Source organism: Snodgrassella sp. ESL0253 (genome assembly GCF_013344965.1).
In the GTDB taxonomy this organism is placed as follows: Bacteria; Pseudomonadota; Gammaproteobacteria; order Burkholderiales; family Neisseriaceae; genus Snodgrassella; species Snodgrassella alvi_B.
In genome coordinates this window covers 115,344-203,407 of the sequence record NZ_JAAEDQ010000005.1, presented here as the reverse complement: position 1 = coordinate 203,407, position 88,064 = coordinate 115,344, and the positions used below count along the sequence as shown (strand labels likewise).

Annotated in this window: 71 protein-coding genes and 1 tRNA gene (1 of these 72 only partly in view); 20 read left to right on the top strand and 52 right to left on the bottom strand. The window is 44.8% G+C overall.

Annotated features, from left to right (window positions below; translation table 11 throughout):
• On the bottom strand, positions 1–172 hold a 172-nt coding region (locus GYX26_RS11670; protein WP_174828536.1), incomplete at its 3' end, for an ESPR domain-containing protein.
• A gap of 897 nt (positions 173–1,069) precedes the next feature.
• Positions 1,070–2,605, bottom strand: coding sequence for a threonine ammonia-lyase, biosynthetic (gene ilvA / locus GYX26_RS06180; RefSeq protein ID WP_174828535.1), 1,536 nt, complete (start codon positions 2,603–2,605; stop codon positions 1,070–1,072).
• 206 nt (positions 2,606–2,811) lie between these two features.
• Here ilvA and GYX26_RS06175 point away from each other — a divergent pair, with 206 nt between their 5' ends.
• Positions 2,812–3,954: a D-alanyl-D-alanine carboxypeptidase family protein gene (locus GYX26_RS06175; RefSeq protein WP_174828534.1), complete on the top strand. Its 1,143-nt coding sequence runs from the start codon at positions 2,812–2,814 to the stop codon at positions 3,952–3,954.
• Positions 3,955–4,156: 202 nt separating this feature from the next.
• Here the strand turns inward: GYX26_RS06175 and GYX26_RS06170 are convergent, their stop codons facing one another.
• From GYX26_RS06170 to purL, 16 genes are all read right to left on the bottom strand, one after another.
• A complete protein-coding gene (locus tag GYX26_RS06170; protein ID WP_174828533.1) occupies positions 4,157–5,449 on the bottom strand; it encodes an adenylosuccinate synthase in 1,293 nt (430 codons plus the stop codon).
• 36 nt (positions 5,450–5,485) lie between these two features.
• A complete protein-coding gene (locus GYX26_RS06165) occupies positions 5,486–6,637 on the bottom strand; it encodes an ATP phosphoribosyltransferase regulatory subunit (protein WP_174828531.1) in 1,152 nt (383 codons plus the stop codon).
• A gap of 151 nt (positions 6,638–6,788) precedes the next feature.
• Positions 6,789–7,607: an undecaprenyl-diphosphate phosphatase gene (locus GYX26_RS06160; RefSeq protein ID WP_174828530.1), complete on the bottom strand. Its 819-nt coding sequence runs from the start codon at positions 7,605–7,607 to the stop codon at positions 6,789–6,791.
• A gap of 108 nt (positions 7,608–7,715) precedes the next feature.
• The gene (locus GYX26_RS06155) at positions 7,716–8,411 is read right to left on the bottom strand and encodes a thiol:disulfide interchange protein DsbA/DsbL (RefSeq protein WP_100091470.1); all 696 of its coding nucleotides are present in this window, start codon (positions 8,409–8,411) and stop codon (positions 7,716–7,718) included.
• A gap of 33 nt (positions 8,412–8,444) precedes the next feature.
• The gene (locus tag GYX26_RS06150) at positions 8,445–9,164 is read right to left on the bottom strand and encodes an SPOR domain-containing protein (protein ID WP_174828529.1); all 720 of its coding nucleotides are present in this window, start codon (positions 9,162–9,164) and stop codon (positions 8,445–8,447) included.
• 98 nt (positions 9,165–9,262) lie between these two features.
• Positions 9,263–10,759, bottom strand: coding sequence for a YifB family Mg chelatase-like AAA ATPase (locus tag GYX26_RS06145; RefSeq protein WP_174828528.1), 1,497 nt, complete (start codon positions 10,757–10,759; stop codon positions 9,263–9,265).
• An 11-nt stretch (positions 10,760–10,770) separates the two neighbouring features.
• The gene (locus GYX26_RS06140; RefSeq protein ID WP_100091467.1) at positions 10,771–11,070 is read right to left on the bottom strand and encodes an accessory factor UbiK family protein; all 300 of its coding nucleotides are present in this window, start codon (positions 11,068–11,070) and stop codon (positions 10,771–10,773) included.
• A gap of 84 nt (positions 11,071–11,154) precedes the next feature.
• Positions 11,155–11,595 (bottom strand): hypothetical protein, encoded by a 441-nt coding sequence (locus GYX26_RS06135; RefSeq protein WP_174828526.1) that lies wholly within the window; start codon positions 11,593–11,595, stop codon positions 11,155–11,157.
• 93 nt (positions 11,596–11,688) lie between these two features.
• Positions 11,689–12,477, bottom strand: coding sequence for an NUDIX domain-containing protein (locus tag GYX26_RS06130; RefSeq protein WP_174828524.1), 789 nt, complete (start codon positions 12,475–12,477; stop codon positions 11,689–11,691).
• Positions 12,474–12,860, bottom strand: a complete 387-nt coding sequence (acpS, locus tag GYX26_RS06125) for a holo-ACP synthase (RefSeq protein WP_100113736.1) — start codon at positions 12,858–12,860, stop codon at positions 12,474–12,476. Before acpS ends, GYX26_RS06130 begins: the two co-directional genes overlap by 4 nt.
• Before the next feature lie 23 nt (positions 12,861–12,883).
• Positions 12,884–13,615, bottom strand: coding sequence for a pyridoxine 5'-phosphate synthase (gene pdxJ, locus GYX26_RS06120; RefSeq protein WP_174828523.1), 732 nt, complete (start codon positions 13,613–13,615; stop codon positions 12,884–12,886).
• A 74-nt stretch (positions 13,616–13,689) separates the two neighbouring features.
• Positions 13,690–14,007 (bottom strand): class I ribonucleotide reductase maintenance protein YfaE, encoded by a 318-nt coding sequence (yfaE, locus tag GYX26_RS06115; protein ID WP_100113738.1) that lies wholly within the window; start codon positions 14,005–14,007, stop codon positions 13,690–13,692.
• Between the two features lie 62 nt (positions 14,008–14,069).
• A complete protein-coding gene (nrdB, locus tag GYX26_RS06110; RefSeq protein WP_100113739.1) occupies positions 14,070–15,203 on the bottom strand; it encodes a class Ia ribonucleoside-diphosphate reductase subunit beta in 1,134 nt (377 codons plus the stop codon).
• 95 nt (positions 15,204–15,298) lie between these two features.
• Positions 15,299–17,578: a class 1a ribonucleoside-diphosphate reductase subunit alpha gene (gene nrdA / locus GYX26_RS06105; protein ID WP_174828522.1), complete on the bottom strand. Its 2,280-nt coding sequence runs from the start codon at positions 17,576–17,578 to the stop codon at positions 15,299–15,301.
• A gap of 386 nt (positions 17,579–17,964) precedes the next feature.
• On the bottom strand, positions 17,965–18,471 hold the full coding sequence (luxS, locus tag GYX26_RS06100; protein ID WP_174828521.1) for an S-ribosylhomocysteine lyase: 507 nt from the start codon (positions 18,469–18,471) through the stop codon (positions 17,965–17,967).
• Between the two features lie 19 nt (positions 18,472–18,490).
• Complete coding sequence (gene purL, locus GYX26_RS06095) at positions 18,491–22,426, bottom strand: phosphoribosylformylglycinamidine synthase (RefSeq protein ID WP_174828520.1); 3,936 nt, start codon at positions 22,424–22,426, stop codon at positions 18,491–18,493.
• 166 nt (positions 22,427–22,592) lie between these two features.
• On the opposite strand from purL, the gene GYX26_RS06090 reads away from it, so the two are divergent.
• Positions 22,593–22,931, top strand: a complete 339-nt coding sequence (locus tag GYX26_RS06090) for a P-II family nitrogen regulator (RefSeq protein ID WP_100091458.1) — start codon at positions 22,593–22,595, stop codon at positions 22,929–22,931.
• Positions 22,932–23,034: 103 nt separating this feature from the next.
• On the opposite strand, the gene GYX26_RS06085 is transcribed toward GYX26_RS06090, so the two are convergent.
• From GYX26_RS06085 to dapA, 12 genes are all read right to left on the bottom strand, one after another.
• A complete protein-coding gene (locus GYX26_RS06085; RefSeq protein WP_174828519.1) occupies positions 23,035–23,625 on the bottom strand; it encodes a biotin transporter BioY in 591 nt (196 codons plus the stop codon).
• Positions 23,626–23,710: 85 nt separating this feature from the next.
• Positions 23,711–25,048 carry an ATP-dependent protease ATPase subunit HslU gene (gene hslU / locus GYX26_RS06080; protein WP_238791242.1) on the bottom strand — a complete coding sequence of 446 codons (1,338 nt, stop codon included), beginning with the start codon at positions 25,046–25,048 and terminating at the stop codon, positions 23,711–23,713.
• 59 nt (positions 25,049–25,107) lie between these two features.
• On the bottom strand, positions 25,108–25,641 hold the full coding sequence (gene hslV / locus GYX26_RS06075; RefSeq protein WP_100091456.1) for an ATP-dependent protease subunit HslV: 534 nt from the start codon (positions 25,639–25,641) through the stop codon (positions 25,108–25,110).
• Between the two features lie 234 nt (positions 25,642–25,875).
• A complete protein-coding gene (locus tag GYX26_RS06070) occupies positions 25,876–26,454 on the bottom strand; it encodes a hypothetical protein (protein ID WP_174828518.1) in 579 nt (192 codons plus the stop codon).
• A 239-nt stretch (positions 26,455–26,693) separates the two neighbouring features.
• Positions 26,694–27,527 (bottom strand): symmetrical bis(5'-nucleosyl)-tetraphosphatase, encoded by an 834-nt coding sequence (locus tag GYX26_RS06065; protein WP_174828517.1) that lies wholly within the window; start codon positions 27,525–27,527, stop codon positions 26,694–26,696.
• Positions 27,528–27,591: 64 nt separating this feature from the next.
• Entirely contained in the window at positions 27,592–27,978 is a 387-nt protein-coding gene (locus GYX26_RS06060) for a RidA family protein (RefSeq protein WP_100091453.1), read from the bottom strand.
• 43 nt (positions 27,979–28,021) lie between these two features.
• Complete coding sequence (hemW, locus tag GYX26_RS06055) at positions 28,022–29,221, bottom strand: radical SAM family heme chaperone HemW (protein WP_174828515.1); 1,200 nt, start codon at positions 29,219–29,221, stop codon at positions 28,022–28,024.
• A complete protein-coding gene (locus tag GYX26_RS06050; RefSeq protein WP_100114554.1) occupies positions 29,214–29,828 on the bottom strand; it encodes a non-canonical purine NTP pyrophosphatase in 615 nt (204 codons plus the stop codon). Before GYX26_RS06050 ends, hemW begins: the two co-directional genes overlap by 8 nt.
• A complete protein-coding gene (locus GYX26_RS06045) occupies positions 29,818–30,057 on the bottom strand; it encodes an NGO_0222 family membrane protein (RefSeq protein ID WP_174828411.1) in 240 nt (79 codons plus the stop codon). The genes GYX26_RS06050 and GYX26_RS06045 overlap by 11 nt, the downstream gene beginning before the upstream one ends.
• 198 nt (positions 30,058–30,255) lie before the next feature.
• A complete protein-coding gene (locus tag GYX26_RS06040) occupies positions 30,256–30,498 on the bottom strand; it encodes a hypothetical protein (protein WP_174828514.1) in 243 nt (80 codons plus the stop codon).
• 905 nt (positions 30,499–31,403) lie between these two features.
• Positions 31,404–32,549: an outer membrane protein assembly factor BamC gene (bamC, locus tag GYX26_RS06035; protein ID WP_174828513.1), complete on the bottom strand. Its 1,146-nt coding sequence runs from the start codon at positions 32,547–32,549 to the stop codon at positions 31,404–31,406.
• A 46-nt stretch (positions 32,550–32,595) separates the two neighbouring features.
• Complete coding sequence (dapA, locus tag GYX26_RS06030) at positions 32,596–33,471, bottom strand: 4-hydroxy-tetrahydrodipicolinate synthase (protein ID WP_174828512.1); 876 nt, start codon at positions 33,469–33,471, stop codon at positions 32,596–32,598.
• A 224-nt stretch (positions 33,472–33,695) separates the two neighbouring features.
• Here dapA and GYX26_RS06025 point away from each other — a divergent pair, with 224 nt between their 5' ends.
• A complete protein-coding gene (locus tag GYX26_RS06025; RefSeq protein WP_174828511.1) occupies positions 33,696–35,090 on the top strand; it encodes a nucleobase:cation symporter-2 family protein in 1,395 nt (464 codons plus the stop codon).
• Positions 35,091–35,355: 265 nt separating this feature from the next.
• Here GYX26_RS06025 and GYX26_RS06020 read toward each other — a convergent pair whose 3' ends face one another.
• The 8 genes from GYX26_RS06020 to GYX26_RS05985 form a co-directional block, all read right to left on the bottom strand.
• Positions 35,356–36,753: a DHA2 family efflux MFS transporter permease subunit gene (locus tag GYX26_RS06020; protein WP_174828510.1), complete on the bottom strand. Its 1,398-nt coding sequence runs from the start codon at positions 36,751–36,753 to the stop codon at positions 35,356–35,358.
• A 614-nt stretch (positions 36,754–37,367) separates the two neighbouring features.
• Entirely contained in the window at positions 37,368–38,114 is a 747-nt protein-coding gene (locus GYX26_RS06015) for a PhnD/SsuA/transferrin family substrate-binding protein (protein ID WP_174828509.1), read from the bottom strand.
• Between the two features lies 1 nt (position 38,115).
• Positions 38,116–38,619 carry a PAS domain-containing protein gene (locus GYX26_RS06010; protein ID WP_238791241.1) on the bottom strand — a complete coding sequence of 168 codons (504 nt, stop codon included), beginning with the start codon at positions 38,617–38,619 and terminating at the stop codon, positions 38,116–38,118.
• A 459-nt stretch (positions 38,620–39,078) separates the two neighbouring features.
• Positions 39,079–39,441: a roadblock/LC7 domain-containing protein gene (locus GYX26_RS06005; protein ID WP_100091445.1), complete on the bottom strand. Its 363-nt coding sequence runs from the start codon at positions 39,439–39,441 to the stop codon at positions 39,079–39,081.
• Between the two features lie 685 nt (positions 39,442–40,126).
• The gene (locus tag GYX26_RS06000) at positions 40,127–42,112 is read right to left on the bottom strand and encodes a DNA topoisomerase IV subunit B (protein WP_174828547.1); all 1,986 of its coding nucleotides are present in this window, start codon (positions 42,110–42,112) and stop codon (positions 40,127–40,129) included.
• 128 nt (positions 42,113–42,240) lie between these two features.
• Positions 42,241–42,780: an RNA pyrophosphohydrolase gene (locus GYX26_RS05995; RefSeq protein ID WP_100091444.1), complete on the bottom strand. Its 540-nt coding sequence runs from the start codon at positions 42,778–42,780 to the stop codon at positions 42,241–42,243.
• A gap of 303 nt (positions 42,781–43,083) precedes the next feature.
• Complete coding sequence (locus GYX26_RS05990) at positions 43,084–43,224, bottom strand: hypothetical protein (RefSeq protein WP_174828508.1); 141 nt, start codon at positions 43,222–43,224, stop codon at positions 43,084–43,086.
• 294 nt (positions 43,225–43,518) lie between these two features.
• A complete protein-coding gene (locus GYX26_RS05985) occupies positions 43,519–44,835 on the bottom strand; it encodes a DEAD/DEAH box helicase (protein WP_100091443.1) in 1,317 nt (438 codons plus the stop codon).
• Positions 44,836–45,251: 416 nt separating this feature from the next.
• Between GYX26_RS05985 and GYX26_RS05980 the strand changes: the two genes are divergently transcribed.
• The 5 genes from GYX26_RS05980 to hisC all read left to right on the top strand — a co-directional run bounded on the left by GYX26_RS05980 (position 45,252) and on the right by hisC (position 51,209).
• Positions 45,252–46,199 (top strand): class I SAM-dependent methyltransferase, encoded by a 948-nt coding sequence (locus GYX26_RS05980; RefSeq protein ID WP_174828507.1) that lies wholly within the window; start codon positions 45,252–45,254, stop codon positions 46,197–46,199.
• A gap of 29 nt (positions 46,200–46,228) precedes the next feature.
• Entirely contained in the window at positions 46,229–46,837 is a 609-nt protein-coding gene (locus GYX26_RS05975) for a ricin-type beta-trefoil lectin domain protein (RefSeq protein WP_174828506.1), read from the top strand.
• A gap of 470 nt (positions 46,838–47,307) precedes the next feature.
• The gene (locus GYX26_RS05970; protein WP_174828505.1) at positions 47,308–48,495 is read left to right on the top strand and encodes a 5-(carboxyamino)imidazole ribonucleotide synthase; all 1,188 of its coding nucleotides are present in this window, start codon (positions 47,308–47,310) and stop codon (positions 48,493–48,495) included.
• Between the two features lie 30 nt (positions 48,496–48,525).
• The gene (locus tag GYX26_RS05965; protein WP_255453847.1) at positions 48,526–50,061 is read left to right on the top strand and encodes a SulP family inorganic anion transporter; all 1,536 of its coding nucleotides are present in this window, start codon (positions 48,526–48,528) and stop codon (positions 50,059–50,061) included.
• Between the two features lie 86 nt (positions 50,062–50,147).
• Positions 50,148–51,209, top strand: a complete 1,062-nt coding sequence (gene hisC / locus GYX26_RS05960; protein WP_174828503.1) for a histidinol-phosphate transaminase — start codon at positions 50,148–50,150, stop codon at positions 51,207–51,209.
• 63 nt (positions 51,210–51,272) lie between these two features.
• Here hisC and GYX26_RS05955 read toward each other — a convergent pair whose 3' ends face one another.
• Both GYX26_RS05955 and GYX26_RS05950 read right to left on the bottom strand, forming a co-directional pair.
• The gene (locus GYX26_RS05955; protein ID WP_174828502.1) at positions 51,273–52,259 is read right to left on the bottom strand and encodes an FAD:protein FMN transferase; all 987 of its coding nucleotides are present in this window, start codon (positions 52,257–52,259) and stop codon (positions 51,273–51,275) included.
• 23 nt (positions 52,260–52,282) lie between these two features.
• Positions 52,283–55,060 (bottom strand): flavocytochrome c, encoded by a 2,778-nt coding sequence (locus GYX26_RS05950; protein ID WP_174828501.1) that lies wholly within the window; start codon positions 55,058–55,060, stop codon positions 52,283–52,285.
• 600 nt (positions 55,061–55,660) lie between these two features.
• Here GYX26_RS05950 and GYX26_RS05945 point away from each other — a divergent pair.
• The 6 genes from GYX26_RS05945 to sbmA all read left to right on the top strand — a co-directional run bounded on the left by GYX26_RS05945 (position 55,661) and on the right by sbmA (position 63,479).
• Positions 55,661–56,911, top strand: a complete 1,251-nt coding sequence (locus tag GYX26_RS05945) for a lipoprotein-releasing ABC transporter permease subunit (RefSeq protein WP_174828500.1) — start codon at positions 55,661–55,663, stop codon at positions 56,909–56,911.
• Complete coding sequence (gene lolD / locus GYX26_RS05940) at positions 56,904–57,599, top strand: lipoprotein-releasing ABC transporter ATP-binding protein LolD (RefSeq protein ID WP_174828499.1); 696 nt, start codon at positions 56,904–56,906, stop codon at positions 57,597–57,599. The genes GYX26_RS05945 and lolD overlap by 8 nt, the downstream gene beginning before the upstream one ends.
• 37 nt (positions 57,600–57,636) lie before the next feature.
• Positions 57,637–59,421, top strand: a complete 1,785-nt coding sequence (recD, locus tag GYX26_RS05935; RefSeq protein ID WP_174828498.1) for an exodeoxyribonuclease V subunit alpha — start codon at positions 57,637–57,639, stop codon at positions 59,419–59,421.
• Between the two features lie 146 nt (positions 59,422–59,567).
• A complete protein-coding gene (locus GYX26_RS05930) occupies positions 59,568–60,275 on the top strand; it encodes a 5'-methylthioadenosine/adenosylhomocysteine nucleosidase (protein ID WP_174828497.1) in 708 nt (235 codons plus the stop codon).
• Positions 60,276–60,796: 521 nt separating this feature from the next.
• The gene (locus GYX26_RS05925; protein WP_174828496.1) at positions 60,797–62,116 is read left to right on the top strand and encodes a phosphoethanolamine transferase; all 1,320 of its coding nucleotides are present in this window, start codon (positions 60,797–60,799) and stop codon (positions 62,114–62,116) included.
• A gap of 160 nt (positions 62,117–62,276) precedes the next feature.
• On the top strand, positions 62,277–63,479 hold the full coding sequence (gene sbmA / locus GYX26_RS05920; RefSeq protein WP_174828495.1) for a peptide antibiotic transporter SbmA: 1,203 nt from the start codon (positions 62,277–62,279) through the stop codon (positions 63,477–63,479).
• Positions 63,480–63,819: 340 nt separating this feature from the next.
• On the opposite strand, the gene GYX26_RS05915 is transcribed toward sbmA, so the two are convergent.
• Positions 63,820–65,586: a sodium:proton antiporter gene (locus GYX26_RS05915; RefSeq protein ID WP_174828494.1), complete on the bottom strand. Its 1,767-nt coding sequence runs from the start codon at positions 65,584–65,586 to the stop codon at positions 63,820–63,822.
• Positions 65,587–65,971: 385 nt separating this feature from the next.
• Between GYX26_RS05915 and fumC the strand changes: the two genes are divergently transcribed.
• A complete protein-coding gene (fumC, locus tag GYX26_RS05910; protein WP_174828493.1) occupies positions 65,972–67,360 on the top strand; it encodes a class II fumarate hydratase in 1,389 nt (462 codons plus the stop codon).
• A gap of 127 nt (positions 67,361–67,487) precedes the next feature.
• On the opposite strand, the gene GYX26_RS05905 is transcribed toward fumC, so the two are convergent.
• From GYX26_RS05905 to GYX26_RS05875, 7 genes are all read right to left on the bottom strand, one after another.
• Positions 67,488–67,931 (bottom strand): META domain-containing protein, encoded by a 444-nt coding sequence (locus GYX26_RS05905; protein WP_100113135.1) that lies wholly within the window; start codon positions 67,929–67,931, stop codon positions 67,488–67,490.
• Positions 67,932–68,019: 88 nt separating this feature from the next.
• Positions 68,020–68,859: an RnfABCDGE type electron transport complex subunit B gene (locus tag GYX26_RS05900; RefSeq protein ID WP_100091427.1), complete on the bottom strand. Its 840-nt coding sequence runs from the start codon at positions 68,857–68,859 to the stop codon at positions 68,020–68,022.
• Between the two features lie 148 nt (positions 68,860–69,007).
• Complete coding sequence (locus GYX26_RS05895; RefSeq protein WP_174828492.1) at positions 69,008–70,408, bottom strand: efflux transporter outer membrane subunit; 1,401 nt, start codon at positions 70,406–70,408, stop codon at positions 69,008–69,010.
• Positions 70,405–71,664: an HlyD family secretion protein gene (locus tag GYX26_RS05890; protein ID WP_174828491.1), complete on the bottom strand. Its 1,260-nt coding sequence runs from the start codon at positions 71,662–71,664 to the stop codon at positions 70,405–70,407. Before GYX26_RS05890 ends, GYX26_RS05895 begins: the two co-directional genes overlap by 4 nt.
• 14 nt (positions 71,665–71,678) lie before the next feature.
• Positions 71,679–73,358 carry an MFS transporter gene (locus GYX26_RS05885; RefSeq protein WP_174828490.1) on the bottom strand — a complete coding sequence of 560 codons (1,680 nt, stop codon included), beginning with the start codon at positions 73,356–73,358 and terminating at the stop codon, positions 71,679–71,681.
• Positions 73,359–73,780: 422 nt separating this feature from the next.
• Positions 73,781–74,092: a hypothetical protein gene (locus GYX26_RS05880; protein ID WP_174828489.1), complete on the bottom strand. Its 312-nt coding sequence runs from the start codon at positions 74,090–74,092 to the stop codon at positions 73,781–73,783.
• Between the two features lie 571 nt (positions 74,093–74,663).
• Positions 74,664–74,739, bottom strand: a tRNA-Thr gene (locus tag GYX26_RS05875).
• 187 nt (positions 74,740–74,926) lie between these two features.
• Here GYX26_RS05875 and GYX26_RS05870 point away from each other — a divergent pair.
• Positions 74,927–76,162 (top strand): uracil-xanthine permease family protein, encoded by a 1,236-nt coding sequence (locus GYX26_RS05870; protein ID WP_174828488.1) that lies wholly within the window; start codon positions 74,927–74,929, stop codon positions 76,160–76,162.
• A gap of 450 nt (positions 76,163–76,612) precedes the next feature.
• On the opposite strand, the gene GYX26_RS05865 is transcribed toward GYX26_RS05870, so the two are convergent.
• Positions 76,613–76,816 (bottom strand): cold-shock protein, encoded by a 204-nt coding sequence (locus GYX26_RS05865; RefSeq protein WP_025330479.1) that lies wholly within the window; start codon positions 76,814–76,816, stop codon positions 76,613–76,615.
• Positions 76,817–77,042: 226 nt separating this feature from the next.
• On the opposite strand from GYX26_RS05865, the gene clpS reads away from it, so the two are divergent.
• Both clpS and clpA read left to right on the top strand, forming a co-directional pair.
• Positions 77,043–77,348, top strand: coding sequence for an ATP-dependent Clp protease adapter ClpS (gene clpS / locus GYX26_RS05860; RefSeq protein ID WP_174828487.1), 306 nt, complete (start codon positions 77,043–77,045; stop codon positions 77,346–77,348).
• A 148-nt stretch (positions 77,349–77,496) separates the two neighbouring features.
• On the top strand, positions 77,497–79,791 hold the full coding sequence (clpA, locus tag GYX26_RS05855) for an ATP-dependent Clp protease ATP-binding subunit ClpA (RefSeq protein WP_174828486.1): 2,295 nt from the start codon (positions 77,497–77,499) through the stop codon (positions 79,789–79,791).
• A gap of 245 nt (positions 79,792–80,036) precedes the next feature.
• On the opposite strand, the gene GYX26_RS05850 is transcribed toward clpA, so the two are convergent.
• From GYX26_RS05850 to GYX26_RS05840, 3 genes are all read right to left on the bottom strand, one after another.
• A complete protein-coding gene (locus tag GYX26_RS05850; RefSeq protein ID WP_174828485.1) occupies positions 80,037–81,620 on the bottom strand; it encodes a phosphoethanolamine transferase in 1,584 nt (527 codons plus the stop codon).
• Positions 81,621–81,627: 7 nt separating this feature from the next.
• Positions 81,628–82,629, bottom strand: a complete 1,002-nt coding sequence (locus tag GYX26_RS05845) for an FAD-binding oxidoreductase (protein ID WP_174828484.1) — start codon at positions 82,627–82,629, stop codon at positions 81,628–81,630.
• Between the two features lie 179 nt (positions 82,630–82,808).
• Positions 82,809–83,600, bottom strand: a complete 792-nt coding sequence (locus tag GYX26_RS05840) for a basic amino acid ABC transporter substrate-binding protein (protein ID WP_100091418.1) — start codon at positions 83,598–83,600, stop codon at positions 82,809–82,811.
• Positions 83,601–83,843: 243 nt separating this feature from the next.
• Between GYX26_RS05840 and panC the strand changes: the two genes are divergently transcribed.
• Both panC and GYX26_RS11405 read left to right on the top strand, forming a co-directional pair.
• Complete coding sequence (gene panC / locus GYX26_RS05835) at positions 83,844–84,683, top strand: pantoate--beta-alanine ligase (protein ID WP_174828483.1); 840 nt, start codon at positions 83,844–83,846, stop codon at positions 84,681–84,683.
• Positions 84,684–84,737: 54 nt separating this feature from the next.
• On the top strand, positions 84,738–88,064 hold the 5' portion of the coding sequence (locus GYX26_RS11405; RefSeq protein ID WP_238791240.1) for a DNA translocase FtsK. It continues 372 nt past the right edge of the window; only the first 3,327 of its 3,699 coding nucleotides appear in the window; its start codon is at positions 84,738–84,740; its stop codon lies beyond the right edge, outside the window.

Below are 88,064 nucleotides of genomic sequence, written 5' to 3'. Positions count from 1 at the left end.
CGAGCAGGATGGAACCGGTTAAAATGGGTAATTTGGCCAACAGGCTGCTGATGATGTTGCTGCCGCTGCTACGGTCGGCACTGGTTTTGCCGGCGCTGGTGGTGTTTTCGGCAACGGCTACCATTTGGCCACGGTGTTTGTTGTAGATGACTTTGTAGCGGTTTTTGTTCATTTTTATACCTGTATTGATAATTTGAAATGCTAGCTGATGAGTGTGGTTTTTTTATTACACTGGCTGTAGTTCAAGTGGGATTATTACGCTTTGGTTTAACCGGCAATATTCTGTGCCGACAGTGCTGTTAGCTAGTACCGGTTGGGCGTAATAAGTGATATTTGCAGCAAATTAACTATGTTTATGTTTATATTTTAGTTTTTTAATTTTAATATAAGTTAATTATTATTGCTATTGTAACAGTAGATATTTGAATTTGTTTGTTATGCAATCTGATATTGTAAAGATTTTACAATTATGATTATCGTTTTATTATATTGTTATTTATTAACAATTTAATAATCTGAATAGATAAAATATATTAGGTATTATTTTAAATAATACAGTGTTTTAAATACGATGCTATGAAAAGGTGATATTGGGTATGGTTAAGTGGTGCTGTGTTAGATGATGACTGTATTATGAAATTGCGTTGATTAACAAAATAGTAAATTGCTGGTTGGTCTGATTAAATTGATGTGCTGTTTCTGTAGCAATCAGGGTATTTTTACCGGTAATACCTTTTATGATGTACAGCCAGGCGGCTGATTTGAGTTTGATACTATGGTGATGTTCAACTGAAGAAGTTGGTGTTTATGGTTGTGGGTATTGATGATTTAACTCAGGAATGATAAATGGTCTTTTTCTATGTAAATTTTATGAGGGGTTAATGTGTTGATGTTGTGGCATTAATTAGGTTTAAATTGGTGGTTAATGCTATGAATAACAATATGATACTTGTTTGTGAAGCCAGCCAGCTACTGATGGTGCTAACCGGTTTTTCAACTATTAGTTAATAAACCGGTTATTGGGGGTAATCAGTTATGGTATTACTCATGAACAATTCAGATAAAAATATCAATTTTTATCTGCTGGCGCGCCCAGAAATAGGTGATAAGCAGCGTTGTGGGTCTGTTCCTGATAGGTGTAGCCAACATTATCCAGAAAAATTTGGAATTTTTCTGTATCTGCCGGGGGAATGTCCAAACCCACGAGTACGCGGCCGAAATCGGCGCCATGGTTGCGATAGTGAAACAAGGTGATGTTCCAGTCTGATTGCATGTGAAGCAAAAAGCGTCTTAATGCGCCCGGCCGTTCGGGGAATTCAAAGCTTATCAGATGCTCGTTGGCTACTTTGCTGGTGCGTCCGCCAACCATATAGCGGATGTGCAGTTTGGCCATTTCATTATGGGTTAAATCCAGCGTGGGTAGGCCATTGCTGTTTAGTTCTTGCACAATGTGCTGTAAGTCGGCGGTGTCATTACTCTGAATGCCAACAAAGATATGGGCTTTGTGGTCGTCGCCATAGCGATAGTTAAATTCGGTAATGCTTCTGTTGCCAATCAAATCGATAAAATGGCGGAAACTGCCCGGCTTTTCTGGAATGGTAACGGCAAAGATGCCTTCGTGGCCTTCTGATAGTTCACAGCGCTCAGATACGTGGCGTAGCTGGTGAAAATTCATGTTTGCGCCACTGGTTACTGCTATCAGGTTTTGATGCTGGCACTGATTACGGCCAATATAGGCTTTCAGGCCGGCCAGTGCCAGTGCACCGGAAGTTTCGGTTATGCTGCGGGTGTTATCGAATATATCTTTTATGGCGGCACAGATGCTATCGGTGTCTACTACGATGATGTCGTCAAGCAGATCACGGCATAGGGCGAACGTTTCTTCACCTACTAGTTTAACAGCGGTGCCATCGGCAAATAGGCCGACTTCTTTCAATTCTATACGTTTGCCCGCAGCAATGGATTGTTTCATGGCGCAGGCGTCTTCGGTTTCTACGCCGATAACTTTAATTTCAGGGCGTACGTTTTTTATGTAGGCTGCTATGCCGGCGGCGAGGCCGCCACCGCCGATAGCCACAAAAACGGCGTCTATTGGTTTGGGGTGCTGCCGCAGTATCTCCATGCCGATGGTACCCTGGCCTGCAATTACGTCTGGGTCATCAAAGGGCGGAATGTAGGTTAGGCCGCTTTGGGCAACGAGTTGCATGGCATGGTTGTAGGCATCGTTGTAGGATTCTCCCGCCAGTACTACTTTGCCACCGCGTTTTTTGACGGCGTCTATTTTGATTTGTGGTGTGGTTTGGGGCATGACGATGGTAGCTTCACAACCTAATTTTTGTGCTGAAAGTGCTACTCCTTGAGCATGATTGCCAGCAGACGCGGTAATCACGCCTTTTTTCAGGGCACTGCTTTGCAGTTTGGCCATTTTGTTATAGGCACCACGGATTTTAAAGGAGAATACGGGTTGCAGGTCTTCTCTTTTCAGCCAGATGTGGTTGTTCAGGCGGTCGGACAGATTGGCAGCATAATCCAGAGGAGTTTCAATAGCCACATCGTAAACAGCGGCGGTAAGAATGCGGGTAAGGTAATTTGCGTGATTGTTCATGGTATGTAGTGAGGGAATGGCTGATTTTATTATACAGATTATCTGTTTAACTTATTTAATCCAAAATTAACGATAACGCGGCTGTTTTTTTTATGCAAGTAAATTTGCCAATATGGCTTATTATGGGCAGGCACCTGTTTATAATGATGGGTATAGATAGAATGTGGTTGATATGGGTTAATCTGGATTTAAATTAGATAGTAGATATGATGAGAATTGTTTTTCGTTGGCTCTATACGACTTTGCTGATGGGTATTCTGCCATTAGCGCAGGCGGTGAGTTTGCCTGAAATCAATGCAGCTGCATATGCGGTGGCTGATGAGCAAAGCGGCACGATTCTGGCCAGCAGAGATAAGGATGCGCGGATAGAGCCGGCAGCTCTGACAAAGCTGATGACCGCTTATCTGGTTTTTGATGCTTTACATAGTGGTAAGTTGAAAGCGCAGCAACCGTTGAAGATTTCAACTGCTGGCTGGCACACTGATGGTAGCCGTATGTTTTTACAGCAGGGTGTGCCGGTAAATGCTGAAACGGTGGTGCAGGGGATGCTGGTTGTTTCTGCCAATGATGCAGCGATTACGTTGGCTGAAGCAGTTAGCGGGGGAGAGAAGGCGTTTGTACGGCGTATGAATGCGGAAGCACAGAAAATGGGGCTGGAAAATACCCACTTTGTTAATTGCACGGGCTTGCCGGCAGAAGGGCAATATAGCAGTGTGGGTGATTTGTTGCTGGTGGCACAGGCATTGGTGCGTGATTTTCCTCAATATCAAAGTTGGTTTGCTAAAAAATCATTTTCCTATAATGGGATTACTCAGTTAAACCGTAATTTGCTGTTGTTCCGGGATGATAAGGTGGATGGGCTGGCTGTGGGTTATACTATCAATGGCGGTTACAATCTGGCGGTGAGCAGTAAGCGCAATGAGCGCAGAGTTATTGCGGTACTGGTAGGTGCGGATAGCAGTGAGGCCAGAGCGGCAGAAGGCAGTAAGTTATTGAGCTGGGCGCTGACTTCTTTTAATACAGCCAGAGTGTATCCTGCCAACCACAAGGTGGCAGATATTGCTGTTTATAAGGGGGCGCATGTTAAGGTAGCTGTGGGTTTTTTGCGTGATGCGTATGTTACTTTGCCATCTGGTGGGGCAAAGCAGTTATCAATGGAACTGGAAGCGGTGCAGCCGGTGGTAGCGCCGGTGCGTAAAGGGCAAAGTATGGGTACGTTGAAATTGCTGCTTGGTAAGCAGGTAGTGGCACAGCAGGAAGTGGTGGCCTTGGATGACGTGGGTGAAGCTGGTTGGTTTAGCCGCTGGCTGGATGGTGTGTCTTTGTGGTGGCGCGGCCTTTTTAGCTGATGTTACTCTGCGATGCAGGCAGTAAGCAGGTTGATATTTCCGGCTGGTCTGAAGTGCTTGCTGATTTTGGTTACTGTGACTGATTCAGCTTGTCAGTGATATGGATTGGGCTAGTAAACGGTTAAATGGTATATGTTACGGTCTTGGATAAGTTTTATTTAAAAAGAAACCCATCTGTAGATGGGTTTCTTTTTTGCATTAATTATTCATACGGGTGTTGCAGCAAAATGGTTTCTTCTCGGTCTGGACCGGTAGAAATCATGGCAATCGGAGCACCGCAGATTTCTTCAATGCGTTTCAGATAGGCTTTGGCATTATCTGGTAAGGCATCATATGATTTTAAACCGTAGGTGCTTTCCTGCCAGCCCGGCATGGTTTCGTAGATGGGGGTGCAGGCAGACACAGCATCTGAACCACAGGGCAGAATATCTGTTTTTTCGCCGTTGTAATCATAGCCTACACAGATGTTGATGCTATCCATGCCATCCATGACGTCCAGTTTGGTGAGACATAAGCCGGAGATGCCATTGACTTGAATGGAGCGTTTCATTAGTGCTGCATCAAACCAGCCGCAGCGACGCGGGCGCCCGGTTACTGCACCAAATTCGTTACCACGTTGCGCCAGGCCTTCGCCTACGCTGTCAAAGAGCTCGGTTGGGAATGGGCCGGAACCGACGCGGGTAGTATAGGCTTTAACAATGCCTAGTACGTAATCGAGTTTGGTGGGGCCTACACCTGAGCCAACGGCTGCGGCGCCGGCAATACAGTTAGAAGAGGTAACATAGGGGTAGGTGCCGTAATCGATATCAAGGAATGTACCCTGTGCACCTTCAAACAGTAGTGACTCGCCACGGGCATTCATGTCGTTTAGCTCGCGGGAAACGTCACCAACCATGGGCCGTATCTGTTCGGCCAGTTCCAGAGTTTGCTGATAGATTTGTTCGGCATCCAGTGCTTGCTGCCCATACAGGCCGGTGAGCTGACAGTTATAGATGGCTACAGCGTCTTTGATTTTCTGCTGTAATACATCCGGCTGGAACAGGTCCATGACGCGTACTGCGCGCCGGGCAATTTTGTCTTCATAGGCCGGGCCAATACCGCGGCCGGTTGTCCCGATTTTTTTATCGCCTTTGGCTGCTTCGCGGGCATGATCCAGCGCAATATGGTAGGGCAGAATCAGTGGACAGGTTGGTGCAATGGTAAGCTGTTTGGTTACATCGATACCGGCCTGCTGTAATTCGGCCATTTCACTGAGTAAGGCTTCTGGTGATACAACCACACCGGAACCGATAAAACAACGTTTGCCTGTATGCAAAATGCCGCTGGGAATCAGTCGTAATACGGTTTTTTTGCCATTTACTACCAGGGTATGGCCTGCATTATGTCCGCCCTGATAACGTACCACGCCGGAGGCACGCTCAGTTAGCCAGTCTACTATTTTACCTTTGCCTTCATCACCCCACTGGGTGCCGACAACGACGACGTTTTTTGCCATATGGTTTTACCTGCTCATACTAAGGGTTAATTATTGCTACAAAGGAATCAGTTGCCATTGCTGGTTTTGCCACACTAGTTGGCGATCGCATCCTTTGACATTGTTGCATTCAGGCGTGTAATCGATGATGACGCATTCACCGGCTGAACGCAGTTGCTCTATTTCGTTTTTTGCAGCGGTGGCATCGTGCACGCTGACTTTTATGCCGCGCAGTTTTTCTACTGGAGGCAGATGCCCGATTAAATCGCGTAAGTCAAAACTGAAACCGGACGCAGGGCGGCTGCGGCCAAAATATTTACCCAAGCCATCATAGCGGCCACCACGTGCCAATGCATCAGGCCAGTCTTCACTATAGGCGGCAAACAATAGTCCGGTATGGTAGTTGTCTACCCGCAGTTCGCTCAGGTCAATAAATATATTATGGCTGGCAAAAGCGGTGCAGATTTGCTGTAGTTGTTGTAATGCCTGGTGTATTTCCGGTAAATCCGGCAATGTGGCTATGGCAGTCTGCAATACTTTTTCGGTGCCGTATAATGTGGGTAATGCCACGAATGCATTAATCCATTGTTCTGGAAGCTGCCATTGCTGTACACATTGCTGTACAGCGGCGGCGTCTTTAGCCTGCATGAGCTGCAACAGGGTGGTAGCCTGTTGTGCTTCCAGACTGGCCGCTTTGGCCAGTGCGTGAAAAATTCCTATGTGGCCTAATGACAAGGTTGGCTCTGGTACGTTGACGATTGCCAGGCTTTTCAGCATTAAATCAATTAGTTCAATGTCTGCTTCAATGCCCGCATGGCCATACAGTTCTGCACCAATCTGTAAAGGTTCACGTGTGCTTAAAAAGCCATCGGGGCGTGCATGCAGTACCGAACCGGCATAGCACAGGCGATTCACTCCGTTATTGGCTGAAAGCAGGTGAGCGTCAATGCGGGCAACCTGTGGGGTGATATCTGCACGCAGGCCAAGCTGACGACCGCTGAGCTGGTCGACAACGCGAATGGTTTTTAGAGACAGGCCTTCATCGATACGGGTAAGTAAGGATTGGCTGTATTCGAGTAGAGGAGGGCTGACAAGTTCGTAGCCATGAACGCGATAAAGTGCTAACAGCTGTTCTTTGGCGCTTTCTAGCTGGCGCGCGGCAGAAGGAAGGATGTCGGCAATGTATGCGGGCAATTGCCAAGACTGCATTGGGATTCCTCACAAAATACAAGCCACACTGAGCCTGTGGGAACAGTGTGACATGGACATGAAAAGGCAGGTGAATGCTGTGCCTGAGGTCTGTTAAAACATCACTTTATCACAATTTAACGTTTTTATACCAGTGACAATTATGGCTGGACTACCATTTTACCCAGCCGGTAGCCCAGGTAAGCAAAATGATGCCGCCAAATATAATCCGGTACCAGGCGAAAGGAATATAGTTTTTGTGAGCAACAAAGCGCAGTAATGCTTTAACGGCTACGAGTGCGGATAGAAATGCTGCTACAAAGCCAATCGCGATTAAAAGTAAATCGTCCCGGGTAAATTCACTCAGATGTTTGAGCATGTCGTAACCGGTGGCGGCAATCATTACCGGTACGGCCAGAAAAAACGAAAATTCTGTGGCTGCTTTGCGCTCAATACCCCACAGCATGCCGCCCATAATGGTACTACCGGAGCGGGAGGTGCCGGGAATCAGTGCCAGAATTTGTGCCATTCCCACTACCAGTGCATCGCGCGGACGCATATCTTCTACGCTTTTGACTTTGGGTTCGATGCGGCTCTGGCGTTTCTCAATCCAGAGAATGAGCAGGCCGCCGATGACAAGGGCAGTGGCCACAGTGATGGGGTTAAACAGGTAGTGTTTGATTTGCTCGCTGAACAGTAATCCCATGATGGCTGCGGGAATAAAGGCGATGGCCAGATTGAGAACAAAACGGTTGGTGGCAGGCTCTTTACCAATATGGGTGATGATATGAGCAAAGCGATGTTTGTATTCAAAAACAATCGCGAGGATTGCACCCAACTGAATGGTGATGTCAAATACTTCACCTGTAGTCTGAAATTTAAGCAGGTTGCCGACAACAATCAGATGGCCAGTACTGGAAACAGGTAAAAATTCGGTTAGGCCTTCGACGATGCCCAGTATCAGGGCTTTTAGAAATAAGATAATATCCATTTTTATTTACTGTGCTTTGTGTATTGATGCCATGATTGTTACGCAAAACAGCAAAACAATAGTGTGTTTAGGGGTAAACACACTATTGTTTTAGTTGTAGATTAAAATCTATCGATTTGCAGAAGCAGCCAGTGAGGCACCTATGCTTTTGGGTAGTTTACGTGTATTTGTAGCCCCTGTGCTATTTTCATTGCGTACTTTTTCAATTAATTCATTTAGTGTTTTCATTCCCGCTCCGAATCCTCGCGGAAATTTAAGTTGGTATTTGCCGCCAACGATAACGATTGGTGTGGACTGGATGTCGTATTTTTCACTCAGTTTGCGCATGCTGGTGGCTGCGGCAGCGTTTTCCAGGCTGTTGTAGGCTTTGACAAGTTTTTGACCATCAAATGTAGTTTGCTGTACTGCCCATTTGTTGAATACCTCAGGCCGCCATAATTCGATTTGTTTGTTAAAGATGGCATCAAAAATTGGCGGGTCTGCCTGTAGTTTCATTCCGGTACTGTTTACTGCTGCGGCGACACGAGCCAGATTGTAGTAAATATTATCATCCCACACTACGTGCACCGGGCGCAGATAGGTATCGGGGGCGAAGGATTTCATTTCCTTGAGCATGTATGGTTCGAGATGTGAACAGTGGATACAGCTGTAGGAGAAAAATTCCAGCACTTCAACTTTGTTTTTGTGCAGTTGTGGAATGGGTTTATCGAGTACGACGTAGTCTACGTTAACTAATGCTGCCTGTGCCATACCACTGGCAAATGCCAGTGTGGTGGCCATGATTCTAATGATTTTTTTAAGCATGTTGATTCCTTGTTTTCATGAAAGCTGGCTGATTCAGGATGCTGCTCTGGTCAGGCTGTCGATATTGTGTTGTTGCAAGGTTTTTTTAATTTGGCTGGCCTGAGTCTGGGTCAGGTGATCGGTCTGAACACGGTATTTGGTTGTACCGTTGACTTTGGCACTGTGCACGCTACTGTTGATGCCAAGCATTACTAGTTTGGCGCGTTGTGCATCGGCATCGGTGCGATTGTTAAACGAACCGATTTGCAGATAGACTTTGCCGTCAGTATGTTGTTTTTCCGCAGCCTGCTGGGCTTTTTCCAGACTGCCGTTATTTAGTATCTGTTCTGGGGTGACATGTGCATGTTTGGGGGCAGACGGTGCTTTTTTGGGTGTTTTGTCTGGTGTTTTATGCGGTTCGGCTGGCTGGGTTACTTGTGAGTGGTTTGTAATGACTTCGTCAATGACCTCGTCTTCGATACCGCCCATGTTAACCGGCTGTGAGGCAGTAGGAGTAGCCTGTGTTTCGCTGGCTGTGACTGTAGGTGCAGAGGTCTCCGGTATAAATGGCTGGGTAGGTGAAGCATTATTTGGTGTGAGTATTTCTGGCTGTGGCGGCGCAGAAGCAGTAGAGTGACCAGGAGTTTTGAAATCTGACTTGCTTTTGTTCAGGTAAAACAGGACGCCAGCAATGACGATGGTTGCAATTAGCAAACCGACGATAAAGCTGACGAGTCCTTTACCTGCCTGACGAAGAGGTATGTTTATATGCATGTTGAAAGCCTTTATGTTGGCATTGTATACGGCAAAATCTGTTCAGGACCGGATTGTCATCCATATGGGTATGACGCCCATTTTTTGCCCTGTTGATATTATAAAGCACGGCGGAAACTTATGGCGCGCAAAATATGACTGGTTTCAACGTCATGAGTATCCGCCATATCTGCCAGTGTACGGGCAATACGCAAAATACGATGAAAGCTGCGTGCTGAAAGTGATAGTTTTTCCATGGCACTGGCCAGAGTCTGCTTGGCTTCAGTGCTGATTCGGGCGATATTGTCCAGTTCACGGTTGCTTAATTGTGCATTGATTTTACCCTGACGCTGATACTGGCGCGTGCGGGCTGTGCTGACACGCTCACGAATACTGCTGCTGTTTTCGCCATTCGCCTGTTGTATTAAGTCACTGGCCGGCAGGCTGGGTACATCGATAATGAGGTCTATGCGGTCGAGCAGGGGGCCGGAAATTTTATCTCGGTAACGGGATATGGCTTCCGGTGTGCAGCGACACGGCTTGACTGGATGCCCAAGATAACCACATGGGCAGGGATTCATTGCGGCTACAAGCTGAAATTTGGCTGGATAGGTAGCCTGACGTGCGGCGCGGGAAATGTGAATTTCGCCACTTTCCAGTGGTTCCCGCAATACTTCGAGTACTTTGCGGTCAAATTCAGGCAGCTCATCCAGAAACAAAATGCCGTGGTGCGCTAAAGAAATTTCACCAGGCCGGGGATCGGAACCACCACCTACCAGCGCAACGGCTGAGGTGCTGTGATGAGGGGAGCGAAAAGGCCGTATTTGCTGGTATTGTTGCTGCCCGTGTGGTAAAAGTGACTGTAAAGACCAGACGCTTACCAGTTCTGTTGCGGTTAATGGAGGTAATATACCGGGCAGGCGCTGCGCCAGCATGGATTTGCCTGTTCCCGGTGGTCCTGACATCAATAAGCTGTGACCACCGGCTGCGGCTATTTCCAGGGCCAGTCTGGCTGTTTGCTGTCCGCGTACATCTGCCATATCGGGATAGGCTGTTTCGACCGGCTGCTGTTGCAAGTGTTGTGTCTCAACGGCAGTAAGTAATTGCTGCTGGTTGAGATGGGCAGCTACTGCAGCCAGTGTGCTGGCTCCATATACCCGTGTTTGCGGCAGTAAGGCAGTTTGAAAAGCGTTGTCTTGTGGCAGAATAAAGGCGCGCTGGTGTTGCCGTGCAGCTTCTGCCATGGCGATGGCACCACGGATTGGCCTGATTTGGCCGGATAGGCCGAGTTCTCCGGCCAGCTCATACTGATGCAGAATGGCGCTGTCTATCTGGCCGGAGGCTGCCAGTATGCCGATGGCTATTGGCAGGTCAAACCGACCCGATTCTTTAGGCAGATCAGCCGGTGCTAGATTGACGGTAATTTTTTTGGCCGGAAAATCGAAACCAGACTGAATGATGGCAGCCCTTACCCGATCCCGGCTTTCCTTGACTTCGGTATCCGGTAAGCCAACGATACTGAATGCAGGCAGGCCATTGGCCAGATGAGCTTCTACTTCTACCAGTGGTGCTGCCATGCCTGTCAGGGCACGACTATAAATAACTGCCCATGACATGGGTTGATTCCTCAGGCAGGCGAATCGGTATTGTTCTCTGGTGCAGAAGCAGGGGTGGTGCTGTTGTTGCTGTTTTGTGCCAGCAATGCTTCCAGTGCAATTACCCGTGTTTCTAGCTCGGCCAGTTTTTCTCTGGTTTTTAGTAATACCTGCTGCTGAATATCAAATTCTTCGCGTGTAATCAGATCCATCCGGTTGAAAGCACTGCCAAGCATGGATTTGACATTTTTCTCCATGTCTTTGATAGGGCTGTTGCTGATGGTATCACCGAGTTTATCGCTGATGTCGTCAAAAAACTTTTTGCTGAACATGACCTGAATCCTTTTAATGGCAAGGTAATCAATGTCTGTGATTGTACGGGTGAAACAGTTGGCAATGCAATGCTTATGTGTTGTTCAGGGAGCAGAAAACACAATATTGTAGTGCTGGCCGTCAAGGGTTAAATCGCCGAGAAAATCATTGCGCTCATCAACACATACTGGTAGTACGGCGTGGTGCGCTGTCCAGATGCCTTGTCCTTGTGGCTTGAAATCTGTACGGTTAAAGCCCAGATCCATATTGCGCATGGTGAAATGGATGCTGATTCGCTGTACTGATGCTGGTACATGATGCATGCTGATGTCAAAGGGTTTGGTGATATCGGCCGGCGGTGTAAATTGGATTACTGCTCCGCCGGGCAATATGCAGCCGGTGCGCACGTTGCAATTACTGAGTGTGCTTTGTGCATTTATACGGCTGTTTTGCCAAAGAACAATGCCAATGATGCTGGGGACAGCTATGATAAAGATAAGTAGTCCGATGATGACGGTGGTTGAATTTCTGGCAGGCTGAGTCATGGTGTTGGCAGGCAGTAGTGTAAGTTAAGAAGTCAATATTTGGTAGTTGTCGGGCAGACTATGATGGATAAAGTAACAGACTGACGTTGACTATTATTGCTCCTGAATGACGCCATGGACGCCTAGTGTAAACCAGTCGGGCTGTGCTACAGGCTGACTGGATTTTTCCAGTAAAGCCATAACTGGTACGCCGGAGGGATGTTGCTGTAACAGGGTAAGGAGTAGCTGGATGTCTTCACTGTTGGCTATAGGCCAGATAATAGCTGCGGCTGTTTGTGCCTCTAGCCACTGTTTACGGTTGTGACAGATAGCCCAGATGTTGGTTGTGGGATGTTGGTTTGCCAGTTGTGGCAGTTGGCTGGCTGGTACATAAACAACTGTTGTTGTAGCTATACCAGGCTGATAGGGCAGTATCTGTAATGCTGGTTGTTGTGGTGTTGCGGTATGAAAGCCTGTATTTAAATGGCCACTCATGTTAGTTGGAATGGCTAATGCAGCCAGAATAGGCGCGTTTGCCGGCAACATTGGGGCAACTGTGAGATTGCCGGGTTTTTGCCAGCACCAGCTTTGCTGTTCACGTGCAGTTAATTGTCCATGCCACTGGTTAGCAGCAATGCGATAAAAATGCAGGTGAACATGGGCATGTTCATAACGGTGAATTTTGGTTAGCCATGGGGCGGCAGTGGTGACTTCTATGCCCAGCTCTTCGGTAAATTCGCGCTGTAATGCAGCCAGACGGCTTTCTTCTGCTTCAACTTTACCACCGGCAAATTCCCAGTAGCCAGCATAGGCTTTGCCTGCCGGACGCGAGCTAAGCAGAAATTCACCCTGCTGGTTGTAAAGAACGCCGGCAACCACTTCAATCAGACTGCTATCACTCATTCGGCATACTCGGCTACAGCAAAGGCCACGATATGATTGTCTTCATCAGTTAGACTCAGATGGATGCGCCCGATGTTTTTTTGCTTGAGCCATTGTGCCAATGGCCTTTCAACAATAAATTCAGGACGACCCAGTTCATTGTGACCAATACCGATATTGCGAAGAGTAACCGGGCTGCGCAAACCGGTATGTACGGCTTTGGCGAAAGCTTCTTTGGCTGCAAAACGTTTGGCCAGAAACTCGACAGGCTGATTGGCTGAAGGCCATTCCAGTGCTTCGATCCGTGACAGCATTTTTTCGGCCACGGCATTGGCTCCGTAGGTTTTACACATTTTGGCGATGCGGTCAATTTTTACTAAGTCTGTACCTATGCCGTAAATCATTTTTTTCCTTTTGCTGGTAAAGATTAATAAGGAATGCTGCGTGCACGAAAAATGGCTGTTTTCATTTGTTCAATGGCTTGGGGCAATCCGATGAAAATGGCCTGAGCAATCAGTGCATGGCCGATATTGAGTTCATGAATGGCCAGAATTTTGGCAATGGGGGCGACATTATGAATATTCAGCCCATGCCCGGCATTGACGATTATGCCCATTTCGCTGGCCTGATGAGCGGCATCTTCGATGCGCGCCAGTTGTTGCTGGCGCTGCTGTGTGTCAGCAGCATCGGCATAGGCACCCGTATGCAGTTCTATGACTGGTGCACCAACTTCACGACTGGCCTGTATTTGCCGGCTGTCAGCGTCGATAAACAGCGATACGCGAATGCCGGCAGCAGTTAGTTTCTGGGTATATTCCGCTACTTTGTCCTGCTGTGACAGCACATCCAGCCCACCTTCGGTGGTGATTTCCTGTCTTTTTTCCGGAACGATGCATACATCGGCTGGCTGAACGGCCAGCGCGTTATCCAACATCTCCGGGGTAAGCGCCATTTCCAGATTGAGGCGGGTGCTGATGGCGTTTTTGACAGCGAAGACATCAGCATCACGAATATGACGCCGATCTTCACGCAGATGCATGGTAATCAGATCAGCACCATGCGTTTCAGCTAACAGTGCGGCCTCCAGTGGGCTGGGATAAATACTGCCGCGGGCATTACGCACAGTTGCAACGTGGTCTATGTTTACGCCAAGTAGCATAAGCTTTTACCTAGTGCTGGTTAAATAATATGTCACGATACTTTACCCTTGTCTGGCTGTAAAGATAAACTGATTTAACTTTGTTTTGCTGCAAATAAATCGTTATCAAAAAGATCAGGATTATGTTCCGGGGCGTCGCTTCTGAGGTGGCAGTCCAGATGCACATCGCTGTCTGCCTGACAGCAGCAGGGCAATATTTCACCTGGCGCGATAAAGGCCAGTGGCTGCTCAGGATAACTCACTTGTCCGGAAAGCAGTTTGAGGCGGCAGGAACCGCAATAACCACTACGACACTGGTATTCAACTTCGTGTCCGGTACGTTCCAGCCCTTCCAGCAAGGTTTCATCCTGTTGCAGGGTAAACGTTTTGTCGCAGGTGGTGATTAGGCTCATTTTCAGTGTTGCTGCATTCCGGTTAGTGTTTGTGACTTTCGCCAGACTGGGGCGGTACGGATTTAAAGCTCAAAATCGCTTAAATCGTCTTCATTCAGTTCGGCATCAATCTGGCCAACTAGATATGAGCTGACTTCAACTTCCTGTGGTGCAACCTGTACATTGTCTGAAGACAGCCAGGCATTAATCCAGGGAATCGGGTTCTGCTTGGCATGCTCAAAAGCAGGTGGTAAACCCACAGCCTGCATGCGCAGGTTGGTGATGTATTCTACATACTGGCCAAGAATGTCTTTATTCAGGCCAATCATGGATCCGTCTTTAAACAGGTATTCAGCCCAGTCTTTTTCCTGCATGGCGGCACGGTGGAAGAGCTGGAAGCATTCTTCTTCGGTTTCCGCCGCAATCTGTGCCATTTCCGGGTCATCTGCACCTGTACGCATCAGGTTGAGTATTTGCTGTGTGCCGGTGAGATGCAAAGCCTCATCGCGAGCAATCAGTTTGATGATTTTGGCATTGCCTTCCATTAGCTCGCGTTCGGCAAAAGCAAAAGAGCAGGCAAATGAAACATAAAAACGGATTGCTTCGAGCACGTTGACACACATCAGGCACAGGTAGAGTTTTTTCTTCAGCTCATGCAGACTGATTTCTATGGTTTTGCCGTTAATCTCGTGTTTGCCTACGCCCAGTAAGTTGTAGTATTGGGTATATTCGATTAAATCATCATAGTAACAGGCAATTTCTTCGGCACGGGCAATGATGTGTTTGTTTTGTACGATGTCATCAAATACGATGGACGGGTCGTTGACGATATTGCGAATGATGTGGGTATAGCTGCGTGAATGAATGGTCTCGGAAAACGACCAGGTTTCAATCCAGGTTTCCAGCTCGGGAATGGATACCAGAGGCAGTAGGGCAACATTAGGACTACGTCCCTGTATGGAATCAAGCAGAGTCTGGTATTTCAGATTGCTGATAAAGATGTGTTTTTCATGCTCGGGTAAGTTGGCATAGTCGATGCGGTCGCGCGACACGTCCACTTCTTCCGGGCGCCAGAAGAAGGACAATTGTTTTTCAATCAGTTTTTCAAAAATATCAAATTTCTGCTGATCATAACGGGCTACATTGACAGGCTGACCGAAGAACATAGGTTCTGTCAGGGCATTATTCGGTTTTTGACAGAATGTGCTGTAGTTCATTGACAGATGCTCACAGGCCATGGCGATACTCTTTATTTAAATTGACGTAGATGGGGAATAGGGGAATAAAAGGGTGCCTGAGCACCCTTGGGGAATCAGATTTTGCAGGCACCGCTGGCACAGCCGTCATCCTGAATGCTGGTCTGCATGTCGTCGGCACCATCACGGGTATTCTGGTAATACAAGGTTTTCAGGCCGAATTTATAGGCTGTCAGTAAATCCTTGATTAATTGCTTCATCGGGACTTTTTGTCCTTCAAAGCGTTGTGGGTCGTAGTTGGTATTGGCTGATATCGACTGGTCGATGAATTTTTGCATAATACCCACCAGATGCAGGTAGCCTTCATTGTTTGGCATATCCCACAGCAGCTCATACTGGTGGTGCAGGCGTTCGAATTCTGGCACAACCTGTTTGAGAATACCGTCTTTGGATGCTTTCACGGATACCAGTCCGCGCGGGGGCTCGATACCATTGGTGGCATTGGCAATCTGGCTGGATGTTTCTGAAGGCATCAGTGCTGTCAGGGTGGAGTTGCGCAGGCCATGTTTGACGATGTCGGCACGCAAGGCTTCCCAGTCCAGATGTAGCGGTTCCTGACAGATTTTATCCAAATCTTTTTTGTAGGTATCAATTGGCAATAAGCCCTGTGCATAGGTGGTGTCGCTGAATTTAGGGCAGGCACCCAGCTCTTTTGCCAGTTTCACCGATGCTTTGAGCAGGTAGTACTGGATGGCCTCAAATGTACGGTGGGTAAGGCCGATGGCTGAGCCATCACTGTATTTCACGCCGTTTTTGGCCAGATAGTAAGCAAAGTTGATAACCCCAATACCTAGTGTACGCCGGTTCATGGTAGCCAGTTCGGCAGCCTTGATAGGATAGTTCTGATAATCCAGCAAGGCATCCAGAGCACGGGTAGCGAGCTCGGCCAGTTCTTCTAGCTCTTCCAGATTTTCCAGTGCGCCCAGATTGAATGCCGACAGGGTACACAGGGCAATTTCACCATCCGGGTCATTGATGTCGTTCAGTGGACGGGTGGGCAGGGCAATTTCCAGACACAGGTTGGACTGGCGTACCGGTGCCAGTTTGGGATCAAACGGACTGTGGGTATTGCAGTGGTCGACATTCTGGATATAAATCCGTCCGGTACCGGCGCGTTCCTGCATTAACAGGGAGAACAGGTCAACAGCAGGAATACTGCGACGGGTAATACTGCTGTCTTTTTCGTATAAGACATAGAGGCGTTCAAATTCGTCCTGATCAGCAAAAAATGCGTCATACAGCCCCGGTACTTCTGATGGTGAAAACAGGCTGATGTTTTCACCCTTAATCAGGCGGGTATACAGCAGGCGGTTAATCTGTACGCCGTAATCCAGATGACGGACACGGTTTTCTTCCACGCCACGGTTGTTTTTCAGTACCAGCAGATTTTCTACTTCCAGATGCCATAGGGGATAGAACAGGGTGGCTGCTCCGCCGCGTACTCCTCCTTGTGAGCATGATTTAACCGCCGCCTGAAACATTTTATAAAACGGGATGCAGCCGGTGTGCTGGGCTTCACCACCACGTATTTCGCTGCCCAGAGCGCGAATACGGCCTGCGTTAATACCAATGCCGGCTCGCTGGGATACATATTTGACAATCGAGCTGGTGGTGGCATTGATGCTGTCAAGGCTGTCATCGCATTCAATCAGCACGCAGGAAGAAAACTGGCGTGTTGGTGTGCGCACACCAGACATAATTGGTGTGGGCAGGGAAATTTTGAAGGTACTGATGGCGTGATAGAATTTTTTTACATACTCCAGTCGGCTTGTCTGCGGATAGCGGGCAAACAGACACATTGCTACCAGCATATATAAGAACTGTGGGCTTTCAAAGATTTGTTTGGTGACCCGGTTTTGTACCAGATATTTGCCTTCGAGCTGTTTGACTCCTGCATAGGAGAACGTCAGGTCGCGATTATGGTCAATACAGGCATTCAGTTCATCAAACTCGGCCCGTGAATAATCCTGTAATATGTGTTTATCGTATTTGCCTGATTCAGTCAGGCAGGTTACGTGGTCATATAGATGTGGCGGTTCAAACCGGCCAAAAGCAATTTTGCGTAAGTGGAAGATAGCCAGACGGGCAGCCAGATACTGATAGTCTGGTGTTTCGGTAGATATCAGGTCGGCAGCGGCTTTGATAATGGTTTCGTGAATGTCATCTGTGCGAATACCATTGTAAAACTGGATGTGTGAGCGCATTTCTACCTGAGATACGGATACATTATCCAGTCCCTCTGCCGCCCAGGTAACAACTTTATGAATTTTATCCAGATTGATGTCTTCCAAACTTCCGTTACGTTTGGTTACTTTGAGATTGGCTACCGCATTCATGAGTGATTCTTTCTAGCACAAGTAAAGCAGAAAAAAACAGTGACGACACAAAATGTAGTGGTCAACTGTTATTCTGAACACAATATACTGGTTTTTTGCTTTAAAAAAAAGACTTGTCAAAACTGACTATATCCGCTTCTTCATAATGGGTGGGTTAAGCGATGTAATGATTTTTGTTGATTCACAAACAGTTTGGTTTGATTTGTCTCATTTTGAATGAAACAGTAAAAAAAATTATTAATTTTTCAGTTTTATTAGTTTTTTTATATCGGGGGATAAATCTGCGCTGTATCTGGCTACATTTACAGGGAAAAAGATATACTGCCTAAAATATAAGCTCGGCATGGCGTCACTTAATTTTAGACAGTAATTTCAGATACTGGGCTTTAGTGTTGCAATAGTGACTCATCCAGTTTTAAGTCATTGTTGTAATTAATGCTAATCTGGCTATCCAGTACCTTTTGAGCAATGGCTTTGGCTTCTTCAAGCGAATGCATGGTGTAGCTGCCACATTGATAACGGTTCAGTTCGGGTATGTGATTTTGGTCGGCTACGGCAAGCACATCCTGCATGGCCGCTGCCCAGGCTTTGGCCACGGTGGCTTCATCAGGTGTTCCAATCAGGCTCATGTAAAAGCCAGTGCGACAGCCCATGGGGGAAATGTCGATAATTTCCACTTTGTCGCTGTTGAGGTGGTCGCGCATAAAACCAGCAAACAAATGTTCGAGTGTATGCATGCCTTTTTCTGGCAGAATGGCCTGATTGGGTTTGCAGAAACGCAAATCAAACACGGTGATGTCATCCCCTTTGGGCGTCGTCATGTTTTTGGCTACACGCACTGCTGGTGCATGCATGCGGGTATGGTCTACAGTAAAACTATCCAGTAATGGCATGATGATTCCTTGGTAGTTGTTAGCCTAAAACTTTCCGGGCACTGGCAAACAGCCGGTACCAGCCAGACATTTCCGGCCAGTCTCGTGGAGCCCAGCTCATTTGTGCTGTCTGAAATACTCGTTCCGGGTGCGGCATCATGATGGTGACGCGACCATCCTGACTGCTGACACCGGCAATACCGGCGGGAGATCCATTCGGGTTGAGCGGATAAATATCCGTTACCTGATTATGGCCGTCCACATATTGTAGCGCAATGGCCAGCTCTGACGGCACGCTGTTTTCGGATAAATGGGCAAAGTCTGCCCGTCCTTCACCATGGCTTACTACAACTGGCAAGCTGCTGCCAACCATATCCGCCAGAATTAATGATGGTGAGGCAGGGACGGTAACCATACTCAGGCGTGCTTCAAACTGTTCGGAATGATTGCGGTGGAAACGTGGCCATGTATCTGTACCCGGGATAATCTCAGCCAGATTGCTGAGCATCTGGCAACCATTGCATACACCCAGAGTTAGTGTGTCCTGACGGGCAAAAAATTCAGCAAACTGTTGCCGAAGCTGCTGGTTAAATAAAATACTTTTGGCCCAGCCTTCACCGGCACCGAGCACATCACCATAACTAAAACCACCGCAGGCAGCCAGCAGGTGAAAATCTTTCAGTGTTACCCGTCCGGCCAGCAAATCACTCATGTGTACATCATGGGCAGCAAAGCCGGCTCGTGTGAATGCGGCGGCCATTTCCTGCTGTCCGTTTACTCCCTGTTCACGCAGAATAGCCACTTTAGGCTGCTCACCACGATGAATATAGGGCAAAGCAATATCTTCGGCAGGGTTAAAGCTTAATTCGGCAAATAATCCGGCTAAGCGTTCCTGTTCCAGTAAGGCAAATTCACTGTCGGCACAGTACGGATTATCGCGTAAGCGTTGCATGTGATAACTGGTTTCACTCCAGCTCTTTTGCAGGTCTACCCGATTTTCATTGAGTAGAACTGTGTTGCCGTGATGTACCATTAACCGGTCGGTGGTGTTGATGTGGCCAAGTACATGCAGCGTATCAGCCAAGCCGGCCGCAGCAAAGGCAGCCTGAATGCCGGCAACATCTGCATTGTGTACCTGAATCACGGCACCGAGCTCTTCAGTAAAGAGGCTACGTACAGCCGCGTCCTGTAGCTTCTGGTTGTGGCTGTGCTGGTTGGTTTGCTGGATAAGTGAGGCGATGTTAATGGTTACGCCTATATGGGCGGCAAACATCATTTCTGCCAGTGTCACCACCAGACCGCCGTCGCTGCGATCATGATATGCCAGAATTTTCTGTGCGCGGATTAACGATTGTATGAGCTGGAAAAAATCAGCCAGTAGTGCTGGTGTATTTACATCAGGTGCACGGCCGCTGAGGTTTTTCCATACCTGTTGCAGGGCACTGCCACCCATGCGGCTACAGCCCTGCCCAAGGTCGATGGCCAGCAGGGTAGTGTCCGCGATATTCTGTAATTCAGGCGTAACAGTATGGCAAACATTGTTTACCGGGGCAAAAGCAGTGATAACCGCAGATAACGGTGACACCACTCTTTTTTCTTCGCCGGTATCATGCCAGATTGTTTGCATTGACAAGGAATCTTTGCCAACGGGAATACTTAGTTGCAATTTCTGGCATAGCTCAGATACAGCTTCTACTGTTTCATACAGACGTGCATCTTCACCAGCAAAACCACAGGCAGCCATCCAGTTGGCAGAAAGTTTAATCTTGTTGAGTGTGCCGATGTCGGCAGCGGCGATGTTGGTTAATGCCTCGCCAACGGCCATGCGTCCAGATGCCGCGCCGGAAAATAATGCCAGAGGTGATTTCTCGCCCATACTCATGGCTTCACCAAGCAGGGTATTAAAGCCCATTTTGGTAACCGCGACGTCTGCCACCGGTGTCTGGAAACGTCCAACCATTTGGTCACGGTGGGTAAGGCCGCCAACACTGCGGTCACCAATGGTAATCAGAAACTGCTTGCTGGCTACTGTTGGCAGACGTAATACCCGGTAAAGACTTTCACGAATGTCCAGTTTGCTGCCATCAAAGGGCGCGATTTCTTCGTTAACGGTATAGTCGGTACGGGTAACTTTGGGTGGTTTGCCCAGTAATACGTCCAGTGGGATATCTACCGGATTATTGTTAAACAAATCATCACGTAGCTGTAATTGTCCGTCGTCTGTGGCGGTACCAACCACAGCAAACGGACAGCGCTCACGCTGGCAGATAGTCTGAAAAATTTCCAGATTTTCTGGCAGTATGGCTAATACATAGCGTTCCTGTGCTTCATTACACCAGATTTGCAGCGGATTGAGACCATGTTCTTCCAGTGGTATCTGACGTAACTGAAACACAGCCCCACGGCCTGCATCGTTTACCAGTTCCGGAAAGGCATTGGATAAACCACCAGCACCGACATCATGAATAGAAATAATCGGGTTGTCTGTACCCAGCTGCCAGCAGCGGTCGATAACTTCCTGGGCACGACGCTCAATTTCTGGATTGCCGCGTTGTACTGAGTCAAAATCCAGATCGGCATGATTGGCTCCGGTGCTCATGCTGGATGCAGCTCCTCCACCCAGACCGATGAGCAAGCCGGGGCCGCCGAGCTGAATGAGTAATGCACCGGCGGGGATATTGTCCTTGAAAACCTGCTGTGCCTGAATATTACCGAGTCCGCCGGCGATCATGATGGGTTTATGAAAGCCACGCATGGTACCGCTGAATAATTCTTCAAAGGTGCGGAAATAACCGAGAAGATTGGGACGGCCAAATTCATTATTAAAAGCTGCACTGCCAATCGGGCCGTCCAGCATGATATCCAGTGCACTGCTGATGTGTGCTGGTTTGCCATACTGATTACGGGTAGCTGTATATTGTTCCCACGGCTGGATAAATTCGGGTATGGAAAGATTGGAAACGCTGAAACCACTTAGACCCGCTTTAGGGCGCGCTCCTTTGCCTGTTGCGCCTTCATCGCGGATTTCACCTCCGGAGCCGGTAGCCGCACCGGCAAAAGGTGCAATTGCAGTAGGGTGATTATGAGTTTCCACTTTCATCAGAATATGGGTTTCTTCTGTATTAAACCGATATTGCTGTTGTTGATTAGCCTGTGGGTAGAAGCGTTCAATACTGGCGCCGGCAATAATGGAAGAATTGTCTTTATAAGCTACCAGTGTGCCTTCGGGATGAGCCTGATGGGTGGCGCGAATCATGCCAAACAGGGAATCGGGTTTGGCTTCATCATCAATGATAAATTTGGCATTAAAAATCTTGTGGCGGCAATGTTCGGAGTTTGCCTGAGCAAACATCATCAGTTCTACATCTGTAGGATTGCGTTGTAGCTGCTGATAATTTTCCACCAGATAGTCTATCTCATCTGCGGATAATGCCAGTCCCATTTGCCGGTTTGCAGTTTCCAGCGCGCATTTGCCTTCTGCCAGTATATCAATACAGGTAAAACTCTGCGCTGCTGTGGCGTGAAACAGTTGTGCCGCATCTGCAACAGAAGCAAGTACGCTTTCAGTCATGCGGTCATGCAATATTACCTGCCAGCTATCCTGTTCCTGCTGACTGAGCGGGCGGGAAAAGGAATACAGAATACCGCGTTCGATGCGTTCAATTGCAGTAAGGCCACAATTGTGAGCAATATTGGTGGCTTTGGAAGCCCAGGGCGAAATGGTTCCCAAACGTGGGATAACCAGTAGCTGGGTACCAGGCAAGGCATTGCTGTTTAGGTGCGTGGCACGCAATAGTTCAAGTAGTTTTTGCTGATTATCTGAATTGAGTGCAGTTGCTGAAGCCACAAAATAGCGAAATTCGCTATTTATCTGAACATTGCAGTCCAGTTGCAGTTTTGCAGCCTGCTGTAACAATTTTTCAATACGAAAGGGGGAAAGTGCGGCCTCGCCGCATAGTGACAGTACAACTGACATGATGAGGGTAGCTCACTTTGGTAGTGGGTTTGGGCTGAGGCGCAATTTTACGCGAAAACTAGGCGCTATGCTTGATTTTATGTTATTGGGTAGGAGTGGTTTGAGTTTCAGATAAGGATATGGTAGTTTTTAATTGTGTGGATACAGTAAAAAGGGAAGCGCTGGTATGAAAAAGATTGAAGCAATCATTAAACCGTTCAAGCTGGATGATGTACGTGAGGCCTTGTCTGATGTAGGTTTTAGCGGAATGACTGTATCTGAGGTCAAAGGTTTTGGACGCCAGAAAGGGCATACTGAAATTTATCGTGGTGCTGAATATGCGGTAGATTTTTTACCCAAGGTAAAAATCGAACTGGTATTGCCAGACGAGAGAGTAGAGCAGGCAATTGAGGTCATTGTGGCTGCTGCTCACTCTGGCAAAATCGGCGATGGTAAAATTTTTGTATTACCGGTGGAAGAGGCGGTGCGCATTCGTACCGGCGAGCAGAATGAGGCGGCAATTTAAACGCAGGCCAGATTAATACCATACCGTCTGAACTCAACTACAATAGAATACTTTAATGTATCAATCAATTGTATTCAGACGGTTTTTTTGTGTCTATAAAATATCAGTGCCGTTTTTGGCCAGGGCGATGCCACAACCCCAGCATCGTCACGGTGGCGATAAAAAACTTGAGTAAATCAAAGCCGGCAAATGGCAGATAGCCCAGTTGCAGGGCTTGATAGATATCAGTGTGCAGATAGAGAGCCAGATAAACAACTCCAAAGACAAATATAATCTGGTGAGCAAGGGCAAAGGCACACAGTCCGCTAAGAAAATGCCGGTCGTAACCTCTTTCGGCCGCTATGCCTGCTATATAGGCACTGACAACAAACCCATACAGATAACCGGCTGAAGCCGATGTCAGGACATTTATCCCGCCATGGCCACCGGCAAAAAAAGGCAGGCCGCAAGCTCCCAGTATTAGATACTCAAGCATGGCCAATACGGCAAGTCTGCGCCCCAGAGCGGCGCCAATCAGTAAAACAGCCAGAGATTGCAGGGATAAAGGCACAGGTTGCAGGGGAATGCTGATATTGGCTGATAAGGCCATTATCAGTGTTGCGGCTGTGGTTGCCAGTAATTTGCGCTGCCACTGGACTAAAGAACAGTATTGCAGCAGATAAGGCTGAAAGGTACGGGATAATGTGGAATTCATGGAAAGCCTTAAACAGAATAAAAATCAGGTAAAAAGACATACGGCAGGCAAATAAAAAAGCGGCCGTGGCCGCTTGAATATTGGGTTACAGTACGTAACGAGCTAAATCTTCACGCTCGGCAATATCCTGCAATCGCGCATCTACATAGGCTGCATCTATGGCTATGTCACCGGCAGGAGCTTCGAAAGAAACTTCTTCAAGCAGTTTTTCCATCACTGTATGCAAGCGGCGTGCGCCAATATTTTCAGTTTTTTCATTAACCTGAAATGCAATTTCGGCAATACGGGCGATACCGTCATCAGTAAATTGCAGATTTACGTCATCAGTAGCCAGTAGGGCAGCATATTGCTCGGTTAGATTGGCATGTGTGGTGGTGAGGATGGCTTTGAAGTCGTCCACACTCAGATTATCCAGCTCAACCCGGATAGGGAAGCGTCCCTGTAATTCGGGTATCAGGTCACTCGGACGATTGAGATGGAATGCGCCAGAGGCAATAAACAGGATATGGTCAGTTTTAATCATGCCATACTTGGTTTGCACTGTTGTGCCTTCAACCAGTGGTAACAGATCACGTTGCACACCCTGACGCGACACATCACCACCATGTCGGTTGCTATCAGTAGCGATTTTGTCGATTTCATCCAGAAATACAATACCGTTTTGCTCAACCGCTTTGATGGCCTGCTCGCGTAATTCTTCTTCACTTACCAGTTTGGCTGCCTCTTCATCCAGCAACAGTTTCATAGCAGCGCTTACTTTCATTTTCTGCGCTTTGGTTTTACCCTGTCCCATGCTGCTGAACATGTCCTGCAACTGATTGGTAAAGTCTTCCATTCCCGGAGGGCCCATTACTGACATGGCTGGAGAAGGAGAAGCGGCGACTTCGATTTCAATTTCTTTATCATCCAGTTCGCCTTTACGTAGCATCTGGCGGAATTTTTGCCGGGTGTGGTTTTCCGGTTGTGCTTCCTGCGGTTCGCCAGCAAAACCTACGCTGCGTGGTGGTGGCAGCAGGGCATCCAGAATGCGGTTTTCCGCCGCATCCTGTGCACGGTCGCGATTTTTGGCGATTGTCTGGCTGCGGATGTTTTTCAGCGCAATTTCAATCAGGTCGCGAATAATGCTGTCCACATCGCGGCCAACATAGCCCACTTCGGTAAATTTAGTGGCTTCTATCTTGATAAACGGCGCATTGGCCAGACGAGCGAGGCGGCGCGCAATCTCAGTTTTACCCACGCCGGTAGGGCCAATCATCAGAATGTTTTTCGGGACAATTTCACTTTGTAATGGTTCGGCAACACGACTGCGGCGATAACGGTTTCTCAGTGCTACTGCTACCGCACGTTTGGCCTGAGTCTGGCCGATAATATGTTTATCCAGTTCATGAACGATTTCGCTCGGGGTCATTACTGCTGTACTCATCTTGTTCCAATCTTGAGGTTTGACCGTTATTGACAATTTAAATTAACTAACCAAGGTAATTACAAGGTTTCGATAGTGTGGCTCTGATTGGTATAAATGCAGATATCACCAGCGATTTCCAGTGATTTTTTAACTACCACAGCTGGTTCCAGTTCGGTGTTTTCCATTAGTGCGCGGGCGGCAGACTGGGCAAATGCACCACCGGAACCAATGGCGGCAATACTTTGTTCTGGTTCAAGTACATCGCCGTTACCGGTAATCACCAGTGTATTTTTTTTGTCGGCCACAATTAACATTGCCTCCAGACGACGCAGCGCGCGGTCAGTACGCCATTCCTTGGCCAGCTCAATCGCTGCCAGCATCAGTTTACCCTGATGTTTCTGCAATTTGCTTTCAAATAGTTCAATCAGGGTGAATGCATCGGCAGTACCACCGGCAAAGCCGGCCAGAACCTGATTGTTATACAGTTTACGCACTTTGCGTGCGGTGCCTTTAATAATGGTATTCCCCAATGTCACTTGACCATCGCCACCGATGGCGACGTTTTCGCCGCGCCGAACGGAAATAATGGTGGTGCCGTCGAATTGTTGCATGTCTCGTGATCCTTTGTTGACCAACAGCCACAATAACTGTTGGAAAAAAATAACTGCCTTTAAATAAGGGCAGTCTGGCTGGCTTTCAAGTTTATATGCCGTTTATTCAGCGGGGGTATTGTATGCTAATGAATGTAACTAACTAAGGTATATCATATTTTTAGAATAGCTGCTTTTTTTATTTATATAAAAAAACGACAACCTGAAAGGTTGCCGTTTTTCAAACACGGTTACTTATTTTTTTGTTTTTTTGTGCTTGTATACTTTTTGAGTGGTAACGGTTTTGGTGGTTTTAACAGTTTTGGTTTTCGCAGGAGCAGTTGCTACTGTACCATTTGTACCATTATCTACGACGCAGTTCTGGGTAACAATTTGCGGAACAATTCTTTCCTGACCATTAACAACCTGTTTGCTAGGTTGCACCAAACCTAAAGCATCTACTTGATCTACAGTGTCGCTGGTAGCAATAGCTGTTTTCCAGGTGATGCCTTCAGGAGAAACGAAAGTATTGTAGTTAACGTCGCGGGCATCACGCATCATTACCGGAGACAGTTTGCCTTGATAATTTACCTGAGCTGCCACTACATTCTGGCCTTGCAAGCCATACATTACACGTAAGCTGTTTCTAGCGTTGCCGGTACCACACAGGTAAGATACTTCTTTACGTCCGTCAATCTGTACATCAGCAGTAGTAGCTGCTGTGGTTGTAGTAGTTGTGGTTGACTGGGTGACAGGTGCCTTGTGATGAGATTTAGATGCACAGCCAGTCAGAGCAAGCATTAACATTACAGCAGGGACAAGAACTTTTTTCATGACAACTCCTTCAAGCATTTATGAATAAATTTTTAGATAACATAAACCATCATACTTGGCTTAGGTAAAGATGCAATGGATGTATCTTATTCTTTTTTATCTAATGTTGGTTAGTATTAAAAATATCCAATAAATGTTATTGTTATTGTATGAAGAATGCTGGGATAAAAATTTCCGCACAACGTGATGTTTAAATACAATATTTGCTTTATCGATTAAACATTTGCACGTAATGGTCATTATTTTTTGCACATTAAATTTTCAAAATTTAACTTTGTTTGACTTGGTGTCTGTACCACGCTTCTGTCGTCTAGATTAAATGCAGTCAGGCTGCCGCCCCATAATGCACCAGTGTCCACGCAGACAACATTATTTGTCTCATACAGACCCAATGCCGACCAGTGACCAAATAAAATAGTTTTATCTGTATTCTGTCGGTTTGGAGCCTCAAACCATGGTAAATGATGTGCCGGCATATCATTAAGTGTGCCTTTATAGTCAAAATCCATGGCACCATTATCGGTGAGCGCACGCATCCGTGTGAAGCTGTTGGTGATGAAACGCAGTCTTTCATCGCCACTTAGGCTGTTGTTCCATTGATCGGGTTTATTGCCGTACATGTGGGCAAAGAACTGTTGCGGTGTATTCTGTAAGACGGTTTCCACTTCCTGTGCCAGCAATTGTGCCTGTGTACACGTCCACTCTGGCCAGATACCTGCATGCACCAGTACATAATCTGCCTGCTGGCGGTATAAAGGTTGCTGGCGTAACCAATCAATTAATTCTTTTCTGTCGGGCGCATTGAGAATGTCGCTGATTGTGTCCGCACGTTTGAGTTTGCCATAGCCGTAATGCAGCGCCAGTAAATGCAAATCATGGTTGCCCAGAATAGTTTGCATACAGCCATCATGCTGTTTAACCAGACGCAAAGTAGCCAGTGACTGGGGGCCACGATTGACCAGATCACCAGTAAGCCATAAAGTATCGGTACCGGGATTAAAGTCCAGTTTCGTCAGCAGACTCTGAAATTCTGCCAGGCATCCCTGTATATCACCAATCACGTATTGCGCCATATTCAACCTCCCAACCATTCAGGAACAAACAGCCATTTTGACTGCCTGCCCTGAATTTGTCTGCTTACTTGTCCAGAACCAGAACACCTTCTGCTTCAACCTGCACACCTTTGGGTAAGGCAGAAACTTCAACAGCAGCACGGGCAGGGTATGGAGCAGTAAAGTATTGCGCCATAATCTCATTAAAGGTAGCAAAATTGCTTAAGTCGGTTAAATAAGCGTTTACTTTCACCAGATCATTCAGGCTGCCGCCAGCTGCTTCTGCAACTGCCTGAAGGTTTTTAAATACTTGGTGTGCCTGTTCTGCAAAACCACCCTCTACTACCTGCATGGTTTCAGCTACCAGTGGAATCTGGCCGGACAGGTATACGGTGTTTCCAGCGCGTACAGCCTGAGAATAAGCGCCGATGGCGGCTGGTGCTTTATCAGTATGAATAATATTTTTACTCATGTTGCTACTCCTTTGCATTAAAGAAAAAAGGATTATCAAATAATCAGGTTTTTAAAAATAAAGCCAGTAAATCATTCAGAAAACTGCGTCCTAGTGGCGTGGGGCGTAAATACAGCGGATTTGCATCCAGTAAGCCGCGTTCAACTGCCTGAGTAATGGCATGCTGTATCGAAGCCAGTGGCAGGCCGGTACGTTCACTAAACCATGTACTGGGCACGCCGGTAGTCAGTCGCAGGACATTGAGCATAAATTCAAACGGTAAATCCTGTGCCGATACCTGTTGACGGGTAATTGCGCGCTGCGGTTGCTGTTGCATAGCCTGCAAATAGTCTTTTGGATGCCGGCTGCGGGTTGTACGCTCAATTGCCTGAGCAGTGGATATTTTACCATGGGCACCGGCACCAATACCGATATAGTCACCAAATTGCCAGTAGTTTAGATTATGCCGGCATTCCTGTTGCGGCTGGGCAAAAGCTGAAGTTTCGTAGTGAGTGAATCCGGCCTGATGTAATGCTGTATGCACGGTTTCTTCGATATCAGCGATGTGGTCATCGTCTGGCAATTGTGGCGGAGGAGTATGGGCAAACGGTGTATTTGGTTCCAGTGTAAGCTGATAGGCACTGATATGCTGTACGCCGGTTGCAATGGCTGTACGAATATCCTCCTGTGCCTGTGTGACTGTTTGTCCGGGCAGGGCATACATTAAATCTATATTCACTTTGGGAAATAAAGTTAAACCAGATTCAATTGCACTCAGCGCTTCATCACGGTTGTGAATACGCCCCAGAGTTGCCAGTTTATCGTCGGCAAAACTTTGCACGCCGATTGAAAGGCGGTTAATGCCCGCTGCCGCAAAAGCTGCAAAACGATTGCGTTCGAATGTACCCGGATTGGCTTCCAGTGTGATTTCCGCTGCTGGCAACAGATTAACCCGCGCACGAATACCACTTAACAGCTGCTCAAAAGCAGCTGCCGAAAGCAGGCTGGGGGTACCGCCGCCGATAAAAATTGTATGCACTGGCCTGCCCCAGAAATAGGGCAGTTCCGTTTCCAGATCGGTTAATAAGGCAGCAATATAGGCTTGTTCATCCAACTCCTGTTTCAACTGATGCGAATTGAAATCGCAATACGGGCATTTACGTACACACCATGGAATATGAATATACAGCGATAATGGCGGTAAGCCGGACAGATGTGGAGAATGACTCTGTGGTGTTTGTAATGAAACAGGATACTCAGGCATTAGAATTCAGGCCGTATTGTTGCTGGAGTTTTGCCATGAGAATATGCAGTGCCTGCGCTCGGTGGCTGATGCGGTTTTTTTCTTCCTGGCTCATTTGTGCTGCGGTTAATTGCTGCTCAGGTAAGTAGAAATGCGGATCATAGCCAAAGCCATTATTTCCGGCAGCAGATGACTGCCACAACCCCGGCCAGTTTGCTTCGGCAATCAGTGGCTGTGGGTCGTCTGGATGGCGCACCAGTACCAGTACACATACGTAAAATACGCTTTTGTCACTATTTTGGCGCAGCTGGGCATCCAGTTTGGCATTGTTGGCGGCATCAGATTTTGGCTCTGTACCCGCATAGCGGGCAGAATGTACGCCGGGAGCGCCATGCAGGGCATTGGCACAAATACCGGAATCATCGGCCAGTGCTGGTAACCCGCTATGGCGGCTGGCATGTCGAGCTTTAGCCAGTGCATTTTCTACAAAAGTCACATAGGGTTCTGGGCATTCGGTGATGTTGAAAACCGACTGCGGCACAATTTCTATGTTCAATGATCTAAACAGGCGGCTGAATTCAGCCAGTTTGCCTTGATTGTTACTGGCAAGAACAATTTTATTCATGATTAATATCGTTGGAGGATAAGGCCTGATACATTTGCTGGGAGGCGCGTTCGCGTAGTGTAAATGCCAGTGCTGCAAATTGTCCCAGTGCACTGACAAAAGCAAGTAAACAGCAAGTTATCGTAATAGTGTGCTGTTGATGCACCCAATAATAACAGCCTAAGACCACCCAGCCAATAAACATAAAGGTACATGAAGCCAGAATGAGTAATAACAGTTTGAATTTAGTCATATTGGCATGCTTAAAAATAAATGGTATGGCTTGAAGCCGGCTACAGTAATCAGGTAAATCGCTATAGTTTATAGCAGATTATGGTTTTCAGAATGAAACAGAATATAAAATGAATTAATCATTAGTTATCATCCGGATTTAAATGAGATACAGTTTCTTCAATTCAATATACTTATTCGTATTTTCAGATGTAAAAATTTATTTTTTTCCAAGCGAGGTAAAATCTGTAGTGCTATCTGGTGTCTGTTCTTTATTCTGCCTCATTTTGGTTATTTTGATGACTAATGGTAATTGAGCAATTGCAATAATCAAACTAATAATAAAACATGTTGTACTATAAGCAGAAAGCTGGTGTTCATTTCGATATAGTAAAAAACCGATATAGATGGATACTATAAATAGTAATGATGTAACAATATAAATAATAATCAATTTTTTCATTAGTGTTGTTCCCTTTAAGAAGAAGGCTATTAATGAAGATTAATTTTGTAAGATTTTCACTATTTTACAATAAAACTTTAATCAATATCTATTCTTTAGCTATGAATGAGTTTTTGCTTGCAGTTGCTGGTGATTAATTTGAATTCCGGCTGATTTTAATTAGCTTAATCGTAAATGGTGTTATTATTATCAATCCAATGGCAGCAATGATAAAACAGCAAATACTGTACCACAAAGGATAACGTATATCGGCAAAGAAGATGGTACCCATAACGAGAGTGGTAATCACCGTCATTGCTAGAAAACAATAATTTATAATCAGTTTTTTCATATTTGGCATTTTAATATCAGTATTTAAAGTTTGTATCAACCGTTTATTTGCATCCTGAACATTTATATCATGTATCAGGTTATAAATGCTTAGTATGTAATGTAGAAATAATATTTTAACCCGAAAAATACCCATACTGGCCAGAAAACATTTGATTGTGATGCTGAAAATAATCAAAGCTGATTAATCCTACAACCATGCTTTATATTATTAAATATCTGAATATTATCTGAATTTCAGTTTACCAGAGCAAATTCAGATAAATAAGATTTCACTGAATTTGTACAGCTATATCAGTTATTTTTATTTCAGTGTATTGAATCGCCATTTTAGGTAGCGGGGATGATAACCAGAGTCAGGTTATTAATAATGTTGCTGCTAGAGGGCGCAGTGTCTGAATGACTGTATTCACAGACTATTTGCAAGATCAATTGTATTGCGGCATGAGGTAAGCATGATTTTTGCTGTTTATTTACTATAAATAATTGATGTTATGGGTATTGTTATGATATTGGGTATGTGCCTGATTGTTGCGTATGGAAAAATAAAAGCCTGCATAAGCAGGCTTTTTATATTAACGTAATTGCTGATCCAGTTGCTGAATCCATTTTTTGGCATCTTTGCCAGTGTAGGGCGTACCATCTTCATTGGCCAGACTGACACGTGTACCACCCTCTGTCAGTGGCTGTGCCAATACAATTAAACGCGGTTGCTGTTTGAGCTGTTGTTGCTCAGCTTTCTTACTGCGTCCAAACATGCGGCTAAACAGTCCCGGTTTTTTATTGGAAACAGAAGAGGCTTCAGCAGCTGCTACTTCAACCAGATAAACGTACTGGTTTCGGTCTTCACCAATGACATTCAGGCCAACACGATCCAGTGCCAGTGCAACGCGGCGCCAGTTGCGCTCTTGCGAGCCTAGCAGATAAACACTGTTACCATCCAGCTTTGCCAGTGCATTTTCATTCGGATTTTGCTTCTGGTCGGCTATCTGTTGCTGTACTTGTTTGGCATCTGCCCCCAGATATTGCATGAAGCGTGCCAAGAATGCTGCTTCCAGCTCAGGTTCGTTCGGACGAGGTTGCCATGCAGTGCTGTCCCCATCCTTGCTGGTATAAACTTCTTTCATACCTTTCTGGCTGAAAAATACATCTGTACCGCCTTTGCTGTTGCGTTCCAGACGGATAGTAAACATATCACGCTCACCGCTGGAATAAATGCCACCCAGACCCACTTTTTCAAAAATGCCGCGAATGGCATCTGAAGGCACTTTGGCACGGTTTTCTGCCCAGTTGGTTTGCATTAAGCCAATTGATGGTTCTTCACGCTCAATAGTAAAACCCTGTTCCTGCCAGAAGGCCTTCAGCAGTGGCCATAATTCAGCAGCCTGTTTATTGTCAATGGTCAGCCAGCGGATGCTACCATCACGTTGAAAGTGAATATCCGGTACTTGAGTCAGCACCTGAGTATTGGTACTGGTTTGGTATTTGCTGGCAGGCTTATTCAAATCGCTGGCACGTACCGCACCATTAATCAGTGAACTACCCGGAGCACTGAAACGATTACCCTGATTCGGGTCAGTCAGGTCTGGGGGTACATCCAGCTGGACAATTTTTTTATTGTTTGACTGATAATCCAGTTTGGGCAGGTTGTCTTTTTTGCTGGCACAAGCGGTAAGGCTGGCTGCCAGTAAGGTCAGAACAACGGTTTTACTTATATTCATATCGGCCACTTTCTGTGTGCATTATTATGGCAATGTTGGCTTATGTTCAGATTAATCCAGCTTCCTGCATGGCAGCCAGTATCGTAGCCTGTCCGGTAGGAGACAGTTCGATAATTGGCAGACGGCAAACTGGATTGATTTTACCCAGTTTGGACAAAGCCCATTTGGTCGGTGCCGGGCTCGGTTCACAGAAAAGATCACCGTGCAGGCGCTGTAATTTGTCATTTAAAGTACGTGCGCTGGCAATGTCCCCACGTAAGGCTGCATGACACATATCAGCAAACATTTTGGGAGCAACATTGGCAGTAACACTGATAACACCATGGCCACCGCATAACAGGAATGCCATGGCAGTAGGATCATCACCGGAATATACCGCAAAATCTTCAGGTACATGTTTAAACAGATAGCATGCGCGGCTAATATTACCAGTGGCTTCTTTAATACCCACAATATTATCGATTTCTGCTAGCCGTAAAGCGGTATCTGGTTGCATATCGGCAACAGTACGGCCTGGTACATTGTACAGAATCATGGGAATACTGGTAGCTTCAGCAATGGTTTTGAAATGACGGTATATACCTTCCTGATTAGGCTTGTTGTAGTAAGGTACTACCGACAATGTCATATCTGCACCAGCCTGCTGAGCTTCCTGAGCCAGATAAATCGCTTCATGCGTATTGTTGGCACCCGTGCCTGCAATCACTTTAACGCGTCCGGCTACATGTTCTACAGCAGTTTTAATCACCGTCAGGTGTTCATCAACACTAAGTGTAGCCGATTCACCAGTGGTTCCTACAGCGACAATAGCGTCGGTACCGGATTCGATGTGCCAGTCAATAAGCTGTTTGTATTGTTCATAATCAATACTACCATCTGTATGCATAGGCGTTACGATGGCAACTAGGCTGCCTGTCAACATAATTCTACCCTTTACAGGTGAGCTGAAAATGTGATGATTGTAGCGTATTTTTTCCTTTCGTGGAAAATAGCCTGTTATCGAATCATTTTTGATAAAAGTGGTTTGGTTGTGTTAAAGATTTTTTTGCTCAATAGTTTGCTCTGGATTAAATATCCCTGCTTCGCTTAAAATACGCTGCTTTATATTCATTTAACACATGCATAAAGCAAATAAGGAAGGATGACATGACCGATAATTCCTCTGTTCGTACACATAATGAACACTCTGATCTGGTCTATGGTCTGGAGGAAAAACCTCCTGTTTTTAATGGTTTGCTCAGTGCATTAACCCATTTACTTGCTCTTTTTGTGCCAATGGTGGCTCCTGCTCTGGTGGTTGGCGGTGCTCTGAAACTGCCTGCAGACATGACTGCCTATCTGGTGTCTATGTCCATGGTTGCCTCAGGTGTAGGCACATATATCCAAGTACATCGCTTTGGCGTCATTGGCTCGGGGCTGTTATCGATTCAATCAGTTAATTTTTCTTTTGTTACCGTGATGATTGCGCTTGGATTGGGCATGAAAGAAAACGGGATGAATGAAAATACCATGATTTCTACTTTGCTGGGCGTCTCTTTTGTAGGCGCCTTTTTAGTAATTGGTGCATCATGGTTATTGCCCTTTCTGAAAAAAATCATCACGCCCACAGTAAGCGGAGTGGTGGTTTTAATGATAGGCCTGAGTCTGATTCATGTTGGCATTACCGATTTTGGCGGCGGCCTTACAGCTAAGGCCAATCATACCTTCGGGTCGTGGTCGAATCTGGCATTATCTACATTCGTGCTGTTCACAGTACTGTTATTTAACTGCTTCAAGAATGCATGGTGGCGCATGGCTGGTATTGCAGTGGGGTTGATATCCGGTTATGTAATTGCCATTTTTATGGGTATTGTTGATTTTTCCAATCTGCATGACTTGCCACTGATTACCATTCCGATTCCATTTAAATATGGTTTTGCCTTTGACTGGCATGCATTTATAGTAGCCAGCACTATTTATCTATTAAGTGTATTTGAAGCAGTTGGAGATTTAACTGCTACAGCCATGATTTCCAATCAGCCGGTAGACGGACCGTCGTACACAAGCCGTCTGCGTGGTGGTGTAATGGCTGATGGTCTGGTTTCAGTGATTGCTACTGCTCTGGGCTCTTTGCCATTAACTACATTTGCTCAGAATAATGGTGTGATTCAAATGACGGGTGTTGCTTCGCGCCATGTCGGAAAATATATTGCAGTAATTTTGATTATACTCGGGTTATTTCCCTGGGTTGGTGCCGTTTTCACTACTATTCCCAGTCCGGTTCTCGGTGGAGCGATGGTTGTGATGTTTGGTCTGATTGTGACTGCTGGTATACGGATTATTATTACTGCCGGCATTCGCCGCCGTGAAGCGGTTATTTGTGCTACTTCACTGGGTCTTGGGCTGGGTGTAGCATTTGAACCGGAAGTTTTTGCCCAGCTGCCTATTCTGTTTCAAAATCCGATTTGTATGGGCGGGATTGTGGCAATTATCTTGAATTTGTTGTTACCACATGATAGAAGTGAACCTGCGGTATATTTAAGTGATGATATCCCGCATTAATTAATATACGGTAAAAAAAGGCTGCCTGAATATTCCGGCAGCCTTATATATTGGCTCTTTATTAAATGCGCTTAATCAATTTGTTACAAGATTAGGTACAGGGCTATTTCTATATCTGAAAGAACGCTTGTTAAGCCGTTTGAGGCTGTATCTCAAAATAAACCAAGGTATGAATATTTTTGTGTTGTTTTCAGGACAGATAGTCAAAACAACTTTTTCGCTGTTAACTTTTTTATAGAGTAATAAAAAGTTTATACGATGATATTTATTTTTTCTTTGTGAGCAGATTCTCTCCATCGATAGGGTGTAAACGTGCAAATATCCAGCTTGAGAGCAGGGTAAAGAGGCCCAGAATAACAAATGTGAGGCGAAAAGCTGTAGTAATATTGTGATTTATGAAGCTGGCGCGACTGAAACTTTGTAATAGTAAGGCACCAATTGCTATGCCGAAGCTCAGTGCTAGCTGCTGGTTAACAGCCATCAGGCTGGTACCACTGCTAACTTGATTGGGACGTAAATCAGCCAGTGTAATGGTATTCATGCCGGTAAACTGTAATGAGTTACATGCACCCAGAATACACAAATGCATTAGAATCAGCCATTGTGGTGTACTGGCGCTAATAAAAGCCAGTGATATTATCAATATACCAATAATACGAGTGTTCCAGGCCAATGTATCACGATAGCCAAAGTGATTCATTAATGGCTTCAAAAATGGTTTGGCAAATATGGCCGCCAAAGCTAATGGCATTAGGAGCCAGCCTGAGGTGACTGCGTTATAGTTAAAAGCAACTTGAAATAATAACGGTAATAATAATGGTAAAGCACTCATACCCAGACGGCTGACCAGATTACCAGCCAGCCCCAGACGAAAAGTGCGTACCAGAATGAGATGCGGTGGATACAATGCGCGATTGTTTTGGCGTGCATGTGCCAAATAGGCAATTAGCGCTCCGATACCTGCAATAGCCATCATGGAACCAAAAAGCATATTATTGGCATGTGACATGGTTTCAAAGGTCAGAGTCATGCAAAAAGCTGATGCTGAGAACAGAAAGAAACCTAAACCATCAAAATAATTGGCTGGGCGGTTAAAACTGGGCATGATGTACCAGGTAACCAGCAATCCCAGCATGCCGATGGGTACATTCAGTAAAAAAATCCAGTGCCAGCTAGTATATACCACAAGATAACCACCAATAATCGGCCCGAGTACTGGTCCTATAAGTGCTGGCATGATGGCATAGTTCATGACTGTTATCAGTTTAGAACGGTCGTAAGCCTGCATCATGGTTAAACGGGCTACCGGTGTAAGCATGGCTCCACCCAATCCCTGAATAATTCTGGCCAATACCAGTAAAGCCAGATTATTACTGGCTGCACACAAGACGGATCCGATAATAAATATAACCATGGAGCCCATAAAGAGTTTACGGGTGCCTAATTTGTCGGATAGAAATCCAGACAAAGGCATCATAATGGCCAATGTCAGTGCATAAGCAATAATAGCCGATTGCATGTTTAGTGGAGATTGCCCCAGATCAGCGGCCATTGATGGCAGGGCAGTGTTGAGGATGGTAGCATCCAATTGCTGCATAAAGATGGCTATTGCCAATAATAAGGGCAAAAAGCGTGATGGTTTACTGTTATTAATGGTAGCCATAATTGTTATTTATTAATGATGGTTTGATTTATTATAACAGAATCATGTTTAGCTTTGATTCATCGATATAAATACATAGATTGTGATGTATTGTATAAGTAATTTACAAATTAATAATAATAAGTTAATAGGGGTAATTCTGGGTTGAACGCGCTTTTTGCTCTTGAGAGAATCAGCTTAGATGAAATTAAGCGCATTATCTGAAATATATTGAGTATTATTTAATGTTTTTTCTAATTGTTCTAATATTTCAGAGTGTCCTCAATCTATCTTGAAAATAATAGGCCGTTCATTTGTTTTTGTGAACTTTTATGGGTAGGAAGTTTACAACCTGATTTTAAATGGGGAGGGCATTGTTTTTGATTGAAGTGTCGCTGGTTTTTCAGCTTAGAATAATGTTTTATTTGAAATTTTTAAAAAATGGACTGAGTTTGTTTTTTATGAATAAATAGATAATAGTATATTTTTGGCAATTAAAACGCCTTTTAATTTGAGATTATATTGTAAAAGTTAAAATTCTCTGATTTGGTTTATCTGGTTTCCAGATAAAGGCTTATATATAAAACAACCCGTGTATCCTTTAGGGTTACACGGGTTGAGATAAGTTAGGGAAATTACATGCGCATTGTATCTACAACGTCAATCATAAATTCCATATCTTCTTTTGATAATTCAGCGAAGCCTTCTGGAAAGCCTAAGGCTTTAACAATGTTTGCACCATCAGGATCATTTGCCATTTTACACAGTATTTCTTGTAGTGGCTCAGCTTTTGCAGCAACGTCTGGATGATATAACATCACGTGAGACACTTCATTAATCCGGCTTTTCAACAGAACTTTCAACTGATTTTTGGTAACTGTGTTAAAGCTTTCATATACATCTGCCTGAACAATTCCGACTTTAGCATGATGGCGAATGACACCGGAAGCTACCATGAGGAAATTGTCTTTGCGTTTGATGGTGATTTCATCATCGCTAAGATTGGCTGGTTCCAACAGGCGTAAACCAATAAAGTTTGCATCTTCATTGTTAGAAAGTGCTAATTCTACATTGCCTTTCAGATCTTCAATGGCATTGATATCTGAGTCGGCAGCAGTAACAATCACGATTTCATCTGATTTGTTTTTTGGTTTTACCAGTGGCAAATATCCTTGTTCACGGACGTAATTACCGGCTGAAAAAGGATTCACGAAAAGCATGGATACTTTTTCTTTTTCCTGCTGTGCTTTTACTTCATCAAATGAAGGGGGCATAAGCAGGGAAATGTTCTGGTCGCTTTTCTTTTGCAGGTAGTTGTTGAGCAAATACCAAGTGCTGAACTGATCAGGTAGATAATCGGGTACAACCATTAAACTCAGCATATTATTTTCCTTCCTGTTCATTTTTCAGCATTTCTGCATACTTGGCGGTCATTTCGTTAATCCGTTCACGGCTTGGTTTGCGGCGGATTGAGCTGTAGCCAATTACTTTGCCCTGACGTAAATTTGGAATTACAGTGGCGTATACCCAATAGTGGCCGCCGTCTTTACGCAGATTTTTTACGTAACCATACCAGCGTTCGCCTCTTTGCAGAGTAGCCCACATGTCGGCAAATGGTGCTTTTGGCATTTCGGGATGGCGTAACAGGCAATGTGGTGCACCAATGATTTCATCACGGGTCCAGCCGCTGATATCAACAAATACGTCATTTGCATGAGTAATGATGCCATTAAGATCAGTGCGGGATACAATCAGAGCGCCATCCGGATAGGGGAATTCCTCATTGGTTACATAAACAGTTGATTCTCCATCTTGATGATAGTGTTTGATTTTGTGCTCAGAAGATTCGCTTTCTGGCTTTGGCTGAATCCAACGACTCATATCCATATTAATTTGTCCTTCAATTTTGGTTTAATCTGAAATAATAAAGGATGAGTGTACTTAACGAGATGCATTTCAGAGTTTTTTTGTAAAATTACAGCAGCCAAAGTTATTTCTGGGCTTATACATTAATCGCTACTATAAACTTCTGAATTTCCATGTAATTGGGCTGAAATAATATTTACCCAATGTATAGATGTGCGATGTTTTTCTTAAAAACTTTTATAAACACTTAAACGCCCTTTCATGCAATTGTGTCAGCTTTTGTCTGTTACAGGTTTGTCTGACATAAATCCTACCAGATTTTTACATGGAATCTGGGAGAACGGCAATACTGGACTATCTGGCCAGATTTGTACAGTATTATGTATTTATTGTAAAATTATTTGTAAAACAAATAATTACAATAATGCATGAGCGGGAATTTAAATGGCACAGTACATTTCTGATTAAGCAAACTAATTGTTAATCAAAATGATCAGCCAGTTCTTTCAATGCTCGTTTAGCTTCGAACAGAATCAAACCTAATTTGGCTTCATGAGTAGTGGTAATGGTTAACAGGATAGCTTCAGATGCTTGAAACAGCAACATGTAACCTTTGTCAGTATGAATAATGGTGTTATCCAGAGTACCTTTCAAAACTTCTTTTGCAGAACGGTTACCCAAAGACAGTAATGCGGCTGCCATGGCACCAATACGGTCTTCATCCATGCCGCTTTGTAATGCAGAGGCGATTGGCAGACCATCTGTTGAAATAACGGCTGAAGAAGTAATGTCGGGAGTACTGTTCAGTGTTTTCAACACACCTTCGATAAAATCATATTTCATGAAAATTCCTCTAAAAATTGACTGTAACCCTATCAATTATAGAGAGAGGCGAGTTTTTTTGCAAAAGAATGTTATTAAATTTTATTAATTATCTTTATTTATATTTTCTATATTTATTTATGTTATTTTATTTTTATTGATCTGATAATTTATATAGCGCAGGATTTAAGTTAAGTATTCCTCTGTTGGGCATATATTTTAGGGAAACAACTGATTATAGCATTATGAAAAACGGATTATGGGGGATAAAATTGCTTTATTAGAGATTTCTTGATATTAATCAAGTTACAAAATTTAGACTAGAGTAGGTAAGTGTAAGTGTAAGTGTTGAGGTTAATTAACCTTAACTGCTATCAGTATGATTTATATATCAAGTATCTTATATTCAGATATTTTGATAATTATTAATTAACGATAAATGTTAAATTGTATTAGCTTGGATTTAATTGTTCAGATAAGTTGATCTGACTATTGATGATGTGATTCGGAAAATGTTAAGGGTGAGAAATAGCTTATCCAGATAAATAAGGCTGAAGGTTAGAGAAGATAGGGTTGATGCTGCATAATTAGACAGGTTGTTATTAGATAACAACCTGTACTAAATAAAAATTATTGTATTATTAAATTAACAGGCTAATTAAGAATTTTTGCGTTATTAAGGTTACATTTGTGTGTTGTTTTTGAATCAAATATCGGTTTCTACTTTGTCTCCTTCTGCTTCCATCCAGACGCGTCGGGATGCTGCTTCACCTTTACCCATTAATTTGACGAATATATTCTGGGTTTCGCTATTGTCTTCATCTGGAATATGAACTTGCAGCAGGCAGCGGGTATCCGGACTCATGGTAGTATCTTTAAGCTGATCCGGGTTCATTTCACCCAGGCCTTTAAACCGGCTGATGCTGTAAGCACTTTCTTTAACTTTTTCTGATTGTAGCCGTTCCAGAATGCTATCAAGCTCTGTCTGATCCTGAGCATAAAGTTTTCTTGCTGGTTTGTTTTTTCCCTGAGCATTTACATCTACACGAAAAAGCGGCGGTTGAGCCACATAGATATGACCGGCTTCGATCAGGCGCGGAAAATGGGTATAAAAAAGGGTGAGTAACAGAACCTGTATATGAGCACCATCCACATCCGCATCGGATAATATGGCAATCTTACCGTAACGCAGACCGGATAAATCAGGATTATCGTTTTTTCCATGCGGGTCTACGCCAATGGCTACTGAGATGTCGTGAATTTCAGCGTTACCAAATAATTGATCACGATGGATTTCGAAGCTGTTTAAGACTTTACCGCGTAAGGGGAGGATGGCCTGAGTATTTTTGTCGCGTGCCAGTTTGGCTGAACCACCGGCAGAATCACCCTCGACCAGAAAGAGTTCATTTTCGCGAATATCTTCACTTTCGCAATCAGTGAGTTTACCTGGTAAAACGGCTACGCCTGAACCTTTTTTCTTTTCTATTTTTTTGGTTGAGCGCATACGTGCCTGAGCTTGACGAATGGCCAGTTCGGCTATTTTTTTACCAGTATCGATATTCTGGTTTAACCATAATTCCAATGGATCACTGCACATGGTGGCAACCAGTTTGAGTGCATCGCGACTAGTTAGTTTGTCTTTTGTCTGCCCCTGAAATTGCGGGTCTAGCAGTCGGGCTGAAAGGACAAAGGCTACACGTGAGAAAACATCATCTGACTGCAATTTTACGCCGCGCGGCAGCAGGTTGTGATGGTTAATAAAATTGTTTACGGCATGAAAAACAGCCTGTTTTAGGCCGGCTTCGTGAGTGCCGCCAACGGCAGTAGGAATCAGGTTAACGTAACTTTCACTTGGTGCATGGCCTTCTTCTACCCATGTTAGTGCATAGGCTGCACCTTCGCCCTGATTAAAATCGGTTTCATGATTGGCGTTTAAATAGTTTTCGCTGGCAAAAATCGGGGTTGCAGTTTGGGTGTCAGCCAGTAAATCAAGTAAATAGCTTTTCAGGCCATTTGGGTAATGCCAGTTTTGTGTGTGTGCTTCATCAGTGTTGTTGTGATAGCGGGTAAGGGTGACGCTGACTCCTGGCAATAAAACCGCTTTGGCACGTAATGAGCGTTCGAGTTCGGCCAGATTGTATTGTGGGTTATCAAAGTACTGTCCGTCTGGCCAGATACGAACTTCTGTGCCACTGTCTTTATTCGCACATTTGCCAATTATGGATAGTGGCTGAATAACATCGCCTCCTGCAAAGGCAATATGATAAATTTTTCCGCTTCTTTTAACGATAACTTCCAGACGTGAGGACAGGGCATTGGTAACAGAAACACCAACACCATGTAAACCACCTGAAAAGGCATAGGCACCATCGCCACTTTTTTTATTGAATTTACCGCCGGCATGTAGTTGAGTAAATACTAGTTCAACTACGGGTACATTTTCGGTTGGATGTAATCCGGTAGGAATGCCGCGGCCATTGTCTTTGACGGTAACAGAACCATCCTGATTCAGAGTGACGTCAATGTTTTGTGCGTAGCCACCTAATGCTTCATCAGCCGCATTGTCAATTACTTCCTGAATAATATGGGTAGGACTTTCCGTTCTGGTATACATTCCGGGACGTTCTTTAACTGGTGCCAGACCTTTGAGAACGGTAACGCTGGATTCATCGTATGTTATGGATTTGCTCATAGTTTTATTTTTAGACATGTATCGATGGCAATATAAAACAAATTACCGTAAAAAGATTATTTTTTCGGTAATTTGTTTCTGATTTATACTGTAGAAAGGAAATATGGTAAAGAGTTGATTACTGATATTTATTCAGCCAGTGAATATTTATCATCATGATTCTGGCGGGTTTGAACAAAATCAGCCCAGCTTGGCAGTTCATGCAAAAAGCGTGACAATTCATGCAATGCATTCAGATAGACGCTACGTTTGAATTCAATAACTTCGTCTACTGGTGCCCAGTACTGATGCCAGCGCCACGCATCAAATTCCGGATGATGGGTAGCGCGCAGATGAACATCGCTTTCCCGCCCAGTCAGACGCAGCAGATACCATATCTGTTTCTGTCCTTTATAAGAACCTCGCCATTCGCGTTTAATCCAATGCGTAGGTACATCATAACGTAGCCAGTCACGTGTACGTCCGATTATTTTGACGTGATGTGGTAACAAGCCTACTTCTTCCATCAGCTCGCGATACATGGCCGCTTCCGGGCTTTCGCCTGGCTTGATGCCTCCCTGCGGAAACTGCCAAGAATGTTCGTGTACCCGTTTGCCCCAAAAAACCTCGTTACGGTCGTTGGTGATGATGATCCCGACATTGGGGCGATAACCTTCTCTGTCTAACATGGTAGTTCGCCCAATAAATAAATCGAATTTTCGCACAAATTGGGTTGTGAGACCAGTAAGGATTAAACTGGAGGGGTGTCAGCTAAGTTATATTTTATATAGTTATGAAATATTTATACTGTCATTTTTTGTATTAAATGAATTGGAATCAATCTATCAGCTGATATTGAGACTGGTATATATACCGTACCAAGCAGGTGGTGATGATTAAGCTTGTTTTAACTGTTGATAAACAGTATTTATCTAAAAAAATAAAGCCATATCTGGTTGGATATGGCTTTATTTTGTTTAATCTAATCAGTTTTAGGAATGAATAGGTTCGAGATTGTGAATGGTTTTCCCGTTTTCAGGAATCTGCTCTTTACCATTTTCTGGTTGGGCATGCTGATAAAAGGCGGCACGTTTAGCAGCCTGAAAAATTTGTAGTCTACGACGGTGTTGCATAATTAAATCCTTTCTCGCTTGTCGGTGTTGTGCACCAACTGTTGTCATTTATAGCTTGTGTACAGCTTGTACTGATGATTAATAATGTAAATCAGTTGTCTGTACAGTTATTGTTTTTAACATGATTATTTATTTGTTCACTAACAATATATAAGATATAGCAGACTTTTGCAAGGCAGTAATTTTTGGCTGCCTTTAAGGGTGAAATGTAATTGATTGCCGAGAACACGGCTGATTTGCGGAAAGATCAGGCAGCAGTGGCTGCCTGATCACTGTAATGATAAGAGTAGAAAATTAAGGCTTAGGCTGGCTGTTGCCGGTACGTCTGTTTTGCTGGTTGCTGCTGCGATGACGGGAACGGTTGGGCTGCTGCTCGCCATTCTGACGCCGGTTTGCACCCCAGTTGCCATTTTTGCTTTGGTTACCGAATGAACGGCGGCCTTTGCCTGCTGTTTTGCCAGAACGTTTGCGGGTAGGCTCCATGCCGGTGACAGTATGTTCTGGCAGTTTACGGTTCAGATACCGTTCAATTTTGTGTACTTTGATGTACTCGTTCACTTCGGCAAAGGAAATGGCCAAACCAGTACGTCCTGCGCGGCCAGTACGGCCGATGCGGTGCACATAGTCTTCAGCCTGCTTGGGCAAATCATAGTTAATTACGTGGGTAATGGTTGGCACATCAATACCACGAGCAGCCACATCAGTAGCCACCAGAATCTTGATTCGCCCTTTACGTAAATCCATCAGTGTACGGTTGCGCCAGCCCTGAGGCATGTCGCCATGCAGACAGTTGGCAGAAAACCCTTTTTCATACAGCTCATCAGCCAGTTGTTCAGACATGGCTTTGGTGGCGGTAAAGATAACAACCTGATCAATGCTGGTGTCGCGTAAAAGATGATCAAGCAGCCGGTTTTTATGTCGTGTGTCATCACAATAAAGCAGCTGTTCATCAATTTTGCCCTGTTTTTCTTCGCGGGCAATATCAATTTTCTGTGGCTGATGGGTTAGTTTCTGTGCCAGTTTGCCAACCATGCCATCCCATGTGGCTGAGAACAACAGGGTTTGACGTTCAGCAGGAGTGGCGGCAACAATGGTTTCTATGTCGTCTATGAAGCCCATATCAAGCATGCGGTCTGCTTCATCCAGAATCAGTACTTCCAGACGGCTGAAGTCAATTCGACCCTGACGCATGTGATCCATTAATCGTCCCGGTGTGGCAACAATCAGGTCAATCGGGCGAGACAATGCACGGATTTGCTGGCCAAAAGCAGTACCGCCCACCAGTGTAACTGTGCGCAGCCATGGCATGTTTTTACCATAAATCTGGGCATTTTTTTCTACCTGTTGTGCCAGTTCACGTGTAGGTGTTAAAACCAGTGCCCGAGGGCCTTTGCCTGATTTTTCACTGCGTTTGAGCAGTTTTTGTAAGGTAGGTAACAGAAAGGCGGCGGTTTTACCAGAACCAGTCTGGGCAGAAACCATTAAATCCTGATTATCCAGAACGGCGGGAATGGATTCCAGTTGTACCGGAGTTGGATTTTCATAACCGGCAGCGGTAAGTGCGGTAGTGAGTTGTTTGTCTAAGTGTAAATCTGAAAAAGACAATGTCATGATTTTCCTTTGGTTAAACGACCAACCAAATGTGATAATCTAGTTTGTAAAAGATAAATTAGATTATGGGAAACAGTTGCTAGCTTAAGCCAAATAGAAAAATAATCAAAGATAGCAATTGGTTGTCGTAAGCGTGTGTGTTTGGGTATTTTATACATCGGCGACAACCAAGCAACGGATGCATTTCTGCAGATGTTGGTATACGGCGTTACATAATATGGTGATATTGAGTACGCCGTGTTTAATTAGGTTGCTAACGATGGCTTCAAATTATTCGATTGATTATAAGTTATATCGTTTTGTTAGGCAACTTGGTACATGGGGTATATGTGACGAATACTCTGGGGTGTTAGATGGTTTTTTCCGTTACAATGTGGCTGTTAGCGTGATTATGGCAGTTATGTAAAGTTTTATTTATGAGTGATGATCTAGGTGCATTTGCCAACCGTCTTGGCAAAAATATTAAACATTTGCGTAAATGGGCACAGCGTCAGGGACTGGAGGCATGGCGTATGTACGACCGTGATGTGCCGCAATATCCCTTTGCTGTGGACATCTATGCGGATCAGGTTCATTTGCAGGAGTACGATACGGGTTGGCTGATGCATAAGTCGGAATATGAAGATTGGCTGACGGGGGTTATGGACGCAATTGTATTTGTAACTGGTTTGCCCAGAGAACATATTCATTTGAAAAGGCGGCAGCGTCAGAAAGGTAAGGAACAGTATGAAAAAACCGGTGCTGATGGCACGGATTTTGTGATTCATGAGTATGGGCGGGCTTTTTGGGTAAATCTGGATAAATATCTGGATACAGGTTTGTTCCTTGATCATCGCAATACGCGCCAAAAAATAGGTTGTATGGCTGCGGGCAAACGTTTTCTGAATCTTTTCGCATATACTGGCAGTTTTTCGGTATATGCAGGCACTGGTGGCGCTTTGTCAAGTGAAACAGTTGATTTGTCTAATACTTACCTGCAATGGGCTCGGCGTAATTTTGAGCTGAACGGGCTGGATATGGGGGCACATCAGATTGTGCGGGCTGATGTATTTCAATATTTGCAGATGGCTGCTGAAGAAAGAAAGCAATTTGATTTGATTGTGATGGATCCGCCAAGTTTTTCCAATAGTAAGAAAATGCTGGATATTCTTGATATTCAGCGTGATCAGGAAAAGCTGGTAGATGGTGCTATGCGTTTGTTATCACCGCAGGGAATTTTGTTTTTTTCGAATAATCTGCGCAGCTTTACGCTGAATCCTGCTCTGGAGCAGCGTTATCAGGTAAGTAATATTTCCAGAAAAACGGTACCGGAAGATTTTCGTAATGCGCGTATTCATCAATGCTGGGAGATGCGGAAACGTTAGCTGGTAAAGTTTGTTTATAGGAGACGGTGATGGTTAGAAAGGCTCAGATAGTACTTGTTGCAAGTGTATTAGGTATGCTGTGCTTACTCGTGCCAGTTGCTGATGCAGCTGTAATTTATCATGCAGGGCATGGTGAACGCGATATTATTGTTGATTTACCTGTTTCATCAACCACTACCATTAATAAAACTGTGCGCATTGATGCACCGGCAGGAGCAACGGTTATTTACACAGATACACCGATTTATCCCACTGTACCGTCTTATCCGACTGTTTTACCTTATCCTCCGGTTTATCCGGTGTCTCCCAGTATCAGCTTGCGTCCGGTAGGTCATGTTTGCTTGCGCAATGATGGCATTTCTTCTGCCTGGCAGTCAGTTATGCTTGATTCCTGTTCCAGTGGCGAAATCAGTGAAGCTATGTATTTCCATCAGGGACAGGTATGGCTGAACAGTCGCTGTCTGGCAGTGAGAAATAATGCCGTGGGAACGGTTACTTGTGCGCTTAACAGGGAAAATAACTGGCTATTGACTGGCCGACAGTTACGTGACCGTAACAGTAATTTGTGTGTGGATGGCGCACAAGGACGTTTGCAGTTACAGCCTTGCCGGGACGTAACCTCTCAACAATTTCATTAATGCAGTTAATAGGTTTTGATGAATATTTTTTATAAGCTGTATAGTTATATTTTATTTGTTTATTCTGATTTTGATAATAATTTGTTTTATATAAGACAATTAAAATTATTCTAACTGGATACAGTTTTAAATATATTGGCAATTTTTGTAATAATCTATTTATTTATGTTAATATTATATTTGCTAATATCATTTGTGAGTTTGCCCGATTTTATTGTTGGAATTGATAAATGCAACAGTTAAATTTATTGATGCTAAACAAATTTGTGCTGGTTGCTGTGCACACCTGTGAAGTTGAGTAAGTGTTGATTCTGACGGAGTGCTTTCTGATTATTAGCATGATTTATAAGGTAAAAAAATTGTTGGTATGTTTTGTGGCGTTTGATTTACACCAGACAACTATATCAGCAGGAATGTTTGATTTAAGCTAATATTGTCTATAATTCTAGGTAAGGTAACTGTCTATCGTTATGTCTTTCTCTTCTTCCTGTATTCTGCCGCCAGCAATGCTGGGTATTCTGGGTGGTGGGCAACTGGGTGCGATGTTTACTGTTGCTGCCAAAACAATGGGTTATCAGGTAACGGTTTTGGATCCTGATCCGAATGCACCAGCGGCTCAGTATGCTGATGTGCATTTATGTGCGGCTTTTGATGATGTTGTTGCCTTGCAGAATATGGCCAGATGTGCGGCAGTGACGACTGAATTTGAAAATGTAAGTGCCGATTCAATGCGCTGGCTGGCACAATATACTGAGGTGTCACCATCTGGTGATTGTGTGGCTATTGCACAGGACAGGCAGCGGGAGAAAGATTGGATTACCAAGGCCGGACTGGCTACTGTGCCGTTTGCGGTTATTTGTGCTGAGTCTGATATTGATAGTCATCTGGAAGAGTTATTGCCCGGAATTCTGAAAACGGCCACTCTAGGTTATGATGGAAAAGGGCAGATAGAAGTAGGTACTATTGAAGAGTTGCGCGCCGCTTTTACACGATTGCAGAATGTGCGTTGTGTGTTGGAAAAAAAGGTGGATTTGCGTGCGGAAATATCTGTTGTTGTCGCGCGTTTGAATGAACAGCAAACTGTATGTTTTCCACCGGCAGAAAATCAGCATGAAAATGGTATTCTGGCCTATTCATTAGTACCAGCCAGATTACCACAGTCTGTATTGCAGCAGGCTGAACACATGGCTGTAAAATTGGCTCATGCCATGGATTATAAAGGGGTTCTGGCAGTTGAGATGTTTATTGTGGGCAGTGAAATGCAATTACTTGTCAATGAAATCGCACCCCGACCGCACAACTCTGGACATTACACTTTAGATGCCTGTATTTCTGACCAGTTTCAACAGCAGGTACGGCTAATGTGTGGTTTGCCGCCGGCCGCTACTGATTTATTACAGGCTTGCTGTATGGCCAATATTCTGGGAGATGTCTGGCCGGCAGACAGGGAACCGGACTGGTGTACCGTGCTGAATCACAATACCGCCTGTTTACATCTGTATGGCAAAAAACAGGTACGGCCGGGTCGCAAGATGGGACATTTTACTGTTCTGGCCGAAGATTCTGAACAGGCATGGCAAACGGCACGGTCTCTTCATCTTCATCTATACAATGATGCTCAAAATTTTTGCTCAACTGCACTAAATGTATCTTGTTGATATGGGCAAAAAGATATTACTTTGAAATTGATGGGCACAAAATTGTCTCCGCTACTAAGGTTTTCAAATGGCTGGATATTGCTAGGGTATGTATTACCGATGGCTTTGGCATGTGCAGGTATTGCCGGATTACCCATATCAATGGCGCTGACCGGTGTTATGTGCGCATTGTTGTGCAGTGTGCTTTTCTGTGGCCGAGAGAAGATATTGCTGACACCATCGCCGTTTTCAGCACTAATGCTCATGGCATCGGTGGCCTATTATGCCGGTGCAGTAACGGAGCGGGTTGCTGTGGCCAGTATGCTGACTTTGTTTACTGGTGTCTGGTTATTATTACTGGCTATGGTATTACCCAGGCATTGTCTGAGCTGGATTCCCCGCCCGGTGTGGCATGGTATTGGTGCTGGTATTGTTCTGACTTTGGTGGTTATGCTGGTGCCGATTATTCTTGGTGTTTCTGCCAATAGTAGTTCATGGCTGGAACAATGGGAACTTCTGGTCAACTGGCAAAGATGGAACTGGCCAAGTATGGTTCTGGCCGGCTTAACTCTTGCCTTGTTGGTGCTGTGGAGAACCAAATCTCAGCCCAAGGTTTTGTGGGTACTGCTGCTGGTGTGGATTCTCAGTCATATATGGCCGTTTTCATTTATCGGGATTGCTACGCCTGTTCAGCAAAGCTGGCAACTCTGGCCTTTATTTCATCTGATGCATGCTGACTGGCCATTGCTGATTTTTTTAAGTGCCACGATAGCGCTGTTAATCTATGTGGAGGTTTGTCAGTATTTACCCGATCAGTTTCGGCGTGGTATTGGCATTGCTGGCTTGTCCAATATACTGGCAGCAGTGACTGGCGGTATGGTAGTCAGTGTGGGGTATGTGGCTGATCGGTCAGTGAAAATCAGGGTTAATACCCTGATGACAACGCTATTACTGCTGGCACTAATTTATTGCTGGTCATGGTGGCCTTGTGTGCCTTTACCTGTGCTTGCGGTTATTGCGCTATATATAATTTGTGTACAGATTAGCTGGGGTGAATTGCGTTTATATTATCGACAGTGGGATGATTTGTTGTGGCTGTGTGCTTCGGCCATTCTGATTATTCTGTTTGGTATATATGCTGGTTTATGGCTGGTTATTTCGCTGGGATTGATAGTGATGTGCTGGCATTCGCTCCGTATGTACGCCTGGCCTGTATTATTGCCCGAAGTTCAGATTATGGCGCAGGAAGCTGTTATTATTTTACCTCAGGTTTTGCTGTTTGCTAATGCCTGTATGCTATTACAGCGCAGCCGCGATCTGGTTAATACATTGAATGTACAAAAGGTGTATCTGGATGTGAGCGCTGGCTGCTGTGCGGATGTCACTGTGTTTGTTCATTTACAGGCTCTGGCTCGTGAGTTGCATCAGCAGGATAAAATGTTGTTTGTATGTGGCTTGAGCGAGAAGGCATGTTTGGCGCTCATAGCGAAAAAGCTGGATTATTTGTTGCCTGAGCAGTTCAGTACTCGTGATGCTGAATCTTTATTGATATGTCAGAAGTATATGAGTGAGTCTCTGTTGGCATAAGATATTCTGTTTATTGTTGCTGATGCCGGTAGTCAGGTATGATTACTTTATACTGAATATTTACTGTATTTGGCTGGGAGGGAGAAATGAATAAATTCTGGAGTGAGAAAACTAATTGCTTACAGCCTTACGTACCTGGAGAGCAGCCTAAACTAACCAATCTGGTTAAGCTGAATACCAATGAAAATCCATTTCCGCCATCGCCTATGGTTCTTACTGCGATGCGGGATGCAATTAATGATGATTTGCGTTTATACCCGGATCCGAGTGCGGATAACTTAAAGCAGACAATTGCTGATTATTACGGTTTGCACAAACAGCAGGTTTTTGTGGGTAATGGTTCAGATGAAGTGCTGGCACAGGCATTTGCTGCTTTTTTTCAGGGTAAACAGCAGTTATTGTTGCCGGATATCAGCTATAGTTTTTATCCGGTATATTGCCAGTTGTATGATGTTGAAGCTTGTTATGTGCCTCTGAATGAGCATTTTGCCCTGAATCCTGCTGATTATTGTGGTGCTCGGGCGGGGGTGATTTTTCCAAATCCGAATGCGCCGACTGGTTGTATTTTACCGCTGGTTCAGGTTGAGCAGATATTGCAGGCCAATTCTGACTGTGTGGTACTGGTAGATGAGGCTTATATTGATTTTGGTGGAGAATCTGCCGTTAGGCTGATTAATGATTATCCTAATCTGCTGGTGGTGCAGACGCTGTCTAAATCCCGTTCGCTGGCGGGAATGCGGATTGGTATGGCAATGGGACATGCTGATTTGATTGAGGGGCTGGAGCGGGTTAAGAACAGTTTTAATTCCTATCCGCTTGACCGGGTAGCACAGGCTGCTGCTATTGCAGCATTCACTGATGATGACTATTTCCGTCTTACTTGTGCCAAGGTGATTAAAAATCGTATCTGGCTAACTGAACAGTTGCAGCGACTGGAGTTTGAGGTTTTGCCTTCTGAAGCCAATTTTGTATTTGCACGCCATGGTAGCAAAGAAGCAGCACAGATTGCCGCCTTCTTGCGGCTACATGGTGTGGTAGTACGTCATTTTCAGCAGGAACGAATCAGTAATTTTCTGCGCATCAGTGTTGGAACGCAGGAACAACAACAACGGCTAATTGCGGTACTGGAGGAAATGCTTGCGCAATAAGCTGGATTTTAGCAGCTATTACTGTCTGGATAACGATAGTTGATATGGGTGGGCAAAAGCAGTTTATTGTGTCTGTTCTGGTATGAATGATTGGCAGAGCTCATAATCATCTGCCAGTAATTCAAACTGGAAATGCTGATTGGATTTGATAAATATTTTTTTATCTTTTGTTACAAATATAGCGCCCATATCTTTGTGTTTTTCCAGTTCATTCAGCCCTTGTCTGACGCCAAAACCATACAGAATGGTTGAATAAATATCCCCCGTTAATGAATTATCTGAAATGATGGTTACACTTTGCAGTTCATTATCCAGTGGATAGCCGGTGAACGGGTCGATAATGTGGTGATAAAGCTGTTCATTAAGCATAAAATAACGCTCGTAAATCCCAGAAGTAACCACAGATTTGTCCTGCACGTGCAGTATACCGAGTAAGCTGTCTGCTTTGGCAAAAGGGCGTTTCAAACCGATATGCCAGTGCTGGTTGGGGGTAAGCGGTGAGCAGCCAATGGTTAATACATTGCCGCCACAATTGATGATAGCTTGATAAATGCCATATTGAGCCAATACTAGTCTGGTAATATCGGCAATATAGCCTTTGGCAATGGCCCCTAAATCAATTTCCATACCGGCTTTGGCCAGATACACTGTATATTTTGCCTGATCCAGCTCGATCAGATGCGGATTAGTCAGGGTTAATCGGTGTGCTATTTCTTTTGCCGGAGGAATACTGTGTCCATTAAAGCCGATTTTCCATAGCTTGACTATCGGGCCGATGGCAAAGTTAAAGCAACTGTGCGGCAGCAGGCTGGCTGCTTTAGCCTGTCGGATTAAATCAAATACCAGTTTACTTACTGCTACCGGCTGTTTGCCGGCAGCATGGTTAATGCTCATCACTTCTGAATGGTCACGGTTGACCGTTAAACGTGTTTCCAGTGCCTGAATGGTATTGAAAACTGCTGCTACTGCCTGCTGGTTTTCGACAAACAGTTGCAGGGAAACAGTTGTTCCCATGAGCTGTTGGCTATAGGTGTAACATGAACCAGACATGATGATGAGCTATGTGTTAATAGTTAATGGTTTTTAGCATAAGCGGCAGCCTGATCGCCAGCCTGAATACCAAAAATAATGATATCGGCAATGGCATTGCCACCTATGCGGTTGCCACCATGCACACCACCAGCTACTTCACCTGCGGCATAGGCACCTTTAATAACCTGTGCTTGGGTATCCAGTACTTCGGTGTTGGTATTGATGGTTACACCACCCATGGTATGGTGAATGCCCGGGGCAATCTGGATGGCATAAAAGGATGGCTGATTTAATGGATGGCGCATGCCGGTAGTACGCCCGAAATCTTCATCATGTTGTTGTTCTACAAAACGGTTGTAGCATTCTACAGTGTTGGCAAGATTTTCGGCATTGATGTTCAGTTTATCGGCCAGTTCTGCCAGTGAGGTGGCCTGTACTACCAGTCCTTTGCCGATATAAGTTTCTGCTGCCTTGTTTTCGACTCGAATTTGTTCATCAAACAGTATGTAAGCATAATGTTCAGGCAGATCAATAATGCTGTTGGAAACTTTGTCACGTGTATCCAGTTCATTGACAAAGCGTTTACCGTACTGCGATACCAGAATGGCACCACCGCCGCGAATAGATTCTGAAATCAGATAGGCTGTATTTTGTTCTACTGTGGGGTGTATCTGTATTTCATTCATGTCGACAGTGCCGGCACCGATTTTCTGTAACAGTGCAATGCCTGAACCTGTCGCACCTTTATGGTTGGTGGTGACAAAATTAGCTAAATCAGGCCGGTAATGTGTAACCATCTGTGCATTGGCACCAAAGCCGCCGGTTGCGACAATGACTGCTTTGGTGCTGATGCGTTGTTCATTGCCTTCTTCATCGCACACCATTACTGCGTTGATGCGGCCATCTTTCATTTCAATATCGGTAACAGAGGTATCGAGCATTACTTCAATGCCACGATCATTGATGTTTTTCAGCAGGCCGCTAATCAGATAACCACCAACGGCTGCACCACTGTCTGGGCGATGGGTGCGGTCTACACTCATGCCGCCGGTAGTAGTTAAATTATTTAACTGAATTCCTTTTTCATCGAGCCAGTCTATCGCTGCCGGAGCGTGTTCGACAAAGTAGTGCAATAATTGCGGGTTGTTTTTGTTTTGACCGCCTTTAAGCGTTTCATTATAGAACCATTCTTTATGGTCGATAATCCCTGCCTGTTGCTGGAAACGGGTTTCCGCTGCATTCATGCCGGCTGAGGCTTTGTTGGTATTGCCACCGGTAACCGGCATTTTTTCAATGATGATAACTGAAGCACCTTTATCATGTGCTTCAATGGCTGCGGCTAGACCGGCGCCACCACTACCCACTACAACAACATCACATGATTTGTCATCAGCATCGCCACCTTCGACGATGGTGGCCACTTTATAAGAAGTAGATATGGCTTTGGTAACTGCTTTTTTAAATGCATCACATTGTGAAGTAGCGCCACTGATTGCATCTACATAAGGGCTGTTAGCGGCCAGAATACGCTCTTTGATTTCATTAAAATTACGAATGGAAACGTGATCCAGTTGTTCGGTATTGACCAGTGACAGGTCTTTAATAAAATCCTGCCCCAGTTCAACATTGATAACGAATTTATTGTCGAAATCGTCACTAACGGTTTGCTGATAAGTGCCGGCATGGAATTTTTTCGTATTGATTTCACGTACCATGCTGTGAATAAGGGGAAAACGCCATAATGGTTCTGGTATGCACAGATTAGCCCGCTGGTCACTATTCATGGATAGCTGTAAATCATTTTGGTTCTGAATACGCTCAGCCCAGTCTGGATAAGCTACACAGGCTCTTCCGGCGGCAACCAGATCATAGCCATGTGCCATTGCTGTTTCTGCATCGGCCTTATTCACGACATTACCTACGCCGATAACCGGTATTTTGGCCAGTGTGGCAGAACGTAGCTGCATGTATTTGTCAATTAATGGGGTTTCATCGCTGCTGTCAATAATGGATGGGCGTAATGTGGCCGCCATGGAAAAATGGACATAGTCTAAACCGGCCTGAGCCAGTTTATCTAGCAGGAATAGGGAATCTTCAAAAGTAATACCCGGCACTTCGAGTTCTTCCGGTGAGAACCGGTAACCGATAATAAATTCGCTAGTGGCATGTTTCTGTGCCATCTGCCGGCTGATTTCCAGTACGGCCAGAGGGAAACGGGTACGGTTTTCGCGGCTGCCACCCCATTTGTCCTGCCGCTGATTGGCATGGGGAGAGAAAAATTGCTGAATCAGATAGGTGTTGGCTCCGTGAATTTCAATACCATCAAAACCTGCGGCAATTGCACGCCGTGCCGCTTCGCCAAATTTACCAATCATGTCTTCAACTTCGCCAGCTGTCATTGCTTCCGGTACGGTTGCATTCGGCCGTGGAATAGCGATGGCGCTGGGGCCTACAGGTGTCTGGCCACCGATTAGCCGGGGCTCTACCATACGCCCGCCATGATAGATTTGTATAACTGCTTTGGAGCCGCGTTCTTTTATGGCGGCGGCCAAGAGACTCAGGCCTTCAATGCAGTCATCGTTGTGAATACCTATTGCACCGGGAAAAGCTGGTCCCAGTGCATCTACATAGCCGCATTCAACAATTACTGTGCCTATACTGCCAGAACGCTCCCGATAATAATCAATCAGGTTATCAGTAACGGTACCATCATAAAAACCACAGCAGGTAGTCATGGGCGCCATCACCAGACGGTTTTTCAGTACAACACCGTTGGGTAAGGTAAGCGGATTAAAAAGGGGAGAAGATGGATTATTCATATTCAATGCCAATTAATCAGAACTTGGTATAAAAAAGAAATATGCGCATGGTAGCGTAAAACCTGAGGGGTTATCTATTGAATAAAAGGCATAAATATAACAATGGCATGTATTTAATTTATTGTATTGATACGTGTCAAATTTAGCTGGTTAAATCTGGTAAAGTAGTAGTTTATAAAATGAATATATTTTTGCGGCTATTGTTATATATGTCTTTCTGCAAGTTTATTGCCAGCATTAAATTTCTGGTCAGGACAGCAGGCGTGCCCTGTATGATATTGCACTGGAAATAGGCATTTTCTGATATCTGGCTATGCATGGGCGATTTCTGGCGGAATAAAATAATTAAGAATAGTGCTGCTGCATATAAGGGTAGCAGTATTGGTTTTAAGTTTGCTGGTATCGATATAAATATTAAAAGTATATTAATTTCATGTGGTTATATAGGATTGTTGGCTGTATTAAGATAATTTTCACCATACGCAGACAGATTGAGTTTATTTTTTTAACAAATATTAACAATTGCACAATGAGACACAAGCATGACGCTGCTTGCCGCGCTCAGGTACAATCTGTTTTTTCTATTGAAATATAGCACTCATGGCATCTCTGGAAACATGGATTGGCTTACGTTATTTACGTGCCAGGAAACGTAACGGGTTTATGTCATTCATCACTGCGGTATCGATTGCTGGTATCGCGCTTGGCGTATCAACATTGATTGTTGTACTGTCTGTGATGAATGGTTTTCAAAAAGAAATCCGTAATCAGTTACTCAGTGTGGCTCCTCATGCTGAAATGGGATTTTACGAAAACAGTCTGGATCAGCACTGGCAGGATTTACAGAAGCTGATAAAAGGTAACCAACAGGTGGTGGGGTCGGCGCCCTATGTAGCTGATCAGGCATTACTGGCCAATGCAGGAGAGGTGCGTGGTGTGCAAATTCGCGGGATTGATCCGGCACTGGAAGGTAATGTTGTCGATTATGGCAAGGGAATGCCTAATAATGGTTTTGCCAGTCTTAAGCCGGGTGAGTTTGGTATTCTTCTGGGTAAAGACCTCGCTGACGGGCTTGGCGCCAATATTGGCGACAAGGTTACTGTAATCACGCCAGATGGCAATGTAACACCAGCCGGCATGGTGCCGCGTTTAAAACAGTTTACTTTGGTAGGTGTGATTACAACGAAGATTTATGAGGTGGATAATACGCTTGCCTTAACCCATATCACCGATGCGCAAAAGCTGTATCGGCTAGGCAATAATGTGAGTGGTTTGCGCCTGAAATTGGCCGATCCGCAGAATGCGCCTTTTGTGATTCAGAAGTTGGTACCGGCAAAACTACAGAATGAAATCTGGATTCGCGACTGGACTTTCCAGAATCGCAGCTATTTTGATGCGGTGCAGATGGAAAAACGCATAATGTTCATTATCCTGTTGTTAATTATCGCTGTAGCAGCTTTTAATCTGGTGTCGTCGTTAGTGATGGCTGTAACTGAAAAACAGGCTGATATTGCCATATTGCGCACACTTGGACTTTCTCCGGGTGGTGTAATGCGTATTTTCATGATTCAGGGTGCAGTAGCCGGATTTCTCGGTACCTTTTTTGGGGTGATTTTCGGGGTAACGCTCGGATTGAATATTGGCCGCCTCGTTGCCTTTTTTGAACATATGACCGGTAAACACCTGATTCCGTCCCAGATTTATTTTGTGAGTTATCTGCCTACGGATGTCAAATTTTCTGACGTATGCATGATTGCAGTGATTTCTTTGTTGCTGGCCTTTGTTGCCACACTGTACCCAAGCTGGCGTGCCGCCAAAACGCAACCGGCAGAGGCTTTGCGCTATGAATAAACCCGAGTATGTTATTGAATGTGAGCATGTTTGTAAAACCTATGATGACGGGTATTTACAGGTATCAGTGCTGGATGATTTGCATTTTAATGTCAGGCGTGGCCAGAGTATCAGTATTGTTGGTGCTTCCGGTAGCGGCAAATCCACTTTGCTGCATCTGCTTGGGGGGCTGGATACCCCCAGTGGTGGCACAATACGTTTGATGGGGCAGGATATAACCCAGTTGAGTCAGAAAGCCGTAGGTCAGTTGCGTAATCAGTATCTGGGCTTTGTTTATCAGTTTCATCATTTGTTGCCAGAGTTTTCAGCATTAGAAAACGTGATGATGCCTCTGCTGATAGGGCGCATGTCTAAAGCTCAGGCTGAAGAGCAGGCGAAAGCAATGCTGGATAAAGTGGGACTGAAACAGCGGATGGCGCACCGGCCGGGTGAACTATCTGGTGGAGAGCGGCAACGGGCTGCAATTGCACGGGCTATGGTTACTCATCCTGCCTGTATACTGGCCGACGAACCAACCGGCAATCTGGATCGGAAAAACGCTGGCAATGTACTGGATATAATGCTGGATTTACAGCATGAATTGGATACCAGTCTGGTTGTGGTGACCCATGATGATGAGCTGGCCGCCCGCTTTGATGAAGTTTTAACGGTAACAGACGGCAGATTAGTGCCATTTACTGCTAACTGATACTGAAATCGTATTTTGTCATAATGGTTGATTGAACATGGCTGATAATGTCAATCTGGTTGAGGTTTCCGCACAGGCTACCCATCCGGCGCTACAGGCAATGGCTCAGGTGCTTGGTGTGGCCGCACGCACTGAGTGGGCTGTTATGCAGCCATGGGCAGACGCGCTGTTATGGGCTTTCAATCGGGGAGACAGTCATATTGTGGTACCCCGCGAACATCTGGCGGCAATCCGTAACTGTCGAGTTTTGGTGGGTGCTGCCGGAGCTTATACTCCGTTTATTCTGCAAAACAATCATTTATTTTTAGGGCGAATGTGGCAGCTAGAACAGGATATTGCTGAGAGCCTGTGGCGGTTGGCCGATATTGCGCCTGCAAGGATAAATGAGGCGGCTGTGGCTGCCGATCTGGCCAGCTGGTTTCCTGAAGCAGACAGTGCCCAGCAGCGCTTCGCGGCTGCACTGGCCTTAATCCAGCATTTTGTGGTGATTAATGGTGGGCCGGGCACGGGGAAAACAACTACGGTTGCCAAAATTCTGGGATTATTACTCAAACACGCCTGGCCGTTGTCGCGTCCACCACAAATTGCGCTGGTGGCGCCTACCGGTAAAGCGGCTGCTCATATGGCTAATGCTTTACAACGTGCCCTGAATAAACTGCCCCTACCGGACAGCAGTATGCAATTCCTGGGACGTTTAACAGGTCAGACGGTGCACCGGTTGCTACAACTACAGCCGCCGCTGTTAACGGGTCCATATGATGCGGAACATCCCTTGCCGGTGGATATTCTGGTGGTTGATGAATCTTCCATGCTGGATTTATCCCTGTTTCGGGCACTGTTGCGCGCATTAAAACCTGATGTGCGCCTGATATTGCTTGGAGATGCCAACCAGTTGCCGGCGGTAGGTGCCGGTAATGTGTTGGCAGAATTATCTCAGCCGACAGTATTGTCTCCTGTGCTGAAACAGCAACTCGCAGCGCTTTTGCTAGAGCAGCCTTTACCACCATCCAGCAATGAAGCCAATATGGCTGCACATGTTGCTACCTTGAGTCACAGTTATCGCTTTGACGCTACGCAGGGTATTGGTGCGTTGGCAACGGCTTGTATCAATGGTGACGATAGTGCAGCACTTAATGCAGTAACCAGTTTCCCGGCACAGTTGCAATTGCAGCAGGCTGATATGCAGCGATTGAGCCGCGATTTATATTCACAGCAGCGAATGTGGTGGCAGGCGGTGGCTGAAAATAATATCGCAGCGGTTTTCAGCCATCTAACAGATATTATGGTATTGACTGCATGGCGTGCTGATGCGGAAGCATTTAACCAGCAGTACCGGCGTTATTTACGCCAGCAGTTACATCTGAATACTGATAGCTGGTTTGCAGGTCTGCCGATTCTGATTACCCAGAATGATTATGGGGTTGGTTTGTTTAATGGTGATATTGGTGTCATTCTCCCGGATAGGGATAATTCGGGACACCTGCTTGCCTATTTTGCCGATGGTGCGAACTATCGTGCTATTTCTCTTAGCCGTTTGCCTCAACATGAAGCTGCATTTGCGATTACCGTGCACAAAAGTCAGGGTTCGGAATACGATAGTGTGTGGTTACTGGCTCCTCAGGCGCAGGCAGCAGCAGACGATCCTCTGTTTAATCGTTCTCTTTTGTATACAGCACTTACACGCGCCAGACAGCAATTTACTTTTTGTGGTACGGCCAGACAGTTGGCACAAGGTATAAAAAATAACCAGCAGCGGCGCAGCGGATTAAGTGCAGCCTTGGCTCTATTGGCTAAAAAACAATCACAGTTGTCTTTATTTTAATTCTGCCTATTTGCTGGCTTTAATCTTGCCTGCTTACTTTGACAATCCATGCTGTGAAACTTAATTTTATGTATCTATAATATTCTGGTTGGTGGAATAAATTTATGCTATTCTGCTTTATCAGGAAATATCACAAAGACTGAATCATGGATAAACCTTTAATTGCAATTATTGCCGCAATGCAGCCCGAACTGGATTATTTACTTGAACAGCTGGATAACCGGCAGGATAGTGTGGCCGGAGCGGTACATTTTCATCAGGGTGAAATTAAAGGGGTACGGGTGATTCTTGCCCTGAGCGGCATAGGTAAAGTCAACGCAGCGCTTACCACCTCAGTTATCATTGAACGGTTTGCACCTGATTATGTTATTAATACGGGCAGTGCTGGTGGCCTGAAAGCTGGTATTCAGATTGGGGATGTAGTGGTTGGTAATGAGGTGGCTCATCACGATGTTGATGTCACTGTTTTTGGCTATGTGCCTGGTCAGGTACCACAATTGCCACCAAGATTCTTTGCTGACCAGCATCTTATTGATGCGGCCAAACAGGCTGCACAAGTGTTTACTGGTGCTGAAATCCATACTGGTTTAATCGTGAGTGGTGATCAGTTTATCGGTACCGCTGAACAAAACCGTTTTATCAAAGAGAATTTTGCTGATGTGGTAGCCGTGGAAATGGAAGCTGCTGCAATTGCACAAACCTGCCATCAGCTCAATGTCCCTTTTGTGATTATTCGTGCTATTTCAGACAATGGCGACGCCAATGCTTCAATTAGTTTTGAGCAGTTTTTGCAGCAGGCAGCCATTCACTCAGCAAAGATGATAATCAATCTGATATCCATACACAAACCGTAGAGTTTTAGCATGATTATTGAGTAAAATTTGATATATAAGAATTTAATTATTGTCAGGTATGGAAATTAATTGGGTTTATTTTATATGGAGCGTTTGCAAAATCCAGAAATTTTTATAATTTGGATAATAGCTGTGGCTTAGTATAGGTTTAAGTATAGTTTAGGCTATTTTATTAGCTAACTACTGTATTTTTATACTATTCATATAAAAACTTAATTGTTTATTTTTGTATTATAGGGGATGTAGCATTGAAGTTAGTTATTAACAAGTATGCAATTTTATTATTACTTGCTTTTTGTGGCTTACCTATTCTTGGTGCATCGAATTACTCTGTAATTTATCAAATTGGTCTATATTGTGCGACAGTTGGTTATTTTTGTCTGTTAGTTCTGTTATGGAAAAGCAGGCTTACGCGCATATTTTCGATTCTGTTGTTATTTGTCTGGTGCTTTAATACTAGTATATCGCTGATAATATTGCAGATATATCATTGCCAGTTTAATGCGGAGCTAGCTATTACTATGTTAGCTTCCAATACCAGTGAAGCGATAGAGTTTTTGCACGCTTACTGGCATATAATCTTTTGCTTAATATTTATATTTACTATTTTAATTGTACTGATTAAAACTACAGCACAAATTTTATCTTTGCGTGTTCTTAAAGTTATTGTAATACTATTTATAGTAGCTATACCGCTTAAGGCTTTAGAGCAGATTGCTAAAGGTCGACTCAGTCAGGAAAATTTTGATTTAGGTGAAAAAGTATGGCCTTATACTGGGTTGAATAATTTTGCCATACTTTCGCGTGCTTATAAGGATATGAATATTCTTAAAACCGTAGCTGGGCAGCAAACTATATATAAATTACAGCGTAAAGAAACTGATATAGATACTTATGTAGTCGTAATAGGTGAATCAGCCAGACGTGCTAATTTAAGTCTTTATGGCTATTCCAGATTAACTACACCTAATATCGACAAAGAGCGGGCAAATCTGTTCATTTTTAATCAGGCTGTAGCTCCGGCTCCGGTAACATTGATGGTGGTACCAAATGTTTTAAGTAGTCGGACGATAAATGACAGAGGTATTAATAAACTGGGCGATAACGTAGTAAATCTGGCTGGTCAGGCTGGCTTTAAAACTTACTGGTTAAGTAAACAGGGTAAGATTAATAAATATGATACATTAATTACAACCATTGCAAATGCAGCAGAAACTAAGGAGTGGTTGAACGGTGGTTATGACAATACTTTATTGCCCCGATTTATAAAAATATTGAATGATAATAGTGTTGAAAAAAAATTGATTATTCTACACATTAATGGTAGTCATAAAAATGCATGTAATAAATACCCAGAAAGTGAACAGGTGTTTAAAAATGGGCGTTCTCCGGTAGAAGACTGTTATGATAATTCCATTCATTTTACAGATAAAATATTAGGAGAAATTTTTAGTCATTTACGCAGCAAAAAAGCCTCATTATTGTATTTTTCTGATCATGGGCAAACTATTAAGATTAAACGGGGACAGATAGACTACACGCATGCTGTTGTGCATCCAACTAAAGAGGGGGTAGATGTACCGCAATTTATCTGGTATAGCCCAAATGTGCCCGCCAATAGTAGACGGGTCGGTGAATATAGGGAGATATATCCTACTGAGGATAATTATTATTTAATTTATGACTGGATGGGTATTGAGAAAATTGATGAGTTAAATACACATTCTGTTTTATCAACAGATTTCATCCCGCGTAAAAAAATTCAGGTGATGGATACAGATTTGAATATTTTTGACTATCGGGATTTGCCCATTGACGAAATCAGACCTTACCAAAACTAGATTATATTAATTGACTTTGTATAAAAGTCACTATTTAATAGCTGCTTTACAATCAGTGTGGTTGTGTAAGCATTGTGGCAGAAGAAAGCACTAGCTAACATAGTTTAAAACCATAAATATTTTGTCTCTCAACCGGCAGTTATTTTATCAGGATGAAATTGTGTTTCAGTCATTTTTCCCGAAGCCCCGTTGGTTTTTCCTGTCTGCTATCTTGTGGATTGGTCTGAATATTGCTCTCTGGTATGCGGGTGGTAAAGCGGCAGGTGAGTGGTTTGGCTGGCCGCAGGGCTATGCGGATAAACCTCTGGCTATTGGCCTGTCGCGTTTCTGGTCGCCTGGATTTCTGTGGTTTTATATCTGGTTTGTACTGGCTACAACCATTTTTGCTGTTTTCTGGTCAGTGGTGGCACGGCATCCGTGGCAGCGCTGGTCAATATGGGGTTCGGCCTTAATCCTGTTCAATATCTGGTTTAATGTGCAGGTAAATGTAACCATCAATGCCTGGTATGGCCCGTTCTGGGATATGATTCAGAAGATGCTCGGCAGTGGTGGCGGGCCAATCAATCATATTTATCAGAATATGCTCACTTTTCTGCTGATTGCGATGGTAGCGGTAACCGTGATTATGCTGAATGCTTTTTTTGTCAGCCATTATGTATTTCGCTGGCGTACAGCCATGAATCAGTATTACATTGATCACTGGCCAAAATTACGTACTGTTGAGGGTGCTTCTCAACGCGTTCAGGAAGATACCATGCGCTTTGCCACGATTGTGGAAGAGCTGAGTGTGAGTCTGGTACGGGCTGTTATGGTACTGATTGCGTTCTTACCGATTCTGTTTCAGCTATCGAGCCATGTACCAGTATTACCTTTGATTGGTGAAGTTAAATACTCGCTGGTCTGGGCGGCATTAGGCTGGTCATTGTTCGGTACGGTATTGCTGATGGTAGTGGGCATTAAGTTGCCCGGTCTTCAGTACAATAATCAGAAAGTGGAAGCGGCCTACCGCAAGGAGCTGGTGTATGGGGAAGATCATGGTGAACGTGCCCAGCCTGCTACCCTGAAACAGCTTTTTGAGCGGGTGCGGATTAATTACTATCGTTTGTATTTCCACTATGCTTATTTCAATATGGTGAGCACTTGGTATTTACAGCTAGACGGGCTGTTTGGTCTGGTTATGTTATCACCGTCTATCGCTGCGGGTACGATGACACTCGGATTGATTAACCAGATTATTAATGTGTTTAATAATGTGCGTGAATCATTTCAGTATCTGATTAATTCATGGAAAACCATTATTGAGCTTTTATCCATTCATAAACGCCTGAAAGCTTTCGAATCGATATTACATGAGAAGAATTAATAGTACCTATTATACTCATATTTGTATGGCGAAAATGATTTTTGCGTAAACTGGCTAACCTGAATAAATAAAAATATCGGTCGCGAGAATCAACAGTTATGAATCCATCCATACTTGTTGTGGCTTGCAGTAAGCTGTTTGGCCAAATCTGTTTTAGTTATCTGATGTTGCTAATAACCTTAAAATTGGCCGATTTAATGAAATAAATAAGCAATATTCTGGCCAGATATGGTTATTTTGTACGATTCAATTTAAACGTTGTTTATCCATTATCACTTTGGATTTAAGTTTGCTGATGATGAATTACAACCGTGTTTTAGAGCACAGGCTGTTGATGCATCTAGTAATCCAGCGCAATCAGTCTTTTGCCAATCGCCGTAGCAGGCTGAAATTCAGTACTGATGATAGATAGAGTATTGTTTTTATCCTGAAGAAACAGGGGTATTGCCTGCGGATGATCGTGGCAGTACTGTTGATAATCATAGGCAGCAGTAATATTGGTAATTTTAATCCTTGCCTGTTTATTGAGCATGTTTTCCAGTCTACTGAAAATAACATCTTTTTCAAACAGTTGGCGGAATACGTACTGATGCTGTTTTTGTGCGCGGGAAGTTAAATCCTGCTCTTCGGCAAAACGGATGCGGTAAATATTCTGTTCACCAAATTCATGCCGAAACTGTAGCTCACATAAAGTATTCAGTTCTTTATCACGGCTTACGGCAAACAGATGGCCAATGCCAATCAGGTCAAGTTGGGTTTGTGCGTTTTCTGAAACGGGATTGCCAAAATAGGTTCGCAGCCCCTGCATGCGTGCTCGGGCAATCTGTACATAGTGATAATCGGCCACTAAAACATCGATATTCAGTTGTTTGAGGGTATTGGCCAGCATGAGGGCTACTTCATTGCTGCCAACAATCAGTACGCCATTATTACCCGGCTCGCGTACCTTGAGTAGGCTGGCAATGGTTTTTGCACCTAAGCCCTGAATCAGCACTGTACCGATAATAATCAGAAAAACCATCGGTGCCAGCAGTTCGGTTCCAGCTAAATGCTGATTTTGCAGGCGTAGCGCAAACAGTGAAGCAATGGATGCAGCGACGATACCACGTGGCCCAATCCAGCTTATCATCAGCTTTTCCTGCATGCTTAAGCCGGAATGGATAGATGAAAACCATACGGCTAGGGGACGGGCAACAAACATGGCGATGAATAACAAGGCCAAACCATGCCAGCCCAGCCCCAGCAGCGCTGCCACATCCATGCGTGCAGCCAGAATAATAAATAAAGTAGGAATAAATAATAGGGTGAGGGATTCGTTAAAGGCCAGTATGCTTTGTCGGGGGAATTGTGGCCAGTTGGCCAGTGCCAGCCCCAAGATGGTAACGGTTAACAGACCGGACTGGCTTTCCAGATAATTGGATAGAGAAAATACAGTGAGCACAAAAGCAAAGGTCACTACATTGCGCATGTATTCGGGCAACCAGTAGCGCTTGATGGCATTGGCCAGAAACACAGCACCCAAACCACCGCAGATGATGGCCACAAGCACAATTTTGCTGAAAAGTAGCAGTGAGTTTTCGTGCCCATTGGAAACGATGTATTCATACACCAGCACTACTGCAATGGCGCCAATCGGATCGATAATAATCCCTTCCCAGCGCAGGATATTGGCAATTTGATTACGCGGACGCACACTGCGCAGCATTGGTGCAATAACTGTCGGGCCAGTAACGCAGACAAGGGCACCAAACAATATGGCCACGCGCAAATCCAGCTTAAACAGCCAGTATGCAGCCAGTGATAACACGGCGATGGTTATCAGTGCACCCAGTGTGACCAGATTCTGAACAATGCGTCCATGCTGGCTGATTTCATGAAATTGCAGGGTGAGGGCACCCTCAAACAGAATAATGGCTACACCAAGTGAAATGCAGGGAAAAAGCAGGTTTCCCATCACGACATCAGGTTGAAACCAGCCCAGTACAGGACCAATGATGATGCCGGCAAACAGCAGAAACAGTACGGATGGTTGTTTCAGATACCAAGCCAGCCATTGTGCGCCCATGCCCAGTGCCAGTAATGCTGAAAACTGAAAGGCTATATCCATTACTTATGCTTTTGTTGTTTACCAGATTTCTATTCTGCCACAAACTCGTTAGCGTATTGTTATTTTGATTTATATAGACACTGGCGCTTTGATCTTTTACCTGCCGACTGAGCACTCAGGCTGTACAGCAAAAAACTACTTTGGTATATATTAGTAAATTATCATAAAAATTAATAATAAAATCCTATTCTTGTATTAATATCTGTTTATAAATGCAATAAATTGGTGGCTAAGTTGGTTGAATCACTGCACAATTAAGCCTGCTTATAATGGAAATGGGGATTAAGTATATTCTAGAGGGTCTGGGAATGTAATTAATACCTGACTGGTATGCAAATTATTGTTTTTATTTGAATAATAATGAGCGAACAATCATGGAGACGATATGAATACACGTATTGAACATGACAGCATGGGTGAAATCGCTGTATCTGAAAATGTTTATTGGGGTGCGCAAACTCAGCGTAGCCTACAGAATTTTGACATTGGCGGTGAAACCTTGCCACCAGCGATGATTCAGGCGATGGCTCTGGTTAAAAAGGCAGCCGCATTAACCAATCAGCAGCTTGGACGCATCAGTGATGAATGTGCCAGTCTGATTGTGCAGGCAGCTGAACGTATTTTGGCAGGCGAGCTGGCTGACCAGTTTCCATTGGTCGTATGGCAAACCGGTTCCGGCACTCAGAGCAATATGAATATGAATGAAGTTCTGGCCAATGTGGCCAATGAAATTGCTGGCCAGCCGCGCGGCAGCTATAAACCGGTGCATCCGAATGATCATGTGAATCATGCCCAGTCTACCAATGATTCATTTCCGACTGCTATTCATGTTGCTACTGCCATTCAGATTAACCAGCATCTGATTCCTACTGTGCAGGCTCTACGTGATACGCTGGCTGCTAAAGCTGAAGCTTTTAAGGATATTGTTAAGATTGGCCGTACCCATTTGCAGGATGCAACACCGTTAACACTAGGGCAGGAATTCAGTGGTTATGTCAGCCAGCTGGATCATGGCCTGGCACGTTTGCAGCAGGCGTTGCATTGGTTGTATGAATTGCCATTGGGCGGTACAGCCGTGGGTACCGGCCTGAACAGCCATCCTCAATATGCTGAAAAGGCTGCGGCAAAACTGGCAGAACTGACAGGTTTACCATTTGTTACCGCACCCAATAAATTTGAAGCCCTCGCCGGACGGGATGCTGTGGTATTTGCTTCAGGCAGCCTGAAAACGCTGGCTGTAAGTCTGAACAAGATTGCCAATGATATCCGCTGGCTGGCCAGTGGTCCGCGCTGTGGTATTGGTGAAATCACCATTCCGGCCAATGAGCCAGGCTCAAGTATTATGCCGGGTAAAGTAAATCCAACCCAGTGCGAAGCGATGACTATGGTGGCTGCACAGGTGATGGGTAACGATGCGACAATTACTGTAGCGGGTGCTTCCGGTAATTTTGAACTGAATGTGTTCATGCCGGTGCTGGTGTTTAATATTCTGCAATCAGTGCGTTTACTGGCAGATGCATGCAATAGCTTTAATCTGCGCTGTGCAGAAGGAATTGAACCGGTACGTGAAAAAATTGATGCCAATTTGCATCATTCACTGATGCTGGTTACTGCCTTGAATCGTCATATTGGCTATGAAAAGGCTGCCAAGATTGCCAAAACCGCTTATGCACAAAATACCAGCCTGAAACAGGCTGCGATTGAGCTTGGCTTTCTGACTGCGGAAGAATTTGATAAATGGGTAGTTCCTGAAGATATGATTGCTCCGCATTAATGTTGTAAGCTAGCTAAAAAGCCACATTGTAATGAATATTCAATGTGGCTTTTTGTTGGGACGCTTTTCGGTAATACAAAATTGGGCTGCTTTGTTTTGTGTTATGCGTTCCTGCTATCACCAGATTTTATTTCTTTTTATTTTCAGTTTCTGGTAGTAAACGTGCCTCTACCCGAACATAGCGGTTTTTATCCAGTAATTGTAAGCGTACACCAATAGAGTCATTAATAATGCGCCATGAGTCAACGAAACCCAGCGTGCCCGTGCCGGTGCGTTCATCTTCAATATTGGAACACAATTTATTGATACCAAATGGCCGGCTTAAGTGCAGGGTATGGCGAAAATCGCGATAAGTACCATTTATCTGGTTACAGCCAAAATAAGCGAAGTATTGATGGGTATTAGGGTCAAAACGGATGCGTGAAGACGCATCAGGCGTGGGTTCGCCATTCAGAGTACGAATTTGCCAGTTACCGGATAAATACTTGGTATTGGGCTTGTATGCAAAAGCACAGGCATTAAGCACAAGCAGAGTAGCTACGCATGCCAGAATCAATTTTAGCTTCTTCATTTTAGAATTTCATCAGGTCAGGTTATTAATTAATATTGATTATAACTTGTAAATTTATCATTTTTTTGATTTTATCAGACTAAGTGCATTATTGCTGGGATTCGCGCTGTTGCTTATATAAACGTAACCAGACAAGTGCATCAGCTTTTTGCTGTTCGCTGCCATATTGTAAATCACGCATCGCACGGCGATAACTGGCTTGCTCCTGAGCCTTGGCGATTTGCTGTTGCTGGAATGAGTCCTGATTGTCGGGAACACGCCGTTGTAACTGCTGGGTTTGTGCTTTGGCCATGGCTTTGGCAATCAGTGCGGCCGGATTGATGCTACTGGCTGATTTGGTTGCCGGTGTGGCTGCAATTGCTGTTTTTTGCTGGCGTGCATGCAATTGCTGTTCTTTCTCGCGTTGTAAGCGTTGCAGGCGGGCCGTGCGGTGCTGAAAACGCGCATTGGCTTGTGTGGCAGCAGCAAAACGCTCGTCCTGTGGGTTTTCGGCCAATTGCCGAGCACGGGGCAGCCAATGTTCTTGTACTGGCTGCATGCTGATACAGTCTACCGGACAGGGCTCAATGCATAATTCACACCCGCTGCATTCATTGCTGATAACGGTGTGCATTTGTTTGGTAGCGCCCAGAATGGCATCAACCGGACAAGCTTTGATGCAGGCGGTGCAACCAATGCATTCTGCTTCATCAATCACAGCTATTGCTTTGGGCTGCTCCGCTTTGAGCGGGTCGGCAGGAGGCAATACTGGCACATTCAGTAATTGCGCCAAATCCCTGATGACCGTAGCACCACCCGGAGTGCACAAATTAATGGCAGCCTCACCCCGGCTTAACGCTTGTGCATATGGAGAACATCCCTGATAACCACATTGCCTGCATTGTGTTTGGGGTAGGAGCCGGTCAATGTGTTCTGAAGCAATAGACATGATAAAACTGCGAAGCTGAATACTGGAAAACAGCTATTCTAACATACAGGCCGATCAGCAAATTTGCAGACATATTCAGGCCTTTTTTTCTGAAGACAAATGTACCCGTTGCCTGCACATACTGTGATGATATTTGAATTTATGCTGATTAATAGCTAGGCCTTGTGTTTATTGTCCAGCCTCCACCCAAAGCCTGATACAGTGAAACCTGTGCGTTCAGATAATCGGCCTTACTCTGAATAAGCTGGCTTTCCACACTAAGCAGATTACGCTGGCTATCCAGCACATCCAGATAGGGAGAATAACCGGCGCGGTAGCGATTGGTTGCGTGGTGCAAGGCATTGGCCAGTGCATCATGCTCCATTCCCAGAGCCTGCTCCTGTTGCTGCAAGCGATAGCTGGCAGATAGCTGGTCTTCGACTTCTTTTAGTGCCGTCAGCACGGTTTTGCGATAATTCCAGGCTGCTTCATTCCGTTTGGCCACGTTCAGGTCAAAATTGGCCTGAATTTTACCTCCTTCAAAGATAGGTGCCAGTATACTGCCACCTATACTCCATATATTAACTGGTTCTTTAATGGGTGCAGTAGAAAACACACGGCCAAGTGTGGCACTGATTTTTACTGATGGTAAAAATTCTGCCTGTGCCGAAGCCAGAGTGGCGTCACTAGCGGCCAGTAATAATGATGACTGCACGATATCCGGGCGGTGTTTCATCAGATCGGAAGGCAGTATGGCAGGAATGGCTGGTGCATGCAGTTCAGATAGTGATAAGCCCCGTTCGATCGTGCGGCTGTTACTGCCTACCAGCATACTCAGTGCATGTTCCTGCTGGCTGATGCTGGATTGAATCACCGGAATCTGTTGCAGCGTGGCCGCATACTCTGCTTGTACCTGATTAAGCTCCAGTTGTGAGGTATAGCCTACGTTGGCCTTGGACTGGGCAATTTTGAGTTCACGCTGACGTGCATCCAGTGTTTTTTGCAATAGATTCAGTTTTTCGTCCAGCGCCCGCAGGGTAATATAGGATTTAACTGTGGTAGTAATGACACTGAGGCGGGTAGCTGCTGCAGCAATTTCGGTAGCCTGCCGGCTTAGGCGGCCAGCTTTAAACGCATTACGGTTTTTACCAAATATATCCAGTTCATAGGCAGCCTGAAAAGCCGGCTGTTCAACTCTGGTAATGGTAGCCACGCCAAAGGCATTCAGGCTTTTTTGCCGGGTAGTACCACCACTGGCATCGAGACTGGGTAATAATGAAGCGCGCGAGGCATGTTCCTGAGCCAGTGCTTCCTGTATCCGCGTTTGTGCCAGAGCAATATCGATGTTATTGGCAAGGGCTTCGTTGATGAGCTGATCTAAAACCGGATCATTCAGTTGTGTCCACCACTGTGCATCCGCATTTTGTGTTGTTTGAGTATATTGTTCATGCCATTGTGCCGGTGCTTCTACCCGTGCTGTTGCCGGAATACTCGGAATCCGGGGAATACAGCCACTTATACAGATGGAGAGTGCTGTTAGTGCAAAAAATTGGACTAAAGATGCTTTCATGCTTTCACTCTGGTTGTGTCAATACTCACCACCACTGACATGCCCGGGCGCAAGCGTTCGAAAAATTCATTATGGTTATCAATGCGGATACGTACGGCAATACGCTGCGGTACTTTAACAAAGTTACCTGTGGTGGTGTCCGGTTTGATGACAGAAAATTCACTACCGGCAGCAGGAGAAATTTTTTCTACGGTACCACTGATTTTGGTACCATTGAGTGCATCTACGGTAAACCATGCTGGCTGGCCGACACGAATATGAGCTGTCTGTGCTTCCTTGAAGTTGGCTACTACCCATTTGCGTTCTGGTACCAGAAACATTAATTGTGTGCCAGCATTCACCAGCTGGCCGTTTTTAACGCTGATTTCACTCAAGCGGCCATTTTCAGGTGCACGCACGACTGTATTGGACAGGTCGATCTGCGCCAATCCCAGTTGAGCGTGTGCATTATCTACGTTTGCTTTCAGGCCGCTTTTGTTGACATGAGTACTTTTCAAGTCTTCCTGAGCCACGCGATATTGTGCTTTGGCTTGGGCTACGCCGGTTTGAGCCTGTTTCAATGCGGCACGTGTCTGGTCACGCTCGCGTAAAGACAACGAGCCATCGGCTACCAGTATGTTTACACGAGCCATGTCTGCTTGTGCTTTTTCCAGCTGTGCCTGTGCGTTGGCAATATCCGCTGCACGTGCCGCCAGTGTGGCTTCTTTACTGCGGCGATTTTGCTCATAATTGGCCAGACTACTGTCTTGCAGGCCAATTCCGGCTTCAGCCGCAGCAACTTTTTGTTTATAGATGCGGTCATCAATCTGGATTAATGGCTGGCCGGCTTTAACGTCGTCAAAATCCTGTACATATACTTTAGTCACGTATCCAGTAACCTGCGGGCTGATGATTGTGGTCTGGCCGCGCACGTAGGCATTATCGGTAGAAACCATGGAATTGCGAAATGGTGGTAATTGCCAGGCACGTAGAATCATCAGGATACCTACCATCAGTATCAGTACCAGTATGGCAGTAACAAACCATTTGCGTTGCGGTGGTTGCCACTGGCTGGCTACTGGCTGGGCAGGAGGTGGATTACTTTTGTCTGCTGCTGTAGAACTACCTGCCGTCTGATTCGAGCCAGCCTGACTACCGGCTACCTGTGCGGATGTTTGCCCGCTACCAGTACTGCTGGCGGATGATAACGGTTTTTCAGTCTGGTTTTGGCCAGTTTCTGGGATTTGGTCAGGTCTGTTTTGCGGTGTGTTAGTCATTATAATCCTCTATATTATTGTTTTGGCGGTTCCTGCATCGCACGCTGGCGGGCTGCTGCAAAATTTTTCAGCTCACGCCCAATTGGATTGGTGCCATGCATCTGATGCCACCAGCGATGCGCGCCGACAACCAGAAAACAGATTAACGAACCGATACCGACTGTCACAAATAAATCATTGTAGGCGGCTACCTGTGCCAGCATGCTATCCTGCTGAATCAGTTTGCTGGCACCATACGCATGATTCCATGTGCTGTCGAAGCTGAAACGTTCGCTGGCAAGTGCATTTTGCTGGATTAGGTGGTTAACCTGCGGGTCTGTAAGATAGGAACCATCGGCACTATTGATTAAATGTATGCGTGTCCGGATAGTGATAAATGCATTAAGCAGGGCCGAACCAATCAGTCCGCCAACTGTCTGGGAAAAACCGAATACTGCGGAGAAACTCATAATGTATACCGAGTCTTTTGAAATAGCCCGAATCAGCCCCTCCATCATTACTGGACCGAAGAAAAACAGGGAGGCGAAGGCAATCATAAATTCCGGAATATAGAAATTGACCGGTCGTGACCACTGATTTTGCCCGACTTCCATAAAACTGGCCATGGCAATAATGGCAAATGAAATAACCAGAGGTAATTTAATATCGGTAGGTTTGAACGTGAATACGCTGGTAATCAGCCCCAGTGCCGCACCACAGGAAGTAACAGCATAAAAATGCATCATTTGGTCATTACTCAGACCTAATACAGTCATTAAACCGGCGGCACCCATATTCTGTTCAGATAAGGCAACCCGAATCAGTGAGCCGAAAATCAGAATTTGAAGCATTCCGTTGGTATGCATCATCCATTTGATATCAAGCATCGGCCGTTTGCGATTGTATTCAATGATAACGGAAAGCATACAGCATACAACACCGGCTACAAACAGCCAGCCAATCCAGTCTTTGTCCCACCAGACAATTCTTCCCTGTACGGCTCCGGCAGAAATAAACGCAATACCGGCTGCCATTAAGGGAAAGCTTATGAGGTCAATTTTTTCAAATGATTTTTCCAGATAGCCGGAGGGAATGGGCAATAGCCATACTGCTGCGCATACCAGCAGCGCCATCCCTAACTGGAAGCTGAAGATAAGCTGAAACTGTTCGTGCTGTAACAGCAGGGGAGAGATAAATCTTGCCAGCGGCTGACTAAGCTGGGTTAGCCCCAGACCAAGTATCATACCTTTAGCGCGATGAATAGTTGGCATGGCCTGCATCATGTAATACATGGCCATGCTGTTTAAACTGCCGCCTACAAGCCCGCTCATACCGCGGGCGAATAATTCCATATGATAGCTATGGAAGAAAAACTGTAGACTATTGGTTAGTATCAGCCCCAGAATAATGTAACTTACATAACGCGGCAGGCCGAAATTCTGGCGGATTTTGAATAATAATACGCTAATAATGGCACTGAACATGTAATAGGATACTTGTATCCAGCCGCCCTGTTCAGGCGTCAGCCCCAGATAACCTTGCATCTGCGGAATATTGGCCAGCATCATGCCATTGGTAAAGCCGGCAGTTAAACCCACAAGTACACCAATGATGGCATAGCAAACACGCCGTTGCCACGGATGGTCTGGGAACGAGGGCGAACCTGCCATCATGGGGCGTTCATGCGGTTTTAACTGGTAAGTAGTATGAGACATGGAATTTTTACTGCCATATATGATTTGTTCTAGCAGCTACAATTGAAAATGCCATCCATTAATCTTGAATAAACCCAGATGGATGGACAGTTCAGGCATTGCCTGAATCATTTTAAAACAAAATATTCGTTTCTGCGAACAATGGTTTAATGAATGCAATCATAACCTGATATGAGCAAAATGTGGATTAAATTAATGTTTTTATAATAGTTTTATAATCCGGTCTGTTTCGGGTTATCAATAATTGAGTGAAGAATGTTTGGATAATTTTATATGTTACAACAATTTATCTAATTTATTTATGTGTAACCAAGAGTATGTGTTAGTATCTTATGTAAGTTAGATGAATAAATAACATATTGTATCTGAGCGGTATAGAAAATTTGGCAAAGAGAAAAGCTCATGAAGGAGCTTTTTAAAAATTAATTTTCTTCTACATCCCTGGCAATGGCTTCGTCAAATTCTTTTTTTTCCTTTCTGATTCGTTCAACAATGGCGTTGTAATCAGTTCCTTGCAAATATGCCGGTGCCAGTTGGGAATTCAATGAATAAATTAACATATTAATGCCTGATATATGGCCTAATGCGCAAGCACATGCATATACAGTCAGATCTGGATAAAAGTTGTATATTCGTTGAAGATCCTGGGCAAATTGATCAATATTAGCAAACAGTTCATTTGCCCGCGTATTAATTTCAGCTAAATGTTCCTGCTGGATGTCTGTTTTATCCATGTTGTTTACCAATGATGATTAATTGCACCGCCAGTTAAGTCAAAAACACCTTATTCTCGGCAATATATTATATATAGTTCCACTTTGATGAAATGCTATATTCAGAATTTCCTTACGGGACACAATACATATTGAGATGTCCAATGTTAGAGTTGGATGCCAGATATCAATAAATGTGGTTCATTATCTTTTTAGAATTTTTGCAGGTTGCATTTGTATTTAGTATTGAAAAACTCAAAACAGCCAGTGTGATTAAGGTAGTTTTTTGACATAATCATTCTTAATTACATCTGATTGAAAATTTAAGTTTTTAAAATGTAAATTGTATTTGGTAATAAAGCAAGCTAATTTTTAGGTTTTTTCCCGCTTTTCTATTGATTATTAATAAGGTAAAACTGTCAGGATACTTTTAAGATAGGCTATAAATTAAATTTTTCTGCTTAACTAGGCTAACCAGCAAAGTAATCAACTAAAACTAATGCGCCATAACAAGAAAGATAAATCCTGATTGAGCACAGTTGCTTTAGCTAAAAAAATATAGCGTAACCAGTAGTTACGCTATATTTGGAATTGGTGCCGGCACCAAGAGTCGAACTCGGGACCTTCTGATTACAAGTCAGCTGCTCTACCAACTGAGCTATGCCGGCTAAAGAGATGCGCATTATGCGCAATAAAATTAAATTGCGCAAGCCCTTTTTAGAATTATTTTTTTATTTTACAAATAAACTGCTGTTTTTTTGGTTAATTAAAATATTCAAGCTTTAGCTTGCGGGCGACAAACTATAACTATTTTTTATATCGCTCTATATTATAATAAACGGTTTTGTTTATTTAATGGGGAGTGTCTGGGTGGGACACCATTTCAAACTTGCGCTTGCAGGCGCACAAATCCTATTTGTTGCATTCGGTGCCATGGTTCTGGTACCGCTGCTGACGGGGTTGAACCCGGCACTGGCGTTGATGGGAGCGGGTATTGGTACTTTATTGTTTCAAATCTGTACTAAACGCAAGGTACCAATTTATCTGGGTTCTTCGTTTGCATTTATTGCTCCGATTATTTACGCCATGCAGGAGTGGGGACTGGCTTCTACCATGTTTGGTCTGTTTGCTGCTGGCTTTATGTATTTTGTTTTTGCCGCACTGATTAAATGGCGTGGGCTGGCCTCGGTACACCGTTTGCTGCCACCGGTAGTAATTGGGCCGGTTATTATGGTGATTGGACTATCGGTAGCGGTAGTAGCCAGTGATATGGCCATGGGCAGATCGGGTGACAAACAGGTAGTTGATTATGCACATTCGCTGTTCTTATCGGGTTTTACTTTTGCGGTAACGGTAATTGTAACGGTATTTGGCAGCAAGATGATGCGCTTGATTCCCATCCTGATTGGTGTGGCTGCAGGCTATATTATGGCGTGGTTAACTGGAATGGTGGATACCAGTGCGATGGCAGCGGCGCCATGGTTTGCAATACCTCATTTTGCCACACCACAAGTTAACTGGCAGGCAGCGCTGTTTATGCTGCCCGTGGCCATTGCGCCAGCTATCGAGCATATTGGTGGGATTATGGCCATTGGTAAGGTAACTGGCCATGATTATGTAAAAGACCCTGGTTTGCATCGTACTTTGGCAGGTGACGGTTTAGGGGTGTGTATTGCCGGTTTAATTGGTGGCCCTCCTGTGACTACTTATGGCGAGGTAACCGGTGCGGTGATGATTACTAAAAACAGTAATCCGGTAATTATGACGTGGGCGGCTGTATTTGCGATTTTTATGGCTTTTTTTGGCAAGTTTAATGCGTTTCTCAGCTCCATTCCGCTGCCTGTGATGGGAGGAATTATGCTGCTGTTGTTTGGTACGATTGCTTCACTGGGTTTGAAAACGTTGATTGATGCCAAAGTGGATTTAATGGAACCACGTAATCTGGTTATTGTGAGTTCGGTGCTGATTGTGGGTGTTGGTGGTATGGTGGTAAAAATTGGCACTATGGCATTTGCCGGTGTGGGCTTATGTGCTTTGCTGGCGATAGTGCTGAATTTACTGTTGCCAGTCAAATCGTCTTCTCAGGCCTGATTGGTCACTTCCTGAATTCATTGCAAAATCGCAGCTGCATGGGCACTGCGATTTTTTGTATCTTGAGATTGGCAGATGCACTATGTTTTTGGGGTAACTGCAAAATAAGGAGATCGCTGTGATATTTAAAAATATCAGCTTGTGAATTTTTATTACCGAATAATCGGTTTATCTGGAGCAGGTGTAAGCGGGAGCTATAAATTTGAATTGTGTGTAAGATGGAAATTAGAAAAGGCCAGCCAGAGACAATCGATACAATTAGATGATGTTTTGAATTCCGATTGAATCAGATTTGCCTGAGAATTCATGGCTGGCCAATTGCACCCATCAGGTACAGACGATATTGATAAATAACGAGCTACTGGTAGTAGTATAAGTGTATTTTCAGTACCAAACAGAAAATAGCGGCATTTGCCGCTATCTTTATACTAACCGGACAACCGGCTAAGATTAAGCTGCCTGAATGTTGGCCGCTTGTTTACCTTTTGGACCGGTGGTCACATCAAAGGATACGCGTTGACCTTCTTTCAAGGTTTTGAACCCATTCATGTTGATTGCAGAGAAATGTGCGAACAAATCTTCGCCACCTTCATCTGGTGTAATAAAACCAAAACCTTTAGCGTCGTTAAACCACTTAACAATACCAGTTGCCATGAAACTTCCTATACATAAAAAACAAAATAAAGAACAAGTTTGCGACACAGGAAGGCAAACAAAGTAGTGAACGACTGTACAATAGTTTGTCTGGCAGTCTATGTCTGACTTGTTAAGTAGTCTTTTTACATAGGTTAAGAAGCAACGTCAAGCAAGCTTACTGAAAAATGATAAAATTATTAAAACCGTTACTAAAAACCCACAGATACATGTAGATTTATGCACAATGTCAAATACGAAGACACAAACTGTTAGCCAGAATCAGGAAACCATGTTAAGGCCGCCAAAGCGCTATAAGGTGGTATTGTTGAATGATGATTACACACCAATGGATTTTGTGGTGGCAGTGTTGATAGATGTATTCCATTTACCACATACGCAGGCCATTGCCATCATGCTGATGGTGCATGAATCGGGGCGTGGAGTGTGTGGTGTGTTTCAGAAAGATATCGCCGAAACCAGATGCAATCAGGTTTTATCGCGGGCAGAGGCGGCCGGCTTTCCGCTGCAATGTCTGGTTGAAGAGGCGTGAAATGGCTGATTTATGTCAAATATATGTGTGAAATGAAACACTCTATTAGGTGTCACTTGAATTTTAGCTTGTATGCTTCATGTTTAAGTAAATGAATGAATTTGGTTACAGTCACAATTGATAACGTTACTTTGTCAGGAGGTCGAATATGATTTCGGCGCAGCTTGAAAAAATTTTGCAGTATGTTTATGCCGAGGCTCGCGGCCATGCTTTTGAATTTATTGGTATTGAACAATTACTGCTCGGCCTGTTGCAGCAAAGTGAAGACGTAAGTGAGGTGTTGCAGGCTGTTGGCGTGGACAACAGTCTGCTGGCCAAGCAGTTACAGCAAAGTATTCAGGAAAATACACCGGTGTTATCAGAAAGTGAGTTGGAAAAGTCAGAATTGCAACCAACACTTGGTTTTCAGCGTGTTTTGCAACAGGCTATTGTGCATGTGCGTGCAGCTCAGACTAAAGGGGAAGTGACGCCGATAGATGTACTGGTGGCCATTATGTCGGAAAAGGACAGTCATGCGGTGTATTTTCTTGAATCACAGTCGGTAAACCGTTTGGATGTATTGCGCTATCTGACTCTGGGTAATCCTAATCTTACTCAGGATCAAGATACTGAACAGAACAATGAAAATGAAGCAGCCAAGGCGGAAATAAAAGCTTTAGAGCACTATACGGTAAATCTGAATCTGGAGGTGCTGGCTGGCCGGATTGATCCACTGATTGGCCGTAATGAGGAAATGCAACGCCTGATTCAGACTTTATGCCGGCGACGCAAGAATAATCCTTTGCTGGTGGGGGAGGCTGGTGTAGGTAAAACAGCTTTGGCGGAAGGACTGGCTTATTTGCTGGTACATGAAAAGGTACCTGAATCCATTAAGGGCTCGGTGGTTTTTTCGCTGGATATGGGGGCTTTACTGGCTGGCACCAAATACCGCGGGGATTTTGAGGCTCGGCTGAAGTCAGTTATCAAGGAATTAAGTGAACTGGACAAGGCTGTATTGTTCATTGACGAGATTCATACCATTATTGGTGCCGGCAGTGTGTCTGGCGGTACGATGGATGCCTCCAATCTGCTTAAACCAGCACTGGCCAAGGGAAGTATGCGTTGCATAGGTGCAACAACCTATCAGGAGTACCGCACTATTTTTGATAAAGACCATGCTTTGAGCCGGCGTTTTCAAAAGATAGATGTGGTGGAGCCATCTGTACCGGAAACAGTACAGATATTGCAGGGATTGCGTCCGGCATTTGAGCATTTTCATCAGGTGCGTTATACCCGTGCAGCGTTGCAGGCTGCGGCCGAGTTGTCTGCACGTTATATCAATGAGCGGTTTTTGCCTGACAAGGCCATCGATATTATTGATGAAGCAGCTGCGGCGCAAAAAATTCAACCTAAATCCAAACAACGCAAAGTTATCGGGCGTGCAGAGATTGAGGCGATTGTTGCAAAAGTCGCACGTATTCCGGAAACCGCAGTCTCACATGACGACAAACAGGTACTGCGTTTTCTGGCAGATAATCTGAAAGCTAGGGTGTTTGGACAGGATCAGGCTATTGATGTACTGGCTGCTTCGATAAAGATGGCACGTTCCGGCTTGAAACAGTCAGATAAGCCGATTGGTAGTTTTTTGTTTGCAGGTCCGACAGGCGTGGGTAAAACCGAGGTAGCCAGACAGCTGGCACAGTTGCTGGACTTACCACTACTGCGTTTTGATATGTCGGAATATATGGAACGACATGCTGTTTCGCGCCTGATTGGTTCGCCGCCGGGTTATGTAGGTTATGAGCAAGGCGGCCTTTTGACCGATGCGGTCAATAAACAGCCTTATTGTGTACTGTTGTTGGATGAAATTGAAAAAGCACATCCAGATGTGTTCAATGTATTATTGCAGGTGATGGATTATGCCAAACTTACGGATAATAATGGACGCAGTGCAGATTTTCGTAATGCAATTGTCATTATGACCACCAATGCAGGTGCAGCTGAGCTGGCTCAACCTAATATAGGCTTTACTGGAAAGCGTGAGCAGGCGGACAGTCTGGCTGCGATTCAAAAGACCTTTACTCCCGAATTTCGCAATCGGCTTGATGCCATTGTGCCATTTAAGGCATTGAATGAAGAGATAATTGTCAAAGTAGTAGATAAATTTTTGCTGGCGCTGGAGCAGCAGCTGCTGACTAAACACGTAGTGGCGGAATTTACACCGGCGTTACGTACTTATTTAGCCAAACATGGTTTTGATGCTGCACTGGGCGCACGACCGATGCATCGTCTGATTCAGGAGCGGATTCGTAAATTGCTGGCGGATGAATTACTGTTCGGACGCTTAAGTGAAGGTGGTGATGTGGTTATTGATTATCTGCCGCAGTCAGATGAAGTGATATTGGATTTTTCAGCTTCGCAGTTATCCGACTGTAAAAGTCTTGAATCGGTAGCTATTGAATAATTATGTTAAAAAATCCAAATTAGAGATAAAAAAAAGTGTGGCAGGATGCCACACTTAAACACACACATCAAGAGGAAACCAATCAAAGTAAATTCATTATAATGCTTTTGATTATAAATGTTTTGATACAAATCAAATGAGAAGGATTAATCAGATAGAATCCCGCATAAAACGAATCTCCCTGTTTATAAATGTAACGGGGAGATTTGTTTTATTAATGAAAACCGGCAGGATAATAAAATAATTTAACGCAAGTTGGCGGGTAATGGATCGCTTTGCAGCTGGTTTACAGACTGTAAGCGCTGATTGAAATCCAGAACCCGAAGCTGTGTGCTGTCAAGCACACTAAAAAACTGCTCGCCGTAAGGTAATTGCGGTGTATGGATACCCAGCCACTGCGCTATTCCATCCAAAAGTTCCAGACCACTGCGTTGTGCTTTATTGTGTAATTGTCCGGATTGGTCGCTGTTTATAACTACTAGTGGCACATGATAGTTTTGATAGAAATGGTCGTTATGGCGCAGAATGCTGGCGGAACGCACAATACTGTTTTTCTCATAAGTGTTTTTATCATGGCTTAAACCGTGGTCGCTGAAGTACAGCATGCTGAACGGTTGGCCGCTGGATTGTAGTGTTGCATATATCTGGCCTAACAGGCTATCTGTTTGTCGGATACTATCGATATAACAGTTACTGTTGTTATTTTCTACGTAAAGATGTGGTAGCTGGGGCAGGCGATCACAAGGATTAGGATGTGAACCCATAATGTGCAGCACAATCAGGCGTGATTGCGAGGTAGTTAATGGCTGGGCAAGGACTTTTTGTAAGGGCGCAACAAGCTGATAGTCGAAGCTGCGTTCACCAAAGTCATAGCCGGTTGTTTTCAGAAAGGTAACATGATTTGCCTGATGGGCAATGGTGGAAATTGAAGTATCATATTGTCCCAGTGCACCCTGATTCGATAGCCAGGCAGTATCCATGCCAGCCTTTTTGGCCAGTGTAATCACATTATTCTGAATGCTGAATGGTTTGCCATGGCTTAGTGTCAGGCCATGTAATAGAGAGATGGGGGTATTTGGCCCGGCAGACAGCATATTGTCCATAACAATATTGGCATGTTTATCCAGAAATGGCGTGTTGGTGTATTTAAATCCGTACAAGTGCATATAGTCTGCACGTGCACTCTCGCCAATAATCAATACATAGTTACGGTAAATCTGATGGCTACTGCTGATTTGCCAGTTGTCCGGTTTGGCCAGGTCTGCTTTCATTTTGGCCAGCTCAGCGAAGTAGGCACGAGGTTGCAGATAGGCATCGGCCAGAAATTCTATTGGCTGTGCGCGCAGGGCAAAACCGCCGGTAGTATAGCCTTTGCGGGCTGTCTGGGCTGTCATCAGCACAAGGATAAGGACAAGCAAAAGGCCCCAATAGCCGCGCCAGCGTGGTGCGGCAAGACTGCGGCTTAAGCGTACAACAAATAATGGTATGGATGCCAGCAGAAGAGTAGCAAGATAAGTGTGCCATGAAATAGCACTGATATATTCACTTGCTTCACTGGCGGTGGTACTTAATAGTGAGGCAACAATACCAAAACTTGGCCGTCCATACAGAGCAGCGGTGGGGTGATATAACAGAATAATAATGGCACTTAACCACATTAGGCCTTGCCACAGTCGCGGGCAGAAACGCTGTAACAGCAGAGTAAGCAGCCATGTTTCAATAATCCGGTTTGGATTGGGTGGATAGGCTAACGCATAAATCATTACAATGCTGTAAATGAGTAAGAGTACTACAGTCAGCAGGTAATGTTTACGTGGTGTCAGTTTCATAAATAACTCAGGCAGCAGGAGTGAAATTATCGGCAAAGAAAGCGTCTTCTGCCAGACTGGCTTGGCTGGTAAATAAATTTTGTGCGTGGGCAATCATCTGCGGATTTCCGCAGGCATAGACTGCATAGTTACTCATGTCAGGATGTCTGGCTAAGGCAATATCCTGTACATATCCCTGAGCACCTCGCCATGTTGCTGATGCACGCGATAATACCGCCGTCCACTGCGCCTGTGCTAGGCCGGCACAGAGTTTGTCTAGTAAAACACTATCATATAAATTCTCTTCAGCGGCCACGCCCCAATATACATATACAGGCTGCTGGTATTGCTGTTGCGTCAGTGCAGCCAACATTGCTTCGATTGGGGCAATACCAGTGCCGGAAGCGAGCATAATGAGTGGTTTATGCAGCCAGTTTAACTGGAAGCTGCCCAGCGGACCATGAATATGAATGATATCTTTTGGCTGGAGTCGGCCATCAAACAACTGTTCCGAAAATACACCACCATTCTGACGGCGAACATGAATAACCAGTTGCCGAGTATCAGCATTAAAACCGGCAATGGAATAACTGCGACGAAGATTATTAGGCAGAACAATGTCAATATATTGTCCAGCAGTAAAATTGAAATGCTTTTGAGGTGCCAGTTTCAGGCTGACAATGGCAACATTGGCACAATAACGGATATCATCTATTCGTGCGGCCAGAGTTTGCACCGGCTGGTTATTCTTACCTTGATAACTCGGCAGATAAAAAGCAATATCACTTTCTGCACTCTGGCAGCACAATAAAATATCCTGCTGATTATTATCATTACTATTCAGAGCTGCCTGAGCATTAATCTCGGTAGTTTGGCCGTTGACTAATCGTGCTTTGCAGGCTCCGCAACAGCCACTTTTACAAGCATGCGGTAGCATTATGCTGTGCTCAATTGCCGCATTAAGCAGCGATTCTCCCTTTTCTGCACAATAAGTTTCACCAGCTGGTAAAACAGTTATTTGATAACTCATCCCGGTTTTAGATTATTTGAACAAAGCGGCTATTTTAGTGTGCAGCAAAACAAAAGCCAAATCGGACGCTAACCGCCCTGTAAGCCAGAGTGGGTAAAAAAATGATATTGAGTGCTGTGTCGCAAAACAAAAGCCCGTTATGCAGGATAACGGGCTTGAACTGATACTGACTAAATAGCTTAATTCGAGAAATATTTGGCGTGAATTTTGTCATATTCGCCACTGGCGCGAATTTTTCTCAGGGCTTCGTTCAGCTTTTCCGCAGTGGCTGTATCGCCCTTGCGTACAACAAAGCCATAATGGTCTACTCCGAATTCAGGTACTTTATTGATGGTAAATTTATCTGCACCATTTGCCTTTATATAATTGCTGATTACCGCACCATCTGATACCATCGCTTCAACTCCGCCGTTTTCCAGTTCCTTGATGGCTAAAGGGACGCTGTCAAAACGGGCAATTTTGGTGCTTTGTGCACCGAGTACTTTCTGAACAGCCAGATCACCAGTCTGACCTGTTGCCACAGCCACACGGTGCATGTTGTTTAATTCAGCAAGCGAATGGAAAGTTTTTGCTTTCGGTGTCAATACCATCATGGAAATATCAAAATACGGATCAGTGAATGTCATGCTCTGTTTACGTTCATCAGTGATGGTTACACCCGAGGCCACGATATCCAGATCGCCATTGTTCAGACTGGCAAACAAGCCGTCCCATGGCTGGTCTTTAAACTGTACCTTGAAATTTCCGGCTTTAGCCATTGCACTCATCAGGTCAACATCAAAACCTGTTAATGAACCGTCCGCTGTACGTGATTCAAATGGTGCAAATTCCGCATTTGTACCGACAATATAGGTTTTGTCAGCAGCAGATTGGGCAGGCGCCGAGGCTGAATTGTTATTGCTGCCACCACAGGCAGTTAAAATCAGGGTAGAGCCCATGGCCGCAGCGGCCAGCCAGTGTTTGATTTTCATGATGAATCCTTGAGTTCCGATAGATTTATTGGCTGAAGGTTGCTATCCATACAACAGTTTGCACCACAAAATATGCATCCTTACTGCCATGTCTGACTTGATAGTAACATATTTAACTGGTGACACAAGCTTTATACATGCACTGTGAGGCTGGTTAGCAATGTTATAATCCTGTTTTCACGAATACATGACAGTATTTAACAGTAAACAGGTCATGTATGATTCAGCTTTACAGGATAGATAATGCATATAATACATACCATTACAGAACTGCGTTCATGGCGGCAGCAGGCTAAGCGTGTAGCTTTAGTGCCTACAATGGGTAACCTGCATGAAGGCCATTTGTCACTGGTACGTACAGCCAGAGCCCATGCCGATGCAGTGGTAGTGAGCATATTTGTAAACCGGATACAGTTTGGTGTTGGTGAAGATTTTGACCAGTACCCGCGGACTTTGGAACAGGATGTGAAAAAGCTGGCTGCTGCGGGTGTCGATGTGGTATTTGCGCCAGCTGAAAGTGAGTTGTATCCTAATGGTATACAAAGTTATTTTGTAGAACCGCCAGCAATCCAGAATGAATTGTGCGGCCGTAGCCGTCCCGGTCATTTTCGCGGTGTGGCTACAGTGGTAACCAAATTGTTCAATATTGTGCAGCCTGATGTGGCCTGCTTCGGTAAAAAAGATTACCAGCAGCTTGCTGTAATAAAAGGCATGGTGCAGGATTTGAATATAAATGTAGAAATCATTCCAGTAGAAATTGAGCGTGCAAAAACTGGTCTGGCTTTGTCCAGCCGCAATGGTTATCTCACAGACGATGAGCGCACACAGGCAGCGCAGTTATCTGAGCAGTTACAAGTCATGGCCAAAGCAATCGCACAGGGAAACAGAGATTTTGCCGCTCTGGAAAACAGTGCAGCAACATATTTACAACAGCATGGCTGGCAAGTGGATTATATTGAGGCCCGTCAGGCTCAAACGCTGACAAAAGCACAGAATTCTGATACTAATCTGGTGATTGTAGCAGCCGCGATACTGGGAACCACCCGTTTGATTGATAATATAGAAGTGCATTTGTCAAATTAATAATTAAAGATAATTTGTTAACTAGATATTAACCAAAAGGCAGCGTGAATACGTATGTGGTGGATTGTATTAATACTGTTAATTATTGCTATAGGCGCATTACTCTGGTGGCGTAATATTCAGGAACGCAAATGGCAGCTGGAAATGACCTACTTATCCCGATATGAAAATCAGTTTCAGCCTGGCCAGATTACTGCACCAAAGGCGGCTAAAGCGTCACTGCTAGATTACATTGTGTCCAGCGTAATGCCACAGCGTACGCAGCATAATCAGGCAGTACAATCATCACCACAAAAACAGCAGCCATCTGCTACAGAACTGGTACAGACTGAGCCTGAGCTCACACCAGAGCCAGTAGTATCTACTCATGTTTATGAGCAGCCAGAACAGGATTCACCGGCGGAAATCAGCCGGCCGCCTTCACCGGCAGATCAGCCGGTTCTGAAGCAGATTACACCGCAGATTACCGTTACTGAAGCCACCCCAAAACCAGTAAAACCCAGTGCTGCAAGTACAGCCACAGATGCTTCCGGGGATAAAACAGATACCGGCTATCAATTGCAGGTACCGGAAAACAGCCAGCAGGCTCTGGCAGAATCATTGATGCTGGTGAAGACACAACCTACTGTGGCCAGTAGTGATGATGTTCATATAAAGATTGAACCAGAAGCAGAAGACTATCCAAATCCAGATAATGTAGCTGATGATGAAGACAAAGCTTTGGCTGAGGAAAAAATACTGGTTACCAGTGAAGAAGTTGTCGAACCAGCGGTGGTATTTACCCCAAATAAAAATCTGGAAGTAATTACTCTGGCTGAAGCTACGCGCAAAGTGGCTACGCACCCGCTGGCTGATGCAGTAACGGAATCTGCTCCTGTACTTGAAGTTATCCAGCTCAATTGGCAGCACAAACCAGTGAGTAGCCAGAATCAGCAACGCCACCGTAACGCAAAAGAAATAACAGCCGATGATCCTATATTAAATAAAATTCGTTCACGTACCAAAGCCGAACAGGCTGCCTTATTAAAAGCACGAGCATTAAAAAACTTTGATCTGGATGATTTGCAGCAGGCTACACAGCGCAAACTGGGTAATTCGGTAGGCGCACCATCACATCTGGCTCATCCTGTGTTACCCTTGTCAAGCCATCCCTCCCTTGAGTATAGCCTCAGCAATGAACATAATAGCGTGCAGGTTATTGATGAAGAAGATATCCGTTTAAACCTGCTGCGCCAGCGGCTGGCTCGCCAGCGCCATCAGCAGACTTCTCATCACATTAATTCAGGCTATAGCGTACCGGTAATAGCAGAGGATGAAATCTATGCCAATCTGGCTAAAACCGACTCCCCGGTTAATAAACAGAAATTTCAACGGCCAGTAGTACGCGAAAGTGTTATTCCGGCAGCAGCACGCATCAGTAAACGCCATGCTGTCAAAATGACGGCGCCAGTGGCAGATATGTCCGTAGAAACTGGTTACACAGGTGTTGCTGTTAGTGAACGCGCACCACTGTCAACACGCTTTACTCCATTTCAGTCGATGCCAGCGGCTATTACTGCGGCATCAGATATGGCTATGTCACCAGCAGATGGTTATATCAGTGAAGATACAGCCTATGGCACACCAGCCAGTCTCGAAGCAATAGGGGTGGGTAACGCCATGACCGATAGTGTGCGTTCGAGAAGGCACCAGTTTCATTACACGCCAGACGTACAGCCAGTAGTACCACAGGCTGTATCAGCAGATATCAGCACAGTAAACTCTAGTCCTTATTATAATGCTACTGTTCATTCTGTGCCTGGTAATGATGGCATAGCTTCGTATATGCCGGATAAAAACGATGGCGATGTTGCCGTAGCAGAAGCACCAGTATTGGCAACTGATGACCCTTATTTTGCCGATACTGATCTACAGGCAGACACGCCCGTTTATTTCCAAGAGCATGAGAAGCCCGAGGAAGAAGAAACAGATATAGACATATCCAAATACTGGCCACAAGTGGAAAAGCAGCTTGCTAACAGCACCGACACTATAATCGAAGCTGATGAATTAGTGACTGAAGAACTCTCCGCTAGCCAGATTGAATCTGTACCACTGGTTCAAAGCGTGAGTGTGGTTACCGGTTTAAAGCAACCACAGTTGCCTACCGAGCTGAAAAAAAATTCCGGCACACCGCCACAGCAAACAGCCATTGGTATGGCATTACAAAAAGCATTGCATCAGACTGCGGCGGCGGAACCTGTGCCCAAGCCGCAATTAAAACTATTGTTACCGGGCATGGACTTATTATTGCCACCACATTACGACCCGGCAGCACAGCAAAGTGAAGAAACCTTACTCGAAAATGGCATCACCATCGAAGAAAAACTGGCAGAATTCAAAGTTAAAGTTCGCGTAATCGATGCCTTTGCGGGACCGGTAATCACTCGTTATGAAATTGAACCGGCACAAGGGGTGCGCGGTAATCAGGTAGTTAATCTGGAAAAAGATTTGGCGCGCAGTCTGGGCTTTGCATCTATTCGCGTGGTGGAAACCATTCCGGGCAAAACCTGTATGGGACTGGAATTGCCCAACCCTAAACGGCAAATTATCCGTTTGAGTGAAATTTTTTCAGCACCGGTATTTCAGCAGTCACGCTCCAAACTGACATTGGCTCTGGGACAGGGAATTACTGGCCAGCCGGTTGTCACAGATCTGGCTAAAGCCCCACATTTACTGGTTGCCGGTACAACTGGCTCAGGTAAATCAGTAGGCGTCAATGCCATGATACTGTCGATGCTGTATAAAGCAACGCCTGAAGATGTGCGCCTGATTATGATTGACCCGAAAATGCTTGAATTAAGCATTTATGAAGGCATCCCGCATTTGCTCGCACCGGTGGTAACCGATATGAAACTGGCAGCTAATGCGCTAACCTGGTGCGTAAATGAAATGGAAAAGCGCTACAGGCTGATGAGCCATGCTGGTGTGCGTAATTTGGCTGGTTTCAACCAGAAAATTGACGAACTGGCTGCGCATAACAAAAAACTGTTTAATCCGTTTTCCCTCAATCCAAGCGACCCAGAACCTTTGGAAAAACTGCCTTATATAGTAGTAGTTGTAGATGAATTTGCTGACCTGATGATGACGGCTGGCAAGAAAATTGAAGAACTGATTGCACGGCTGGCACAAAAAGCCCGTGCTGCCGGTATCCATCTGATACTAGCAACCCAGCGCCCCAGTGTAGATGTTATTACCGGCCTAATTAAAGCCAATATCCCGACACGCATTGCCTTTCAAGTATCCAGCAAAGTTGACAGTCGTACCATCCTTGACCAGATGGGTGCTGAAAATCTGCTTGGGCAGGGGGATATGCTGTTTTTACCGCCGGGTACAGCCTAT

Bases quoted from the DNA above. Each gene is read 5' to 3' on its own strand.
- ilvA (WP_174828535.1), bottom strand. From the start codon at position 2,605: ATGAACAATCACGCAAATTACCTTACCCGCATTCTTACCGCCGCTGTT.
- GYX26_RS06175 (WP_174828534.1), top strand. From the start codon at position 2,812: ATGATGAGAATTGTTTTTCGTTGGCTCTATACGACTTTGCTGATGGGT.
- GYX26_RS06170 (WP_174828533.1), bottom strand. From the start codon at position 5,449: ATGGCAAAAAACGTCGTCGTTGTCGGCACCCAGTGGGGTGATGAAGGC.
- GYX26_RS06165 (WP_174828531.1), bottom strand. From the start codon at position 6,637: ATGCAGTCTTGGCAATTGCCCGCATACATTGCCGACATCCTTCCTTCT.
- GYX26_RS06160 (WP_174828530.1), bottom strand. From the start codon at position 7,607: ATGGATATTATCTTATTTCTAAAAGCCCTGATACTGGGCATCGTCGAA.
- GYX26_RS06155 (WP_100091470.1), bottom strand. From the start codon at position 8,411: ATGCTTAAAAAAATCATTAGAATCATGGCCACCACACTGGCATTTGCC.
- GYX26_RS06150 (WP_174828529.1), bottom strand. From the start codon at position 9,164: ATGCATATAAACATACCTCTTCGTCAGGCAGGTAAAGGACTCGTCAGC.
- GYX26_RS06145 (WP_174828528.1), bottom strand. From the start codon at position 10,759: ATGTCATGGGCAGTTATTTATAGTCGTGCCCTGACAGGCATGGCAGCA.
- GYX26_RS06140 (WP_100091467.1), bottom strand. From the start codon at position 11,070: ATGTTCAGCAAAAAGTTTTTTGACGACATCAGCGATAAACTCGGTGAT.
- GYX26_RS06135 (WP_174828526.1), bottom strand. From the start codon at position 11,595: ATGACTCAGCCTGCCAGAAATTCAACCACCGTCATCATCGGACTACTT.
- GYX26_RS06130 (WP_174828524.1), bottom strand. From the start codon at position 12,477: ATGAGTGATAGCAGTCTGATTGAAGTGGTTGCCGGCGTTCTTTACAAC.
- acpS (WP_100113736.1), bottom strand. From the start codon at position 12,860: ATGATTTACGGCATAGGTACAGACTTAGTAAAAATTGACCGCATCGCC.
- pdxJ (WP_174828523.1), bottom strand. From the start codon at position 13,615: ATGCTACTTGGCGTAAACATAGACCACGTTGCAACTGTGCGTAATGCC.
- yfaE (WP_100113738.1), bottom strand. From the start codon at position 14,007: ATGAGCCTAATCACCACCTGCGACAAAACGTTTACCCTGCAACAGGAT.
- nrdB (WP_100113739.1), bottom strand. From the start codon at position 15,203: ATGAACTACAGCACATTCTGTCAAAAACCGAATAATGCCCTGACAGAA.
- nrdA (WP_174828522.1), bottom strand. From the start codon at position 17,578: ATGAATGCGGTAGCCAATCTCAAAGTAACCAAACGTAACGGAAGTTTG.
- luxS (WP_174828521.1), bottom strand. From the start codon at position 18,471: ATGCCATTACTGGATAGTTTTACTGTAGACCATACCCGCATGCATGCA.
- purL (WP_174828520.1), bottom strand. From the start codon at position 22,426: ATGTCAGTTGTACTGTCACTATGCGGCGAGGCCGCACTTTCCCCCTTT.
- GYX26_RS06090 (WP_100091458.1), top strand. From the start codon at position 22,593: ATGAAAAAGATTGAAGCAATCATTAAACCGTTCAAGCTGGATGATGTA.
- GYX26_RS06085 (WP_174828519.1), bottom strand. From the start codon at position 23,625: ATGAATTCCACATTATCCCGTACCTTTCAGCCTTATCTGCTGCAATAC.
- hslU (WP_238791242.1), bottom strand. From the start codon at position 25,048: ATGAGTACAGCAGTAATGACCCCGAGCGAAATCGTTCATGAACTGGAT.
- hslV (WP_100091456.1), bottom strand. From the start codon at position 25,641: ATGCAACAATTCGACGGCACCACCATTATTTCCGTTCGGCGCGGCGAA.
- GYX26_RS06070 (WP_174828518.1), bottom strand. From the start codon at position 26,454: ATGAAAAAAGTTCTTGTCCCTGCTGTAATGTTAATGCTTGCTCTGACT.
- GYX26_RS06065 (WP_174828517.1), bottom strand. From the start codon at position 27,527: ATGGCGCAATACGTGATTGGTGATATACAGGGATGCCTGGCAGAATTT.
- GYX26_RS06060 (WP_100091453.1), bottom strand. From the start codon at position 27,978: ATGAGTAAAAATATTATTCATACTGATAAAGCACCAGCCGCCATCGGC.
- hemW (WP_174828515.1), bottom strand. From the start codon at position 29,221: ATGCCTGAGTATCCTGTTTCATTACAAACACCACAGAGTCATTCTCCA.
- GYX26_RS06045 (WP_174828411.1), bottom strand. From the start codon at position 30,057: ATGACTAAATTCAAACTGTTATTACTCATTCTGGCTTCATGTACCTTT.
- GYX26_RS06040 (WP_174828514.1), bottom strand. From the start codon at position 30,498: ATGAAAAAATTGATTATTATTTATATTGTTACATCATTACTATTTATA.
- bamC (WP_174828513.1), bottom strand. From the start codon at position 32,549: ATGAATATAAGTAAAACCGTTGTTCTGACCTTACTGGCAGCCAGCCTT.
- dapA (WP_174828512.1), bottom strand. From the start codon at position 33,471: ATGTTGACAGGCAGCCTAGTTGCCATCGTAACGCCTATGCATACAGAT.
- GYX26_RS06025 (WP_174828511.1), top strand. From the start codon at position 33,696: ATGACCGATAATTCCTCTGTTCGTACACATAATGAACACTCTGATCTG.
- GYX26_RS06020 (WP_174828510.1), bottom strand. From the start codon at position 36,753: ATGGCTACCATTAATAACAGTAAACCATCACGCTTTTTGCCCTTATTA.
- GYX26_RS06015 (WP_174828509.1), bottom strand. From the start codon at position 38,114: ATGCTGAGTTTAATGGTTGTACCCGATTATCTACCTGATCAGTTCAGC.
- GYX26_RS06010 (WP_238791241.1), bottom strand. From the start codon at position 38,619: ATGGATATGAGTCGTTGGATTCAGCCAAAGCCAGAAAGCGAATCTTCT.
- GYX26_RS06005 (WP_100091445.1), bottom strand. From the start codon at position 39,441: ATGAAATATGATTTTATCGAAGGTGTGTTGAAAACACTGAACAGTACT.
- GYX26_RS06000 (WP_174828547.1), bottom strand. From the start codon at position 42,112: ATGAGCAAATCCATAACATACGATGAATCCAGCGTTACCGTTCTCAAA.
- GYX26_RS05995 (WP_100091444.1), bottom strand. From the start codon at position 42,780: ATGTTAGACAGAGAAGGTTATCGCCCCAATGTCGGGATCATCATCACC.
- GYX26_RS05990 (WP_174828508.1), bottom strand. From the start codon at position 43,224: ATGCAACACCGTCGTAGACTACAAATTTTTCAGGCTGCTAAACGTGCC.
- GYX26_RS05985 (WP_100091443.1), bottom strand. From the start codon at position 44,835: ATGACATTGTCTTTTTCAGATTTACACTTAGACAAACAACTCACTACC.
- GYX26_RS05980 (WP_174828507.1), top strand. From the start codon at position 45,252: ATGAGTGATGATCTAGGTGCATTTGCCAACCGTCTTGGCAAAAATATT.
- GYX26_RS05975 (WP_174828506.1), top strand. From the start codon at position 46,229: ATGGTTAGAAAGGCTCAGATAGTACTTGTTGCAAGTGTATTAGGTATG.
- GYX26_RS05970 (WP_174828505.1), top strand. From the start codon at position 47,308: ATGTCTTTCTCTTCTTCCTGTATTCTGCCGCCAGCAATGCTGGGTATT.
- GYX26_RS05965 (WP_255453847.1), top strand. From the start codon at position 48,526: ATGGGCACAAAATTGTCTCCGCTACTAAGGTTTTCAAATGGCTGGATA.
- hisC (WP_174828503.1), top strand. From the start codon at position 50,148: ATGAATAAATTCTGGAGTGAGAAAACTAATTGCTTACAGCCTTACGTA.
- GYX26_RS05955 (WP_174828502.1), bottom strand. From the start codon at position 52,259: ATGTCTGGTTCATGTTACACCTATAGCCAACAGCTCATGGGAACAACT.
- GYX26_RS05950 (WP_174828501.1), bottom strand. From the start codon at position 55,060: ATGAATAATCCATCTTCTCCCCTTTTTAATCCGCTTACCTTACCCAAC.
- GYX26_RS05945 (WP_174828500.1), top strand. From the start codon at position 55,661: ATGGCATCTCTGGAAACATGGATTGGCTTACGTTATTTACGTGCCAGG.
- lolD (WP_174828499.1), top strand. From the start codon at position 56,904: ATGAATAAACCCGAGTATGTTATTGAATGTGAGCATGTTTGTAAAACC.
- recD (WP_174828498.1), top strand. From the start codon at position 57,637: ATGGCTGATAATGTCAATCTGGTTGAGGTTTCCGCACAGGCTACCCAT.
- GYX26_RS05930 (WP_174828497.1), top strand. From the start codon at position 59,568: ATGGATAAACCTTTAATTGCAATTATTGCCGCAATGCAGCCCGAACTG.
- GYX26_RS05925 (WP_174828496.1), top strand. From the start codon at position 60,797: ATGTTAGCTTCCAATACCAGTGAAGCGATAGAGTTTTTGCACGCTTAC.
- GYX26_RS05915 (WP_174828494.1), bottom strand. From the start codon at position 65,586: ATGGATATAGCCTTTCAGTTTTCAGCATTACTGGCACTGGGCATGGGC.
- fumC (WP_174828493.1), top strand. From the start codon at position 65,972: ATGAATACACGTATTGAACATGACAGCATGGGTGAAATCGCTGTATCT.
- GYX26_RS05905 (WP_100113135.1), bottom strand. From the start codon at position 67,931: ATGAAGAAGCTAAAATTGATTCTGGCATGCGTAGCTACTCTGCTTGTG.
- GYX26_RS05900 (WP_100091427.1), bottom strand. From the start codon at position 68,859: ATGTCTATTGCTTCAGAACACATTGACCGGCTCCTACCCCAAACACAA.
- GYX26_RS05895 (WP_174828492.1), bottom strand. From the start codon at position 70,408: ATGAAAGCATCTTTAGTCCAATTTTTTGCACTAACAGCACTCTCCATC.
- GYX26_RS05890 (WP_174828491.1), bottom strand. From the start codon at position 71,664: ATGACTAACACACCGCAAAACAGACCTGACCAAATCCCAGAAACTGGC.
- GYX26_RS05885 (WP_174828490.1), bottom strand. From the start codon at position 73,358: ATGTCTCATACTACTTACCAGTTAAAACCGCATGAACGCCCCATGATG.
- GYX26_RS05880 (WP_174828489.1), bottom strand. From the start codon at position 74,092: ATGGATAAAACAGACATCCAGCAGGAACATTTAGCTGAAATTAATACG.
- GYX26_RS05870 (WP_174828488.1), top strand. From the start codon at position 74,927: ATGGGGAGTGTCTGGGTGGGACACCATTTCAAACTTGCGCTTGCAGGC.
- GYX26_RS05865 (WP_025330479.1), bottom strand. From the start codon at position 76,816: ATGGCAACTGGTATTGTTAAGTGGTTTAACGACGCTAAAGGTTTTGGT.
- clpS (WP_174828487.1), top strand. From the start codon at position 77,043: ATGTCAAATACGAAGACACAAACTGTTAGCCAGAATCAGGAAACCATG.
- clpA (WP_174828486.1), top strand. From the start codon at position 77,497: ATGATTTCGGCGCAGCTTGAAAAAATTTTGCAGTATGTTTATGCCGAG.
- GYX26_RS05850 (WP_174828485.1), bottom strand. From the start codon at position 81,620: ATGAAACTGACACCACGTAAACATTACCTGCTGACTGTAGTACTCTTA.
- GYX26_RS05845 (WP_174828484.1), bottom strand. From the start codon at position 82,629: ATGAGTTATCAAATAACTGTTTTACCAGCTGGTGAAACTTATTGTGCA.
- GYX26_RS05840 (WP_100091418.1), bottom strand. From the start codon at position 83,600: ATGAAAATCAAACACTGGCTGGCCGCTGCGGCCATGGGCTCTACCCTG.
- panC (WP_174828483.1), top strand. From the start codon at position 83,844: ATGCATATAATACATACCATTACAGAACTGCGTTCATGGCGGCAGCAG.